General features: G+C 33.5%; 87 protein-coding genes, 1 tRNA gene and 2 pseudogenes (1 of these 90 running past the window's edge). 33 read left to right on the top strand and 57 right to left on the bottom strand.

Translation table 11 applies throughout. The features are described 5' to 3' along the window. From ACEN2K_RS13720 to ACEN2K_RS13700, 5 genes are all read right to left on the bottom strand, one after another. A protein-coding gene (locus ACEN2K_RS13720) for a M61 family metallopeptidase (protein WP_441759904.1) crosses the window boundary here: on the bottom strand, window positions 1–1,321 show its 5' portion. Its footprint begins 527 nt before the window's first position; the window shows 1,321 of its 1,848 coding nt (coding positions 1–1,321); it begins with the start codon at window positions 1,319–1,321; its stop codon lies beyond the left edge, outside the window. A gap of 119 nt (window positions 1,322–1,440) precedes the next feature. Continuing rightward, on the bottom strand, window positions 1,441–1,719 hold the full coding sequence (locus tag ACEN2K_RS13715) for a DUF2805 domain-containing protein (RefSeq protein ID WP_441759903.1): 279 nt from the start codon (window positions 1,717–1,719) through the stop codon (window positions 1,441–1,443). Window positions 1,720–1,838: 119 nt separating this feature from the next. Continuing rightward, on the bottom strand, window positions 1,839–2,666 hold the full coding sequence (locus ACEN2K_RS13710) for a sterol desaturase family protein (protein ID WP_441759902.1): 828 nt from the start codon (window positions 2,664–2,666) through the stop codon (window positions 1,839–1,841). 176 nt (window positions 2,667–2,842) lie between these two features. Then, a complete protein-coding gene (locus ACEN2K_RS13705; protein WP_441759901.1) occupies window positions 2,843–3,169 on the bottom strand; it encodes a DoxX family protein in 327 nt (108 codons plus the stop codon). Between the two features lie 88 nt (window positions 3,170–3,257). After that, complete coding sequence (locus ACEN2K_RS13700; protein ID WP_441759900.1) at window positions 3,258–4,157, bottom strand: EamA family transporter; 900 nt, start codon at window positions 4,155–4,157, stop codon at window positions 3,258–3,260. Window positions 4,158–4,393: 236 nt separating this feature from the next. Between ACEN2K_RS13700 and ACEN2K_RS13695 the strand changes: the two genes are divergently transcribed. Continuing rightward, the gene (locus tag ACEN2K_RS13695; RefSeq protein WP_441759899.1) at window positions 4,394–6,511 is read left to right on the top strand and encodes a TonB-dependent receptor domain-containing protein; all 2,118 of its coding nucleotides are present in this window, start codon (window positions 4,394–4,396) and stop codon (window positions 6,509–6,511) included. A gap of 74 nt (window positions 6,512–6,585) precedes the next feature. Here ACEN2K_RS13695 and ACEN2K_RS13690 read toward each other — a convergent pair whose 3' ends face one another. Next, entirely contained in the window at window positions 6,586–6,975 is a 390-nt protein-coding gene (locus tag ACEN2K_RS13690) for a DUF2721 domain-containing protein (protein ID WP_441759898.1), read from the bottom strand. A gap of 88 nt (window positions 6,976–7,063) precedes the next feature. Further along, entirely contained in the window at window positions 7,064–7,576 is a 513-nt protein-coding gene (locus ACEN2K_RS13685; RefSeq protein WP_441759897.1) for a VOC family protein, read from the bottom strand. 121 nt (window positions 7,577–7,697) lie between these two features. Between ACEN2K_RS13685 and ACEN2K_RS13680 the strand changes: the two genes are divergently transcribed. Then, window positions 7,698–8,015 carry a winged helix-turn-helix transcriptional regulator gene (locus tag ACEN2K_RS13680; RefSeq protein ID WP_441759896.1) on the top strand — a complete coding sequence of 106 codons (318 nt, stop codon included), beginning with the start codon at window positions 7,698–7,700 and terminating at the stop codon, window positions 8,013–8,015. Window positions 8,016–8,076: 61 nt separating this feature from the next. On the opposite strand, the gene ACEN2K_RS13675 is transcribed toward ACEN2K_RS13680, so the two are convergent. From ACEN2K_RS13675 to htpG, 4 genes are all read right to left on the bottom strand, one after another. Beyond that, window positions 8,077–8,502, bottom strand: a complete 426-nt coding sequence (locus ACEN2K_RS13675; protein WP_441759895.1) for a response regulator — start codon at window positions 8,500–8,502, stop codon at window positions 8,077–8,079. A 270-nt stretch (window positions 8,503–8,772) separates the two neighbouring features. Then, window positions 8,773–8,985: a helix-turn-helix domain-containing protein gene (locus ACEN2K_RS13670; RefSeq protein WP_441759894.1), complete on the bottom strand. Its 213-nt coding sequence runs from the start codon at window positions 8,983–8,985 to the stop codon at window positions 8,773–8,775. A gap of 3 nt (window positions 8,986–8,988) precedes the next feature. Then, complete coding sequence (locus ACEN2K_RS13665; protein WP_441759893.1) at window positions 8,989–9,468, bottom strand: DUF2975 domain-containing protein; 480 nt, start codon at window positions 9,466–9,468, stop codon at window positions 8,989–8,991. Between the two features lie 355 nt (window positions 9,469–9,823). After that, window positions 9,824–11,713, bottom strand: a complete 1,890-nt coding sequence (gene htpG / locus ACEN2K_RS13660; protein WP_441759892.1) for a molecular chaperone HtpG — start codon at window positions 11,711–11,713, stop codon at window positions 9,824–9,826. Window positions 11,714–11,893: 180 nt separating this feature from the next. Here htpG and ACEN2K_RS13655 point away from each other — a divergent pair, with 180 nt between their 5' ends. The 3 genes from ACEN2K_RS13655 to ACEN2K_RS13645 all read left to right on the top strand — a co-directional run bounded on the left by ACEN2K_RS13655 (window position 11,894) and on the right by ACEN2K_RS13645 (window position 14,177). Beyond that, window positions 11,894–12,370, top strand: a complete 477-nt coding sequence (locus ACEN2K_RS13655) for a lipocalin family protein (protein WP_441759891.1) — start codon at window positions 11,894–11,896, stop codon at window positions 12,368–12,370. 21 nt (window positions 12,371–12,391) lie between these two features. Continuing rightward, the gene (locus ACEN2K_RS13650; RefSeq protein ID WP_441759890.1) at window positions 12,392–13,087 is read left to right on the top strand and encodes an OmpA family protein; all 696 of its coding nucleotides are present in this window, start codon (window positions 12,392–12,394) and stop codon (window positions 13,085–13,087) included. A 142-nt stretch (window positions 13,088–13,229) separates the two neighbouring features. Further along, the gene (locus ACEN2K_RS13645) at window positions 13,230–14,177 is read left to right on the top strand and encodes an ABC transporter ATP-binding protein (RefSeq protein WP_441759889.1); all 948 of its coding nucleotides are present in this window, start codon (window positions 13,230–13,232) and stop codon (window positions 14,175–14,177) included. A 42-nt stretch (window positions 14,178–14,219) separates the two neighbouring features. Here the strand turns inward: ACEN2K_RS13645 and ACEN2K_RS13640 are convergent, their stop codons facing one another. Next, window positions 14,220–16,631, bottom strand: coding sequence for a prolyl oligopeptidase family serine peptidase (locus tag ACEN2K_RS13640; RefSeq protein WP_441759888.1), 2,412 nt, complete (start codon window positions 16,629–16,631; stop codon window positions 14,220–14,222). 233 nt (window positions 16,632–16,864) lie between these two features. Here ACEN2K_RS13640 and ACEN2K_RS13635 point away from each other — a divergent pair, with 233 nt between their 5' ends. Continuing rightward, window positions 16,865–17,872, top strand: a complete 1,008-nt coding sequence (locus tag ACEN2K_RS13635) for a 3-oxoacyl-ACP synthase III family protein (protein WP_441759887.1) — start codon at window positions 16,865–16,867, stop codon at window positions 17,870–17,872. 98 nt (window positions 17,873–17,970) lie between these two features. Here ACEN2K_RS13635 and ACEN2K_RS13630 read toward each other — a convergent pair whose 3' ends face one another. Next, entirely contained in the window at window positions 17,971–20,388 is a 2,418-nt protein-coding gene (locus tag ACEN2K_RS13630) for a TonB-dependent receptor domain-containing protein (protein WP_441759886.1), read from the bottom strand. 450 nt (window positions 20,389–20,838) lie between these two features. Between ACEN2K_RS13630 and argS the strand changes: the two genes are divergently transcribed. Then, window positions 20,839–22,617, top strand: a complete 1,779-nt coding sequence (gene argS, locus ACEN2K_RS13625) for an arginine--tRNA ligase (RefSeq protein WP_441759885.1) — start codon at window positions 20,839–20,841, stop codon at window positions 22,615–22,617. 84 nt (window positions 22,618–22,701) lie between these two features. On the opposite strand, the gene ACEN2K_RS13620 is transcribed toward argS, so the two are convergent. After that, window positions 22,702–23,613 (bottom strand): DUF6607 family protein, encoded by a 912-nt coding sequence (locus ACEN2K_RS13620; protein WP_441759884.1) that lies wholly within the window; start codon window positions 23,611–23,613, stop codon window positions 22,702–22,704. A 107-nt stretch (window positions 23,614–23,720) separates the two neighbouring features. Here ACEN2K_RS13620 and ACEN2K_RS13615 point away from each other — a divergent pair, with 107 nt between their 5' ends. The 6 genes from ACEN2K_RS13615 (at window position 23,721) to ACEN2K_RS13590 (ending at window position 31,103) form a co-directional block, all read left to right on the top strand. Beyond that, window positions 23,721–25,835, top strand: a complete 2,115-nt coding sequence (locus ACEN2K_RS13615; protein ID WP_441759883.1) for a TonB-dependent receptor plug domain-containing protein — start codon at window positions 23,721–23,723, stop codon at window positions 25,833–25,835. Window positions 25,836–25,853: 18 nt separating this feature from the next. Next, window positions 25,854–26,936, top strand: a complete 1,083-nt coding sequence (locus ACEN2K_RS13610) for an HmuY family protein (RefSeq protein ID WP_441759882.1) — start codon at window positions 25,854–25,856, stop codon at window positions 26,934–26,936. Window positions 26,937–26,940: 4 nt separating this feature from the next. Next, window positions 26,941–27,405 (top strand): DoxX protein, encoded by a 465-nt coding sequence (locus tag ACEN2K_RS13605; RefSeq protein WP_441759881.1) that lies wholly within the window; start codon window positions 26,941–26,943, stop codon window positions 27,403–27,405. Between the two features lie 196 nt (window positions 27,406–27,601). Continuing rightward, entirely contained in the window at window positions 27,602–28,954 is a 1,353-nt protein-coding gene (gene ffh, locus ACEN2K_RS13600; RefSeq protein WP_441759880.1) for a signal recognition particle protein, read from the top strand. Between the two features lie 111 nt (window positions 28,955–29,065). Further along, window positions 29,066–29,950, top strand: a complete 885-nt coding sequence (locus tag ACEN2K_RS13595; protein ID WP_441759879.1) for a bifunctional 5,10-methylenetetrahydrofolate dehydrogenase/5,10-methenyltetrahydrofolate cyclohydrolase — start codon at window positions 29,066–29,068, stop codon at window positions 29,948–29,950. Window positions 29,951–30,176: 226 nt separating this feature from the next. Beyond that, window positions 30,177–31,103, top strand: coding sequence for a magnesium transporter CorA family protein (locus tag ACEN2K_RS13590; RefSeq protein WP_441759878.1), 927 nt, complete (start codon window positions 30,177–30,179; stop codon window positions 31,101–31,103). A gap of 42 nt (window positions 31,104–31,145) precedes the next feature. Here ACEN2K_RS13590 and rluF read toward each other — a convergent pair whose 3' ends face one another. The 4 genes from rluF to ACEN2K_RS13570 all read right to left on the bottom strand — a co-directional run bounded on the left by rluF (window position 31,146) and on the right by ACEN2K_RS13570 (window position 34,894). Further along, the gene (rluF, locus tag ACEN2K_RS13585; protein WP_441759877.1) at window positions 31,146–31,958 is read right to left on the bottom strand and encodes a 23S rRNA pseudouridine(2604) synthase RluF; all 813 of its coding nucleotides are present in this window, start codon (window positions 31,956–31,958) and stop codon (window positions 31,146–31,148) included. Between the two features lie 170 nt (window positions 31,959–32,128). Next, entirely contained in the window at window positions 32,129–32,977 is an 849-nt protein-coding gene (locus tag ACEN2K_RS13580; protein ID WP_441759876.1) for an alpha/beta fold hydrolase, read from the bottom strand. Between the two features lie 39 nt (window positions 32,978–33,016). Then, the gene (locus ACEN2K_RS13575; protein WP_441759875.1) at window positions 33,017–33,796 is read right to left on the bottom strand and encodes a zinc ribbon domain-containing protein; all 780 of its coding nucleotides are present in this window, start codon (window positions 33,794–33,796) and stop codon (window positions 33,017–33,019) included. 3 nt (window positions 33,797–33,799) lie between these two features. Further along, on the bottom strand, window positions 33,800–34,894 hold the full coding sequence (locus ACEN2K_RS13570; protein ID WP_441759874.1) for a Nif3-like dinuclear metal center hexameric protein: 1,095 nt from the start codon (window positions 34,892–34,894) through the stop codon (window positions 33,800–33,802). A 111-nt stretch (window positions 34,895–35,005) separates the two neighbouring features. On the opposite strand from ACEN2K_RS13570, the gene lpxK reads away from it, so the two are divergent. Both lpxK and ACEN2K_RS13560 read left to right on the top strand, forming a co-directional pair. Then, window positions 35,006–36,052: a tetraacyldisaccharide 4'-kinase gene (lpxK, locus tag ACEN2K_RS13565; protein WP_441759873.1), complete on the top strand. Its 1,047-nt coding sequence runs from the start codon at window positions 35,006–35,008 to the stop codon at window positions 36,050–36,052. Next, complete coding sequence (locus tag ACEN2K_RS13560) at window positions 36,003–36,815, top strand: purine-nucleoside phosphorylase (RefSeq protein ID WP_441759872.1); 813 nt, start codon at window positions 36,003–36,005, stop codon at window positions 36,813–36,815. The genes lpxK and ACEN2K_RS13560 overlap by 50 nt, the downstream gene beginning before the upstream one ends. On the opposite strand, the gene ACEN2K_RS13555 is transcribed toward ACEN2K_RS13560, so the two are convergent. From ACEN2K_RS13555 to ACEN2K_RS13515, 9 genes and pseudogenes are all read right to left on the bottom strand, one after another. Then, window positions 36,816–38,984 (bottom strand): ATP-binding protein, encoded by a 2,169-nt coding sequence (locus ACEN2K_RS13555; RefSeq protein ID WP_441759871.1) that lies wholly within the window; start codon window positions 38,982–38,984, stop codon window positions 36,816–36,818. A 20-nt stretch (window positions 38,985–39,004) separates the two neighbouring features. Continuing rightward, window positions 39,005–40,000, bottom strand: a complete 996-nt coding sequence (gap, locus tag ACEN2K_RS13550; RefSeq protein ID WP_441759870.1) for a type I glyceraldehyde-3-phosphate dehydrogenase — start codon at window positions 39,998–40,000, stop codon at window positions 39,005–39,007. Window positions 40,001–40,052: 52 nt separating this feature from the next. Beyond that, entirely contained in the window at window positions 40,053–40,922 is an 870-nt protein-coding gene (gene lipA / locus ACEN2K_RS13545; protein WP_441759869.1) for a lipoyl synthase, read from the bottom strand. Window positions 40,923–41,193: 271 nt separating this feature from the next. After that, the gene (locus ACEN2K_RS13540) at window positions 41,194–42,021 is read right to left on the bottom strand and encodes an energy transducer TonB (protein ID WP_441759868.1); all 828 of its coding nucleotides are present in this window, start codon (window positions 42,019–42,021) and stop codon (window positions 41,194–41,196) included. Window positions 42,022–42,268: 247 nt separating this feature from the next. Next, window positions 42,269–43,090 (bottom strand): annotated as a pseudogene (locus ACEN2K_RS13535) (thiopeptide-type bacteriocin biosynthesis protein). A 76-nt stretch (window positions 43,091–43,166) separates the two neighbouring features. Next, complete coding sequence (locus ACEN2K_RS13530; RefSeq protein ID WP_441759867.1) at window positions 43,167–45,338, bottom strand: lantibiotic dehydratase family protein; 2,172 nt, start codon at window positions 45,336–45,338, stop codon at window positions 43,167–43,169. Next, entirely contained in the window at window positions 45,338–47,044 is a 1,707-nt protein-coding gene (locus ACEN2K_RS13525) for a S8 family serine peptidase (RefSeq protein ID WP_441759866.1), read from the bottom strand. Before ACEN2K_RS13525 ends, ACEN2K_RS13530 begins: the two co-directional genes overlap by 1 nt. Before the next feature lie 349 nt (window positions 47,045–47,393). After that, window positions 47,394–48,656, bottom strand: a complete 1,263-nt coding sequence (locus tag ACEN2K_RS13520) for a helix-turn-helix domain-containing protein (RefSeq protein WP_441759865.1) — start codon at window positions 48,654–48,656, stop codon at window positions 47,394–47,396. A 55-nt stretch (window positions 48,657–48,711) separates the two neighbouring features. Further along, on the bottom strand, window positions 48,712–49,095 hold the full coding sequence (locus ACEN2K_RS13515; protein WP_441759864.1) for a hypothetical protein: 384 nt from the start codon (window positions 49,093–49,095) through the stop codon (window positions 48,712–48,714). A gap of 448 nt (window positions 49,096–49,543) precedes the next feature. On the opposite strand from ACEN2K_RS13515, the gene ACEN2K_RS13510 reads away from it, so the two are divergent. From ACEN2K_RS13510 to ACEN2K_RS13485, 6 genes are all read left to right on the top strand, one after another. Then, window positions 49,544–49,711: a bacteriocin gene (locus ACEN2K_RS13510; RefSeq protein WP_441759863.1), complete on the top strand. Its 168-nt coding sequence runs from the start codon at window positions 49,544–49,546 to the stop codon at window positions 49,709–49,711. A gap of 2 nt (window positions 49,712–49,713) precedes the next feature. After that, window positions 49,714–49,878 carry a hypothetical protein gene (locus ACEN2K_RS13505; protein ID WP_441759862.1) on the top strand — a complete coding sequence of 55 codons (165 nt, stop codon included), beginning with the start codon at window positions 49,714–49,716 and terminating at the stop codon, window positions 49,876–49,878. A 397-nt stretch (window positions 49,879–50,275) separates the two neighbouring features. After that, window positions 50,276–51,412, top strand: a complete 1,137-nt coding sequence (locus tag ACEN2K_RS13500) for an HlyD family secretion protein (protein ID WP_441759861.1) — start codon at window positions 50,276–50,278, stop codon at window positions 51,410–51,412. A gap of 86 nt (window positions 51,413–51,498) precedes the next feature. Further along, on the top strand, window positions 51,499–53,667 hold the full coding sequence (locus ACEN2K_RS13495; RefSeq protein ID WP_441759860.1) for a peptidase domain-containing ABC transporter: 2,169 nt from the start codon (window positions 51,499–51,501) through the stop codon (window positions 53,665–53,667). An 813-nt stretch (window positions 53,668–54,480) separates the two neighbouring features. Then, a complete protein-coding gene (locus ACEN2K_RS13490) occupies window positions 54,481–54,975 on the top strand; it encodes a hypothetical protein (RefSeq protein ID WP_441759859.1) in 495 nt (164 codons plus the stop codon). 240 nt (window positions 54,976–55,215) lie between these two features. Then, on the top strand, window positions 55,216–55,851 hold the full coding sequence (locus tag ACEN2K_RS13485; protein ID WP_441759858.1) for a CPBP family intramembrane glutamic endopeptidase: 636 nt from the start codon (window positions 55,216–55,218) through the stop codon (window positions 55,849–55,851). A gap of 154 nt (window positions 55,852–56,005) precedes the next feature. On the opposite strand, the gene ACEN2K_RS13480 is transcribed toward ACEN2K_RS13485, so the two are convergent. From ACEN2K_RS13480 to recF, 9 genes are all read right to left on the bottom strand, one after another. After that, complete coding sequence (locus ACEN2K_RS13480; protein WP_441759857.1) at window positions 56,006–56,557, bottom strand: RNA polymerase sigma factor; 552 nt, start codon at window positions 56,555–56,557, stop codon at window positions 56,006–56,008. Then, the gene (locus ACEN2K_RS13475; protein ID WP_441759856.1) at window positions 56,548–57,654 is read right to left on the bottom strand and encodes a glycosyltransferase; all 1,107 of its coding nucleotides are present in this window, start codon (window positions 57,652–57,654) and stop codon (window positions 56,548–56,550) included. Before ACEN2K_RS13475 ends, ACEN2K_RS13480 begins: the two co-directional genes overlap by 10 nt. Window positions 57,655–57,740: 86 nt before the next feature. After that, window positions 57,741–58,355, bottom strand: coding sequence for an FMN-binding negative transcriptional regulator (locus ACEN2K_RS13470; RefSeq protein ID WP_441759855.1), 615 nt, complete (start codon window positions 58,353–58,355; stop codon window positions 57,741–57,743). 26 nt (window positions 58,356–58,381) lie between these two features. Further along, window positions 58,382–59,395, bottom strand: a complete 1,014-nt coding sequence (murB, locus tag ACEN2K_RS13465; RefSeq protein WP_441759854.1) for a UDP-N-acetylmuramate dehydrogenase — start codon at window positions 59,393–59,395, stop codon at window positions 58,382–58,384. Window positions 59,396–59,443: 48 nt separating this feature from the next. Next, window positions 59,444–61,291, bottom strand: coding sequence for an asparagine synthase (glutamine-hydrolyzing) (gene asnB, locus ACEN2K_RS13460; RefSeq protein WP_441759853.1), 1,848 nt, complete (start codon window positions 61,289–61,291; stop codon window positions 59,444–59,446). 2 nt (window positions 61,292–61,293) lie between these two features. Then, complete coding sequence (locus tag ACEN2K_RS13455) at window positions 61,294–62,361, bottom strand: glycosyltransferase (protein ID WP_441759852.1); 1,068 nt, start codon at window positions 62,359–62,361, stop codon at window positions 61,294–61,296. Window positions 62,362–62,370: 9 nt separating this feature from the next. After that, the gene (locus ACEN2K_RS13450; protein ID WP_441759851.1) at window positions 62,371–63,048 is read right to left on the bottom strand and encodes a DUF2461 domain-containing protein; all 678 of its coding nucleotides are present in this window, start codon (window positions 63,046–63,048) and stop codon (window positions 62,371–62,373) included. A gap of 12 nt (window positions 63,049–63,060) precedes the next feature. Continuing rightward, the gene (locus ACEN2K_RS13445) at window positions 63,061–63,756 is read right to left on the bottom strand and encodes a thioredoxin domain-containing protein (RefSeq protein ID WP_441759850.1); all 696 of its coding nucleotides are present in this window, start codon (window positions 63,754–63,756) and stop codon (window positions 63,061–63,063) included. Window positions 63,757–63,831: 75 nt separating this feature from the next. Next, entirely contained in the window at window positions 63,832–64,911 is a 1,080-nt protein-coding gene (gene recF, locus ACEN2K_RS13440; protein WP_441759849.1) for a DNA replication/repair protein RecF, read from the bottom strand. 245 nt (window positions 64,912–65,156) lie between these two features. Between recF and ACEN2K_RS13435 the strand changes: the two genes are divergently transcribed. From ACEN2K_RS13435 to ACEN2K_RS13410, 6 genes are all read left to right on the top strand, one after another. Further along, on the top strand, window positions 65,157–65,930 hold the full coding sequence (locus ACEN2K_RS13435) for a tetratricopeptide repeat protein (protein WP_441759848.1): 774 nt from the start codon (window positions 65,157–65,159) through the stop codon (window positions 65,928–65,930). Window positions 65,931–65,994: 64 nt separating this feature from the next. Then, the gene (ribH, locus tag ACEN2K_RS13430; RefSeq protein WP_441759847.1) at window positions 65,995–66,567 is read left to right on the top strand and encodes a 6,7-dimethyl-8-ribityllumazine synthase; all 573 of its coding nucleotides are present in this window, start codon (window positions 65,995–65,997) and stop codon (window positions 66,565–66,567) included. Between the two features lie 158 nt (window positions 66,568–66,725). Further along, complete coding sequence (gene mutL / locus ACEN2K_RS13425; RefSeq protein WP_441759846.1) at window positions 66,726–68,600, top strand: DNA mismatch repair endonuclease MutL; 1,875 nt, start codon at window positions 66,726–66,728, stop codon at window positions 68,598–68,600. Beyond that, window positions 68,597–69,346: a rhomboid family intramembrane serine protease gene (locus ACEN2K_RS13420; protein WP_441759845.1), complete on the top strand. Its 750-nt coding sequence runs from the start codon at window positions 68,597–68,599 to the stop codon at window positions 69,344–69,346. The genes mutL and ACEN2K_RS13420 overlap by 4 nt, the downstream gene beginning before the upstream one ends. 41 nt (window positions 69,347–69,387) lie before the next feature. Continuing rightward, complete coding sequence (locus tag ACEN2K_RS13415) at window positions 69,388–70,251, top strand: rhomboid family intramembrane serine protease (protein ID WP_441759844.1); 864 nt, start codon at window positions 69,388–69,390, stop codon at window positions 70,249–70,251. Between the two features lie 85 nt (window positions 70,252–70,336). After that, entirely contained in the window at window positions 70,337–71,383 is a 1,047-nt protein-coding gene (locus ACEN2K_RS13410) for an endonuclease/exonuclease/phosphatase family protein (protein ID WP_441759843.1), read from the top strand. An 8-nt stretch (window positions 71,384–71,391) separates the two neighbouring features. Here ACEN2K_RS13410 and ACEN2K_RS13405 read toward each other — a convergent pair whose 3' ends face one another. From ACEN2K_RS13405 to ACEN2K_RS13375, 7 genes are all read right to left on the bottom strand, one after another. Further along, window positions 71,392–72,009, bottom strand: a complete 618-nt coding sequence (locus ACEN2K_RS13405) for a WbqC family protein (RefSeq protein ID WP_441759842.1) — start codon at window positions 72,007–72,009, stop codon at window positions 71,392–71,394. A gap of 73 nt (window positions 72,010–72,082) precedes the next feature. After that, entirely contained in the window at window positions 72,083–73,657 is a 1,575-nt protein-coding gene (gene lepB, locus ACEN2K_RS13400; RefSeq protein ID WP_441759841.1) for a signal peptidase I, read from the bottom strand. Window positions 73,658–73,726: 69 nt separating this feature from the next. After that, window positions 73,727–74,428: a 4-hydroxy-tetrahydrodipicolinate reductase gene (gene dapB, locus ACEN2K_RS13395; RefSeq protein WP_441759840.1), complete on the bottom strand. Its 702-nt coding sequence runs from the start codon at window positions 74,426–74,428 to the stop codon at window positions 73,727–73,729. Window positions 74,429–74,488: 60 nt separating this feature from the next. Continuing rightward, complete coding sequence (locus ACEN2K_RS13390) at window positions 74,489–75,049, bottom strand: DUF5683 domain-containing protein (protein ID WP_441759839.1); 561 nt, start codon at window positions 75,047–75,049, stop codon at window positions 74,489–74,491. After that, window positions 75,049–75,948, bottom strand: a complete 900-nt coding sequence (locus tag ACEN2K_RS13385; protein WP_441759838.1) for a ParB/RepB/Spo0J family partition protein — start codon at window positions 75,946–75,948, stop codon at window positions 75,049–75,051. Before ACEN2K_RS13385 ends, ACEN2K_RS13390 begins: the two co-directional genes overlap by 1 nt. A gap of 4 nt (window positions 75,949–75,952) precedes the next feature. Further along, the gene (locus tag ACEN2K_RS13380; RefSeq protein WP_441759837.1) at window positions 75,953–76,720 is read right to left on the bottom strand and encodes a ParA family protein; all 768 of its coding nucleotides are present in this window, start codon (window positions 76,718–76,720) and stop codon (window positions 75,953–75,955) included. A gap of 358 nt (window positions 76,721–77,078) precedes the next feature. Then, a tRNA-Pro gene (locus ACEN2K_RS13375) sits at window positions 77,079–77,153 on the bottom strand. A 159-nt stretch (window positions 77,154–77,312) separates the two neighbouring features. Between ACEN2K_RS13375 and trxB the strand changes: the two genes are divergently transcribed. Further along, a complete protein-coding gene (gene trxB / locus ACEN2K_RS13370) occupies window positions 77,313–78,260 on the top strand; it encodes a thioredoxin-disulfide reductase (RefSeq protein WP_441759836.1) in 948 nt (315 codons plus the stop codon). Window positions 78,261–78,334: 74 nt separating this feature from the next. Here trxB and ACEN2K_RS13365 read toward each other — a convergent pair whose 3' ends face one another. From ACEN2K_RS13365 to ACEN2K_RS13345, 5 genes are all read right to left on the bottom strand, one after another. Then, window positions 78,335–79,168 (bottom strand): GIN domain-containing protein, encoded by an 834-nt coding sequence (locus tag ACEN2K_RS13365; RefSeq protein WP_441759835.1) that lies wholly within the window; start codon window positions 79,166–79,168, stop codon window positions 78,335–78,337. Window positions 79,169–79,253: 85 nt separating this feature from the next. Beyond that, window positions 79,254–79,994: a head GIN domain-containing protein gene (locus tag ACEN2K_RS13360; RefSeq protein ID WP_441759834.1), complete on the bottom strand. Its 741-nt coding sequence runs from the start codon at window positions 79,992–79,994 to the stop codon at window positions 79,254–79,256. Between the two features lie 2 nt (window positions 79,995–79,996). Next, window positions 79,997–81,727 carry a PspC domain-containing protein gene (locus ACEN2K_RS13355; RefSeq protein WP_441759833.1) on the bottom strand — a complete coding sequence of 577 codons (1,731 nt, stop codon included), beginning with the start codon at window positions 81,725–81,727 and terminating at the stop codon, window positions 79,997–79,999. A gap of 2 nt (window positions 81,728–81,729) precedes the next feature. Next, window positions 81,730–82,062, bottom strand: coding sequence for a PadR family transcriptional regulator (locus tag ACEN2K_RS13350; protein ID WP_441759832.1), 333 nt, complete (start codon window positions 82,060–82,062; stop codon window positions 81,730–81,732). Between the two features lie 141 nt (window positions 82,063–82,203). After that, entirely contained in the window at window positions 82,204–82,659 is a 456-nt protein-coding gene (locus ACEN2K_RS13345; RefSeq protein ID WP_441759831.1) for a DUF4870 domain-containing protein, read from the bottom strand. Window positions 82,660–82,874: 215 nt separating this feature from the next. Here ACEN2K_RS13345 and ACEN2K_RS13340 point away from each other — a divergent pair, with 215 nt between their 5' ends. Beyond that, window positions 82,875–83,327, top strand: coding sequence for a DUF4442 domain-containing protein (locus tag ACEN2K_RS13340; RefSeq protein WP_441759830.1), 453 nt, complete (start codon window positions 82,875–82,877; stop codon window positions 83,325–83,327). A gap of 31 nt (window positions 83,328–83,358) precedes the next feature. Here ACEN2K_RS13340 and ACEN2K_RS13335 read toward each other — a convergent pair whose 3' ends face one another. From ACEN2K_RS13335 to ACEN2K_RS13300, 8 genes are all read right to left on the bottom strand, one after another. Beyond that, complete coding sequence (locus ACEN2K_RS13335) at window positions 83,359–83,607, bottom strand: hypothetical protein (RefSeq protein WP_441759829.1); 249 nt, start codon at window positions 83,605–83,607, stop codon at window positions 83,359–83,361. Window positions 83,608–83,701: 94 nt separating this feature from the next. Then, the gene (locus ACEN2K_RS13330; RefSeq protein WP_441759828.1) at window positions 83,702–88,762 is read right to left on the bottom strand and encodes a LamG-like jellyroll fold domain-containing protein; all 5,061 of its coding nucleotides are present in this window, start codon (window positions 88,760–88,762) and stop codon (window positions 83,702–83,704) included. An 882-nt stretch (window positions 88,763–89,644) separates the two neighbouring features. Beyond that, window positions 89,645–90,562 (bottom strand): carbohydrate kinase family protein, encoded by a 918-nt coding sequence (locus ACEN2K_RS13325; protein WP_441759827.1) that lies wholly within the window; start codon window positions 90,560–90,562, stop codon window positions 89,645–89,647. A 128-nt stretch (window positions 90,563–90,690) separates the two neighbouring features. Beyond that, entirely contained in the window at window positions 90,691–92,433 is a 1,743-nt protein-coding gene (locus ACEN2K_RS13320; RefSeq protein ID WP_441759826.1) for a RagB/SusD family nutrient uptake outer membrane protein, read from the bottom strand. 9 nt (window positions 92,434–92,442) lie between these two features. Beyond that, window positions 92,443–95,592, bottom strand: coding sequence for a SusC/RagA family TonB-linked outer membrane protein (locus ACEN2K_RS13315; RefSeq protein WP_441759825.1), 3,150 nt, complete (start codon window positions 95,590–95,592; stop codon window positions 92,443–92,445). A gap of 11 nt (window positions 95,593–95,603) precedes the next feature. Further along, window positions 95,604–97,202: a glycoside hydrolase family 32 protein gene (locus tag ACEN2K_RS13310; protein WP_441759824.1), complete on the bottom strand. Its 1,599-nt coding sequence runs from the start codon at window positions 97,200–97,202 to the stop codon at window positions 95,604–95,606. Window positions 97,203–97,208: 6 nt separating this feature from the next. Next, window positions 97,209–98,525 carry a sugar porter family MFS transporter gene (locus ACEN2K_RS13305; RefSeq protein WP_441759823.1) on the bottom strand — a complete coding sequence of 439 codons (1,317 nt, stop codon included), beginning with the start codon at window positions 98,523–98,525 and terminating at the stop codon, window positions 97,209–97,211. Window positions 98,526–99,044: 519 nt separating this feature from the next. Then, on the bottom strand, window positions 99,045–101,774 hold the full coding sequence (locus ACEN2K_RS13300) for a hybrid sensor histidine kinase/response regulator transcription factor (protein WP_441759822.1): 2,730 nt from the start codon (window positions 101,772–101,774) through the stop codon (window positions 99,045–99,047). Window positions 101,775–102,251: 477 nt separating this feature from the next. Between ACEN2K_RS13300 and ACEN2K_RS13295 the strand changes: the two genes are divergently transcribed. Then, complete coding sequence (locus ACEN2K_RS13295; RefSeq protein WP_441759821.1) at window positions 102,252–103,316, top strand: helix-turn-helix domain-containing protein; 1,065 nt, start codon at window positions 102,252–102,254, stop codon at window positions 103,314–103,316. A gap of 135 nt (window positions 103,317–103,451) precedes the next feature. On the opposite strand, the pseudogene ACEN2K_RS13290 reads toward ACEN2K_RS13295, so the two are convergent. Next, window positions 103,452–103,601 (bottom strand): annotated as a pseudogene (locus ACEN2K_RS13290) (IS1595 family transposase); the annotation flags it as partial. 425 nt (window positions 103,602–104,026) lie between these two features. Here ACEN2K_RS13290 and ACEN2K_RS13285 point away from each other — a divergent pair. The 3 genes from ACEN2K_RS13285 to ACEN2K_RS13275 all read left to right on the top strand — a co-directional run. Next, window positions 104,027–104,965: a tail fiber protein gene (locus tag ACEN2K_RS13285; protein WP_441759820.1), complete on the top strand. Its 939-nt coding sequence runs from the start codon at window positions 104,027–104,029 to the stop codon at window positions 104,963–104,965. 9 nt (window positions 104,966–104,974) lie between these two features. Beyond that, window positions 104,975–113,494: a LamG-like jellyroll fold domain-containing protein gene (locus ACEN2K_RS13280; RefSeq protein ID WP_441759819.1), complete on the top strand. Its 8,520-nt coding sequence runs from the start codon at window positions 104,975–104,977 to the stop codon at window positions 113,492–113,494. Between the two features lie 73 nt (window positions 113,495–113,567). Further along, on the top strand, window positions 113,568–115,343 hold a 1,776-nt coding region (locus ACEN2K_RS13275; RefSeq protein ID WP_441759818.1), incomplete at its 3' end, for a cadherin repeat domain-containing protein.

The raw sequence follows: 115,343 nt of genomic DNA, 5'->3' as shown, positions 1-115,343 counted from the left end.
CATCAGCTAATTTTCTCATAAGGTCAATAACACCTCTTTCTCCGTTACTCTTTTCTCTAATAATAATGTCTAAACACATTCCAATTAAAGAACCTTTTTGATATACATTGATGTATTGTGTTTTATAAGGCTCAGTTAAAACATTAGCACTCATTTTTGTGAATGACATGGTATCATTCATCGTATTCGCGCGTTCTATCTGAGTCGTTAGACGAGAGTAAAAATCTTCCTCCGTTATTAAACTCTGATTGATTTGAAATAGGTTCGAAAAGTACTCTGTAATCCCTTCGTACATCCATAAATGTTCGGACATTTTAGGTGTATTGTAATCAAAGTATTGAATTTCTTTAGAGTGAATAGTAAGTGGAGTAACGATATGGAAAAATTCATGTGAAACTACATCCATCATTGATTTTATTAACTCTTCTTTTGGCATTAACTCCGGTAAAACTACAGTAGTCGCAGTAGGGTGTTCTAATGCTCCAAAACCTTTGGCGTCATTATCCTTCATAGTAGAAAGGTAAAGCAATACGCTGTATTTTTTTGTTGCATTGGTCTTTCCTAAAAATGTTTTTTGCGCTGTCATCATCGTTTTCATTTCTGGAGTAATGCTTTCAGCAGTAAATTTTCCAGTAGGAGAGTAAACGCTAATTAATATTTCCATTCCATCTACAGTGAATGACGTATAATCAGGTTTTGAATACATGATTGGGTTTTCTACTAACTCAGCATAACGCGGTGTTTTAAAAACATCAACAGTTGCAGTATTGTCTAAATCTACCATAGAAGTTGCTCCCCATAATGTTTCAGGATGTGTAATTGTAACCTGGTAAGGCAAGTCTTTACTATCTTGAAAATAACCTACAAAACCATGCATGTTTAAAATGAAATTGGTATTAGCATCAATATTTGTTCCTGCCGGTGAAAAAATTTCATGAGTTCCTTCAGTATCAAAAGTATCGTTTACTAAATAGCTCACCTTAGCTAACTTCTTTGCATTTCTTATTAGCCATGTATTGTCATCCGTCTTTGAAACAACTAAAAGAGCTCCTTTGGAATCGTAAGCTTTAAAATCTTCAATATATTTACCGTAATCATCTACCGAGTATGTTCCTGGTACTATTTTAGGAATACTATAGCTAACTTCGTTAGTACTCATTTTTGGAGCAGTAACATTTACTAAAACTTTGTCTTCGTTGATGTCATTTAAATTGATTGCGACTTGAACTTCTTGTTTAACAGTTGCGCTAGTAATTGACGTAGTTGATTTACAACCCCAAAGCGCTGCGGTAATAGAAAATACAAATAATATTTTTTTCATTGGAATTTATTTTTGGTTATTAGACTGATAAAGCTTTTAATTGTTACATACAATGCTACTTTTTTTAAAGTTTAAACAAAAAAAAACACCCAGCGATTGAGTGTTTTTTGTTTAGTAGACTAGTCTAATTTATTTTTTATGTAATATTTACCATCCAAGTCTTCGTCAAAATCATCTATTTTGATTGGTTTGGGTTTGGGTTTATTTGCAGCTGCTTTCTTTTTCCACATCTCAAATTTTTCTGCGGGCATCTTTTTTTTCATGATTTCCAGAACTTCTTTCTCGGCTAGACCAAATTCTTTTTTGATAATTTCAAAAGGATTTTTTTCTTCTAAAGCCAATGTAACAAGTTTCTCTGTTTGTTCCCAGTTCAGTTCTTTGCGGTTACTCTTTTTCATCACGTGAAAATTAATTCAAATAGGTTTTAATGATTAATATAATTGATTCTAAATAAGATACCAATATTAATAAAAATAATAATTACTTCTTACCAAAACGGCATTTTTTTTTATAGCAATTAATTCTTTTCGATTTTTACCGGTTTTTGGAAAGGAATTTTCAATAAATTTTTAAGCTGATTATGCTCTTCTATTTTCATATGTGTGTCTACACCATAGATAATTTCTTCTTTAGGTAGTACCATAAAGGTTCCGAAAATTCGATCCCAAATTGAGAAAATATTTCCATAATTGCTGTCCGTGTACGGGAGTTTATAATGATGGTGTACTTTGTGCATATTAGGTGATACTATAAAGTAACTCAGTAGCGTATCTATTTTATTGGGTAACGAGATATTAGCATGATTAAATTGCGTGGCAATTACCGAGAGCGTTTGATACAAGAAGACCATCCACATAGGGCTTCCTACAATCAAAACTCCTAAAGTGGTAAACACAAATCGGATGATGCTTTCTCCAGGGTGATGTCTATTAGCAGTTGTCGTGTCTATCCAAGTGTCAGTGTGATGGATTAAATGAAAGCGCCATAAAAATTTAGTTTTGTGCTCCACTAGGTGTACCAGATAAGCACCTATTAAATCCAATAAGAGCAAACCAATTAGTGTGTAACTCCATAAAGGAATTTCAGGCAGCCATTGCAGTATTCCGAAATCATTCTCAATAGTCCAGTCGGCCGTTTTTAATAATATAAAAGCCAAAACAAAATTGATCACAATTGTGGTTAACGTAAGAAAAATATTAATACTAGCGTGATGCCATTTTTTATAGGTAAAATTAAAAAGAGGAAAAGCATTTTCGATTAACCAAAAAATGGTTATCCCGCTTACTAAAATCAAGCTTCTGTGCGACGAGGGAATAGTAGAGAAATAAGAAATAATATCATTCATGCTACAACGATTTATTTCAAAAATAGTCATTTTTATAAAGCAAACTATTTGATCAACAAATATTTCTAGAAATAAAGTGTGGTCTTATTTGTTTATTACTAACTAGTTAGCAATAAATATATTAGGAAATGAATCAAAATGTGCTCTTGCTCGCTGTGTGAACTAACTACTTAAAATTAGGTGTACAAATAGGCCCAATAAATCAATACAAGTTGCAGTGGCATTCTTAACAGTAAAGCCCATTTAGGAACGCCCATACGCGCTTTTGGATTTTGGTACATATAAATATGAGTAGGAAATACGGCTATTAATAAAGCTATTATTCCCCAGGCAGCATAGTGTGAAGTTTGCGGTAGTGCCAGAGTGACTCCCAAGAGAATTTCAGCAAAACCACTTAACTGATTAAGCATTTTTGGATTCGAAAAATAATCAGGAATAATCTTTTGATATAAACGCGGACTTCTAAAATGATTTAAACCTGCAATGGTATAGATGAATGCCATAAAATATAGATGCCATGGTAAGTTCATATTATTCTAAATTTGGTGTATGTACAGCGAATTTAAGATTAATTTGATGCAAACAGTCAATTTATGTGTTAATACGTTTATATTTAACATTCATTATAACAATCGCTAAAATAATGAGCACAATCCCTAACCATTGCGTAGTAGTTACATTTTCTCCTAAAAGGAAATAAGCCATCATCACAGATACAGGAAGTTCTAAAGCTGAAACTATACTACCTAAACCAATTCCTGTTAATGGAAAACCAGCATTCATCAACATCGGTGGAATTATAGTACCAAATAAGGCAAGTACAATTCCCCATTTTAAAAATATTTCAAAATTAAATGGCGCTGTTTGTGTAGCTATTGAAAAGCCAAAGACAATCACGGCACCACCTAAAAGCATATACAAACTACGTTGCGCCGACGAGATTTCGGTAGCAACACGGTTAGCCGTAAACATAGTTGTGGTAAATGAAGCCGCTGCAAGCATTCCCCACATGATACCGTGCCAGTCTAATTGTACCTCGTTTTGAATTAAATTAGTCGCTAGAACAGTTCCTGTCAAAACAATAATAACTGAAACTATTTTCTGTGTAGAAGGTACTTTTTTCTCTAAAATCATTTCTAGAATAACACCCATCCAAACCGTTTGCATCAACAATACAATCCCTATTGAAACTGGAATGTATTTAACTGCTAAATAGTAAAAAACACTAGTCATTCCTAGAGAAGTTCCTGCCAGCATTAATTGAAAAATATTTCGGCTTGAGGCCTTAACAGCCGTATTTTTATTTTTTGTTTTTTGGAACAAATTAATCAACAGAATTCCTAAGATTCCTAAAACAAACTGTGATGTAGTCACTTCGGCGGTGGTGTATCCTTCATTATAGGCCATTTTTACAAAAGTAGCAAGCATACCATAACTCGTTGCGCCAAATCCTACTAGAAAAACTCCTTTTAATACTTTATTTTCAATCATTTTTTTCAATTTAAAAAGCCGGCAAAGATAGGACTTAGATATGAATAACAAAGGGGCACTTAATTTTTTATACTAATTCTTTTAATTTAGTGGTAACATCCTTCTGGATAATTGCCTAAAATGGTTCTTAACTGTAAGTAAACGAGTGTTTTATTGTTTGAATCAATTTATTTTGTACCTAAGCTGTAACAACTAAGTAACAAGATTGACTTATTGGCTATCTGATACATAAAAACATGAAAAATTTACATCTGGCGGCATTACTACTATTAGGAAGTATTTATACTATTTCGGCCCAAAATGCGCCCGAAAAAACCGTTGAAAAAACAACCGAATTAAATGAAGTAGCTATCATTAAAACCAAAAAAGCGGTAGAGCAAAAAGCAGATAGAACCATTTTTAATTTTGCTGACCAGCCTAGCTTGAACACCGGCTCTGTATTAGAAGGTATAAAAAAACTACCAGGATTAATTGCTTCAGATATCGCGGGTATGATGTATCAAGGGAAACAACTGGACGTTTTTATGGATGGTCGGCCTTTGAATATATCTACTAATGAACTAAATGCTTTCTTGGAAGGAATGCCTGCCAATGCTATTGAAAGAATTGAAATCATTACACAACCGGGAGCTGAATTTCCTGCTACTTCTGGTGGTGCAATTTTGAATATTATTACCAATAAAAATGCTAAGAATTATCTGAGCGCAACGTACACTAATAGCACTAGTTTTACTAATTATAGTGATCTAAGGTGGCGTTTAAACAATAGTTTGTTATTGAGTGCAAAAAATAAATATTTTGGCTGGCAATTAAATGTTGGACAAAACTATCGAGAAAGTGCGATATGGACTTCGTTAGAAAAAGAAGAAAATAATGCCACAACTTTACTTTCCAAAACTAATGCAGATCGTGTGGGACGTAATAATTACATCAAATCAGCTTTGACTTTTGATATAGGGAAAGATCGTTTGTTGCTGAATTATGATATCACTCAAAATAATAATGACAGTTACACCTTAGGGAATGGTCCTGGATTTTCAACAAATGATGCCTCAGTTAGCACAGGAATACGTCAAGATGCAGTTGTGACTTACCAAAAGAAGTTTGATAATGTAGCTAAAAAACTGGAATTTAAATTCAATTATAACAGCAACAATAACGATTTTGAATTGAGTCCAAGGATGAACAACAATGTGACCTTAGGAAATGCTTCTAATCAGCAGTTGTATAATTTTAAATTTGATTATTCGCAGCCACTTAAATTTTCAGATGAAGGAAAATTAAGTTTTGGTAGTTTGTATGAAGAGTTACTTTTTGATGCGCAAAGTAAAGGGGTGCAAAATCTTGATTATAAAAGAAGAACAGCAGCATCCTATTTAGAATTGCAATCGAAATTTGATAAAATGAACTTTATTGTTGGGGGTCGCGCCGAAGATTATAATATTACGGGTAATACGGATACTGCCGAATTAACGGCTTTTAAGCAATTTCGATTTTTTCCAAATGCAAGCGCGCAGTACAATTTCAATCAGTCCATTTATTTTAATGTGAATTATAATAAAAAGATTACGCTTCCTAGTACTTCAGCATTGAATCCAAATAATACCAATTACCAAAATCCAAATATTGATTATTCAGGTAATCCCAACTTACAACCTACGATTTTTGATAATTATGAAGTGAAGCTAAGTGCTTTTGACTATGCGTTTGTTAGCTACAACATTAGTGCAGCTAAAAACCAGGTCATCACTAGAGTAAGTTTAGAAAATGATGTAGTAATCAATAGCAACGAGAATATTCCCGAAATAAAAATTCATAATTTTAGTGTAGGTATGCCTATACCGTATATGTTGTTTACCAAAGGACTAACAGAAACAATGAAAATGAATGTTAATCCAGATACGATGAATTTTTTATATGTTTATGCAGGTTATCAATACCATCAAATTCCAAACGTAGATACTAAAGGATTCTGGATGTTTAACTTAATGTCGCAAATTGTGCTTCCTGAAAAAATTAAGTTTGTGGCTAATTACAATTATATTATTCCAAAAGGGAATTACTTTTACTTCATTGCTGTTAAGCCGTTTAGAAATGCACTAGATTTAACCTTTTCTCGAAAGTTTTTAAATGATCAACTTACCCTTTCTATCTATGCTGATGATGTACTGAATTCAAATCAAAATGCTTTTAACTCTTATGAAACTCCGTTACTGATAAGTAATAAAATGGATTCGCGAAAATTTGGCTTTAGCCTAAATTACAAGATTCCTACTAAGAACAAACTAGCAAAAGAGAATCCTAATTTATTAAATAAAGATAAGAAAGAAGAGGGCGGTATTTTAAACCCATAATAATAAGATACTTTAAAAAAAAGAGCTGTAGGAATTAATCGTACAGCTCTTTTTTTATGTGTATATCAATAATGTTATGACATTAAATCGCTCAAATGTACTTGTAAGGCTTTCACAGAAATACTGATTTCCCAAAACGAAAGAGCGAGCGAAACAAGTAGACTTAGCAAACTAAAACCAAAGAAATAGAGTCCGCCTAATTGAAAGTCAAAGAAAAGCAACAACATCGCAAAAACGGATAGGAATAAGCTACAAACGCCAAAAAGTTGCATGTAACGTATTAAGGTTAGTCGGAGGTTGAGGTTTTTTATTTCGATTAAAATGCTTTTATTTTCGTTCTCATCATACGTTTTCTTCAAGCTGCGAACAATCGTGGCAATCGTCAAAAATCGATTAGTATACGCTAAAAGGATTAATGAAGTAGCAGAAAATAATAATGCGGGCGTTTCAATGTGTAAAGTCATAGTTAGGCTGTAGTGTAATATCAAAGATAGTTTTTTTTCTCTGAACCAAAATACAGTCTGTAGTTACGGTATTTCCAATACTGTAATTTTATTTAGCATAAGCGCCTGACGAATAAGTTAGCTCGTAACTATGAGTGTACACTTCAAATACGATTCCGAATGGATCTTCTACATAGCACATTTTATAAGGTTTGTCGTTTGGATAATACGATCGAATAGGCATGCGTTGCTTTCCTCCATTAGCCACAATTTTTTCTAAAAGATCTTCAATATTGGGATCTTGAATACAAAAATGGAAGAGTCCGGTTTGAAAAGGGTTGAAGGGAACTGCTTCCTTAATCCCTTGAGGGAAGGAAAATAATTCTACTCCAATGCCATCTGAAGTAGCTAAATGCGCAATTTCAAATGTCTCCCAATCATTACCGAATACATCTATGCACATTTGACCTATGGCTGTTTCCTTTTCTTTTTTAACGATCGAAGGCTCCATAATTATGTACCATCCCATAACTTCTGAATAGAATTGTACTGCTCTCTTGATATCTGGAACGGTAATTCCAATGTGTGAAAAGGCTTTTGGATAATTGTTTTCTGTTGTCATAAGATATTATTTTAGATTACAAAATTAGGTTACATTTGCAACAACTACAATAACTTACCCAAAAGTAGCATAGTTACGCAAAGGTGTATTTTGCTGATTGTTAGTATTCTAATAAAATATTATGGTTGAAATTAATAATTGTCCGCTTCATTATACAATGAATTTAATTGGGACCAAGTGGAAACCTTTAATCTTATTTCATCTTCTTGCAGGCCCTTTACGTTCAGGATTACTACAAAATGAAATTGAAGGGATTTCAAATAAAATGTTTACACAAACAGTAAGGGAGCTAGAAAAGGACGGACTTATTTCTAGAAAAGTTTTTCCAGTGGTTCCGCCAAAAGTAGAGTATAAATTAACGGCAAGAGGCCAATCTTTAGAAGCTATTTTGAGAAGTTTAGATCAATGGGGCGGAGAGGACTCTCAAATGACGAAGTGAATTCTTAAGCTGTATTTTAAAAGTAGAACGCTACAAAATTTAGTAGTAGCGCTCTTAGAAGTTATTTAATATAATTAGGCGATACACAGCTTTCCCAATAGCTTACAATTGTCTTAATGGTTTCTTTTATTCCATCATAACTACTAGGTTTTACAAAAAAACCTTGGATTGATTTAGAATAAGCATCCACGACATGTTGCTGTTCTGCACTAGTGGTAAAGAACAAATACGGAATAGATTTTAATCTTAAATCTTCATTTTCATGAATTTTCTGTCTTAATTCCATACCGCTTAATTTCGGCATATTGATATCAGAGAAAATTATGAACGGCTCAATATCGGTAATTGTTAAGTATTCTAAAGCTTCTTCTCCATCAGAAAAAAAGATGATTTTGTTTTTGCAATCTAGATCGTTAAATACTTCAGTCAGAATTTCTTGATCTTCTATGTCGTCTTCAATGATAATTATTGGTCCGCCTTTGTTCATTTTGTTTTTTTGTAAATGTAAGTCATTCTGCGCCGAAACAATTTTTTATACGATTTGTTTGGAGCAGTTGAAGGGAACCCATTTCAAAGTATAGCGCAAGTAGATGTTAAATAATCAAGTATCTTTTTGTTTCTCATTGTAGCATTAGTAAATAACCTTTACTTGTGTGGCTTTTGAAATAAATTATAATAGCTAATATGCTATAATCAATTAACCACCAGCTAAGTTGTTCTATCATTAACAGTAAATATGATTTTAATGCGTTGTTATTCACTTTTCATCTTTAACATATTCCAGTATGTCACCCGGTTGGCATTCTAAAACTTTACAAATAGCTTCTAAGGTGCTAAATCGAATTGCTCTTGCTTTCCCTGTTTTTAAAATAGAGAGGTTAGACAATGTCAATTCTACTCTTTCAGAAAGTTCATTCAGTGAAATCTTTCGTTTGGCCATCATTACGTCTAAGTTTACAATTATTGCCATAGCTTAAATAGTTAAGTCGTTCTCAGATTTCATATCGATGGCATTTTGTAAGAGTCTTTCAAATATTGCTGCAGTAGTTGCTACAACAATTGTAATAAATGTAGTCACAAAACACAAAGCGAGGAAACCCGCAGGGTCGTCTTCTTTGCTATGAAATATTTTTATGTATAGCCCGGCTCCAACGATTAATACAGCAAGAACAATCGCACAAAATTTGATGTTCTTTAAAGATTTAACAGCCGTTGCTGAGAATATTTTATTTTGTCCGATGTTTCCAAGTAATTTGAACACATTATACAACGCCACAAAAAAAGCAATTGATGCTGCATATACATATAGTATAAGTGGGTCATAGTAAATGCTAAACAAATCTAAGTTTGCAGCTCTTCCTTCCATTAATGGAAACCGAATCAAAATAACAACTGCTATAATCCCAATGAGCACGATAACTGCCTGAAGAAAAACTATTGAAAATCTTTTCATAATTGCTTTTAATAAAATTAAACGATACTGCAAATATATATTAAAAATTTATTGTTTATCAATAAATTTTTATTGAATGTAGAAAATTAATCTGAAAGAAATTCTTTTTTGCTTGTGATCTATACGTGAATTAAGAAAAAGTAGAATTTTGATAGCCCTGATGGCAATGAAAATCCCGCAACTTTTTTTTGTTGCGGATTGTAATGAACAGCAGGAGGGATCTTGCTTATGTAAATCATTCGTTCTGCTCCAAAAAAAAAGCTGCCCGATTGGACAGCTTATTGTTTTGTGTTATTACCCCAAGCAAATTCGGGATTAACGGTTCACATTTTCAAATGATGAAATTGTGTTTTGCTTATTTAATCATCTCGAAACTACGTTTTACAAAAGCAGTTAATGCTTCTCCTTTTAATAAGTTTTGAGATAGCTTAGCTAAGTCTAGCGCTTGTTTTACTAAGTGCTCTTGGCTAGGTTTATCCGTAGTGTTTAGAATAGTAGAAGCTAATGGTGAATTTGTATTTACTACTAAGTTATACATTTCTGGCATGTTACCCATTCCAAACATTCCGCCACCGCCACCTGACTGACTCATTTCTTTCATTCTACGCATGAATTCTGGTTGCGTGATAATGAATGGCGCAGCTTGACTATCTAACGCTTCTAATTGTACGGTATACGTTTGTTTAGGAACGATTGTTTCCAGAACCGTTTTTAAACCTGTTTGCTCTTCTTCAGATAATTTTGAAATCGTGTTTTCATCCTTCTTGATTAAATTATCAATATGGTCAGAATCCACACGTACAAAAGTTAAATCACTATTGTCTCCTTCAATTTTTTGAATCAAGTGTGAGATGATAGGAGAGTCAAGTAGCAATACTTCGTATCCTTTTTCTTGAGCCGTTTCTATGTAAGAGTGCTGTGCTTCGTTATTTCCTGCATAAAGAATAACAAGTTTCCCATCTTTGTTGGTTTGTTTTTCTTTAAGGTTTTCTTTTAATTCATCAAGAGTGAAGTATTTGTTGTCTACGGTTGGGTATAAAACAAAAGCGCCTGCTTTCTCGTAGAATTTATCTTCAGATAACATTCCGTATTCAAGAACGATCTTAATGTCATTCCATTTTGCTTCAAAATCAGCACGATTTTCAGTGAATAAAGATTTCAGTTTATCAGCCACTTTACGGGTGATGTAGTTCGAAATTTTCTTCACAGCACCATCTGCTTGTAATCCTGAACGCGATACGTTTAATGGAATATCTGGAGAATCTACTACTCCGCGTAGCATCATCAAGAATTCAGGTACAATTCCCTCTACGTTATCTGTAACGTAAACTTGGTTTTGGTACAACTGAATTTTATCTTTTTGGATTTGTAAATCACCACCTAATTTAGGGAAATACAAAATACCAGTAAGGTTAAAAGGGTAATCTACATTTAAGTGAATGTGGAATAAAGGCTCCTCAAATTGCATTGGATACAATTCATGGTAGAATGTTTTATAATCTTCATCAGCTAAATCTGTAGGTTGTTTTGTCCAAGCTGGGTTAGGGTTATTAATGATATTGTCCACCTCAACCGTTTCAGCAGTGTAATCTTCAGGAGCATCTTCCGGTTTAGGAAGTGTTTCTGTTTTTGTTCCAAATTTAATTGGAATAGGCATGAACTTGTTGTACTTATTCAGTAACTCTTTTATTTTAGACTCTTCTAAGAATTCTAACGAATCTTCAGCGATATGTAAAATGATTTCAGTACCACGTGAAGTTTTGTCAGCTGGTTCTAAAGAGAATTCTGGGCTACCGTCACAAGTCCAGTGTGCTGCTGGTTCGTCTTTGTATGACTTAGTAATAATCTCCACCTTTGAAGCGACCATAAAAGCCGAGTAGAAACCAAGACCAAAGTGACCAATGATTCCTGAATCTTTAGCCGTGTCTTTATATTTTTCTAAAAATTCTTCGGCACCAGAAAAAGCCAGTTGATTAATGTACTTTTCAACTTCCTGTGCAGTCATACCAATACCTTGGTCTATGATGTGCAGTTTTTTACCTTCTTTGTCTATTTTTACCTCTATAATTGGATTGCCATATTCCACTTTGGCTTCGCCAATATTAGCAAGGTGTTTTAATTTTAAAGTTGCATCTGTCCCGTTTGAAATCAATTCACGTAAAAAAATTTCGTGATCGCTATAAAGGAACTTTTTGATTAATGGGAAGATGTTTTCTACCGAAACATTAATTTTTCCTGTTGTCATATTTAAATTTATTAGGGTTTTACAATCTGTTATCAATTCTTTCAAATAGAATACCAATCGCATGGGAGGTGACAAATTGTCTTAACTGTTAATTTTGCAACAAATTATCTAAATATTGAAACTTATAGAGCGTAAAGCGGTTGTATCTTTGTATCAGTTTAATAATAAAACGATATAAAAATGAAAAAAATTATTTTTTTAACAGCAATAGCACTTGTGCTTTTTTCATGTAAATCTGCATCAGTAGCAAATACGCAATTAGATAAAGCTGCTCAAATTGCAGTAAAAGGAGACTGGGTTATTACTTCAGTAACTTATCCAGGACAACAATATATTAAAGTGAATTCTTTTCAAATTGCGGAGTCTAAATGTTTCATAGGAAGTACATGGAAATTTATCTCTAATAACAATAAAGGTAATATGGCTTTAACTAGAGCTGATTGTGCTGCTTTTAGTTCGCCAATCACTTGGTACATTAATAAAAACGGACAATTTGTTCTTAAGGTTTTAGATGCTGGTGAAAAAGCTAAAAAAGTAAGAGATGGTTATATCTTAAACATCGCTAATATGGGTGAAAATGCGTTTCAATTAGTTGATAAAGGTGATGTTGAAGGAAAAGCTATCGATATCATTTACCAATTTGAAAGAGCAAACTAATAAACATTAAAAAATATAATTATGAAAAAAATATCTATACTTTCATTGGCTGTAGTAATGTCAATAGGAACACTTTTCACAAGTTGTGAATCATTAAAGAATACAAATAAAACACAAAGAGGAGCTGGTATTGGAGCTGCGGGTGGAGCTGTAATAGGTGCCATTTTAGGAAATAACTTAGGTAAAGGAGGTAACGGTGCAACTGGTGCTGTGCTAGGTGGAGTTGTTGGTGGAGTTGTTGGTGGCGTTATTGGTAACAAAATGGACAAACAAGCGAGACAAATTGATGAAGCGCTTCCAGGTGCCGAAGTAGAAAGAGTAGGTGAAGGTATTAAATTAGTATTGAATGAAAATGCAGTACGTTTTGATACTAACAAATCAACTTTGACCGCTGCTGCCAAAGCAAATTTAGACAAAATTATTCCTGTTTTTAAAGAATACCCAGATACTAACATTACCATTTTTGGTTATACTGATAGCACTGGACCAGCTGATTATAACTTAAAACTTTCTGATGAAAGAGCAGCTGCAGTAAGAAATTATTTAGTAGCTAAAGGATTATCTTTAAGTAGATTTACAGTTACTGGATTAGGAATTGCTGATCCAATCGCATCTAATGAAACTGTTGAAGGAAGAGCGCAAAACCGTCGCGTAGAGTTTGCAATCACTGCAAACGAGAAAATGATGGAAGATGCTAAAAAAGAAGCAGGAAACTAAGATTTTAATTGTTTTTTAATACTTGAAAAAGTCGTTTCGTTTTATAGCGAAACGACTTTTTTTTATTTAAAAGTTACCTTCATTAAATTATTTCAGACAAAGAAATCTATCTTTGTACTCCTTAAAATTCATTACTATAAAAATGCTTCAAGTTCAAAATATTTCATTTGGTTATACAGAGCAATCTGTCGTTAAAAATATCGATTTTACTATTGATAAAGGGCAAAATATTGCCGTAATAGGGGAAAGCGGATGTGGAAAAAGTACCTTGTTAAAACTGATTTATGGATTATATGATTTAGATCAAGGACATATTTACTGGAATGATACGGCTGTTCTGGGTCCGAAGCATCATTTAGTTCCAGGAATGCCTTTTATGAAATACCTTTCTCAAGATTTTGACTTGATGCCTTATACCACTGTTGCTGAAAATGTAGGCAAGTTTTTATCAAATGTTTTTCTAGATCAAAAAAAAGATCGAGTTAAAGAGCTATTGGAAATTGTAGAGATGAGTGAATATGCTGATGTAAAGGCCAAATACTTAAGCGGCGGTCAGCAACAAAGGGTTGCCTTAGCAAGAGTGCTGGCTGTAGAGCCTGAAGTGTTGTTGCTAGATGAGCCCTTTAGCCACATTGATAATTTTAGAAAAAATGCTTTAAGGCGCAATTTGTTTGCTTACTTGAAAGCTAAAGGTGTTACTTGTATCGTAGCTACACATGATAGCACTGATGCTTTATCTTTTGCAGATGAAACCATCGTTTTAAGGCATGGACATTTAGTAGAAAAAGCGAATTCCTTTGACTTATACAATCATCCGATTAACAAATATGTTGCCTCTCTTTTTGGTGAAGTTAACGAACTGAAATTATCGCAAATAGTTCCTGTGGATGAAGGTGAAGATGAAATCGTATTATTGTATCCCCATCAATTAAAAGTTGTTGATAATGGGATGTTACAAGCAGTAGTGAAGCAGTCCTACTTTAAAGGCGGCCGCTACTTAATAAAATCAGTGTTTGATAAGAGAGTCATTTTCTTTGAACATGATTCACCTTTAGAAATTAATCAACAAGTTAGCTTGATGATTTCTTAAAAAAAAGCCCCAAAAAATTTTTTTTGGGGCTTTTCTTATTCGTTAGTTTTTTAAATATTTCTCTAGAAATTGGTCTTGTTCCCAAAGTAGATGTAAAATATTTTCTTTGGCTGCATATCCATGAGACTCTTTAGGTAAGATCACCATTCTGGCTGGTGCTCCTAGACCTTTTAACGCTTGGAAATAACGTTCTGTTTGTAAGGTGAACGTTCCGGGGTTATTATCCGCCTCTCCATGAACTAATAATAATGGTGTTTTCATTTTATTGGCATTCATAAAAGGTGACATCGTATTGTAAACATCAGGTACTTCCCAGTAGTTGCGTTGCTCTGATTGAAAACCAAATGGCGTAAGTGTTCTATTATAAGCGCCACTTCTAGCAATACCGCAAGCAAATAAATTAGAATGGGTTAATAAATTAGCTGTCATAAATGCTCCGTAAGAATGACCGCCTACAGCTACTTTCTTTTTATTAATGTATCCTAAAGCATCAACTGCATTAATCGCAGCTTCGGCATTATCCACTAATTGTGTTATGAAATTATCATTTGGTTCTGTTGTCCCTTCACCAATGATAGGAAAAGAAGCGTCATCTAATACAACATAACCTCTAGTTACCCAATACACAAATGAGCCATAGTATGGAAACGTAAATTCATTAGGATTTTGATTGTTTTGTCCTGCTGAATTTTTGTCTTTGTATTCTGTAGGGTAAGCCCAAATTAATAATGGTAACTTTTCTTTTTTAACTTTATCATATCCTGCAGGCAAGTATAAGGTTCCTGAAAGCGCTACACCATCTTTTCTTTTATACTGAATCACCTCTTTGCTTACATTCTTAATGCTTTCAAATGGGTTTTTAAAATTTGTAATAGGAGTAAGCTGATTCTTTTTCTTGATATTTCTAAAATAGTAATTAGGGTACTCATTTTTAGATTGAATTTGTACTAAAACTTCTCCTTTTTTAAAATCTTCAATAGAAAGCAGATCCTCTTTTTTATCCTTGTAAGTTGAGGTGTACAATCTTTTTGTTTGTAAATTCTTAATGTTGAATTCATCAATGAACGGGAATTGACCCTCCTTAGTAAATCCATCACCTAATAAATACAAATTATTATTTTCAATAGCCAGTACGTTTTTACCATAGGCATTTTTAACCGTTTCAAAATTTCCTGGATCAGCATATATATCTTGAGAGTTTCTGTCCGAGATGATCTTTGGCTCCTGACTAGCATCCGCTGGATTAAATAAATAGGTTTTTGTATTTCGAGTGTCGTACCATTGATCAAAAGCGATTGCTGTAGTGTTGTTACCCCAAATAATACCGCCAAAACGTTGTTTAGTTTTTAAAACTAGAGAAGGGATTTTATCGAAAGGAGCCTGCCATAAAAGCACTTGATCTCTATAGTCTACTTTGTTTTCAGGATTTCCTTCATCTAGCGCTTCTACAAAATAAAGTGTTGCAGCCTCATCATTTCTCCAATTCATGTTTCTCTTTCCTGTGCGCGTAGCCATGAAACCTTTTGGCATGATTTCGTTTAAGGGTACTTCGTTCACCACTTTTACCTCATTGCCTTCTTGGTCATAAATAACCGTTTTTGAAGGAAAACGATTCAACGGAACGATGTATGAAAATGGTTTTGTAATAGTGCTTACCATCAAATATTTACCATCAGGAGAAAAGCTCTCACCTGCATACATAGCAGCTCCTTTGAATAATGTTGTAGAACCATTAAGGTTTACCTTATACAATTCAGCTGTTAAGATGTTTTCAAAATTAGCTTCATCTGTTTTATTTTTTAATAAATCCTGATACGTTCTGTTTTGAGAAATAGTACCACTGGCATTAGAAACAATTGGGCCTGTTGGTAAGTTTTTCTTTTCGTCTAGTAAAGCGGGTCTGTTTTTAGGAAGCATTCTTACAAGAATACTTTCATTATCACTGTACCAGCTAAAAGGATTTCCAAGGTTAGCATTAACGTTATCCTCTGTTAGCTGAGTCGCTTTTGCGGAAGCGATGTCCACCACCCATAAAGCAACCCCAGTGGCTGTGGTATTTGAAAATGCTATTTTTTTCTCATTAGGAGACCAAGAGATATTACTAATACGTGGGTTTTCAGGTAATCCACTCACCTGAATTTCATTCTTCTCATTTATCTTACGCAATTTTATATTGTTAATGTAAGTAACCGTACTAGAAATATTAGTAGTAGGATTGATTCTTAATCCGCCTAATCGCATCTCGTCTTGGTTTAAATCATCTAATGTTTTGTAGGTATTTCTATAGGACAAAAGCATGTATTCTTTCTTGGTGTCCATAGTGACAGAAGGTGCTCTCTCATAATCTACTAAATCTAAAATGGATTTAGGTGGCTTTTGATACGTAAGGTTTTCTTGAGCGGTAGCGTATAAGCTACAGGCTAGAAATAAAATCAGACTCATTTTTGATTTCATATACAAGGTGGTTTATGGTTAATTAAACTTAGAAAGATAAGTCTAGTTGACGTAGATATTGTTACAGATGGTCGAATCTTTTTTTAGTTAGATATTCGCACATCACTGCAAAAATCGTTGTGTCAAATGCGTCTAAATTTTATAAATTGTTAATTGCTAAAAAATTAGTAATTTGTAGCCTTATATTTTAAAGTATTTTTAAATTTGCAACCTTATTTTAATAAAACAATAATATGTACCATTCAAAAATTGCGGGATTAGGATATTATGTTCCTTCAAATGTTGTCACAAATGATGATTTGTCAAAAATTATTGACACAAACGACGAGTGGATTCAGGAAAGAACTGGAATTCAAGAGAGAAGACACATTATAAGGGGAGAAGACACCACTACTTCAATGGGTGTTAAAGCAGCTGAGATCGCGATTGAGCGTTCGGGAGTGGCAAAAGAAGATATTGATTTTGTTGTTTTTGCCACATTGAGTCCCGACTATTATTTTCCTGGACCAGGAGTTTTAGTTCAGAGAGATTTAGGTTTAAAAACGGTAGGAGCACTGGATGTTAGAAATCAATGCTCTGGATTTATTTATGGTTTATCTGTTGCTGATCAATACATCAAAACTGGAATGTACAAAAATGTTTTAGTGATAGGATCTGAAGTACATTCTACAGGATTAGACATGACTACACGTGGACGTGGTGTTTCTGTTATTTTTGGTGATGGAGCTGGAGCAGCAGTTTTGAGCAGAGAAGAGGACTTAACTCAAGGTATTCTTTCGACACATCTGCATTCGGAAGGGCAACATGCTGAGGAATTAGCGTTAATTGCACCAGGAATGGGAGCAAGATGGGTAACAGATATTATTGCTGATAATGATCCTGAAGATGAAAGTTATTATCCGCATATGAATGGACAATTTGTATTTAAGAATGCCGTTGTTCGTTTTGCAGAGGTAATCAATGAAGGACTTGAAGCGAATAATTTACAAGTCTCAGATATTGATATGCTGATTCCACACCAGGCAAATTTGAGAATTTCTCAATTTATTCAAAAGAAGTTTGGACTAAGTGATGACCAAGTATTTAATAATATTCAAAAATACGGTAATACTACAGCAGCCTCAATTCCAATTGCTTTGACAGAAGCATGGGAAAAAGGAAAAATTAAAAAAGGAGATACGGTAGTTCTAGCTGCTTTTGGTAGTGGTTTTACTTGGGGTAGTGCTATTATTAAATGGTAGATTACTAGTTTATAAAAAACGTCGTTACTTTATATAAAAAAACCCGGAGTTGGCATACTCCGGGTTTTTCTTTGGGCAACAAAATTTAAAACTACTCTTTATAAAAGTCCACCACCACCTTGGGTTTCATTTTTATCTCTTTGTTTTCTTTGGATAGCTTTGTTTTTACCGCTACCAAATCTATAGTTGAATCCTAAATACACAGATTGACTTTCCCAGTTAAATTGACCATTTGATGTATATGGTCTGTCTCCGTTAAAGGCAAAGTGCATTGTATTAAAAATATCGCTAAATCGAGCACTTATTGTTCCACTTCCTTTTAAGATATTATAACTACTTCCAATATCCATTTTCCACATTGTATCTCTGTCGAATTGTAGTCCCTGATCTTGTCCTCTATACATAGCAAATAATTGGAAACGTAAATCTTTTGTCGCTTTGAAGGTGTTATTAATACGAGCATTGAACGTTGTAGCATCTACTTCTGTAAATTCAAAAATTCCCGTACTCGTTTCGATTGTTCCTTTTACTTTTTTCTGATAAGCATCTAAACTAATATTTGCGCTCCACCATTTTTTGAAATCTAAATTTCCAGATACTTCGATACCGTATGCATTATTGTTGTTGAAATTGTCAAAAGACAATACCTGCTTATTTGGATTTTCTGGATTTGTAAAGATTACTCTTGTAATTTCATCCTCAATTCTTCTGTAAAAGATACCTGAAGTAATAGATCCTATTTTTGTTTTTCGAGTATAATTTAATTCAAAGGAATTAGTGAACTGCGGTACTAAATTAGGATTACCTTCTGAATCGATAGTAGGAGTACTCCATTCTCTAATAGGATTCACTTGACCTATACTCGGTCTATCTACTCTTCTCGAAAAACTTAAGTTGAACGAATTGTTTTCACCTGGATTGTAACTTAAAAAAGTGGATGGATATATACTTAAAATGTCATCTTCAAATTTTCCGTCAGCATTAGAAGCCTGCTGGAATAAAGCTTCTACATTGTATTGCTCTAAACGAGCACCCGCCTGGAAACTCCATTTTTTCCATTGTTTTCCTAAAGTTGCATATGCCGAATAGATTTTTCTATCATATGTAAAAGCAGAGCTGTATGCACTGTTTCTGAACAAATTATTATCAGTGTTTTCATTTCTACTTTCTAAACCTAATTCTAACTTGGTTGTTTCAGTTAACGGATTCACATAATCAAGATTGATAATTGTGTTTTTACCTAAAGTGGACACATCATTGGTAAATGAGTTTATAACCGCCTTAGTATCTCTATTTAAATTAGTATAGATGGCATTTTCAGGATTATCATTTTCATTATAATTAGCTTCTAATTCTAAACTGTGTCCTTCTTTTTTAAATTTTATTTTGTAGTCAAAATTATAAGTTTGAGAGTGGCTGTTGCCATCACTTTTAAATGGCTGCAGTAAATCAACGTTTGTTGTGTTGTTTACATAATCTACATCAGTACTACCAAATCCTTTGCCATTAAAAAAACTTTGATTAGTGTAAAAGGAAACAGTGTTATTGTCATTAATATAATAGTCTACGCCAACTTTGGCCAGATGGGAAGTATTTAAATTGTTAAATTGAAAATTTTGTAAGTTTTCTTTATTGACTTCTTCACTTTTTATAAAACCATAGTTGTTGTTTTTACCGTGATTGAAACCGTAGTTTCCATAAAAATTAAATTTCCCATTTCGATAGTTTAAATCAAAAGCCGAATTTACTTTGGGTGTTTTACCAAAGGTTACACCATTATTGATACTTCCGTTAAGTCCTATTTTACTATTTTTATTCAAAACAATATTGATAATTCCGCTCATTCCTTCTGGATTATATTTAGCAGATGGATTAGTGATTAACTCAATTTGTTTGATAGAAGACGATGGTATTTGTTGTAGTAATTGAGATGGGTCAATATTCGAAGGTTTTCCATCTACTAACACACGCACGTTAGAATTTCCCCTTAAACTAATAGCATTGGTTTGTGGGTCAACACTTACTGAGGGTATATTATTCATTATTTCGCCAGCAGTTGCTCCTGCCGAAATCAAGTCTTTTCCTACGTTGATGATTTTTCGATCAATTTTTTGTTCGATAGTAGATTTTTCACTGATAATATCTACTCCTTTTAGCTCAATAGCATCTTCTTCTATTGCTATTGTATTCAGATTGATATTTTTGTTATCAGAGGAAATTGTAACAGATTTAGTAATTGTTTTATACCCAATAAACTGGATCTCGACACTGTACTTTTTAAAATCCAGATTCTTAATGTAAAATACACCTTTATCAGATGTAATTCCACCAGTTACAAATTTGTCAGCCTCTTTGACGATGACATTTACGTAAGGTAAGGGTTCGTTTGATTTTTTGTCAATTACTTTTCCAGTAATACTTCCAGGATTTTCCGAAAGATTGGCTTTGATAGCATTTTGAGCTTGAATTGAAAACATAGTTCCCAATAAGCAGACTAATAATAGTTTGATTTTCATGATTGATTGATTTTTGATTTATTTGATTGATGATACAAAGGTATTATTTTTATTTTAATAATATGCAATACATAGTACTGTTTTATATAAAATAAATTTACCTATTGTGCTTTGCTACATAATAGACTGTTAAAGCAGGTATTTGTTACAAGCTTTAGATGTTATTTTACATAAAATATTTATAATTAATTTATTCAGTAAGATGTATTCTTACAAGTCTTTTGATATTAGTTGATTTACATGTTAAGTTAGGAGTATCATTATTTTGTATTAATGCAATTGTAATAAAACTATAGATTTAATAATCGGTTAAAGAATTGTTAGGCAGAAGAAAAAAATATTAGAGATCGTTTGAATGATTACTTTTATCATTTATTTAAAGGCTAATATTATTTTTTACTGCCAAATTGGTTAATAAGAATTATCTTTGCAGCCTTAAAACCTTTTAAAATGACATTACCACAAATTCTAACGCCCTCAATTGAAAAAGCCATACAAGCTTTATTTAACGTAGTTATCGACAAAGTCGAATTTCAGACTACTCGGAAAGAATTTGAAGGTGATATTACGATGGTGATTTTTCCATTATTGAAAGTTGTAAAAAGTAATCCAGTAGAATTAGGAAATAAAATAGGAAACTATTTGGTTGAAAATGTAGCCGAAGTGGCTCGCTTTAACGTAGTATCAGGTTTCTTAAATATTGTTATATCTGATACTTACTATTTAAAGTTTTTCAGTGAAATCAAAGACGATGTGAAGTTTGGTTTTGTAACCCCTAATCCTGAAGACAAAGCGGTGATGGTCGAATATTCATCTCCAAATACAAATAAGCCTCTGCATTTAGGTCACGTACGTAATAATTTATTAGGCTATTCTGTTGCTGAAATCATTAAAGCTTCTGGAAAAAAAGTATATAAAACCCAAATTATCAACGATAGAGGGATTCATATTTGTAAATCGATGCTGGCTTGGCAAAAGTTTGGAAATGGTGAAACTCCAGAGTCTACGGGGCAAAAAGGAGATAAATTAGTTGGAAACTATTATGTTGCTTTTGATAAAGCCTATAAAAATGAAATAGCTCAATTAATGAGCGAAGGAAAAACAGAAGACGAAGCGAAGAAACAAGCGCCAATTATTCTAGAAGCGCAAGAAATGCTTTTAAAGTGGGAAGCGGGTGATGAAGATGTGATTGCGCTATGGAAAAAAATGAACCAATGGGTTTATGATGGTTTTGCCATTACTTATAAAAACCTAGGCGTTGATTTTGACTGTTTTTATTATGAAAGTAATACGTATTTACTAGGTAAAGACGTTGTAAATATTGGGTTAGAAAAAGGAATTTTCGAAAAAGACCCTGATGGATCTGTTTGGATTGACTTAACCGATGAAGGTTTAGATCGTAAGATTGTATTGCGTTCAGATGGAACAGCAGTGTATATGACCCAAGATATTGGGACTGCTATCCAACGTGTAAAAGATTATCCAGATGTAGGTGGTATGGTTTATACCGTAGGGAATGAGCAAGATTACCACTTTAAAGTATTGTTCCTAATCTTGAAAAAACTCGGATTTGACTGGGCTTCAAGCTTGTATCATTTGTCATACGGAATGGTTGATTTGCCTTCTGGTAAAATGAAAAGTCGTGAAGGAACAGTGGTAGATGCTGATGATTTGATGCAAGAAATGACAGATACCGCTCAAAAAATTGCTGAGGATTTAGGGAAATTAGAGAGTTATTCTGCTGAAGAAAAAGCCAATCTATACAATACCATTGGTCTTGGAGCTTTGAAATATTATATCTTAAAAGTAGATCCAAAAAAACGAATTCTTTTCAATCCAGAAGAATCAGTTGATTTCGCAGGAAATACTGGACCGTTCATACAATATACATACGCCAGAATCCAATCGATTATTCGTAAAGCAAATTTTGATTTTTCTAATAAAACAGAAGCGATAACCCTTCATGAAAAAGAAAAAGAATTATTGAAACAATTGGAATTATTTCCAGAAGTGATTCAAAATGCGGCTCATAACCATAGTCCGGCCTTATTGGCAAATTATACTTATGATTTGGTACGTGAGTACAATTCATTTTATCAAGCAGTGCCCATTCTTGGTGAAGAGGATTTGAATAAGAAAATATTTAGAGTACAACTTTCTAAAAAAGTAGCCGATACTATCGCTGCTTCTTTTAGCTTACTAGGAATTAATGTTCCAGAGAGAATGTAGTTAATAATCATTTTGATACTAATGAAAGAGCCGATAATTGAGTAATTATCGGCTCTTTTACTTACTATTATAAGTAATTCAAAATTATTTTTTTACGACAAAGCTTTCAATAATAGCATCGGTTTCGGCTTTTGTTGCATCTGGTTTTAAAGCAAATAAATGGGAATAAAGCGGTTTCTTTGCTACTGATTTTTCTAGGGTAAGATCTTTATTTTCTGCAAAAATAGTTTGCCATTTGGTTCTTACATTTTTCCATAAACCACTGTTGTCCTTCCACCATTTTTGTGCAGCAAGGCATTTTGAATCTGCTACCTTAGAGTACGTGTCAATTCCTTTTTCTTGAGCTAAAACAGTGTCTTTTCCATTATCAGCTCGAACAATCTTATCATTATCTTGTTCATGTAACCAACCATATGAAGTGATTTCATGAATGTTTCTGCGTTTTAATATGTTGTAATCGTCCCGCTTTGTATACTCTCTTCTTGGTAAAGGAGCATCAGTAGTATTCATCCAGTAATCTTTGCCATCTACATGAACCCAACTAGCTGTTCCTTCATATCTTGGACTATCATCTACTTGAAATACTTTTTGTGTCCACTGTCCTTTTACTTCCTCTTTGGTCAATTTAATGTATTTCCAATTATTCTCTTTGTTATAAGTGTATAAATCGATGTTCTGGTACAACCAATCCTGTCTCCAGTGTTTTATAATCATATCATCACTTACAATTAATAGATGCTGTAACATTAGCTTGTTTGGTGTTTCCTCCACTAATTCAACCCATTCTAATCCGTAATCATGTTTTGTTTTTGAAGGTTTATAGTTGGCAGTATCTTTTGAATATTGGAAGGTTTCTGCAAAATTAAATTTTACTTCATAGCAGCCACACATTGATTTAATAGCAGCAATGTCTTGTTGTTTTTTAGTATTCTGACTGTGTATGACGAAACAGTTTAAAGAAATTGTGGCAGCAAGGAGTAGATTTTTTGTCTTCATAATTGTGATTTATTTAATTAGAAATTTTTTACAAATATATTATATTTATTTAGAATAAATAAAAATAATATATACATTTGCAATGTTATTAAGATTAAATAAAAATAATGAAATTTAAAATTACGCCTTATATAGCTCTATTTTTTTGCGGAACAAGCTTCGGTCAACTGAAAGACACTATTTCTAAAAGTGAAAAATTATCTGAAGTTGTGGTTACCGCTCAATTTGAACCACAGTCAATTAAAAAATCAGTTTTTAATGTTCGTGTAATTTCAAAGCAAGACATTCAAAATTTAGCAGCAACAAATTTATCTGATGTTTTAAATCAGTATTTAAATATTACCGTAAGGCCTAGTGGAACTAGTGGGCGCTCTACTGTATCTTTATTTGGACTGGATGCCCAGTATTTTAAAATTTTAGTAGATAATGTACCTCTAGTAAACGAAGTGGGCTTGGGTAACAATACGGATTTGTCACAAATTAATTTAAATGATGTTGAGCAAATCGAAATTGTAGAAGGATCAATGGGTGTTAATTATGGTGCTAATGCAGTAAGTGGTGTGCTTAATATTATTACAAAGAAATCTTCGCAATACAAATGGAGTATTTCAGTAGCTGCTCAAGAAGAAACGGTAGGCAAGGAGTACGCTTTTTTTGATAAGGGCAGACATATTCAGACTTTAGGATTTAATCATACTATTGATGACCATTGGTTTGTAAGTCTGAGTACAAGTCGAAATGATTTTCAAGGTTTTTTAGATGATAAAAAAGGGAAAGAATATGCTGAGACCGATTTTACACGTGGCTATAGTTGGCTTCCAAAAGAACAATTAAACGGAACAGCATTAGTAGCTTTTAAAAAAGAAGGCTTTAGGGTTTTTTACAAATTTGAATTTTTAGATGAAGATGTTGATTATTATAATAGTACAGTACAATCAGGATATAACGCTCAATTAGGATCCTATCGGTATGCTAATGACAAAAGATATTTGACCAATAGGTATTTTCATAATTTGAATGCTACTGGAAAAATCCTGTCAAAATTAAATTTTAATGTATCGCTTTCGCATCAAAAGCAAGAAAGAAATGTAAATGATTTTAAGTATTATTTATACACTCATTCCGAGGCGGATAATAGTACTGTTCGTGATCAATCAATGGAAGTGTTGTACTCTACTGGAACACTGAATAATTTTTTTAACAGTAAAATTGCCGACTTACAACTGGGTTATGAGATAGTCAATAACAATGGTTTTTCATTAATTCAAGAAGCGAATAATAGCATTGTTCCCATTCGAAAAAGAATAAATAATTATGACCTTTTTGCCTCTTCAGAAATAAATATTTCGGAGCGTTTTGCTGTTCGACCAGGAATCCGATTTTCTTCACAATCCCAATTTGATAATCAATATGCTTCTTCATTAGGGTTGCGTTATTCTTTTGACAAAGGAATTGATTTTCGAATATCATATGGTAAATCATTTCGAACACCAACTTTTAATGAATTGTATTCCAAACAAATATTTGACGGTCATTTTTTTACTGGAAATGAAAACCTTATTCCAGAACAAAGTACCTCTTATGAAACGAGTATAAAGAAGATTACTTATTTCGATTCGGGTTATCAGCTATCGAATGTATTAACAGGAAGTTTTTTGAATGTTGATGATCGAATCGATATGGCTTTAATAGGTTTTAACGAAGATACAGGAAATCCGATGTATCAATATATCAATATCAGTAAGTACCAAATGTGGAATGTTTCAACTGTGAATCAGTTTCAAAAAGGCAATTTTAAGTTTAATATAGGCGCCTCTTTTGTTGGAGTGTCTCAAAAAATTGACAATCAGATTTTTGCTTCAGATGATCGATTTTTATATTCTTTTAATATGAACAGCAGCTTGTCATATACTTTGCCAAAATGGAAAACAACATTTTCGGCATACTATAAATACAATGGGAAATCACAACAATTTGTTGAAGGAGAATCAGAGTATTTAATTTCTGAAATAGGTGACAGCAATTGGATGGACGCTTCGATCCGTAAAACTTTTTTCAATAATCGAATTGATGTGATTATTGGCGCCAGAAATTTATTTGATGTGACTAATGTACTTCAGTCCGGTTCTAATTCTGCTGTAGCTCATTCCTCTACTTCAGATGTAATGCTCGCTTATGGGCGCTCTTATTTTATCAAACTTACGTATAACCTTAATTTTTAATATATAATAATCAATACTATGAAAAAGACAATTTTTTCTTTAACATTCGCTTTCCTATCTCTCGTATCCTGTTCAAGTGATGATGCTACACCTATAGAAGTGCCTTTAGTGGGCGAAACTTTGCAACCTGCAGTTGGAGGACCAAATGAGCCGAATCAAGTTTATTTGGATTTAAGCACTGCAAAAATGGATGTTGTGAATAGAGCTTCGTGGGATTTTGGATTTTCAAGCGGAACTGATTTTAGAGTAATCCTAAATGGTGCTGTTAAAATGGCAGTTAAAAAACTAGAAACTTCAGATATTAGTTTGCCTCAGGTGATCAATAATGAAGTTACAGTTGGAGCAGGAACTACCGCTTCTTCTAATGGATATGTAGATAACCCAACGGGTGTTTTAGAGGGAAATGGTTCAGGAGTGGGAACTGCGATCGCAGAAATTTCGGCAACAGATAGTGAGAATAAAGTGTATTTAGTAAATCTAGGGTTTGCGATTTCTACTGAGCAGCCAGGTGTTGGGTCTGTGAGTATTGATGGCGAAGCAAGAGGATGGAAAAAAGTCCGAGTTCTAAGAAGCGGAGCCGGATATAAAATTCAATATGCGGATTTAGCTTCTGCTACTTATGAAGAGAAAGTGATTGCAAAAGATGATAACTTCAACTATACCTTTTTTAGCTTAAGTTCAGGGAATACTGTTACTGTTGAGCCGTTAAAAACAAAATGGGATTTGAATTTTACCACTTTTACAAATTATGTAAACTTTGGTACAGAAGTGACTTATGGTTACTCAGATTTTATCGTGTCAAATAGAAAAGGTGGTACTAGGGTCTATCAGGTTTTAGAATCAGAAGGAGGTACTTATGCTGCTTTTACAAAAACAAAGGTGACTGATGCCAACTTCACAGCATCTGCAACAGATCAAAGAATTATTGGTTCTAGTTGGAGAAGTGGTGGTGGTCCAGGTTCGTTGCCAAGTATTAAAACAGATCGTTTTTACATCGTAAAAGATGCTGCTGAAAATTATTATAAAGTAAAGTTCCTTGCAATGACAAATGACGCAGGTGAAAGAGGAAATCCAGTAGTAGAATACGCAATTTTAAAATAAGTATATGAAAAATGCACTAAAGATTATCAAAATTATATTCAGTCTTATTCTAGGAGGAATGTTGGTTTTTGGAGGAATTAAAAAATTTGAAAACCCAACTCCAGATCCAACAACAATTATTGAATCAGTAAAAAAAGGAGACGATGTCGCTCCTTCTATCGAAATTTTAAAAATAAAAAATTATATTTTTGGGATGAAGCAGACGGGTTATTTCTGGGCTTTTTTGGGTGTTGTTGAAATTCTTTCTGGTGTACTGCTGATTAGTCAATTTTTCTCACTAATTGGAGCAATAATAGCTTTACCGGTAACAATTAACATATTTTTATTCCATTTGTTTTTAGAACCTAACGAGGTTTTAGAGTTATTCCAAATGTTAGCACTGCTGCTGATTAACTTGACTTTAATCGGCTTAAGCTATAAATTATGGAAACCTTTGTTAATAAATAGAAATGTATTAAAGTTGAATTAGTTTCGGTGTTTTTGTTTTTTTTGTAAAAGGTTAGATTCGTCTAACCTTTTTTTTGTTGAAACATCATGTTGATATTGCTTTCACAGCTCCATTGTAGATAGTTTTCAGCTGAGTAAAACTTTGTTTCTTTGATACTTTGAGCCTTTGTACCTACAGAACTTTATATTATATTTGCAATTCCTAAAACAACAATGACATGTTCGATAATTTAAGCGATAAACTAGATAAAGCCTTTCATATATTAAAAGGTCACGGAAAAATAACTGAAGTAAATGTAGCTGAGACTTTAAAAGAAGTTCGACGTGCCTTACTAGATGCCGATGTGAATTTTAAAATTGCCAAAGATTTTACTACTAGAGTAAAAGAGAAAGCAATAGGTCAGGACGTTTTAACGACGCTGCAACCAGGTCAGTTATTAGTGAAATTAGTTAAAGATGAACTAACAGAATTAATGGGTGGTGATGTTGCAGGAATTAATCTTTCGGGCGTACCAAGTATTATATTGATGTCAGGATTACAAGGTTCTGGAAAAACAACTTTTTCTGGAAAATTAGCTAATTATTTGCAAACAAAAAAAGGTAAAAAACCACTGTTAGTTGCCTGTGATATTTACCGTCCAGCAGCTATCCAGCAATTGTATGTTGTAGGAGATTCAATAGGTGTTGAGGTGTACTCAGAACCAGAAAACAAGAACCCTGTAGAGATTGCTCAAAACGCAATCAAACATGCAAAAGCAAACGGATTTAATGTTGTTATTGTCGATACAGCAGGGCGTTTAGCTGTTGATCAAGAAATGATGGACGAGATTGCTCGTGTTCATAAAGCAATACAACCACAAGAAACTTTATTTGTTGTGGATTCCATGACAGGTCAAGATGCCGTTAATACAGCCAAAGCTTTTAATGGTATCTTGAATTTTGATGGTGTTATCTTGACAAAATTAGATGGAGATACACGTGGTGGAGCAGCACTTTCAATTAAGACTGTAGTTGATAAACCAATTAAGTTTGTAGGAACAGGAGAAAAAATGGATGCAATTGATGTATTCTATCCTGTTCGTATGGCAGAGCGTATCCTAGGTATGGGAGATGTTGTGTCTTTAGTGGAAAGAGCACAAGAGCAGTTTGACGAAGACGAAGCAAGAAAAATTCAAAAGAAAATTGCTAAAAACGAATTTGGTTTTGATGATTTCTTATCTCAAATTCAACAAGTAAAGAAAATGGGTAACATGAAAGACTTGGTTGGGATGATACCAGGTGCTTCAAAAGCCATGAAAGATGTAGAAATAGAAGATGATGCCTTTAAACATATTGAAGCTATCATTCACTCGATGACTCCAATTGAAAGAAGTAAACCTTCAGTAATAGATGTGAAAAGAAAAGCAAGGATTGCTAAAGGGTCTGGAACTAAAATTGAGCAAGTCAATCAATTGATGAAGCAGTTTGAGCAAATGAGTAAGATGATGAAAATGATGCAAGGACCGGGCGGAAAAAACCTCATGAAAATGATGGGCGGCATGAAAGGTATGCCAGGCGGAATGCAGCGATAATTTATTACAGGGTTTAAAAAGTCATTTTGTTGATTTTTTAAACCCTTGTTTTTTAGATTAAAAACAACACAACTAAATCGTTAGCAAATAAAACTTGAAACTAAAAATAAAATGCAACTACTAGACGGAAAAAAAACAGCAGAAGACATCAAAGGCGAAATCGCTGTTGAAGTTCAAAAAATGATTAAAAACGGAGAGAAAGTGCCTCATCTTGCCGCAGTAATTGTGGGTAATGATGGCGCAAGTTTAACTTATGTAGGAAGTAAAGTAAAAGCATGTGAAAGAGTGGGATTTGAATCTACTTTGGTAAAAATGCCTAGTACTACTTCTGAAACTGAATTGTTAAAGAAAATCAAGGAGCTAAATGAAGATGATAATATCGATGGATTTATCGTTCAACTGCCCCTTCCAGTACAAATAGATGAGCAAAAAGTATTAATGGCTGTAGATCCAAGTAAAGATGTTGATGGATTCCACCCTGAAAACTTTGGTAAAATGGCTTTAGACATGAGTACGTTTATCCCTGCAACTCCTTTTGGAATTTTAGAATTATTAGAGCGTTATGGTGTAGAAACACAAGGAAAGCATACAGTAGTTATAGGTCGTAGTCACATTGTGGGACGTCCTATGAGTATCTTAATGGGAAGAAAAGGATTTCCTGGAAATTCAACAGTAACACTAACACATAGTTATACTAAAAATATTGCCCAGATTACTACACAAGCCGACATCATTATCACTGCTTTAGGTGTACCTAATTATTTAAAAGCAGAAATGGTGAAAGATGGCGCAGTGGTTATTGATGTAGGAATCACACGTGTTGCTGATGATACTAAAGAAAAAGGATATGTGATAACAGGTGATGTAGACTTTGATAATGTTAGTAAAAAAGCGAGCTTTATCACACCCGTTCCTGGAGGTGTAGGTCCAATGACCATCGCAATGCTAATGAAAAACACACTCTTAGCCAGAGAAATGAAAATGGCTAAAAACTAATAGAAAGAAGACCCTACTTAATTGAGTAGGGTTTTTTTTATCTCCTTATTTGTATTAAAATATTCTTAAAACTAAACGGTTTGTGAAGCCACTTGAAAATAAAGAATACTTTTGCAACACTAAAAAAAGATAGCTGTATAATGGACGATTATTATTCGGAAATGTTAAACTAATTGTAGCGCTCATGAAATTTCAAGAGGCTATGCTAAACCTATAGAATATTGAAATGAGAGCTTTTTACAAAAACAATAACGGATTAATTGCGGTACCAGAATGGTTTCCTAATAGCTGGATAAATATTGAATGTCCTTCAGAAGCCGAAAAGGAATACCTACTGCATGAGCTTCAAATTCCAGAAGCTTTTTATAATGATATTGAAGATATTGATGAAAGACCACGAATCGAGGTAGAGAACGGCTGGACCTTAATCATCATGCGCATTCCTGTTAAGAGTAATGATGTCAAACTTCCTTTTCATACCATTCCTGTAGGAGTTGTATTTAAAGATGAGGTATGTGTTACAATTAGCTTTCATGAAACGGAAATGTTAACCGATTTTGTAAAGTATACCCAAAGAAAAAATATTGATTTGAAAGATAATTTTGATCTTGTGCTGAGATTACTGTTATCCTCCAGTGTTTGGTATCTAAAATATTTGAAACAGGTCAATCAAAAAATTAGACTAGCCGAAGATAATTTGGAGAAATCCATAAAAAACCAAGAATTACAGGCTTTACTACAAATCGAAAAATGCTTGGTTTTCTTTATGACCTCATTAAAAGGGAATGATATTTTGTTGCACCGCATTAAGAATATTAAATCGCAAAGAGTACATTATGATTCAGATCTACTAGAAGATGTAGAGATTGAACTACGCCAAGCTCAAGAAACTACAAATATATACAGTGATATCTTAACGGGAACAATGGACGCCTATGCCTCTGTTATTTCGAATAATATGAATAATATAATGAAGCAAATGACATCCATTTCAATCATATTGATGATTCCTACTGTAATTGCCAGTTTCTACGGAATGAATGTTCCTAATGCTTTACAAGACAACCCGATGGGTTTGTGGATTTTAGTTCTAGTTTCTTTCCTACTGTCTACTGTGGGGGTATACTTATTTAAAAAGAGAAGATGGTTTTGATATAAACAAAAGGGAGTAAATTATTTTACTCCCTTTTTTTATTTAATAATTTCCACGTTTCTTAAAACGGGGATCGTCTCTTTTTATGAATTCCGTTCTCCTTTTTGGTGTTTCTGCTTTTGGTAAGCTGGCTTCTTCTGTTTTGCTGGATGGTTCGATAAGTTCGTTTAGCTCTTTGATTTCAGCATCCGTTAAATCACGGTAACGACCTACAGGAACATCTAATGAAATATTTATTATACGAATACGTTTTAAAGCAGTTACTTCGTAGCCTAAATATTCGCACATTCTTCTAATTTGTCGGTTCAAACCTTGCGTTAGAATAATTTTAAAGATGTATTTACTTATTTGTTCTACCTTGCATTTACGCGTTACAGTATCTAAAATGGGTACTCCATTTCCCATTCGTTCAATAAAACGATCTGTAATCGGTTTGTTTACGGTAACAGTATATTCTTTTTCGTGATTGTTTCTGGCACGTAATATCTTATTGACAATATCACCATCATTAGTCATGAAAATTAATCCCTCACTGGCTTTATCTAGACGACCAATAGGAAAGATACGTTTTGGGTAATTAATGTAATCTACAATGTTATTACGAACATCTAGATTTGTCGTACACTCAATACCTACGGGTTTGTAAAAAGCAAGATATACTGATTTTTCAGTTTTTTCTCTAATCAATTTACCATCAATACGCACTTCGTCATGGGGGGAAACTTTTGTTCCTAATTCTGGGACAACTCCGTTAATCGTCACCCTGCCTTCTTCAATAATTTTGTCGGCTTCACGGCGGGAGCAATAACCAGTTTCTCCAATGAATTTGTTGAGGCGTTTTAGATTTTCTTCCATACTGCAAAAGTAAGCATTTTAGATTATCAGTTGGCTATGCTAGTTAGGAAAAGTTAGTTGTACTGTAAAGGTGTTTTTGTCGAAAGGCTAAATTTTCTGATTGAAATAGCTGTCAATACAAGCTCTCAATTATATTGAATTGTATAAAAAAGGAAGAGTTAGCGATGAACTTATTCTTTTTCAAAAAGAAAGCGCGCGATTTTTTTGTATAAATCATCATCATGCATGCTGTGACCAAGACCAGTTGTTGTTATAAATTCGGCATTTTTCCAAGTACTAGCAATTTTTTTACCTTCTTCAAATAGCACCACACTGTCATCTGTATCGTGTGCAATAAATCCTTTGGTTTCAATCGTAGACGCAAAGCGCTTTCCCGAAAAGAGATCTAAGTTCAGTTTGTAATGAGAGAGGTAAAACGCTTCTAAATTTTGAGCTATTTTAAAGTTTAAGCTCAGCATGTTAATGTAATTGTTTAAAATGATTTTAAAATCACTGGGAGATCCTAAAATTACCATTTTTTCAATGCTCTTATTTTGGTATTCTGATTGATAAAACAAACAGGTTTTAGCACCCAGAGAATGTCCTATGAGATACTTGGGATTGTGTTTTTTGACAATAATATCAATAAAAGATGCGTATTGCGGAATTGTAAATTCTTTTCCACTAGATAAGCCGTGAGCGGGTCCGTCGATGGCAATAATAGTGCTTCCAGATTTTTTAAGATAAGGTAATATGTTTTCCCAGCGTGACGCATTACTTTCCCAGCCATGCACTAATAATATTACGGTGTCGTTTCCTTTCCAGGTGTAGGTTTGAAAATGGTGTTCTTTATCGTAAACGGTAGTAGTTTCAGCTTCTAGGAGTATTTTTGGAAGGTTTGATTGAGAAAGTCTTCCGTCTCGAGGCTCGCTAAATAAGGAATAGGCAAGATGAGTAGCTCTATCAGGAAATACAAAACTTAAGATATTAATGTATAATCCGATAGACTTAGTAAAAAAGAAATAAAGCGTTTTTTTCATAATAAAAAAGTCCCGATGTTTATCGGGACTTAAATATAATTAAAATTTAGAAAATAACTTTTCCATTTTTTCTTTTTCTTCATCAGCTAGTGTGCTGTCTACTAAAATTCTTCCTGAATGCTCATCAGTGATAATTTTCTTTCTAGAAGCAATTTCCACTTGCGTTTGTGGTGGAATGGTAAAGAATGATCCTGCTGATGCTCCTCTTTCGATTGATACAACTGCTAGTCCATTACGTACACTTGTTCTAATTCTTGTGTAAGCTGCTAAAAGTCTTTCTTCAATTAAGTTTTGGTACTCAACAGATTTTTCTGTCAAAAACTCTTCTTCCTTAGCTGTCTCAGCCATGATTGCGTCTAATTCCGACTTTTTGTGCTTCAAGTGATTAGATTTTGTCTCTAATCTTTCTTTAGATTGAGCGATTACCTCTTTTTTGTGTTCAATAGAAGCTTTCATTTCTTTAATTTGCTTTTCAGCTAATTGAATTTCAAGCTCTTGGAACTCAACTTCTTTTGTTAAAGAGTTAAATTCTCTATTATTGCGAACAGTTTCTTGTTGCTTTGTGTATTTTTTGATAGTCTCTTTGTGCTCATCAATCGCATTCTTTTTGCTTTTGATAAGGTCTTCGATTACTTCAAGTTCACCTTTCAATTTTTCAGAACGTGTGCTTAAGCCAGCAACTTCATCTTCTAAATCTTCCACTTCAAGAGGAAGTTCTCCTCTTACATTTCTAATTTCGTCAATTCTAGAGTCAATCAATTGTAAATCGTAAATTGCTCTTAACTTGTCCTCAACACTTAATTCTTTCGTATTCGCCATATTCTATAAGTACTTAACTGGATTTGTATTTTCTTCAGATAAAATGATTGCAAAATTAAGGATTTTTTTCCGAAGAAAATCAACAATATAATTTTTTGTATACCGTTCGCTTTCAAAATGTCCAATATCGGCTAATAAAAGTTGATTTTCGGCTTCATAAAACTGGTGGTACTTTAAATCAGCAGTTAAAAAAGCATCTGCTCCAGCCAAAAGTGCATCTTTTATGGCATAACTTCCAGATCCACCAAGTACAGCAACTTTTTTTATCAGTTTTCCTGTAAATGCTGAATGGCGGATGCCATCGGCTTGCATTTTCTCCTTTACTGCTTTTAAAAATTCTTTCTCTTCTAAGGGAGTTTCTAATTCACCAATCATTCCCAAACCAATGTTTTGATGGCTGTTTTGCAATTCATATATTTCATAAGCTACTTCTTCATAGGCATGATGACTAAAAAGTGCTTTTAAAATTTTTGATTCTAAATGCTTTTCAAAAGTAACTTCAATTTTTATTTCTTCTCCTTCAACAAATTCAAAACGTTCTCCTAGTTGCGGATTGCTGTGCTCATTACCCATATAGGTTCCTATTCCTTTAGAGTTAAAACTGCAATCCTCATAATTGCCAATAGTCCCTGCTCCAGCATTAAATAAGGCATTGCGCACTTTTTCTGCATTTTCAGCAATAGTATAAGTGACTAGTTTACGGATGTAATTTTGCTTCGGAATTAATATTTTGGTGTTTTTAAGGCCTAAAGCATCACAAAATATTTTGTTCACTCCGTTAGGGTGATTGTCTAATGCGGTATGTACTGCATATATTGCAATATCATTTTTAATGGCTTTAAGGAGGACTCGCTCTACATAATTTTTACCTGTAATCTTTTTTAAGCCTGAAAATAAAATGGGATGAAAACAGACCACCAAATTGCATTTTTTTTCTAAAGCCTCATCAAGTACATTCTCCAGGGCATCGTGACAAACCAATATTCCAGTAGCTTCCTTTTGCTGATCGCCTACTAATAAACCTACATTGTCAAAATCTTCAGCATAGGCAAGAGGTGCCATTTCTTCTAATACAGCTAGGATTTCTTTTATTTTCATGGTGTTTTAGTTAAGTGTTTGCTGCTTGAAATTTGATGTTTTCCAATTGTAAATTTCAAACAAAAAGTATAAAATATTTAATTCAAAGATAATTTATTATACTTTCGTATTATGGATTTACTTCGAAAAATACTGTTTCCTTTTGCTATTTTGTACGGTTTCATAACAAGTATTCGCAATTTTCTATTTGACAAAGGGCTTTTGAAATCCTATGAATTTGATTTGCCAATTGTTGCTGTTGGAAACCTGAGTGTTGGAGGTACCGGTAAAACACCTCAAATAGAATATTTAATTAGGTTACTTTCTCAGAAATATAAAATTGCAACATTAAGTCGGGGGTATAAAAGGCAGTCAGAAGGTTTCGTTTTGGCTGATGCCAATGCGAATGCTGCTGTTCTGGGCGATGAACCGTATCAATTCTATCATAAATTTAAAGATATTCAAGTAGCAGTTGATGCTAATCGTAAAAACGGAATAGAGCAGTTACTTTCGAAAAAAGAAAAACCCGATGTCATATTGTTAGATGATGCCTATCAACACAGAAAAGTAAAGGCGGGATTTTATATTTTACTTGCCGCTTATGGGGATTTATATGCGGATGACTTTATGTTGCCTACTGGAAACCTGAGAGAAAGCAGATCAGGGGCAAAAAGAGCAGCAGTTATAATAGTAACAAAATGTCCAAGTAATCTTTCTATTGAACATCAAGATGATATAAGAAGAAAACTTACTATAGGAGACAAGCAAGAATTGTATTTTACTTCTATTGAATACGATGATTATGTGTACTCAGAGAATAGCAAAATTAAAGTGGCTGATATTGAATCACAAGATAAATTACTTTTGGCAGGTATTGCAAAACCCGACTCTTTTTTCGCATATTTGCAGGCTGCAAATGATGTAACGATGGATTTTCCTGACCACCATCATTTTACCGAAAAGGATATTTTAGAAATTAAAAATAAATCTTTAAACAAGATCATTGTAACGACGGAGAAAGATTATGTACGATTAAAAGGGAATGTACTAGCTGACCAACTCTTTTATTTACCCATAAAAAGTAAATTTCTCGGAGGAACAGATGCGTTTAATAAAACAATTATGAATTATGTGGGAACAAGTACAAGAGACTGTAAATTACATCAACAAGATAAATAATTTTAATCCAGAATACGGAGTGATACTAGGTTCTGGATTGGGTAGTTTTACAGAAGATATCAAAATAGAATTTACACTACCTTATAACGAAATTCCAAATTTCCCTGTATCGACTGTTCAAGGTCATAAAGGAGCTTTGGTTTTTGGGACTATTGGTGATAAAAAAGTGGTCGCTATGCAGGGACGCTTTCACTTCTATGAAGGCTATTCGATGAAGGAGGTGACTTTTCCAGTACGTGTTTTGAAATTTCTGGGAGTTAAAAAACTGATTGTCTCAAACGCTTCAGGAGGTGTAAATCCTAATTATAAAATTGGTGAAATCGTTATTATTAAAGATCATATCAACTTTACACCAGAACATCCTTTACGCGGAGTTAATGATGAGCGCTTTGGTCCTCGCTTTGTTAATATGAGTGAGCCTTATTCTCGTAAAATGATTGTGAAGGCTAAAGAGCTTGCTTCAGAATTAAATATTGATGTTAAAGATGGTATTTACTTGGGTTTACAAGGACCAAGTTTTGAGACTTTAGCGGAATATAAGATGGTAAAAATTTTAGGTGCTGATTGCGTAGGAATGTCAACGGTACCAGAAGTTATTGTGGCACGTCACATGGATTTAGAAACTTTTGGGATTTCGGTAATTACAGATATCGGGGATGAGGCTAATATAGACACAATTTCGCACGATGAAGTGCTAGAGGCGGCTCAAAATGCCGAGCCCAATGTAAGAAAGTTGATAAAAGAATTAATTCAAAAGTACTAGCTAAGAGAGGTTCTTAGCAATTACATCATAAAAATCTTCAGGAGCAAATGGTTTTGTAACCACGTCGTTCATACCAAAGGATAGCAGCATTTCTCTATTTTCATCTAGAGAAATAGCTGTTATTGCAATTATAGGGGTAGTGGTGTCAAAAGCTCTAATATATTCTGTTGCAATGGTACCATTGATTCCGGGTAGGTGCACGTCCATTAATACCATGTCGTAGAGGTTGTTGCGTACAGCTTCTATCGCGTCCTCGCCGTTATCAATAGTTTCACTATGAATGCCTTTATTTTCTAGCATCTTTTTAGTGATCATTTGGTTGATTTTATTGTCCTCCACAATAAGTATTTTTTTGCCTTTTAAGTCAGCATCATCATAGGTTTTAGGTTTAGCTTCCTTTGGTAGTTGATTTTCATCCACTTTAAAGTTTAAATTAAATGTAAATGTAGATCCTTCTCCTAGAATACTTTGAAGTTTGATTTCTCCACCTAAAATTTCGATCAATTTTTTTACTATCGTCAATCCTAAACCTGTCCCCCCATATTTTCGGTTGATTTCAACGGAACCTTGTGAAAAACTTTCAAATACAGTTTCAAGCTTATCCTCAGAGATGCCTATTCCTGTATCGGTGATTTCAAATGATATCATAACATTGTCGCCATCGACATGACTGGCTCTGGCTATTACTATAACGCTACCATCTTTTGTGAACTTTAATGCGTTATTGATTAAGTTCATGAAAATTTGAGAGAGTTTTGTGGGATCACCAATTAAATTATTGGGTATACTAGGATCTACATCCAGAATGAAATTGTCATTGTTTTTATTCGCAAGTCCTTTCAAAGAGTTTTTAATATCTTCTAGGAGTTCTTTAAGATTGAAGTTAATGTATTCGATTTCAGTCTTATTGGAATCTATTTTATTGATCTCAAGTATTTCATTGATAAATGTAGCTAAGTAATTTCCTGAAAATTTTAGCGAGGATAAGTAGTGAAGTTGGGATTTCTTCGGATTTTCTTCTAATAGTAAATGAGTAATACCATTAATAGCATTTAAAGGTGTTCGAAGTTCGTGACTCACCGTCGATAGAAATTCAGATCGGGCTTTTGAAGCTTTTTCTGTTTTTTCTTTTTCGACTAATAACTCATTATTTTTTTCCTTCAGTAATAAATTTGATTTATTTCTAATGATATTATTTTTGTAAAGCGATAGGCTTAGTAAGGATAAAATGGTGATTAACGCTATTGCTAGAATGTTGATTAGTTTCGAGAATTTGTTGTTCTTCTCTTTTTCTGCATTTTGTTTGTCTATCCTTTGGGCTTTTTTGAGGCGCTGCGCCTCTTTAAAGTTTTCATAATCATCTATGCCTAATTTTTCATTATTCAATATCTCTAAACTTTCATTTAGATTTAAATGTTGTTTTAGGTAAGAATAGGCCTTGCTTTTATCTAGCATTTTTTCATAAACCGTGCTTAAGGCTAGTAGGATTTTAGATTTTTGATTTAAATCTTTTCCTTTAGTATTAAGGTCATATGCTTTGTTAAAATAGCTTAATGCAAGATTATTTCTGTTATTAGTAGTCTCAATAAGTCCCATTTGGTACAAAGCTTCCGCTTTAGTATTGACAGAATTTGGAGACTCAGGTTTTGCAATGATGTTGCTGAGTGATGACTTACTTAAATCTATATTACCTTTAGCTCTGTAAATTATGGCTTTTTGCAAGGCAATTAAATCATCTGTATCGTCGATTTTTAATTCCTCTCTTATTGACTGACTTTTATTTAAGCAAATCTCGGCAGCATTATAATTTGCCTTTGCAATATGTGAAAGTCCTAAGTAGTAATAAGCGTTAGCGTAGGGTGCTGATGGAGGGAGTTTTTCAAATAAGGTGATGCTTTCTGAAAGAAATTCAATAGCGTCATTCTGTTTTTTTAAATCAAAATATATTTTTCCGAGATTGAAAGTTTGAACGGCACGATTTTTTAGATCGCCTTTTGATTCACTAAAATTGATTGCCTTTTGTGTATAATAAATGGCATTTTTATATTTATTCACAAGGATATTGGCAACAGCCAAATCATTGTAATAGGTAACACTATCTCTATCCTCTTTTTGTTGAGCATATAGAAAAGAATTAAAAAAAGCGATAAAAACCAAAAAATACTTCATTTACAGGTTTGACTTTTTAGTTATTTATTTGTTAGCAATATTAAATCAATTATTCTTGATGAATAGCCTATTTCATTATCGTACCAGCCTACTACCTTAACCATCTTATCAATTACAGATGTAAGTTGTGCATCAAATACACAAGAATTTTTATTGCCAATAATATCTACAGATACAATGGGATCCTCTGTATAATCTAAAATTCCTTTTAGATTGTTCTGTGCAGCATTTCTAAAAGCGGCATTAATCTCTTCTATTGTTACAGCGCGTTTTACATTAAAGGTAATATCAGTTAAAGAACCATCCGGAACAGGAACTCGTATACCACATCCACCAATTTTCCCGTCTAATATAGGGAAAATTTTTGTTAATGCTTTTGCCGCTCCAGTTGTTGTAGGTACAATGGATTGACTCGCACCACGAGCTCTACGCAAATCTTTATGGGGCTGATCGTGTAGACTCTGGTCTGTTGTATAGGAATGTATTGTTGTGATGTATGCTTGTTCTATACCACATAGCTCATCAATTACTTTCATCATAGGAGCTGCATTATTTGTGGTGCAACTCGCATTTGATATGATTTTTTCAGTGCCGTCCAGGATATGTTCATTTACTCCTAATACAACTGTTTTAATGCTGTCTACTTCAGATGGAGCCGAGAGTATTACCTTTTTAGCGCCAGCAAGTATATGAGCATTTAATTCTTCAAAGGTTTTATGTTTTCCAGTAGATTCAACTACATAATCAATTTTTAAGCTTTTCCAATCTAAATTCGAAATGCTTTTTTCATGTAAAAACAGAAAATGCTGTTGATCTACTAAGAATCCTTTTTCATCAGCAATCACTGCATTAGGCAAAACCCCGTGAATACTATCATATTTTAACAAATGTGCCATGGTTGTATTGTCAGCAATGTCGTTTATGGCAACTACTTCAATGCTGGGATGATTTAGAAGTAAGCGAAATAAATTTCGACCAATTCTTCCAAAACCATTTATAGCTATTCTTGTTTTCAATTTTTATCGGTTAATCGTTTAATCGATTAAGCAATTAACCGATTAAGCATTTTTATAAAATGTGCTTTTGTGCTTTGTATGAGGAACGTACTAATGGTCCACTTTCAACATGACGGAAACCTAACTCCAAGCCAAAGTCTTCGTAAATTTTAAATTGCTCAGGTGTGATAAATTCCTTAACAGGCAAATGCTTTTTACTAGGTTGAAGGTATTGTCCTATGGTTACAACATCAACGTTTGCTTCGCGTAAATCTCTCATTGTTTGAAACACTTCTTCCTCTTGTTCACCAAGGCCAAGCATAATTCCAGACTTTGTTCTGTTAATTCCTTTTTCTTTTAAGTATCGCAATACCTCTAAACTTCGATCGTATTTTGCCTGAATCCGCACTTCGCGTGTTAATCGACGAACGGTTTCTACATTATGCGATACAACCTCAGGATTAGCTTCAACAATACGGTCTATATTTCTTTCAATTCCTTGAAAATCGGGAATTAAAGTTTCTAGAGTAGTTGTAGGATTCATTCTACGAATGGCTTTTACGGTCTCAATCCAAATGATAGAACCTCCGTCTTTCAAATCATCTCTATCAACACTTGTTATTACTGCATGTTTGATATTCATGATCTTAATGGAGCGGGCTACTTTCTCTGGTTCGTCCCAGTCTACCGTTTCTGGTCTACCGGTTTTCACACCACAAAATCCGCATGAACGGGTACAGGTATTTCCTAATATCATAAAGGTTGCAGTCCCTTCACCCCAGCATTCACCCATGTTTGGGCAGCTACCCGATGCGCAAATTGTATTTAAACTATATTTATCAACTAAGCCTCGAAGCTCTGTGTATTTTTGTCCTATCGGGAGCTTTACCTTAAGCCATTTTGGTTTGCTGGTGGGTAAAGTATTTTCTAAAACAGTTTCCATAATTTATTTTTCAAAGTACAAATATAAGGAATGTGTATTTAAAAATACCGTTTTGACAGCCCAAGCTTCTTGAATGTTTTACACCGCTAAAGGAATTGATTTTTAGGAGCTTCTTCCAGCTATTCGCTATATCTTTTATAAATGAACTGCAGGAAAAATGCAGTTCATTTATAAAAGGATGCCGCTGCTATCTGGGCTAGGGTTTTAGTGATCTAAAAGATGAGTCTATAACTAAAAAAGCAGGATTTTTAAATCCTGCTTTTTTAGTTAATTAATGCATTTGAACTGTTATGGGTAAATTATAAGAAGTGCGTACAGGTTTAGAATCAATCATTCCAGGGGTCCATTTTGTTTTTAACGATTTTAATACGCGAATGGCTTCTTTATCTAGGCCGTAACCAGGATTGTTTTTTACCTGTATGTCAGTCATGCTACCATCTTTTTCGACAACAAAAGAAACAAAAACACGAATGTTTCTTTCTCCATTTATTTCTGGACTTTCAAAATTTTTCCCAATGTAGTTGTAAAACTTGGCAATGCCTCCTGGGAATTCAGGAAGTTTGTCTAAAATAGCGCTATTCACTACTGTGGTTCCATAATCTACAGCCGAACCGTTTTCAATATTATTTCCTTGAGCTGGTGTAGGGTTAAGGCCTATAATTCCGTTGCCATCATTAGTTGTTTGTTTAGTAGTACTACTTTCAATGTTAGTTGCAATGTCGGGCGTAGCTAAAGGAGCTTTTACAATAGTAGGATTAACAAGTTGCTTTTTACCAGAGGCTTCTGTTGGTTTTTGAACAATAGGTTTAACAGCAATTTGTTTTTCTATAGGCTTTAGCACCGGGGGAACTACTGTGGAAATCTGGATAATCCTTTCTACGGGATCTATAATTTCCGTGGTAGGAACGATATTAGTAGAAAATAAAGTGAATACTTTAGGAATAGTCATTAGAGCAGCACACAATAATAATCCCATAAATAATGCAAATAAGGACGTTTTTGAACTGTTTAGGCGTAACTGGTACGCACCATATTCTTTGTTTTTGTTTTCGAAAACTAAATTAATCCAGTTGGCTTCGTAGATGCTTAATTTTGACATAATTAATGGATTTAAAAGGTTAGGTAGATATTAAATCATAAGCAAAAGGGTGTATTAAAAAAGAACGTTTGGGGTGGTGTAGTTATTGTTTAAAATGTTAATTTATTTTTAAATAATCACAAAATAAAGATATGTTAATAAAATTATATAGTGATATTTGTTAATTAACTAAAGATAGTTAATTATTTTTTCTTGTGGATGATTTGTGCTAATAATTTCTTTTATTTAAAATAAAAAACGTTGAAAATCATTTGAGCAATTTGTATTCCTTCGTCTTGAAGAATCTAAATAAGTGGTCATAAATCAATAATTCATACATTCTCTGCTTGGAGCTATATTGCCTATTCACCATCATGTGAATATGACTCATTAGAAAATTTGATAAGGGAATTTCTAGATTATCTTTGATTGAAATAATCGTTTTAGAGTTTTGGTTCCTTTTTTCCTGAATGAGAATACAAAATTCATTATAATTAGCTGTTGCACCTTCGGAAAGAAGTGTTTCCATTTCTGGAAATAAATCTCTGTATTGTTTGTCCATTTCCTTTTTTAGGGTCTTATCTACATTAAATTCATCTTTGAAAGACAATTGTAAGTTATCCATTAAAAGGAGTTTGTCTGTATTGCTTTGGGAAAAGGAATTTAAAAATTGGTCAATTGCTAGAAAACTAAAAAGTAGTTGAGATTCCTCATTTTCAAAATTCGATTTCAAATGTAAATATCTTAAAATCATTTCACTATCCTGCCAAAATAGCGTTTCTGATTCTTCAATGGTTTTTTCACCATACCTTTCTATTTCTCTTTGATATGTATCGGTCTGAATTTTCCAGACGGTATTTTGTTCAAGAAGGATATTAAGAATTGGATAAATTTTAGTGATTACTTCTGTTAAACTATTCGGCTTTGAGAGTAGGAAACGTATTCACAAATGATCATCTGTATCTTTATAGCGTATGAAGAACCATTTTAGGATTAGTTTTTTTTCGTTTAATTCTAAAATTATATGATATCGTTTTTCAAGTAAAATATGGTCTGCTGTTGTAATACCAGTATATATTTTATAGTACAATCATTCACTTCCTATGCAAAAATCTCTTTTCATGTTTTTATAATTCTTCTTTATAAAAGGGTAAAATAAACTGATTTTAAAAAAAGTCTCCATCTTTATTTTTTACAATAGAACCTTTTGCAAAAAGAAATTCTTCTAAAGTAATTTTGGAATATTTACTGACAGATTTCAAAAGTAACCGTACACAAATTTCTTTTTCAAAATCAAGTAAAAGAGTATTGTCAAAATGAACCCAATTTGCAAATCTCGGAATGTTCCTCTCCGATCTCCAGCTTGTAAATACTTCAAATAATTGGCTGTCGTCTGTTTTTAAGAAGGTCTCTATTTCTTTTTTACTCACAATCCATTTAGCTTTCGAAAGGATGACATCTTTATAGTTCACTCTTGGAAAAAAATCATAATGTGACTCCAGTATTCCCCAACTGAAACTATAAATGGGCTTTACATCTTGCAACTGCAAATCGCATAAAAAGTGATAAATAGGTAAGGATTGGCTGGAATAGTTATGGGCATTAGACAAAAAAGGAATAACTTCTTTATCGTGTTTTTTGGATCTTAGAATTATTCTGTTGTTTTTGATAGATACCATTAAATCATTTATATCCAAAGTGTAATGTCGACTCACGCCAGAATTAGAAAGATAGGCGATTTCATAATCACGCAAAACGGGTCTTCTCAATATGTTTCCGGTTCTCGATTCTGGAATATGTACGATTTCTGCCAGAATTTTGTTTGAATGATATTTCTTTTCTTTTTCCACAATTTCTTTTGTCAAATGATGGATGTTTGTATTTCCATTACAAAAACGCCCCAGCAATTTAGCAGCACTCACGTTACCTGATGATTCAATTACTATAATCTCTTTTTCTTGACATTTGGCAAGTTCAATCATTACCGAGAATGTCGCTGGCGCATTATCCCAACTCCCATCAAAATTAGGGAAATCTTTTTCAGAAAGTGAAATTGTTTTTTCCTTTCTCAAAACAGATTCTTGCAATTTTTTATGTAAGATAAAATCGTTTGCTGTCCAGGTTTGACTCTCTTCATTAGGGCTCTTACTTTTAAAAGTAAATTTATCTAATAAGTCATGGGTATCATTCATATCTGAATTTTGAAGATATCCAATGCCTGTTTCCGTGTCTAAAACAGTAGTCAATGGCATTTCACGCGATTCATATCTTTGGCTAAACGCTTTTATAAAGCGAGTATGGTTTTCAGACTTTTTTTGCTTTTGGATTCCGTTCAAAAAACGCAAGGCTTTCGAGACTTTGGCAGGGATTTTATTGCATAAAGTATTTGTTGATGTGGTTAATTCCAGATCCGTTTGAAATAGGTATTTTTCATCATATTCCAAACCGATTTGTTGAATGGCCGTTTTAATATCCTCGTAATTTTTTTCTGAAGGGACAAGATGCGCATCTAAATCTATAAGGCCGTTTCTGATAGTTTGCAAAAGTTTACAATCCTCTTTTAAAGCTAGAATTTTATTAAGAACCATAAAAAGGTCTTCCCAGTCATCGCTCGCGGTTACAGTAGCATCCAATTCACTTACAAGAAACTGAAAATCGATTAATTGGTTAATGTATTCAAGAGCTTCTTCTGTCTCTGAATCATCATCGGCAATCATTGAAACCATTTGATCGACAGTCAGGCCCGATTTTATTTGAGTTACTAAACTTTCTAACAATGTTGATTTTCTTAATGCCGAAATACTGTGTTCCCTTTTTGTTTGTACATATTTATACTCGACATAACGATAAAAATCGCCTAGCTCATATATGGAGTTGTTAGGATAGAATTTAAGATGCTGTCTACCCTCTTTTCGTGTTGCCAACTCTTGTAGTAACGCCACCCAAAACTGCATGTCAAATTGCGTAAAGCGCTTGAGTTTTTCGGTGGGTTCAAGTATAATGTTGGTTTCATTTGACATATCGCCCACAGTACAACCAGCGAACAATCCGAAAGGAGTACAGCGAGATGACATTCTTGCACTATACTTCAACAGTGTAAGCGCTAAATTATCTTTTTTTTTTGCTGAAATACTTGAAGGTTCAAATTTCCATTTGTCCAAGGCGGTTAGCAGTTCTGGTGAAGCGATGCGAATTGCCTCTCTAAAAAAAGGATTTTCAAATCCTTTCAATACCCTTTCCGCAGCATAATTGTTTAATAAATCTAGATAAGTGCTTACTGGAAATGTTGGAGTTCTTAATACATATTGTGAGAAAGGCAACACTTTATAATTGTTCATTATCGTTTCTTTTTACTCGTTTTTTCAGCGAGTTCCATCGCATCATACACATTGAGTACTTTACCTGATTTCGATAACTCAGAGAATGGAACTTTCTTGTCTTTTGTTCCCGGAACGATAACTTCTAGGTCATAAGCAGTACCCGAGTCGAGAATTATTTGTTTTACTTCAGTTGCGCTAAGATTAGGGTAATAGGACCAGATCAAAGCGGCTGTCCCTGAAACCATCGGCCCAGCAAGAGAAGTGCCAGAGTCTGTAGCGTAGGTATTGCCTGCTGCAGTAGTGTAGATTTCTTCACCAGGTGCAAATAGATCCACATTTTGCTTGCCATAATTAGAAAAAGCTGACACAAAAGTGCTATCCAGTTTAGAAGAGATGGAACCGACATTGATGAAATTACCACATACTTCTTTGCTTCCATTATAAGCAATATCACTAGGGAAATAAGGATTCTCATCAACATTAAAACCATTATTTCCTGAGCAATGTACGAGTAAAACATTATGTTCTTCGGCATATTGAAACGCCTCAAACACCCATTTTTTATGCAAGGAGAACTCTTTACCAAAAGACATATTGATTACTTGGGCACCATTATCAACCGCATAACGTATCGCCATAGCGATGTCTTTATCGTGCTCGTCTCCGGATGACGAAATATTCAAGGGCATGATTTTTACATTTTGCGCAATCCCATTTATTCCTTTGTTATTCTTTCTATTAGCAGCTATAATTCCTGAAACTTTTGTGGCATGATCTTGAATAGGCCTATACCCCGCTTTGTTATTTGAAATGTTGTTATTACCATAACCTTTTTCTAATAGTTTAGGATTATCACCTATAGATGTACGTTCATTAAAATTTACGTTCAAATTTTTGCTAATAATAGAATCTAACTGTATCTCACTCTCTTTAATTTTTTCTAACGACTTTTCATTACTCCGAATATTAATCATCATAAAATCAATTAGGGCCCCAAGATCTGTATCATTATCGTCTCGTCTTTGTCTGTACTTTTTATTGTTTATCTTGTATTTCTGATACATACTATCCAATTGTTGATACGTATAATCTTCTTTAGGGAAAAAATGTTTTAAAGTGTCTTTAACCATGGGATAAACGGCCACACTATGAATTAAAGATTTTTGCCATCTTTTATAGTAAACATTTTCTTGTTCTGTTTTTTTTAAAGCTCGTTGGTATTCTTTGTAAGTTGATAATTCCTGAATTGGAATTTGAGATTCCGTTTTATCCTTGAAATAGGGAGCCCAATCTCTTACTAGTCGTACATTCTCAAAATTAGCCCATACTACATAGCCCCCGTTTTTATTGCCTATAAAGCTCCAGCCATGAACATCATCAATATAGCCATTATGATCATCATCAATACCATTGTTGGGTATTTCATTAAGATTTGTCCAAATCTGCCCCTGTAAATCCTCATGATTGGAATCTATTTGGGTGTCTATTACCGCAACGATGATACTTTTGGTCTTTGGTTTCTTTTTGTTTTGACTATACCATTTGTCTAAAGAAATTCCAGGTACTGTATCTTTTAGGTAGTCTTTCTGATACCAAGGTTGTATTGCTATTTGACTAAGTTCATCCTTCGGTTTCAATAAAGCCAAAGAAGTATTTGAGTTTTTAATAGATTTACATCCTATAAAAAATAAGACGATTGATAAAACGTAATAAATAGGTTTCATGAAATAGTATTATAAGAGATTATGAAATATTTTTATTCAGTCCTAACGTTACCTGTGTTTCCTAAATCAGTAATAGTTTTAGGATCGTCCCCTAATCCGTAACCACCGTTAATCAAATGAATATTTTTTAATTTTGCCACATTCAATTTTTGTAAGTCGAATTTTTTGTTTGCTTTTTGTCTTTGTTTGTTTTCATTTTTATTGGTTCAGTTGATTTATAAGAATGCAAATGTATAATGTCATTCTTTTTAATTCATGAACTGTCAATTTTTTGTATATCGGAATTCCTGAATTCCGACTTATTAAAACATATAAATAATTAATAATTAGATATCTAGTGTATTTGTTATCATCCAAGTCCTTTGATAAAATATGTAGGTTTAATCCCCGTTTTTTTATAAAAAGCTGCCGAAAAGGACTCGGCACTATTAAAACCAAATTCTAGCGCAAGAGCTTGAATAGTATAATTTCTTAATTTATTGTTTTGTTGTAATTTAGTGATTGCATAGTCGATTCGCAAGTCATTGATGTATTGAATAAAAGTTTTCTGTTTATAAAAATTCACGATTTTAGACAAATACTTACTGTTTGTTAATAATTTTTCAGCAAGTAGTTGTATTGTAATATTTGATTGTAAATACTCTTTATCAGTCTCGAATTGGTTTAGTTTTTCCAGAATTTGATTGACTAATTCTCCTGCAATACCAAGATCTTCTTTATTGTTGTAAGTTGCAATTTCAATTGGTTTTAGATTTATATCTGCCACGACAAGATTAGGTCCTTTCTCTCTGTTAATGATTTTTTCAAATCGTAATTTATATGTTTTTTTAAGCTTGTGTTGGTAAAACCCAAAACCGCTAACAGAAATAGAAAGTAGAATCAAACTGCCAATGCCCCAATAAGATTTTGTGTTTTCATCCTCAAGTGATTGGATAAGCGATTCTTTTTCTGATATTAAATGTGGTATATCGTATTCATTTTTTAGTTTTTTGGTTAATTCCTTATAGTTTTTTTGCAATGTTTTATTAATATCCATATACTTTGTTATATACTTCAATTGGTTTTCTTTATCTTTTTTTTCTTTGTAATAGGAGATTAAATAAGGATATCCACTCATAAATTCGGGGGTAATTCTTCTGGTTTCATTATACATCGAATCTACTTTAACAAAATTTTTTGCTGCTTCTTTCTCTTTTCCAAGACCATCGTAGGTTTTTCCTAAGTAGTAATAAGATGCTAAAACATTACCTGTGTTTTTATAAAAAACCATTTTTGGCAGGGCTTTATTTATACTATCTAAAGCTGGTTTATAGTTCTTTGTTAATACTAAGTTGGCTCCTTCATTTAATATAAATAGTGCGTTAAGTTCACTATTACCTGTGTTTTTTGATTCACGGTAGCCTAACTTATTAAAATAGGTTGCTGAATCGGATTGGTTTAAAGCCTTATAAGCATCCGCAAGAGCAAAAATAACGAGTTCATAAGAAAAGGAATATTTGGGAGTTCTTATTTTTTTATTCTTGTAATAATTTAAACATTCTCTGTATAAATCTAGGGCCTCAACTACCTCGCCCAATTCTTCAGACCTTAATGCTGCAATCGAAAATTTCACATTATAATAAAAATCGATATTGTTTTTTTGGGCTCGCTTCTCTGCCAATAAGAAATTATCTATCGCATCTATATTTGAACTGCTTTTTCAAGACGTATGCCTTTTCTGAATAGGCATATGCAGGAAGCTTTATGTCATTCTCATTCTTAGAGCAAGCAATTGCACGATCTAAATAACGAATTGCTTTGTCGCCATCATATAATAGTGAAAGCAAATAGTTTCCTCTTGCTTTTTCAATAGAAATATTTGCTGCATTGGCTTTTACCAAATAAGCTCTGGCATATTCAATTTGCTTCGTTTGGTTTTTCTCATTATCAAAATACAGCTTCTTCAATTGATCATAAGGAAGTCGTGCAAGGTCCTTTTTTTCAACTTGTCCTAGTAAAACGATTGGGAATAGGAATAAAAAGAGCTTTCTACTCCAAAAAACATTAATCATTGTGTGTGATTTTTTACAAAAATAAGGCAAACATTTAAAATCAAGCATATACAGCTGCTTTTTCTAGGATTTTATAGTAAAACATAAGTCCTTGATTTTCAGAAAAATACAATTTTAAAGCTTCGGCATTCAGGAATACCGTGTCGGGATTCGGGAATTCCGACAACGACCGTTTGTTTTGAACGTTCTCTTTGCACTAGTTTTGGCATCAGAAAAGTAATCAAGTTTTTTAGTAAGACGTTACTATAAGCAAAATCATTTTTCTAAAAGTATTGGCCAATTACGAGGGATTGCTTCAGCTGTTTTGTAACCCTTTAACAAAAGCAGAGCAATAAGGTTTTAGATAAAGCTAACTTGTTCCTTAAAAACAAAGCAAAAACTAATAGCAAAGTTTCGGAAGAAACAAATTTGTTATAATCAAAAAATGTTAATTTAAAAAAAACAAAAAATGAATTTCGAAAATTTGAATTTAGTAGAGCTTAATGCTCAGGAAGTACAAGAGATAGATGGAGGAGATAGATCTCCTTTAACAATAGGTATTGAGATAGGTGTTGGAATTTGTTTTGGATTAGTAGGAATAGCAGTTTTCGAAGTAGCTTATAACTTAAATAGATAATGATGAATCAAGAAAAATTAAGTATCAAGGAATTAAATTATGAGGAATTACAGGATACAAATGGTGGTTTTGTAATTGAAGCATTGACGTTAGCTTGCGCTGTCATTGGTGGAATTTACTATTTGGGCAAACAATGTGCAGAATATGATCAGAGACATGGTTATTAAATTATTAATAAAAAACAATTAAGATGGACAAGTATTATTTTATTTTTGGTTTGTCTTCTAAATTAATAGATGTAAAGCCAACTAAAGTTATGCCTTTAATTATATTAATAGCTATGATAACCTTTGGTATATATCATTTAGGAAAGGATTGCGTAAATTACGATAAACGGCATTATTCTAATTCTGAAAAAAATTAATTTGGACATTTTAAATTTTATTAACTACCTAATTATACTTTAAATTAGGTAGTTGTTTTTTTAAATAAAACTATATAACTAATATTTTCAGTAAACTTCCTGTAAATATTTAAAACCAGTAAGTTAGGTTGTGATTATGGATGAAATTGATAAAAATAAAAAATGACCTTTAGTCAAAACAAAACCAACAAAATAACTTTATGAACTTCAGTTCAGACCCTATAAACACCCTCGAAAACCTTATCTCCAAAAACAAAACCAAGAGTATTTCTATCTACTTGGTGTTACTTCTGGCTTTACTCGTTTTTCTGGCATTATTGCCTGTGATCAAGGTAGACATCAGCAGCCAGAGTCGCGGGATGGTTCGCTCTACCACAGATAATGTGCCGCTAAGCAGTTTAGTCAATGGTAAAGTGACTTTTGTAAATCTAAAAAATAATCGTGTCGTACAAAAAGGCGATACGCTGCTGGCGATCACACAGGAAAATCTAGATACGGAGAAAGTTACCAATCAGGATCTTTCAGGAGATCTACATGACCAGGTTCGTGATTTATCGTTAGTTATTATAGGTAAAAGCAATAGGCTGAAAACTCCTGCCGTACAACAAGAATGGTATAGTTATGCTAGTAAGCTAAGTGAATTACAAAGCAAAATTGCCCAATCCAAAATAGGCTACGACCGCAACAAGCAATTGTATGACAAAGGCATTATTGCCAAGGCGGAATTTGAAAAATACAGTTTTGATTATACCTATGCGCAACAAGCACTTTCAGGATTGGAAAAAAGCCAACGCAGTCAATGGCAAAACAAGAAAAGAGAACTGGAAGAACAATTGAAAAATCTAAACGGGACACTCCAAAAAATTAAGATAGAATCCAAGAATTATGTCATAACCGCTCCGCTATCAGGAACTATTGAAAATTTCTCAGGAATTCAGGTAGGTTCTTTCTTGAATGCTTCGCAGCCCATCGCTACTATTTCGGCGACAGACAAGCTAATTGTGGAAAGTACCGTTTCTCCAAATGATATTGGGTTAATACAAAAAAATCAAAAAGTAAAATTCCAGATGGATGCTTTCAATTACAATCAATGGGGATTACTGGAAGGGAAGGTAATTGATATAGATCGAAATATAACCGTGCAAGGAGAACAAGCTTTTTTTAAAGTGAGATGCGCATTGAATACTACCGCGATAAAATTGCAATCAGGTTACAAAACCAATGTTTCAAAGGGAATGACACTCACTACTCGCTATATTATAACCAGACGTAGCTTGTATGATTTACTGTTTGATAAAGTAGACAATTGGATAAACCCGAAGCAATTAGCCCCTTAATATCAAAATTTGGTACACAATATATAAAACAATAATTTAATTCAGAGAAAGCCTTTTGTCTTTCATCTCATATCTACTATCCCTTAATGGCTTCTATTAAAATAAAACAACATGATATTAAAGATTGTGGTGCTGCTTGTCTCGCATCTATTGGAAATCATTATAAGGTTAATCTCCCTATAGCAAGAATCCGTCAGTATGCTAATACCGATAAACGAGGAACTAATGTTCTCGGAATTATAGAAGCGGCCGAGAAAATGGGTTTTTCGGCCAAAGGGGTAAAAGGGGGAATGGATGCGATTGATAAGATCCCACTTCCTGCTATTGCACACGTGGTGGTCAAAGAACAATTACATCATTATGTAGTAATCTATAATGTCTCCTCCCCTTCGGGGAGGTCGGGTGGGGCTATTACTGCTATGGATCCCGCTTTTGGCAAAATGGAAACCTACACTTTCGAAGAGTTTCAGAAAATATGGACCGGTGTTTTGGTGCTTTTTGCTCCAAATGATGACTTTAGGTCTTATAACGACAAGGTTTCTCCCATAACCCGCTTTTGGCATTTAGTGCAACCACATAAAACCATTTTAGTACAAGCATTAGTTGGCGCGATACTATTTACTGTTTTAGGACTGGCGATGTCCATTTATATTCAAAAAATTACGGATTATGTTTTGGTCGAAGGTAATAGAAAACTACTGAATTTATTGAGTGTTTCTATGATTGCTATTATCTTACTTCAGGGATACATCGGTTCAAAAAAGAGTGTTTTTGTGATGAAAACGGGACAGTTGATCGATGCCAAATTGATTTTAGGTTATTACAAACACTTGTTGCATTTGCCACAACGGTTTTTTGATACCATGCAAATTGGCGAAATTACCTCGAGAATTAATGATGCTGTAAAGATCAGATCGTTTATCAACGAAGTCGCCATTGATATGATCGTCAATGTGTTTATAGTGATTTTCTCGTTCACACTGTTGTTTACCTACTATTGGAAATTGGCTTTAGTGATTTTATTGGTGATTCCGTTTTATGCCTTGATTTATTTTATTTTGAATAAATTCAATAAAAAAGTGGAGCGAACCATAATGGAAAACGCAGCCGAATTGCAAACGCAATTGGTCGAGAATGTTACCCATATTCGTACGGTAAAAGAATTTGGGATAGAGGAATTTTCGAATCTAAAAACAGAGAATAGGTTTGTAAAGTTGTTGTTTACCACTTACAAATCAGGCTTGAATAGCATTTTTGCAGGTACTTCAACACAGTTTTTGGCTTCGATATTTACCGTTATTTTAATGTGGGTTGGTTCCGGTTACGTTATTGATAGAGCCATCACTCCCGGAGAGTTGTTTTCTTTTTATGCCTTGATAGGTTATTTTACATCACCAGTAGCATCTTTAATTGGGATGAATAAAACAGCTCAAAATGCCTTAATTGCAGCTGACAGGCTTTTTGAAATAATGGATCTAGAAAGAGAAGAAACCGAGAATAAGGTTGAACTGCAGAGGGAGAACATAGGAGACATCAAATTTGAAAATGTAAGTTTTCGTTATGGTTCTAGAACTGAAGTTTTCAAGGATTTCAACGCTATTTTTAAGAAAAACGAAACTACTGCAATTGTTGGAGAAAGTGGTAGCGGTAAAACCACTTTAATTTCATTGTTACAAAATTTATACCCAATCAAAGAAGGGAAAATTTATATAGGAGATTATGATGCTCAATTTATTCATTATCAAAGTTTACGTAATTGTATTGGAGTGATACCACAACAGCTCAATTTATTTTCAGGTAATATTATCGAGAATATCGCTTTGGGAGATTCGTTTCCTAACATGCAGCGCATTTTAGATTTATCAAAAGAGTTAGGTATTACTGAATTTGTAGAAAGACTTCCTACTGGATTTGGGACACAAATAGGTGAAAATGGTGCAATGCTATCAGGTGGACAAAAACAGCGCATTGCAATTGCTAGAGCATTGTATAAGAATCCCGATGTTCTATTAATGGATGAAGCAACTTCCTCGCTTGATACTAATGCCGAAAGTATAGTAAAGAAAGTGATTGATGATTTTAAATTACAAGGTAAAACAATTATCGTTATTGCGCATCGTTTGAGTACCATAGCTAATGCAGACACTATATTGGTGATGGAAAATGGAACTGTAATTGAGCAAGGAAATCATCTGGATTTGTTAGCCAAAAATGGTAAGTATTATGATTTGTGGAGTAAGCAGAGTTTGGTTTAATTCTGTAGTACGGTTAAGCCATATGCTGCCATTATAAAAAACCATTGTTCGTGTGTTTTTTGATTAATCCCGATACTTTGGGATGAAGAAGAAAGGTGTAGAGAACCCTTTTTAATTCAAAATCTTCTTGCCCTCGTAACATTTCAAAAGGGAGAAGCACCTTAGGAGCATAATCCACTTTAAAAACTAATTATTCTCATTGGATTTGCAATCAATAATTGATTACACCTTTGACTGATACTCTATCTACTAAAAGTAATAAGAAACACAAAAGCTTTTTACTCTTGAAACAATCGAAGATTGAAATTTGATTTGACTAAAAAAAAAGAGTTAAATGAGATAATTCAATTATAAATACGTGTTTTACGTGAGTTTATAAAACACTTTAAGTCAATCTATGAATGGTTAGTTGTTGTCGGAATTCCGGTATTTCGATAAGTATAGTTTGCAGGGGACGGCTTCTTGATTTAGTTTTGACACCTGAGAATTAACAAAGTTTTTTATTAAGACGTTACTAAGAAGCATGGTTTTTTTTCTGCAAAGTATTGGCCAATATTAGGGATTGCAGCAGCTGTTTTGCAACCCTATAAAAAACAAAAAATGGATTTTGATTAAGCTAATTTGTAACCCTTCAAAAAAACAAAGCTAACGAAATGTATAGTCGCGGATTAAAGAACATAAAATCAATAAAAAAGTTCTAAAGTAATCCATTTCGTAACAACAAATAATTATAAATTTAAACTATCATTAAAAATGAAATTAAGTAAATTAAAATCAGTAGGTTTATCGGTAACTCTATTAATAACATTGCTAATGGCAGGTTGTTCTAAAGATGCTGAAAATGCATCTGATTTAGAAATGAATCATATGGCAAGATTTGAAGAATCAGTTTTATTAAAAACTTCTTCGTCGGTAAATACAAGTTTAATATCAAACAAGAGTGTAAATAGTAATGAAAGTTATAATACATTTAAGATTGAGAATTTTGATAACCAATTTGTCTTGCGTAATGTATATGTGATAGATGGCATTGATTATGTAGATACCGGAGATTTTAACGACCAGGTAGCAGGAGATGGAATTTATACTTCATTAAAATCAACAGTTGGAGATAGTTCTAAAAAAAATTCTCAAACTAGAATTATTAAGAGTGATAAATTTAAATTTAACAACAAAATTGCAACAAACAAGGTCAAAATTGGATGTAAATTTAAAATGGTATACGGAGGGGCATCTTCATGGTTTGGAAATTCATGTGATGGAGGTTGTATTGAATTATATGACTGTAGCTTTGAAATTGAATTCTAAAGTTTAGTATTAATTGTATGTAAGTAACAATGTGTTTTTTTGGCACATTGTTACTTGTTTTTAAATAGTTGGAAAATGCTATATAAGACTCTGAAAAAAGAGATTGTTATAATTTTGTTTTGTCTCTCGTTCCTTTTTGGTACTCGAAAAATTATAGATTTATATTTCATTGAAACTGAAGTAAACTATTTGCTAATAGCTCTTGTGAAATTAATTCTTTTGTCTGTTTTGATTCAATTCATGAAAAAAGAAAAAAAAGATTTTCACGTAATTTTTAAAAATAGTTCTATTTTTTTGCTTATAATTTTTGTTGGAACATATTTAGCTTTCTCAAATTCAGAAAAAATAATTACTTTGAATGGTGCTGATATAAATCTATATCTACATGTTATCTTTCTTTTTAAATGTTTTGTGACGGGGTTTTTCGAAGAAACATTATTCAGAGTTTTACTTTTTAACTCAATACTAAAATCCCATTTTTTTTTAAATAAAAATAAAATTTTTAGAAGTTATATATTGACTTCAATTATTTTTGGTTTAGTTCATTTAATAAATTTGAGTTCCTTAGACTTTTTCAGTGTCTTAAATCAAATTTTATTAGCTTTTGGTCTTGGTATGATTTTTCAAATGCTCTTAACAAAATATAATAATATTTTATTTATTGCAAGTCTCCATTCGTTGATTAATTATTTTGGTACTCGTAACTCTGTTTTATTTCAATTTAAGAGAACAACAGATCTTGAAATATTTTCAGACTATGAAGTATTTCTAAATTTAGCGATCTTTATTTTTTTCGATTTTTTAATAATTATTTATCTGCGTTATTTTATAAAAGGTCAAATGGACGATGGAGAACAAATTCCATATACCGGATAACTAATTTGTAAACATCACAGGCAATCTTTTAGTTTTGTCAAAGCAATAAATTTGTAAATTTATATCAACAACCCGACCGATGAAGTGATCCTACGCGGTAATAAAAGTTAACGACTTATCTCTTGATTAGGACTTTTAAGAATCTATTATATAATTATCTTCTATCCCTGATGATTTCAGCCAGTAATTTTTTAGCACGAAGTAATTTTACTTTTACATTACTTAAAGGTTCATCTATAGAATTAGCAATTTCTTGATAGCTCATTTCTTGAAAATAGCGTAACTGTATCACCTCTTGGTAATGCGGTTTCAATTCTTTAATGTAACGCAATAGCTGAGATAGATTTTGCTCAGTAATCAATTCGTCTTCGGCAGATGGAGTGGTATCTGCGATATTGTAAGCTTTTTGATCTTCTCGATCAGTGATTTCAATAAAAAGACTGGATTTCTTTTTTCTTAATAAATCAATATGTACATTTTTGGCTATACTAATTAACCAAGTGTTAAATTGGAATTCAGGATTGTAAGAAGCGATTTTGTCAAAAGCTTTAGAGAAAGTTTCTATAGTAATATCCTCAGCATTAGTTTCATTTTCTGTTCGCTTTAGCATAAAGCCATACACTTCATTCCAATAATGATTCAATAGAAAGGTAAAGGCAGCTTGGTCACCTTCTTTTGCTTTTTCTATTTGAGTGTTTATTTCCAATTGACTGGTTTTGAGAAAATATTAGTGATAAAGATATTGATTTGTGTGAAGATAAGCACTAATTCCACAACAGGGAACCAATATTTTAAATCTTTCTCTTTTAATTTCCCTGCAGAGAATCCTACGACAATCCATGCAGCCAAATACCTAACGAACAATAGACTTAAAACTAATATCCACTGAAACTGAAAGGCTAATAACACAACAGCTAATAAAATGAATAATAACTGAGAGAGGTAAAATGTTCCCAGTTGCAGCTGGTCAATTTTTTTATAATGACTCGCTGTGGCAATATGGCGTCTCTTTTGTATGATCCAATCCTTATAGGTTGTTTTAGGCTTTGAATAAGTGAAGCTTTCTGGGGTGAAAGCTATAGTTGTGTTTTTCCCTGTTGCTGCTTCATTAATAAATAAATCATCATCACCTGACCTTATTTGAATGTGGTTGATAAAGCCGTTAACATTGAAAAACTCTTCTTTTTTATACGCTAAATTTCTACCTACACCCATGTAAGGTTTGCCTAATTTTGCCCAAGAGAAATATTGAACTGCTGTTAATAGCGTTTCAAAACGGATCAATTTATTTAAAAATGAATTTGGAATTTTATCATAACCACCGTAGCCTAAAACAATTTTTTTCTGCATCGTAAACTGCGAACTCATTGCTGTAATCCAGTCTTTTGTTGTGGGATAACAGTCAGCATCAGTAAACAGCAAGTAATCTTTTTTTGCTGCTTTGATTCCTAGCGTAAGGGCATACTTTTTATTTCCCCAAAACGCTTCATTGTTCTCCACCTTAACCAGGCGAATGTTAGTATATTTTTTTTCAAATTCTTCAAAAACATCCAATGTAGTATCGCTTGACGCATCGTCAATCAAAACAATCTCAAAGTCTGGGTAGTCTTGTTCTGCTAATAACGGAATGAACTGAGCTACATTTTGCTCCTCATTTTTAGCACAAACTATTACGGAAATTGGTATTCTTTTGGGCGTTATCTTTTGTGCTTTTGCAAAAGCGAACTTTCCAAAAACAACTAAATAATATACAATTTGAACAACAACAATAAAAATAAAAAGGTAAAGGATCAGTATAAGCATCAGAGTTTAATGTGTTTTTAAATCGTCTGCAAAGGTATGAATTGAATTATCAATTGTAAATTATAAATTATGAATTTTTAAAGAATTTATCTATGGCATTTTTTCATCTCATTCGCAATTTCAATTGCTTGATGTTCTTTCGTTTTTTCTAATTCAGTAATGATATTAGTGTAATTTTTATCATCCCTGTTTTGAGATAGTTTTTTTGTAGCCTGAATTTCAGTAATCTCTATTTCGAAAGCAACAATGCCTCGCACTTGCAGCATGGTTTTAGGGGATAAATTTTCTATTCTAATAGGATTGTCAGAGTGTTGCTCGTATTTATCAACAAGAGATTTCAATGATTGAGCTACCCCATCACCTTCAACTATTTTAATTTTTCCGTAAATATGTACAGCTAAGTAATTCCATGTGGGTACATTTTCATGATCATACCATGAAGAAGAAATGTAACTATGGGGTCCAGAAAAAATGGCTAAAACAGTATCATTTTCTAAAAACCCATTTGATTGCGGGTTTTCCTTTGATAAATGTCCTTGCAAAATAGAGTCTCCAGATTCATTAGTGGTTAAAATCATGGGAATATGCGTTGCACATAATCTACCGTCTGTTTGGTTCACAAGAATTCCAAAACTATTTGTATGAAGAAAGGCATTTATTTCTTCCCGGTTTTCATTCTTATAAATTTCTGGAGTGTACATTTTAAATTTATTTATGCTTTCACAAATTAAATGACATTTACTTCTGCTTCTATTTTGATACCAAATGTTTTATAGACCGTGTCTTGAACATGTTTAGAAACATCGAGTATTTCTTGACCCGTTGCATTGCCATAATTAACTAATACTAAGGCTTGGTTTATATGAACTCCAGCATCACCAAAACGTTTTCCTTTCAATCCAGTTTGTTCAATCAACCAGCCTGCAGGAACTTTTACTTCAGTTGCTGAAATTTCATAAAATTTCATTTCAGGAAATTTTTTGTGGATTCTTTCGAATTCTGATTTTTTTATAATAGGATTTTTAAAAAAACTACCACTATTTCCTAAATCTTTTGGATCAGGAAGTTTGCTTTTCCTAATGGCAGTAACAGCATTACTTACCTCTTTTAGAGTTGGGTTGGTGACGTTGTTTTTGGCTAATTCAGAGGTGATGTCTCCGTAGGAAATCCTAATTGTATGATTTTTTTTGGTCAATTTATACACTACAGATGTGATGATGAATTGATCCTTGACTTCATTTTTAAAAATACTTTCACGGTAACCAAAGTGGCATTCCTCGTTGGTAAAACTTTTAATTTCTTGATTCTGAATATTTATGGCTTCACATGAAATAAAAGTGTCTTTGATTTCAGCACCATAAGCACCTATGTTCTGTACGGGTGTAGTTCCTACATTACCTGGAATTAATGACATGTTCTCTAAACCGCCAAAATCGTGCTCAATCGTCCACAGCACAAATTCGTGCCAATTTTCTCCTGCTTGGCTTTCTACCCAAACATATTCTTCATCCTCTTGAATTATTTTTTTTCCTTTTAAATCAATATGAATTACTAATGCGTTGATATCTTTTGTTAAAAGCATATTACTACCACCACCAAGTACAAATTTTGGAGTAGCTTTATGTTCTTCTAAAACCGTTTTTAGTTCGGATAGCGTGTGCACTGCCACAAATTGTTTTGCCTTGGCTTCTATTCTAAATGTATTGTAGTTTTTTAAAGAAAAATCGTTTTGTATTTCCATAAAAGATGGCGCTTTATATTATTTGATTTAAGGAATCAAAAGTAAGAATTAAAATTTAGTTGCATAGGTTTTTGACCAAATATGCAACATAAACAACGGCATTATATAGGATGTTATTCTGGTGTCACCCTTCTGCAAACTTGCAATCAACTGCGCACTATTTATATTTTCTAAATAAAGCATATTAAAGATATCGCTTTTTGCAAATGCGGCCAGTTCCTCTTTAAAAAACGGATTATTGATAAGGTAATCTCCCCAAGGTGCACTTAATCCTACTTTTTTAAATGTTAAAATTTCGTTTGGTAAGCGATCCTGCATTGCTGTTTTAAGTATGAATTTCCCCTTTTTTCCTGTAAACAACCATTTGTCTTCCAGAGAGCCTAGACCAGCAATTAGTCTTGGGTCTAAGAAAGGTTCTCTACATTCAATAGAAGCTCCCATTGTGACTCTATCATTTCGATCTAGTAATGAACACAAGTAAGTGTGTTGATCAAAGTACAGGGCTTGCCTTCTTAAATTGTTAGGATAAAGGGTGGCAGCTTCTTTATATATTTTATTTCTGTATTCGTTCTTCGGTATATTTTTAATGCCAAAACTGCTTGAAATGTCTTGTGGGTAGATATTACAGCCATTAAAGAGCACTAAATGAGAACTCTCTTCTAGTTGGGCGTACCGTGCTAATTTTTCATAACGCGGATTTTTAGCAAAATACCCAAAACTTCCTATTGTAGCTATCGCACGGAGTAGGCTAGGGTATTGTAACGGTTTATACCTTACGTAGCCTCCCATAATTTCATCGGCGCCCTCGCCTGAAAGTAATACTTTAACACTAGGTTTGGCTAATTCAGAGATGGATAATAAATGGGGTTCATTTAAATGCATAATAGGCTCATCCTGGAAATAGGTAGCCCGTATTAAGTTGTTGTATAATTTTTCTCCTTCTAATTCTGTTGTATGAAAACCATAACCGAATTTATCTGACAACAGCTTTGCTAAATGAGATTCATTATGTTCTTTTTCTTTAAAACCAATATTAAAGGATTGTATGTTGCCGTAATTTTGATCATGTAATGATGCTAGAATAGAGGAGGAGTCAAGTCCGCCACTTAGTAAGACCCCTACGGGTACATCGCTGACCATACGTAAGCGAATAGAATCGTCAAAAGTTTCTCTAAACCATTCTACTGGATTGTCAATGTGTGGATGTTCTTGGATTTCTTTTTTTAAGTCCCACCATTTGTCTGTAATAATTTTGCCGTTTTCATGAAAGATCATGTAATGACCCGGTAATAATTTTTGTACATTTTGATACAAAGTGTCCTCACCAGCAACAAAACGGTTAAAAATGTATTCTTCGAGTCCGCTTTGTGCTATTTTTAAAGGAACTCCTGCAGTAAAAAGGGCTTTTTGCTCTGAAGCAAAATACAAACTTTCATTATAGATCGAATAGTATAAAGGTTTTACACCCATTCTATCTCTTACGAGAATTAGTTTTTTTTCTGCTTTATCCCAAATTGAAAAGGCAAACATACCATTAAGACGGTGCAGCATTTTTATACCATATAACTGGTATAATTTCATCAAGACCTCTGTGTCCGAAGCAGTTTTGATATCAAATCCTGCGCTTTTTAATTCAGAGTAGAAATCTTTAAAATTGTAAATTTCGCCATTGAAAACCAGGACATATCTCGCATCTTCTGAATGGAAAGGTTGGTGTCCAGCCGATGAAGTATCTAAAATGGCTAGTCTTCTATGTCCTAAACCTATGTTGTTTTCGATAAAAATACCTTTATCATCAGGGCCACGATGCTCTAATGAATCACGCATTTGTGTCAAAACTCGAGAGTCTATCATTTTTTGCGATTGCAAATGCAGTATTCCATTAATTCCACACATAACTACTGTTGTTTAGTATTGTTAATTAATTCGTGGTATGTAGAGGCAATTAATTTCATGTTTATTTTATAATCGGCTTTATCCTCAACAAGTTTGCGGTTGCTAATAACTGCTTGTTCTCGGTAACTATTGTTTTTAAAGGACCATATTAGCTCTTCTGCTAACATTTTTTCATCATCTACAGCGATTAACTGCCCGTTTTTGCGATGAGTGATCCACCATTCATTTCCAGGTATAGCAGTAACTAAAGGGTAACAATTGGAGGCCATTGCTTCAAACAAAGAAGCTGATACTCCTTCGGTTGTGGGCATACTGATGTAAAAATTAGCTTTCTGTAATAAATCGGGCAATTCTGTGTTGGGTATTCTACCCGTAAAAAAAACTTTTTTATCAATCTTCAATTGTTTAGCTAACTTTTTTAACTGCTGCAGTTGACTTCCATCTCCTACAATAGTTAGGGAGAAATCTAAGCCTTTGTTGTGTAAAATAGAGAAAGATTTTAAAATAATATCATGTCGGTATTCTGGTAATAGAGAACGAGTGACAATGGCCTGAATTTTATCAGGACTAGCGCTGTTTTTATTTTTAAATTTTAGTAAGTCAATTCCCTTTGGTAAAACAAGCACCTTTTTCATTTCCACATTTGCCTCTTTCATGGCAACCGTCATTACAGGTCCCCAAGCATGTATCAGTGTTGCTTTTTTAAAAGCATAATGCTGTATTGCTTTTTTTATTGGAAGTAAAACTGATCCTTGTGGCCATAAATCAGTTTCACCTTGTTGAGCTATTGCAAGCGTTTTGACTCCAGATAGTGCTGCAAGGAATCCATAACTTGTGGTTCTTTCGGCAATAACCATGTCTGGTTGGTGCAGGCTAATAATCTTTTTTATTTTGGAATACGCTAAGCTGAATTCAGCGATGCGCTTAATTCTGTTATATAGCGTATCGCTCGGGGTTTTTAGCTCCCATTTTATAATATCAAAATCACCAAATTCTTCTAATCCTTTAATCCAAGTTAAGGCATCAGCTCTGTAGGATTCACCAAGAAAAAGTATTTTTTTTTTCTTCATCGAAATGATTTAAAACTCTTCAGTCGTTAGGGCGCGATTAATAAAGTCATTTAGCGGTTTTAAAAGAATTAGTTTTTTACTCATTTTAGAAACAAAATCTTTTCTGGTTACTTCTAAAATATCAAATGCACTAGATGCTTCAAAACTCTTAAGCTTTAGCAATTCAATTGCAGGATGTTCTTTTTCGTATCCCCTTGGAGGGTTTTTGAGTAGGTATTTTTCATTACGATCTAAGTCGCCATATACTTTTTTAAAATCTTTTTCATTGAGAATTTCATCTAAATCTTCATGAAAATAGGCTATTTCTTTGCGTACCTTCTTTAAATCATCTGCTAATGGAGCATAAAGCCCGCCAGCAATAAAACTTCCTCCTTTCTCAAGGTGAATGTAATAACCGGATTTACTTTGCAGTTTAGTGCCAGACGATATCCAAATTCCCAAATGTGATTTATAGGGTGTCTTGTCTTTTGAAAAGCGAATATCCCTATTAATTCTAAAAGTGCAGTTTTTTACCTCTAGCATTTCTAATGAAGGGTCTAAGGGTTTCATGGCGTCTAACAAAGCAGCTACCAATTGCTGGTAATCTTTTTTGAAAACATCATACCTTTTTTTATTTTCTAAAAACCAATCACGATTATTGTTGTTTTTTAAATCTTCTAGAAACTGTAGGCTGTCTTTAGTTAGCATTTTTGACGATGATTAAAGCTGTTTTTTTAAATCTTCTTCACTTATGTAACCTGAGTTTTTCCACTTTAACTCTTTATTTTTATAAAGCAATAAAGTAGGAAGAACATCAATCTTCATGTCGTTCATCAAAGTTTTATTTTCGTCAGCATTCAGTCTAATGATCACGACGCTTCCTTTTAACTCATCTTGCATTTTAGTAAGATAAGGACTCATTTTTTTACAAGGTGCGCACCAGTCTGCATAAAAATCGATCAAAACAAGTTGGTCAGTATTTAATAACTCATTGTATTCTTGGCTTGTCATTCCTACAACTTTTTCAGATGGTTTGTTAAGTCCTGCCGAGTTCCATTTTAAAAAACCTCCATCTAATTCATAGATGTTTTTAAATCCTAATTCTTGCAGCTTTTCGGTTGCTCTTTTACTTCTTCCACCGCTTTTGCAATAAACAAATACGGCTTTAGTTTTATCAAATTGTGCGACGTCAGAGACAAAATGATCTCCTAAAATGTTGGCATTTTTTGCATTGTCAATGTGTTCTGCTTGAAACTCCTCTGGAGTACGTACATCAATAATTTGTGGACTTGTTGTCGTTTTTATTTTTTCTGCAAATGCAGTGGCTTCAATTGTATTAACGTTTTTTGAACTTTGTCCATTGCAAGATAGGATGGTCAAAGAAATCATTAAAAAAAATAGATTGCGAAGTTTCATTGTTGTGTTTTTAAAAGAAATATAATGAGGCTAAATTACATAAAATATTAGGATTTGACTGTTATAGCGTTCAAATCATAAGTTAAAAATTTGATAAGATTGGTGTGTCGATTTGACAATTTCTTCCGTCCTTTCTGGATGTGTATCAGATATAAATAGTTGGCCAAAAGAATCACTATTTACCATTTCAATAATTTTAGAGACACGGGTTTCATCTAATTTGTCAAAAACGTCATCAAATAGTAATATAGGTTTTACACCACTTTGTTTCTTTAAAAAATCAAATTGAGCTAGTTTTAACGCAATCAAGAATGATTTTTGTTGACCCTGAGAGCCAAACTTTTTAATTGGATGGCCATCAATTTCAAAGGATAAGTCATCTTTATGAGTTCCTACACTAGTATACTGTAACGCTCTGTCTTTATTGATGTTTTCTTGTAAAAGAGTTATTAGGTCTTTTTCATACAAATGGCTTTCATATACCAGCTGTACTGTTTCTTGCGACTCAGTAATGGCATGATGATGAGACTTAAAAATAGGAATGAACTGTGCGATAAATTCCTTTCTTTTTTCAAAAATATACTTTCCATAAAGATCTAGCTGTTCATTATATATCGACAAAGTGTCTTTTTCGAATACATGATTCAAAGCAAAATATTTTAGCAAGGCATTGCGTTGACTCATCACTTTTTGGTACTGGATAAGTTGTAATAAGTACTGTGAATCCAATTGAGAAATTACACTATCCATAAATTTGCGACGCGTTTCACTTCCTTCCACAATTAGGTCTCTATCTGCGGGAGAAATGATAACTAACGGGATGAAACCAATATGATCAGAGAATTTATCGTAGGCTTTACCATTGCGCTTCAATACTTTTTTTTGTCCTTTCTTTAAACTGCAGACGACTTGTTCTGTTCTGTCATTTTTTACGAATTCAGCATCAATTACAAAAAACTCTTCACCATGTTTGATGTTTTGTACCGCTAGTGGATTAAAATAACTTTTGCCATAAGATAAGTGGTAAATGGCATCGAGTACATTGGTTTTACCAATGCCGTTTTTGCCAACAAAACAAATTATTTTGCCATCAAACTCGAAATTGGCTTCTGAAAAATTTTTATAGTTGAAAAGGGAAATTTTTTTTAAATACATTTTTAAGGCTTGCTGGTATTGAGCTGTTTATTGTTATTGAGTGGCTTTTAAAAAGTGGGTGCAAATTATTGAAAATTATCGATAAAATCAGCTTTTACAGCTATTCTGTTGTTAAAACTTTATCTTTGTAGGGAAACCAGCAACAGTAAAAAACGGCAATTTTTTAATTTGAGTATAAAATCTGATTTTTTTTGCGTCGGTTTGAATAAAAATTTTATTTTTGCGGTTCACTAAATTAAATTTAAATGGCTACTTATAGTAAAAGAGGATATAAAGCACCTAAAGAGAAAGAAGTAAAAGATACTGTTGAAGGAGTAAATATTGATGAAAAAGACAGCGCTACGGCTGAAGTTTTTTCAAAATTAGACGAGACTGCATCAAAAACAGAAGACTGGGTTGCTAAAAATCAAAAAATTATTATTGGTATAGTAGGAGCTGTAGCTATCTTTACTGTAGGATATTTAGTTTATCAAAAATTTATCGCTGAGCCTAAACAATTAGATGCTGCTAATGAAATGTTTGTTGCACAACAAAATTTCCAACAAGCGGCTGATGGAGTTGCTAGCGACTCATTATACAAATTATCACTAAATGGTTCAGAAGGTAAATTTGGTTTTATCAAAATTGCCGATGAGTATTCAGGTACTGATGCTGGGAATTTAGCTAATTACTATGCAGGTATTGCTTATTTAAATACAGGTAAGTATACTGAGGCAATTGACTATTTAAGCAAGTTTAAATCAGAAGATATTGTTTTAGGTGCTTTAGCAAAAGGAGCAATTGGAGACGCATATTCTGAAAAAAACCAACCAAAAGAAGCGTTAGAATTTTATATAAAAGCTGTTGAAGCAAATAAAAATAATTTTACAACACCACGTTTCCTATTAAAGGCAGGTAAAACAGCTTTAGCATTAGGAAATAAAGAAGATGCTCTTAAATATTTTACTGATATTAAAGAAAATTTTGATACTACTCCAGAAGCAGCGTCTGTTGATGCTTTAATTGGATTAGCACAATAGTAGAATTTCAGACTTTTAGAATGTAGGTTTCCGGTTTATAATCAAAAACTAAAATCAAGATCAAATGGCTACTGTAAATAAAAATTTATCTGTTTATGATAAAAGCACGCTTCCAAAAGCGAAAGATTTTCGTTTTGGAGTGGTTGTTGCTGAATGGAATGAGACGATAACTGAAGGCTTGTACAAAGGTGCATATGATGCTTTTTTAGATAATGAAGTTCCAGATAACCATATTATAAGATGGAATGTTCCAGGTAGTTTTGAGCTTATTTACGGATGTAAAAAAATGTTGCAAACTCAAAACGTGGATGCAGTAATCGCTATAGGTTGCGTTATTCAAGGAGAAACGAAACATTTTGACTTTGTTTGTGAAGGAGTTGCTCAAGGAATAAAAGATTTGAATGTACAAACTGATATTCCTGTTATCTTTTGTGTGCTAACGGATAATACCTTACAACAGTCAATCGATAGAAGTGGCGGTATTCATGGCAATAAAGGTACAGAAGCAGCTATAGCAGCTATAAAAATGGCTTTTATTCGTCAGCAGGCATCATTGACACATGACTATAAAAAACAAGCATTACTATCTTCTGGACAATTGCAAATTGAAGATTTGCCTTTGAAATTAGAAGAATAAAAAAGTAAATATTTCATAATGAAGCCTATACTATTGATAAAATAGTATAGGTTTTTTTGTTTTATTTATGAATGGCTAAACCCTAAAAGCCAATAGAAATTCATTAAATTTGTGCTCTTTAGTTTTAAAAATAAAACAAAAATTTTAAATATTTTTTAATGTCAAGTATTATTCAATTACTTCCTGATCATGTCGCTAATCAAATTGCTGCTGGTGAAGTCGTTCAAAGGCCAGCATCTGTTGTTAAAGAATTACTGGAAAATGCTGTAGATGCTAAGGCAACTGATATTAAATTAATTATAAAAGATGCGGGTAAGGCATTGGTGCAGGTTATAGACAATGGTAAAGGAATGAGTGTTACAGATGCTCGTTTGTGTTTTGAACGTCATGCCACTTCTAAAATACGTTTAGCCGAGGATTTATTTTCATTAGATACTAAAGGTTTTCGAGGAGAGGCCTTGGCTTCGATTGCTGCTATTGCGCATGTAGAAATGAAAACGAAACAAGATCAGGACGAGTTGGGGACGCAAATCGTTATTGAGGGAAGTAAATTTATGTCTCAAGAAGTTGCAGTGCTACCCAATGGTACCTCGTTCTCGGTAAAAAATTTGTTTTTCAATATTCCGGCACGTCGTAATTTTCTAAAGTCAGATACTGTTGAATACCGTCACATTATTGATGAATTTCAACGTGTCGCCTTGGCACATCCCGATATTTACTTTACTTTTTACCACAATGGTAGTGAAATGTTCAATTTGCCAGCAACTAGCTTAAGGCAACGAATTGTCAATGTTTTTTCTGGTAAGACTAATGAAAAGCTTGTTCCTGTACAAGAAGAAACGGATATAATAAGTATTCAAGGTTTTGTTGGGAAACCTGAATTTGCTAAAAAAAGTAGGGGCGAACAATTCTTTTTTGTCAATGACCGATTCATTAAAAGTGGTTACTTGCATCATGCAGTTATGGCAGCTTATGACGGCGTTTTAAAAGATGGTGCTCAGCCCAGTTATTTTTTATATTTAAACGTACCTCCCAATACAATTGATATTAATATTCATCCTACTAAGACGGAAATAAAATTTGATGACGAACATGCTTTATATGCTATTTTAAGGGCATCTATTAAACATAGTCTTGGCCAGTTTAACGTTGCTCCCATTTTAGATTTTGATAGGGATGCTAACTTAGACACGCCATACAGCTATAAAAATTTAGAAGGTGCTACGCCAACAATTCAAGTCGATCGTAGTTTTAACCCTTTTTCTGATGATAAGGTTAATAAACATTATTCATCATCATCATCGTCATCGTCATCAGGATATCGAAAGCCAGAACCTACAGCGAGCTGGGAAAGTTTGTACGTAGGTCTAAAACAAGAATCGGATTTTATAAGTAACAGCAATGAAATTTCTTTTGAGAGTGAAGAAGTTACTGGTTCCTTATTTAATGACGAAGAGGTAGAGCAAAATGTCAATAACGCATATCAGATTCATAAAAAGTATATTGTTTCACCCATAAAATCAGGAATGGTTATTGTGGATCAACAACGTGCACATCAACGTGTTTTGTACGAGCAGTTTTTAATTAATATGACTGTACAACAAGCTTCTAGTCAACAGCTTTTGTTTCCTTTGGATTTGTATTTTTCTTCCATAGAAATGGATCTTATTAAAGAACTGAAATTATCTCTAATCAATACAGGCTTTATTTTTGAGGATACAACTGATGAGCATGTTGTCATTTCTGGTATTCCTGTTAATATTACTGAGAGTGAAGTATCTTTAGTTTTAGAACAGTTGTTGAGCGATTTACAGGACGGCATACCAGAAAGCAGTTTTAGTCAAAATGATACGATTGCTAAATCTATGGCTAAAAGTTTGGCTGTTAAAACAGGAACTTCTTTGACTGTTAAAGAACAAGAGAATTTAGTTAATGGACTTTTTGCTTGCAAAGATCCGAATGTATCCCCTTTTCAAAAACCCACTTTCATCACCATGCGTGTGGAAGATATAGATAAAAAATTTGCACTATGAGAAATGTAACCGAAACGGTAAAACAATTAATTATAATTAACATTCTATTTTTTATTGGTACCCAAATTGTTGGAGATGGTGCTTATAGAATACTGGCAATGTTTTTTCCAGAGAATGCCGACTTTCAATTCTGGCAACCCATTACACATATGTTCATGCATGGAGGATTGATGCATATTTTCTTTAATATGTTTGCTTTATATTCATTTGGTTCTGCTCTCGAGAGTATTTGGGGGAGCAAGAAGTTTTTATTCTTTTACATTTCTTGCGGTTTAGGAGCAGCTTTACTGCACACCGGTATTAATTATTATTACTTTAATGATGCTGTAAGTATTTTGAATACGCATGGTTTTTCTAAAAGTGAAATTGTACAAATTTTGAATGAAGGAAAAATTAATACGCAATGGCAACAAATACTAACAGTTTCTGAATTTCAAAATTTTACAAGTGCTTATTTAGGTACAGTAGTAGGTGCGTCTGGAGCTATTTATGGTGTTATCGTGGCTTTTGCTTTTATGTTTCCTAATGCAGAGTTAGCTTTATTGTTTATTCCTGTGCCAATTAAAGCAAAATATTTTGTTCCAGGTTTAGTTTTAGTAGATTTGTATTTAGGTGTTTCAGGGCAATCTATATTTAGCGGAGGAGCTGGAATAGCGCATTTTGCCCACGTAGGTGGTGCCTTGTTTGGATTCTTGATTATGTGGTATTGGAAAAAAAATCAATTCAATAATAATCGCTGGAATTAATTCTTGGCTATGCTTTATTATTTTTAACTAAAACCTAAAAAATGGATATCATAAACGACTTAAAACAGCAGTATAAACTAGGAGGGATAACTTTCAGGTTAATCTATTGGAATGTTGCCTGTTTTTTACTTTCGTTAATTTTCTTTTATCAGTTTAAGATTGGTAACTTTGATTTTCCCAGTTGGTTAGCGTTGAATACGGAACCTACTAATTTTATTATATACCCCTGGACTTTTTTAACCTATGCCTTTTTTCACGATGGTTTTTGGCATTTGGTTTTTAATATGGTTATTTTGAATTTTGCTAGTTCACTTTTTCTTACTTTTTTTACTCAGAAGCAATTACTAGGACTCTATGTTTTAGCAGCTATTTTTGCTGGATTTGCCTTTGTGACTGGTTATTATATATTAAATTTTAGCGCTTCAATTGTAGGTGCTTCAGCTGCTATAATGGCTATATTAGTTGCGGTAACCACTTACCAGCCTTTAATGAATATTCGTTTATTTTTAATAGGGAATGTAAAATTATGGCATATCACAGCAGTGATTTTGATCCTGGATTTAATGCAGTTTAGGCTGGATAATACAGGAGGTCATATCTCTCATTTATCTGGTGCGTTCTTTGGGTTTATTTATATTCAGTTACTTAAAAATGGAACTGATTTAAGTAAAGTGGTCTCAGCGGTTATTGATTTTTTTACTAATTTATTTAGAAAATCGCCTTCTACACCTTTTAAAAAGGTGCATAAAAATTATGTGAAACCAAGAGAAAAACAAGTTTCAAGAATTGTTACCAAAGATAAAACACAGCAGCAGATTGATGAAATTTTAGATAAAATAAGTCAGTCTGGATATGATAGTCTATCCAAGGAAGAAAAAGAATTTTTATTTAAAACTGGAAAATAAGAATTGTAGCACTATTTTGAAATAAAGATATAATTTTAGACGTTATTACTTTATAAGACTAATTTCACTCAAGAAACTAATACCTATGAAAAAACTTTCCTGGTTTAATAAAGGGATGTTTACCTTAAACATTGTTCTTACAGTAGTTACGTTCATAGCGTATGTCTTACCCTTTTTGGCACCAAAAATGTTTCCTATATTGTCAGTTCTGACACTATTTATGCCGTTATTTTTTATACTGAATACTTTGTTTTTTCTTTACTGGGCAATGCAGTTTAAAAAGAGAATGATTGTTTCTGGAATTGTACTTTTGATGGGAATAACTTTTATCAATAAGTTTTATAAATTCTCAACTAAAGAATACCCAGATGATGATAAGAATTTTGTGGTGATGAGCTATAATGTGCGCTTATTTAACCTATTCAAGTGGTTAGATAAAGAAGATGTACCCGGTGAAATTTTGGCGTTCATAAATGACAAAAATCCGGACATTCTCTGTATTCAAGAATATTCGGCATCAGCTAATCTAGATTTAAAAGTGTACCGTCATAAGTACATTTTGATGGAAGGAAATAAAATCAAAACAGGTCAGGCTATTTTTTCTAAGTTTCCAATTATCAAAGAAGGGAATATTGAATTTCCTAGTTCCAATAACAATGTTATTTATGCTGATATTAAAAAAGGGAAAGATATCATTAGAGTATACAATATGCACCTTCAGTCAATAAAAATATCTCCTGATGTCAATGAAATTTCAGAAAATATCGATGTGATTAATCAAGAGAAATCGCAGATGATGCTTTCTAGAATTAGCAAGGCTTTCAAACAACAACAGCAACAAGCGGAAATTTTTAAGGAACATAAGAAAGAATGTAATTATCCCATCATCATTTGTGGCGATATGAATAATAGCGCTTATTCTTATGTTTATAGAAGTATTAAAGGAGATTTAAAAGACAGTTTTGAAGAGGCAGGCGTAGGCTTTGGTCAAACGTATAAATTCAGGTATTATCCTGCTCGTATCGATTATATTTTTGCCGACAGTAAGATGATAGTCAAAAAATTTGAAAGTTTTCCTAATTTTGAAAACTCAGATCACTATCCTATTATGGCAAAGTTATCTCTAGACTAGCTTATTAGTTAAAGCTTTTGGTTTTTTAAGTAATCAATAGTAAACTTCCCTTCGTTAAAGAGTAAGTCTAAAATGCTCAAATTATTTATAAAACCGTGTTTGTCTTCAAATACCTGGATGTATCTTTCAAACTGAGAGTTGTCTTTTTTACCATTTATTAATGTACGGTAATCTGTGATTAAGTTGGTGTCTACTTCGTGAATATAGTCAGTTGTTTTTTCAAAATCAAATTTCAATCGTAAGCATTTTAAAACAACATCTATTGTTTCAAAATTTAAATCTATTAAAAAGCGGTGTTTCTTTTCAAAGATTGTTCGGATATCATCTTCAAAAAATTCGAAAAAAGGAGAGCTTCTATATGCGGTCTCAAGTGATTTAAAATGCTGTTTTTGCCAATCAAAATCGCCGTCTATAAGTATTTCCTTAGTTTTTTGTTGGTTTACTGTAGCATGCTTAACGGGTATGTTTAAAAGCTGAATGCCATTAGGACTATAAATATAAGTTCTATTTCTATTAGTTTGCTTTTGAAAATTATCTTCTACTTCAAATATAGTTTTTTCAGCCTGTACCATTGCCACAAAATGACTTATTGACGGAAAATAGCTGGGATGGAGTAAGGTTTTCATTGGGCGTATTATTTAAAAAATTAAGGATTAAAGTTATGGCTAACTTTAATCCTTAAACTCAAAACTTTTTTAATTAAGCTTTATTCTCTTTTCTTTTTTTCCAAAAGTACTCTCCTACAAAAAATGCAGCTAAAGCGATTAGGAAATATTTAAAATAAGATTGTGGTTGGCCTTCGCCACTTACAGTAGTAAATACTCTGTCCCATCTCACTTTATTAATTCCTTTACCGTTAGTATCCCAGCTCATCCATATGAACACTGGTTTTCCTACGATATGGTTTTCTGGAACATATCCCCAGTAGCGGCTATCTTCAGAGTTGTGGCGGTTATCACCCATCATCCAATAATAATTTTGCTTGAAAGTGTAATTTTTGATCACTGTCCCGTTTAATCTAATTTCATTCCCAACAACTTTTAAATCATTTTTCTCTCCGTTATCATTCAGTTCATAATCACTGATTATTCTTTCGTAAAAAGGTAATGTTTCGGCGTTTAATGCGACTGTTTTTCCTTTTTGTGGAATGTATATGGGTCCAAAATTATCTTGATTCCACTTATTGTTATGAGGGAATATGCCTGACTCAATACCTGAAGCTATTTCTCTATTTACAGCCGTTATTCCAGGTACATTCTTAAGTCTTTCAGCAGATGCAGCTGTTAAAGCCCTGAAAAGCAAAGTGTCTTTTCGATCATTATTTTTGAAATAGACCATTTCTGTGATGTCTAAATCTTTTAATAAATATTCGAAATTAATAGGTGTTTTACCATCAATTGCAACTGAATATGAAAATTGTGGTTTTGCTCTTTCAGGTAATTCTAAAACTTTGCCATCAATATACACAATACCATCTTTAATGGATAGACTATCCCCAGGGACACCGACACATCTTTTTACGTAATTTGATTTTTTGTCTATAGGTTTGATTACTCCCGGACTTCCTTTTGGCTCAAAGAAATAATGAACGGTATCTACAGGCCAGTTGAAAACCACAATGTCAGAACGTTTGATTTCTTCGATACCTGGTAATCTAAAGTAAGGCAATTGCGGCCATTTTAAATAAGATTTACTTTTAGTAAAGGGTAATGAATCATGCACCATAGGTGCCGCAATTGTAGTCATAGGAACTCTTGCACCATAATTTACCTTACTAACAAATAAGAAGTCACCAATAAGTAAAGATTTCTCTAATGAGGAAGTAGGTATGGTATATGGCTGCACAAAATAAGTATGTACAAAGGTAGCTACTATGATAGCAAAAAGTAATGAACTAACAGTATCCGCAGCCTTGTTTTGAGGATTCAAACTTCTATCAGCAGTGTAATGTAACTCTTGAGTATAATTGACATAGTAGATGTATAATCCAAAAGTGATAATTCCTAGAAAGGTATCTAAGGTTGATCTTTTTCCGAAACTTCTTAGTGTTTCTATCCAAATAACGGGAAACATAATCAAGTTGATTATTGGAATAAAAAGCAATAAGGTCCACCAAGTAGGGCGGCCTATTATTTTCATCAAAACGATTGCATTGTAAACAGGGATAGCTGCTTCCCAACGTTTTCTACCAGCAGCCTCATACAGTTTCCATGTTCCTAAAAAATGGACTATTTGTACAAGTAAAAAAAACACAAACCATTGATAAAGTGTCATAATTTTTTATTTAAAGTTGAATGCTTAAGATTGTTTCATTCGAAGAGTAATCTTAAACATTGGAATAATTTATTTTAAATCTAATACATCTTTCATTGAAAACACACCGTGCTTACCAACGATCCATTCAGCCGCAATGACGGCGCCAAGTGCAAAACCTTCACGGCTGTGTGCTGTATGTTTAATTTCAATAGTGTCCACATCTGAAGTATAGGAAACAGTGTGCGTTCCTGGAACAGTGCCTATCCTTTTAGCTTCAATGTGTATTTGATTGGCTTCTGGTTCTTCTAATGTCCAAGCTGTATAATCCGAGTTTTCGATTACGCCTTTGGCTAAAGATATTGCTGTTCCGCTAGGAGCATCTAGTTTTTGCGTATGGTGAATTTCCTCCATTTGAACTTGGTAACTATCTAATTTTGCCATCATTTTGGCTAAATATTCATTTAGTTCAAAGAATATATTAACTCCAAGACTAAAGTTAGAGCTAGAAATAAAAGCTCCATTTTTCTCCTTGCACAGGGATATCATTTCATCATAATGATCTAACCATCCTGTTGTACCTGATATAACGGGAACATTTGCATGAAAACAATTTGAAATATTGCTTACTGCTGCATCTGGCACACTAAAATCTATAGCGACATCAGCCGTTTCAAGTCCATCAAAACTGTTGTGACCATCTTTTTTTAATACGATTTCATGGCCTCTTTCCAGCGCAATTCTTTCGATTACCTGACCCATTTTTCCGTATCCTAAAAGCGCAATTTTCATTTGTAATTTATTTAAAGCATTATAATTTTTAGATAGTAAAAAATAGCTTTACTACTTTTTCTAAAAGTTGTAATTAAAAGTTAGTCCTACATTTGTCTTTAATGTTACATTGTCTGGGTAAATTGTAGGTCGTATAGATAAATTTTCATCGACATTAAATTGTATTAATGCAGCGTCTACGTTAGCATCAATAATGTTTAAAACATAAAACCCTACGGTTACTAATAAAGATAAATCTCTATTGCGTTGGTAGAATTTTTGCCCAGCAATTAGTCGGTTGTTGTCCAGATAACTATAATCGTCATCATTGTAGCCTTCTAATCTACGTTTGTAAGCGTCTCTATATTGATTGTATTTTTTATTGTTATCCAAATAAAAATAAAGACTTGTACCCATTGCGCCATATACAAGGGGGATTTTCCAATATTTTTTATTGTAAGCTTGTCCTAACCCAGGTAGAATGGCAGAATAAAAAGCTGCCTTTGCTGGTGTCAAAGGATCAATATTATTAGATGTAATAGAGTCTTTTGCAACGAGTACAGCATCTGTTTTTTCTTGTGCTAAAACAGTGGTGCTTCCCAAGAAAAAAAGAAATGAGACTATGTAAATTACTTTATTCACTATTTCTTTATTAAATCAATGATTCTTTTAAAATCTTCTTCAGATTGAAACGGAATCGTAATTTTTCCTTTTCCATTGTTAGCCACTTTGATGTCTACTTTATTTCCAAAATAGCTATTGAATAGATTCTTATTAGAATCCTCAATATTAAAAGAGGCGGTTTTAGTTTTTGTAGCGGCTTTAGGTTTTAAACTTTCTTGGTACGCTTTTACTAAAGCTTCTGTATCACGAACAGAAAGATTTTGACTTACGATTTTTTGATAAATCGCCGTCTGTTCGTCTAGATCTTCAATATTGATAATTGCTCTACCGTGGCCCATGCTGATAAAGCCATCACGAATTCCAGTTTGGATGATTGGATCCAATTTTAAAAGACGCAAGTAATTAGCAATAGTAGAACGTTTTTTACCCACTCTATCGCTCATTTGTTCTTGAGTCAGCTGTATTTCGTCCATTAATCTTTGGTAAGAAAGTGCAATTTCAATAGGATCTAAGTCATGACGTTGAATGTTTTCAACCAAGGCCATAACAAGAGATTCGTTGTCATTTGCAATTCTAATATAAGCAGGGACAGTGGTTAGACCTACTAATGTTGAAGCGCGTAAACGGCGTTCTCCTGAGATTAACTGGTATTTGTTAAAATCTAATTTCCGAACAGTTATTGGTTGGATTACGCCTAGTTCTTTAATAGAAATGGCTAATTCCTTTAGTGATTCTTCGTTAAAATTACTTCTAGGTTGAAATGGATTTATTTCAATAGCGTCAATTTCAAGCTCAATTATATTCCCTACAACTTTGTCGGCATTTTTATCGCTAACTGATTTTATGTCGTTTTCTGGATCTTTTAATAATGCCGATAATCCTCTACCTAAGGCTTGTTTTTTTAGTGCTTTTGCCATAAAACTATTTACTGTTTTTCTTGATAACTTCTTGAGCTAGGTGCAAGTAATTTACTGCTCCTTTACTTGTAGCGTCGTAGTTTATGATGCTTTCGCCAAAACTAGGTGCTTCGCTTAGTTTAACATTACGCTGAATAATGGTTTCAAAAACCATATCATTAAAATGTTTTTGAACTTCTTCAACTACTTGATTGGATAAACGTAATCTTGAGTCATACATTGTTAGCAATAATCCTTCAATGTCTAAATCAGGATTATGAATTTTCTGGATGCTCTTGATTGTATTTAATAATTTTCCTAATCCTTCTAGTGCAAAATACTCACACTGAATAGGTATGATAACTGAATCTGATGCTGTTAATGCATTTAAGGTTAACAATCCTAGAGAAGGAGCGCAGTCAATTATTATATAATCATATTGATCCTTTACACTTTCCAGTGCTTTTTTAAGCATGTATTCTCTATTTTCCTTGTCTACCAATTCGATTTCGATAGCAACAAGGTCAATATGTGCAGGAATAACATCAACATTTGGTGCACTACATTTAATGATAGCTTCTGCAGGTGTGTGACTATGTTCTAAAATTTGATAGGTACCTATCTCAATACTTTCGACATCAATTCCTAGTCCTGAACTAGCATTAGCTTGAGGATCAGCATCTATAAGTAGTACTTTTTTTTCTAAAACGCCTAAGGATGCAGCAAGATTAACTGATGTTGTTGTCTTTCCTACTCCTCCTTTTTGATTAGCAATCGCAATGATTTTGCCCATTTATTTTCTGAATTTTGAACCGTAAAAATACAATTTATTATGGTTTCTAAAAATCTATTTTGTTAACATTTGTTAAAGCCTGATTAGGGAACAATTGACTCTTTTTTTGTTTGTTCCTAATTCAATTTATTTTTAAGTAAAAATTTTGATTTAGCTTTTAAGATATTGGCCTTCACTATTTTTAGTGCGTTTTAAAATAGACAAGTGGTTGGTGCCATTTTGAGGGTGAGGGATTGGACAAATGCATTTACTTATATATAGAAAAATAAAAGGTGTGTTTTCTAGAATAGTTTTCTCGCAAGGTAAAGTTTAAATAGTTTAGAAAACAAAAAAGCCAAACATTGCTGTTTGGCTTTTGTCGGGGTGGCAGGATTCGAACCTGCGGCCTCCTGCTCCCAAAGCAGGCGCGATAACCGAGCTACGCTACACCCCGTAACGCGAGTGCAAATATAAAACTTATTTTTAGTTTTGCAAGCGATTGATTAAAATAGAATGTTATTATTTTCAAATAGCTAAAATTGATATTTTTTTGCCCATATTTTTTATTAAAAAACTACATTTGTAACTTCAAATTTGAATAAATAAAGAGACTATGTCAGATACAATCGAAAAAATAAAATGCCTTATTATAGGTTCTGGTCCTGCAGGTTATACTGCTGCTATCTATGCTGCTAGAGCAAACATGAATCCAGTATTATATCAAGGAATGCAGCCTGGCGGACAGTTAACAACTACAAATGAAGTTGAAAACTGGCCTGGTAATCCAATAGGAATTACTGGTCCAGAAATGATGGTACAATTGCAAGCTCAAGCAGAACGTTTTGGTACTGATGTGCGCGATGGCTGGGCTACAAAGGTTGATTTTAGTGGAGATATTCATAAAGTATGGATCAACGATACAATTGAATTGCATTGTGAAACTGTAATTATTTCAACTGGTGCTTCTGCTAAATATTTAGGTTTGCCTTCTGAGCAACATTATTTGAAAATGGGAGGTGGAGTTTCGGCATGTGCTGTTTGTGATGGTTTCTTTTATAGAAACCAAGAAGTGGTAATTGTTGGCGCAGGGGATTCCGCTTGTGAAGAAGCACATTATTTGTCTAAACTTTGTAAAAAAGTTACGATGTTAGTGAGAAGCGATAAATTTAGAGCTTCAAAAATAATGGAAGAGCGTGTGCGTAAAACAGAGAATATTACTATCTTAATGAATCACGATACTGTAGAGGTGATGGGAGATGAGCAAGTTGTTACAGGAGTTAAAGCTTTGAATAAAACAACTGGTGAAACTTTTGAAATTCCTGCTACTGGATTTTTTGTTGCTATTGGTCATAAACCAAATACGGATATCTTCAAAGATTTTATCACATTAGATGAAACAGGTTACATTGTCAATGTATCAGGATCTTCAAAAACAAATGTTGCTGGAGTTTTTGTAGCAGGTGATGCTGCTGATCATGTATACCGTCAGGCAATCACTGCTGCTGGTACAGGTTGTATGGCTGCACTAGATGCTGAAAGATATTTGGCAGCAAAAGAATAAATATTTTAAAAGCTAAAATCAAAAAGCCCCATTTATCAAAAGATAATTGGGGCTTTTTGATGCGTTTTAATGTCTTACTTTATCTTCTTTAATAACTTTGCTTCATCTGTAAGCTTTCTTAAATCGATCTTGGCATTGCCAAAAAGTTGGATTTCTGATTTGTCTGCAGCTTCAATAATAACACTAGTTTCTGCATTAACCATAGCAGTCGAATAACTTTCAGTAGTAATAGCCATATTTTTAACTAGTAGTTTATCAGCAGTTAATTTAGCATTATGATCTAAACGAATGACGGCGTTTACAGCGTCACCCTCTACACGTGCCTCTGCTTTTTGATATAAATCACAAGTTAAATCTGTAGAGGATACTAATGTTTTTAATGATGCATCTTTACTAAGTACTATTTTGGCTTTTTGAGATTTAAGATTTAATTCAATTTTTGATTTGTCATCTGCTTCGAGGGTAAATGCTTCTGTAACCGCATTCATATATACTTTAGAATTGTCTAAAGATTTTACGTTTAGGCTATCCGTAATAATTGCCTGAATAGCATTGATCTCAGCTTCATTTGTAGAAATGATATTTTTTAATGCCGAGGTGTAGGTTATCTTAACCATCAACTTTCTAAATCGCGTAGCTTCTTTTGAAGTAAATAGATGGAGCGTGTTATCTCTTAAATCAACTGTAATAATATCGTGTAGGTTGTCATCAGCCTCTATTTTTATAAATGGTTTTTCTCCTTTTTCCAGATGGACTTCTATATTATCAGCTACTTCTATGGTTTTAAAATCCCTAATTTGTTTTTGCTCCGTAGTTACTTTTCTAGAGCCTTTTATTTTATTCTTTTTTTGGGCTAAAGCTACAGTGGAGAAAAAAGCTATGAGTAATAAAGTAGTGAATTTTTTCATTTGAATATAAATTAGGGTTTTTACAAATATAAAAAAACCATCCACTTTTGATGAATGATTTGATTATTTTATGGTCGGAATTATTTTAATTCAAGCCAATGCTTCCTCCAGAGCTCGAATTTTTTTCTATTGATTTGGGAGTTTTTGTATAGGTAATGCTGCTCCCGCTCGAAGCTCTTGCTTTTAAACTAACTATTGGATTAACTTGTATAGAGGCACCACTCGAAGAACGAGCAGTAGCTTCATTCACTTGTAAATCCTTAGCATCGATAACGCTACCGCTAGAGGCAGTAGTCTCTAGATGTAAAGCGAGACCGTCTACGTTAATCGAACTACCGCTAGATGTTTTGCAAATTACTTTTTCGGCTTCCAGATGTAGGTCTATGTTTGCTGCGCTGGAAGTTCTTAAATCGACACTCTCTCCTTTAATAGTATTGATATTAGTAATTGTAGATGCACTTGAAGCTTGTAATTCTTCGATAATAGGCATTTTTACAGTCACTTTTTTAGAGTTAATATCAATAAAGGAGTTGTAATCACATGCAATTATTAGCACACCATTTTCCACTTTAGTAGTAATATTTTCTTGTAAATTATCATCAGCCTCAACTGTAACTTCAAATTTATCGGCCTGTTCTACAACTACATCAATAGCATTGCTTACTTCTATACTTTTAAAATTTTCATTTATCGGTCTATTTTCGGTTGTTACATTACCGCTTCCTGTTATGGATTTTAAGTTCACTGAATAGTTGCATGAAGTAAAAAACAATGCAAGTAAGCTAACCAAGATCCATTTAGTGATGATTGTGATAATTTTCAACATGATTATTTTGTTTTAATAATTATACCGTCTTTATTGATAGTTAACTCATGTATGTCACTATTTGATTTGATAATGGTGTCATTAACAATAGAAACACCGTTTTGGTTTATTGTTATAGAGTTGTTTTCATCATCTTCAAGATGTACATTAACATCGCTATATTCATCTTCATCAGCAGGGCAGTCTAAGCATTTTACTTTGGTTTCAAATACTTTATAAAGATATTTGTCTGAACTATGGTGCAAGTTAAAGAATTCATTATTAGACCTGTCGTAATTGCGTACACTTGAATCCACCTTAAATAAAGTTCCTTCTGGCAAGAATAATGTTATTTCGATCTCTTGATCTCTAAATTTATTTTTTACATCAGTGGTTAAATAATTGTCTAAAATCAATTGTGCTCCCACAATTTTATAGTGATAATTGATTTGTTCAGCTCGTTGTTTGGCTTCTGATAGTGATTTTCCTTTAGCTTCTTTTTCAATTTGAATGTAAGCTGTTTTTTCATCTGTGCTTTCTATTCTAAAACGAACTTGATTCGAATAAATGATATTGGCATTAGTTGAATCCTGAGTGATCTTGAAATCATTTCTGTCATTGATGTTTTTAGCATAGTAATCATTATGCTTAAATTTTATCTGTAACGTATCTGTAGCTTGTAAAAGAATATTCTCTTTCTTAACTATTCTACCATCATTAGAAAATGCTGAGGCTTGTCTTATTCCAATTGAAATTGCAAGTGCAATAGCAATTAACCAAAGAGCGAGCAAGGTATATTTTGCTATATTTCCTATTGATTTCATGTTAGGAGCCAGTAATTTAAAGCCTAGAAGTGTCAAGAAGAAAAACGGAATTCCTATTGCAAAAAACATTAGTAAGCCGAAAGACCAAATAGGATATTCCGTATAGTTTCCAGCTTCAATAAAACTCTGCCAAGGCAAGTCAATTACAGCATTAGATCCTAAAGTAAATACACCAATAAAAAGAGCAATTAATGTACTAAGACCAATAATGATTAAAATAATTCCTAGAAATTTTGCAAAGACTTTAAATACAGTCATGATGAAATCACCAAAAGTACTTCCTATTTTATTAGCTCCCGTTTTAATCTGGTTGCCATATTTATCATAATCTACATTCTTGAATTTGTCAGAAACGTTTTCAAATTCCTCTCTAACTTTTTTTTCGATGTTCGAAATGTTCACTGGTTCACCGTACATCTCTAATTTTTCAGCAGTAGTTTTTGCCTCAGGCATTACAATCCATAGAATAATGTATGCTAAAACTCCTGATCCAAAAACGAAGACCATAAGTAAAAGAAAGATTCTAAGCCAAACTTTATCAATTCCAAAATAGTGGCCTAATCCTGCAAGTACACCACCTATCATTCCGTTTTCGGTATCACGGTATAATTTTCTTGATTTTCTAGGAGAACTATAATTGTAGCTTTGTTGTGCCGTGTTTTCGTCTTCTATGATATAGTCTTCTGGTTGTCCCATTACGGCAATCACCTCATCTACATCTTTTAAACCCACCACGTGCTTATCGCTTTTTTGTTTCTCATTCAATAATTCTGAGACACGCATTTCTATATCTTTAATAATTTCATCTTGTCCAGATGAGTTAGATAAAGATCGCTTAATTGCATCAAAATATCGGGTTAGTTTTTGGTACGCATCTTCATCAATATGAAAAAACATTCCACCTAAGTTTATATTTACTGTTTTGTTCATGACTATAGTTTTTGGTTGGTGATTAGATTTACAGCGTCAGACAATTCAGTCCATGTGCCATTTAATTCTTTTAAAAATGTTTGTCCTATTTCGGTTAGACCATAATACTTTCTAGGTGGTCCTGATGTAGATTCTTCCCAGCGATAGCTTAGTAATCCGTCGTTTTTTAATCTGGTTAATAACGGGTAAATAGTTCCCTCAACAACCAGTAGTTTTGCGTTTTTTAAAGTGTCTAATATCTCTGATGTATAAGCATCTTTCTCTTTTAATACAGATAAGATACAAAACTCAAGAACACCTTTGCGCATTTGGGCTTTTGTGTTTTCAATGTTCATAATTTCATTTTTGTTTTTTGATTAAACTGCTCATTTTTTGATTGATTTTTGATGATTGATTTTTGACGCTATTCCTGCTGTTTGTTTTGTCTTTCTAGTTTAAGATTTGAAAGAAATCCACTTTTATCAGGAGTAGATATGCTATTTTATAAACGGAATTGTAATTGGATATTTGAATCGCTCTCCATTAGATGTTTTGATAGCTGCATAGATTATTAAAAAGAATTCGGCCACTTTTAAAATTCCGAAAATAAATAAAGCCATTAATCCAATAGTGATTAATCCGATATTACTGTCAAAATCAAAATTATTGATTACAAAACTTTCATCATGGATTACTGTGTGAAATGGAATGTTACTAAAAACAGTAAAAATGAAAATAGGAACTGCAATTGCAATTAATACTAAAGAGTATAATAACAAACTCAATTGAAAGTTCAGAACTTGTTTTCCATTATAATCCACATATTCTGATTGGTCTTTTTTTGAACTCCAGATTAGGATTGGAAATATATAATTCCCAAATGGAATGAAATATTGAGTTAATGAACTCAAGTGAATAAAGGTAGCTGCATTCTTTTCGGTTACTGTTTGCATTTTCTTTTGATTTTTGATTGATTGTTGTTTTGTTGATGATTGAAACCCTAAACTACATTATGAATTAGCTTGCCTAGTAATTTCTTATACAAATATATGTCTAAAAGACAGTATCTTGTATCGCATAGTAGTAAATATTAACATATTTTTAACATTTAAATTTTATTATGTGTGCATAGTATTTTTTTTGTAAATTAGCAGAAAAACCAGCAATAATGAAACTTACCGCCTCTAAACTTAATAAATTCTTACTATTTAAATTGCCCTCTGCATTTTTATGTGGCGTTCGTGTAAAAGAATTAGATGAGAATAAATGTATTGTATCTGTAAAACACCGTTGGATTAATCAAAACCCTTTTAATTCTATGTATTTTGCAGTTCAAGCAATGGCTGCTGAACTATCGACTGGTGCGTTAGTTATGTACCAAATTCAAAAGAGTGGAAGAAAAATCTCTATGTTAGTAGCTAATAATAAAGGAAACTTTACAAAGAAAGCTACAGGTCGTATTACGTTTATTTGTAAAGATGGTCATCTAATAGAACAAGCGATTCAACAAACCATAGCAACGGGAGAAGGGCAGACCTTCTGGATGAAATCAGTGGGGCTTGATGAAAAAGGGGTTCAGGTATCAGAAATGGATTTTGAATGGAGTGTTAGAGTAAAGTAACTACGGTTAGCTTTTAAGTAATAAAAAATAGTTATGCTTTCTTTACACAACATTTTTTTTCATCTTTTCGGGTTACAGCAGCAGTACATTTCTTACCTTCTGCTTTACATTTTGCTTGGCATTTTGAGACTTCAGCAGCCGTCATTGCTTTATGATCTGCTTCATTAGCACAACATTTTTTTTCCTTTTTCGGCTCACTTTTAGTAGTGCTTTTTGCATCTTGTGCATTAGAGCTAATAGTAAAAAGTACAAAAGCAGCAAATAAAATAATTCGTTTCATAATTTTGTTTTTGGGTTTGATATCCAAATATATAAAAAAAGAATACGTGTTAATACTCAAATTAATTTCTTTATTTACTGTTGTCTTAATTTTCTTATCTAATGATTATTTTTTTACTAATATCCCCTTTAGAGGTTTGTATTTTAGCTATATAAATACCAGTGCTCACTTTTTTAATAGGAAGTTGAATGTTGTTTTGATCCTCATTACTAATATCCCAATTGCTTATAGATTGTCCAAGGATATTGAATAAAGTAATTTTACTTATAATAATATCTTCTTGTCTATTGTGTAATGTAAGTGTATTACCATTTTTTTGATAACTGAGCGCTAATTCATTGTCAGCACCTGCAGCTTCTGTATCTTCTTTAATTACTTTGTTCTTATCTAAGAAGCGCAATGAAAAACGGGTCTTATTTTCTCCTTCTGGTAAAATAATTTCAAAGGGAGCTTTACTGATTTCATGATAGATGTCTGTTTCATTATCATATATATACACAGCTTGATTCTTCTCAAAGTTTTCTAGTTCATCAATAACAAATTTTACTTTCCCAATAGAGTCTGTTTTAACTCCAATAGGGTAGGAGGCATTTGTGTCGAAATGCCCAACACCTTGAATAATCAATTTGTTCTTCCCAGCTAAGAAATAAATATCATTTGGTAGCTTATCAAAACTTGTTCCGTCATAGCCATAATCGATACTATCTGTTGCTTTTTCATTCATGAAACCTAATAAGATTTGTTTATGGTAATCGTTACGAGAATTCAGTCCTAGGCGGATTCTCTTAATAGTGTCCTTTGCGATAGGATCGTTATAATTGTTGTCCCACTTAACAGTCTTTCCTGATTTTAATTTGTATAAAGTATTAGATGCTATCGTATCTTCTTTAACAAAAGCTCTTTGGCTATTTTTAAAAATTACTGTGCTTACTGTGGAATTTGCGCGACCTATGATAAAAAAACCTTGACCTACTGGAATATATTGGCTAGGTATTCCTTTAGAAGGAGTACCTGATTTACTGATGAAGTTTACATTAGAAGAAGATGGGACCGTGCCTCCTGTTAAATTTCGAGTGGCATAACCTCCTTGATAATCTTTCAAAATGTGGGTATTGTTCGTGCTGTAATGTTCCCAAAAATACAATGTGCCACTAATAGCATCACTTGTGTCTGTTCCTGCAACTGCTATATTATCGTTAATAAAGGCCGCAGCATTTAAAGCTGAAGGGTATGGGTTTCCAGCTAATAACAATTGATTTGGTCCTACGGAATTGGTTTTTATAACTCCATTATTTGGTTTGCCTATAAAAGTATAATTTTGAAGCGCTGTGCTCGCACCGCTTCCTTTCATAGTATAACCTTGTCCAACTCTTATATTTCCGGTCTCGCCAATGCCAGCCCAGTTTGCATAAGCGTTGCTATAGTTGTCAAATTTATAAACCCAATAACGAGCTAATTTAATAGGGTTGCCGCTGCTACCGTCATATCCACCAACCCACGAAATTGGTTTTGGTGTGGTTGCATCTGTTCCATCCATCATAATGCTGGATAAATTATAATCTTTATTGTTTGCATTATTATTAATAATGCTAACAGGGGAACTCCAGTAATTATAATTATATTTGTTTGATTGTCCTTGCTGATCTCTTTCAATACTTCCTAAACTCAGTACATCTAAGTCACTTTCGGTACTCTGTACTAACTGAGACATTCCTGTTAAATCTATTTTTCCATCTAGTTTTAAATACCAATCGTTTTGTATTTTAGTATCATTGGTCATATTAATTAAAATTTCAGGATCAACGATCATTCCTAAATCGATATTATTTGCTGTTTCTGTAATATTATGACTCACTTTAACGATTGACCAATCTTGTTCCATAATGTCTTCTCCTCTTATTTCTTTGCTAGGGCTATCTACTGCTTCAGCGAATCTCCCGCTCCTTTCTGTTAAGAAAGGCATTGGGGCTTGTTGTAAGTAGATATTTTTATGATTGTAAATTCGAGCTCCTGTTAGATCACTTGCCGAAGTAGTTAAATCGTCGATAACATCATCTTTATAAACATCCATTCTATAATAACGCAATAAATTTGCAAAGGGTAATGAATTGGGAGTAGAAGCGATATTTTTTGGTACAATACTTCCTCTGATTTCTGAGCTAAAATTTTCAACTTCTTGATATACCATTCTTTGCAGGTGAGCCTCGCTTAATGCTACATTAAAAACTCTTACTTCGTCCATTTTACCTTTAAAATAACCTGTATTTGATAATGGGTTTTTACCAATAGTTAATAATGATGTGTCCGCTTCTATATTGCCAGATAAAACTTGATTGGCAACTTCCTTTCCATTAAGATATAGTTTTAAATTGCCCCCCCCGTATACTGCGGCAACATGATACCATCTTTTTGTTGACAACTCAACTCCATAAGTTAATGTAGTTCCATTTACAGTAGCTTCGAGTTTTTTAGCACTATTTATTTTTAAGATAAATTTGTCCTGTCCTAAAATTACACCATCTGAAGTAAATAAGCTGTTCATATCTATCCATGCCATTAAAGTAGCACTAGATAAACCTCCTAAAATAGCTGTACTTTGACCATAATCATTTCTTCCATCAAAGTCTAATAATAACTTTGTATGTAGATCTCTAGGGGAACCAAAATAAGATGTATTAGTATCAAATATATCTAAAATACCATCTTTATCAATATCAGTAGAACCATCGATAATTCCGTCATTATTAGCGTCTAAAACTTTATAATCATAAATTAATTTGTTGTTAGTTATGTCAAAATTTATACCATCGGACTTTGTATCGAGGTAGTCAGGTATCCCATCACCATCCGTATCTTTTAAAAAAGTTGTAGCAGCGTTTGCTGTAGCAACACCTTGGTTCAAATTACCGTACTGATTTATACCGGTACCATAATCAAATATGTCTAATATACCATCTCCAAAAAGTTCAGGTGTACCATCTCCATTTATATCTTTAAATCGAAATGCCTCTGACTCCGGACCGTTACCTACACCATCACCATTAATATCACCATCACCATTTACAAATCCAGATACTGCATTTGTATTACCCGCTCCTGACTCATCAACATCAAAAATACTGTCATTATCACTATCTAAATCTATGTAATTAGGTGTGCCATCGCCATCAGAATCTATAGGTGCTAAAGCAGCATTACTTTCTGCGCTATCGTGTAGACCATTTTTATTATCGTCTACCCAGCTAACATCTATTTTACCTTTACCGTTAGTGAGTGCACCTAATCCAACTTCAATAATATCTTCGATTCCATCATTATCGGCATCTAAGTCAAACAAATCTGCTATTCCGTCGCCATCCCTGTCACATAAAGTTTGTGTAATTGATATATCATCAATTGCTAGATCATTACCAAGACCTCCTGTTTCGTTATTGATAAAAATGACTTTGAAAGCACTAACATTAAAGATTAAGTCTGCTTTAAAATTATACCAATCACCTGATGCATTACTTGCACTTGTAGGCGCTATTTGACCAGTACTTATGGTTGCAAGAATGTTGTCACTTAAATCTCTAAATTCTACTTTAATATTGGGTCTTAATCGTGTAGCAATTCCTCCTGCATCAGATCTGTCAAGATTAATAACCCAAAAGCTATACGTAATTGGAGTTTGAGGGAGTGCTCCAGTAATTAAAGCGGTATAAAATATTCCTGGGGTATAGTCAGCATTAAACATAGCCATACGGCCATTAGCGTCCCCAGTGTGGTCACCACCTCTATACCATATTCCGCTTGGGCCTGTGGCCCAGCTTGCAATCAGTGCGCTAGGTCCCACGGTATATTCACCATCATTTAAATCGCCTCCATTCTCATATAAGTAGGAAGTTGTTGCTGCATAAGTAGTATTAATGGTTGTTCTTTCAGTACCAGATCCAAAAGTCTCATTTAAGAATTTGTAGTTTACATTATAACCATTTGAATCTCTGCAGTTTTTCTCTTCGGTTATATCCAGTATACCGTCATTATCGTCATCAATATCTATGTTGTCAAATATGCCGTCACCATCACTATCGTAAAAAGTTTGAATACCTATACCTTTAATTTTGAAAGTATATGGATTCTCATTACTATCATTGTTGGAAATTGAAACTGTAGCCTCTTTGTTTCCTATTGTGACTGGATCGAAAGAAATGGTAATGCTTATACTGTTCATTCCTGAGATTGAAGCTGGAAATGTTGCTGAATTGGTAATTGTAAAATCACTCGCACCTGTTAATAAGATAGAGTTAACGGTTAAAATATCTGAACCTAAATTTAAAATTTTAAAAGTTTTGCTAATGGCTCCTGAACTAATGTCTAGAGAGTTGAAGTCCGTACCGTCAGTACCGTCTGGCGTAAGGTCACCACTTACAATACTAATATTATTACCTTGTACATCAATTTCCCTAGGGCCCCAGGTAACAACTACTCTTCCATTTGCTCCAAACCCACCATTTCTTGTTCCGCTAGAGACTCTATAAGCCCCGCCACCACCACCTCCTGGCGATGAACCTATGGTTCCATTTCCGTCATTGACTGATCTTGCATTTCCACCATTTCCACCACCTATTGGAGCTATTGCACCAGAAGCATTTAGAGAGTTGACTCCTTTTGTATTATTGCCTGCAGATGATCCTCCGCCTCCACCAGACTTTGAAGCGGAAGCATTAGCACCATTACCGCCAGAAAAAGCAAAATCACCTACACATGATGTTGCATCACCGCCAGCAGCTCCGGATGAATTGTTTTCTGTAACACTTCGCCCACCCTTAGCTAATACTGTCGTTAAATTATTGAACCATGAATCACCACCATCAGCATTGGACGTACTTCCTGCGCCAACAGTAACGGTATAAGCTGTTCCTGGAGTTACTGTCATAGTTTTCCTCGCATAAGCACCACCACCACCACCACCAGAGCCTCCGTTAGTAGTTCTAGTTCCTCCTTTACCACCAGCTCCCCATGTTTCAATTGTTATTGACGTGATACCTGTAGGAACGGTAAAACTTCCTGACGTATTAAATGTTTGCTGTCCTTGGGCATGTCCAAGAATTACGAACAGAAAAAAACTTAAAGTTTGAATCCACGGTAATTTATTAAAAGTAGTTTTTCCCATGCTTGTATAGTTAGATAGCTCTAAAAAGAAAATAAGAGCCTTTTGAAAAAGTTAAAGGTAAGTAGAGAAGATTATAAAATCGATTAAAAGTAAAAATAATCGATAAAGTGCATAATTATTGACTAATAAGTAAGTATAGTATTATGAAAATGGAAACTAATTTACTGGTTAGAAAGAGGTTATAGGAGTAAAATCCTTATGTAAGAAAACTACAAAAATATTATGTTATGGATATTTAATGGGGTGAAAATCTAGTTACTTAAATTTGATTTGATCATTCTATATATTTAGACTCAGTTCTAATATAAGTTCGTCTAAACCTTATTTTAAATACTATTTTTATTTAATGCAATTGATTTTATAAATACTCATGAATATAGCGCCTAATATGAATCTATTATAATGTAAATAATTAAAAAATTTTGATTTAGTTTAATTCAAACAAAAAGCCCTTAAACAATTGCTGTTTAAGGGTTTGTTTTTGTAGCTAGAATGAGATTTGAACCCTTGTCCGCCGTGGCGGATATGAAAACTGAAATCAGTCTTTTGAAATATTTTTACATCTGATTATCAGTTTGTTATTAATATTGTTTAATTGATTTATCTTGATTTTTTTATTTTTTCCTCGCTCGTTTTCCTCACTTTTTTGTCGAAAGATCAATCAGGATTATATTGTAAAATTTCGACAAGATTAAAAAGCAAATAATATCAAATTTTACCATCTATAATTTAAATATTTAAAAAGAAAATCACCAATTTACCTGAAGAAATTTACTTTAAAAAAATTGTTATTATATGTCTCATAGATAATTTTGTTAGTAGATATGAATTGCTGTTTTGTTTTAGGCAAAACTTGAAATGTTTTAGTAAAATAATGGCATCTTATTTTTCGGTTTTGCTTTTGTCTAGCATCATGAATTTTTTAATTTCTTTTTCAGATATTTTAGGATTAGCTCCTTCTTGACCCGCTACTAAAGCCCCAACCGCACATGCATAGTTTAATGCCTTTTGTGGAGACTTCCCACTTAGTAATCTTAATAGGAGTGAGGCTAAAAAAGAATCTCCCGCACCAACAGTATCAACCACTTTTATAAAATAGCCACTATTGTAATAAAATTTACCATTATAATATAGAACAGCTCCAAATTCCCCTTTAGTTACACATAACTGTTCAGTATTTGTTTTATCGGCAATAAATTTGATGTTTTGTTCAAAGGAGTTATAAGGCGAATCCAACTCTCTGCTTATTTCACGTAACTCTTCATCATTCAACTTTATAAAGTCGGCTTTTAGCATTAATGAGTTAATTACTTCTGTTGTATAGTATGGAGCTCTTAAATTTGCATCTAAAACTTTATATTTTGCTTTGTCCAAAAGAGAAAATAAAGTTTTACGAGTGACTTCATCCCTACATGCTAAACTTCCAAAAACAAAAACATCTGCTTCACTAATCAGTTTATCCATTCTTTTTGTTTTTTCAATTTTGTCCCAAGCAGATGGATATAGTATGTCATAGGAAGCATTTCCCTTTTCATTTATCATCACATGAACTGCGCCCGTTTTATATTCATTTGTTACTTGAATAAAATCAGTAGTTACTTCTTGACTGTTTAAAAAAGACAAAATATCTTCACCATTTTCGTCCGCACCTACGCGACTTATCATGTTCGTTTTAACCCCCATAGAATTCATTCGTAAAGCGACATTTAATGGAGCTCCTCCTATTTTTTTATGCGTTGGAAAAATATCCCATAGCACTTCTCCATAGCACACTGCTCTTAAAGTATTCTTTGTCTTCATAGCAAAACTTATTAAAAAATTAAGAATAAGTATAATAACAACCTATTCAGTAAAAAAAAATATAAGTTTAAGGACAAGCCTAAACTTGCCCTTAAACTCGATCAAACATCCCTAACCAAACTTATTTACTAATAACCAGGATTTTGTTTGTATAATCCAGCCGTAAAATTAATTTCTCTTTGTGGAATTGGGTAATACTCATCTCTACCCGCTGTAAACTTGGCATTCGAAAGAAAATCTCTTTTTGTTTTCTCTTTAGTAAGATAAGTATTCAGTACGGGTTCAGCTATTCCCCATCTTACAAGGTCAAAAAATCGTGGACCTTCCATACCAAACTCTAATCTTCTTTCAAACATCAATGCTTTCATTGCATACTCTTTTGACGGAAAAACCAAATATGGAGAAATTTTATAAACATCTGATGCACCTGCTGCTAAAGGCATTGATTTACTAGCTGCTGCTCTTGCTCTTACAAGATTGATAAGAGGTAAGGCTTCATTGTGACGGTTCAATTGGATTAAAGCTTCGGCTTTAAATAATAAAACATCTGCATATCTAATGAAATCAACATTTTTAGACGTTCCAATAAATGGTCCATTTTTTACATAACATGAGCAGTCAGGCGATTGTTGTTCTTTCATATTTCCAAAAAAACCATAAACACCTGGATCTCTAGCCCAACTGAATTTGTAAACCATGTCACCCGCATTTTTCAAGGTGTTTTTGTATTTGAATGGTCTTCCAGGAACACCTACTGTATGATCAATTCTCGGATCCAGCGTTACTCCAGCCGTTAGTGGAGCATTACCATTTGCATCAATTGTTTTAAAAATATCAGAATCATTAAACGTTTCTAATAATGGCAATCCGTTAGCATCTGTTTTAAAAGCATTTACCATATTTTGACTCGCTAAGTGAAAACCACAACATCCATAAAGAGAAGTTCCATGCGGAGAGTTTAATCCAGTTACAAAACTTACTCTTCCAGTATTTGTACCATCATTGATAGAAAATTGAACAGCCCATATAGATTCTTGTCCATTATCATTCCCATCCAAAAAGTTTTTTGCATAATCAGTTTCTAAACCACCTGTAACCGCATCGGCATAATCAATCACTTCTTGTAATCTTGCGGTATTTATGCTTGTTACTTGATGATAATCATTTTGCTGATACGCTTGGTATAATCTAAGTTTTGCTAAATAGGCCGCCGCTGCATTCTTATCAGCTCTACCCACTTGCGCTTGGGCTTGTTCTAAATTATTAAAAGCGAAAACGAAATCCTCCGCTATTTTATTCCATAATTCATCACTTGTCAGGTCATTTGATGTCTTTAATATTTGTTCCTTAGATAAATCTTCTGTTATATATGGAACTTTATTAAATAGCAATTTCAACATAAAATGCGAATGTGCTCTTAAAAAACGTAATTCTGCTTGTCTTGTTTTCTTTTTTGGAAATTCCGCTTCTGTCAATTCATTAATAACAGACAAAGCAAAATTAGCTCTTGAAATGGCCTTATAATGGTTAGTCCAAGTTCTAGGCAACATAAAGTCTCCATAATCAGCAATAGTGGTATTGTATTGTTCGTAACGATCTATTACATCTACATCGCCACGACCTCCACCGCCTTTGTAAGCATCATCAGAACGTACACTTCCATAAACCCATTGATTGGTTATTGGCCCTACCATTTCGTCATTTCCTATTGCAGCATAAGCTGCTGTAACAAGAGCATCAGCATTTTCGGCTGTTGCGACACTTTCTGAAGTCAAGACTCCTGTTGGTTCATAATCTAAAAAATCGGAGCTGCAGGATGCCAAAAACAAAATTGACATGCAGCTAATAACTATTTTATTGTATTTCTTCATGATAATTACTTAAAAATTAATGTTTAGACCTAATGAAAATGTAGTTGGAACAGGTATTCTATTTACATCTGTGCGTTCTGGGTCTTGACCGATATATCCTTTTGGTGTAAACCAAAATAAATTTTCTCCTTGTGCATAGACCCTACAATTTGTTATAAACCCTGCTTTTTCTACTAATTTCTCAGAAAATGTATATCCAAGTTGCATGTTTCTAACTTTGAAATACGAGTTGTTCCTAAAAAAATAATCAGATGCTTGATTGTCATTATTCGCCAAAGAAAGGGAAGGAACATCTGTGTTAGTATTCGTAGGTGTCCAAGCATTCAATGTTCCAGGTCCCGCATTTTCTCTACCTTGAACAAAATTATTCCAGTAGATATAGGGATCTTGCCCAATACGACCTGTAACACCGGATCCAAACACAGAAAAATCAAAATGTTTATAGGCTAAACTAATGTTGATTCCATATTCTAATTTTGGCAATGTGCTTCCAATGAAAGTTCTATCGTCAGAATTTATGACACCATTACCATCAAGGTCAATATATTTAATCCCTCCTAATCTGGCAGCCACTTGTGTAGCATGTGAATCTATGTCAGCTTGACTTTGAAACAAACCATCAGTTTTGTATCCAAAAACTTCAAACTGTGAATGCCCTACGATTGAATTCGTCGCTGTACCAGGGTAGGCAGCTCGTACCTCTTCTGGTAATTGAGTTATTTTATTTTTTGTAGCACCAAAATTAGTAGTCACATTAAAGGTCAAGCCGTTATCCAAGGTTTCACCATATCCTACGCTAAGTTCCCATCCTCTGTTAGCAGTATTAGCACCATTTACAGAACGTTGTTGTCCTTCGCCAACAGCAGACGCTACAGGCGGTACAATCAGGATGCCTTCTGTTTTTCTAGAGAAATAATCAAATGATCCTGATAATTTATTTGATAAGAAACCAAAATCTAAACCAACATTATATTCCTTAGTTGTTTCCCACTTTAATCCTGAATTTACACCTTGTGTAGACACAAAACCAGAAGGTAAATTTCCCGTATTAGCACCATTCAAATCGTACGCTGTACCCACATTATAATAAACATTAAAAAAATCAGGGGAATATACATTTTGATTAGGACCATATCTCGTTTCAAATAAACCAAAGCGAGCATTATCTCCAATGGATTGATTCCCCACCTCTCCGTAACCAGCACGTAATTTCAAGTTTGAAACTGCCGTAACATTTTTAAAGAATTCTTCATTGTTAATTCTCCATCCTGCAGTAATTGCGGGGAAAATACCATATCTATTATCTTTACCAAATCTTGAAGATCCATCCCTACGAATGGTGAAGGAAGCTAAATAACGATCTGAAAAAGCATAATTAAATTTTCCGAATTGAGAGAGTAAACGGCTTCCAGTTGTTATACCATTATTAGTTCTTGCACCAGTTGCCGCTGCAAGGGTAAAATAGGATTCTGATTCTACTGCAAATCCCTCAGCACGAGCAAACAATGCATTGAAATCTGTTTTAGTGGATTCCGTTCCAATAAGAATTCCAATTTTATGATTTGAAATTTTTAAATTATAGTTCAAAGTATTTGAAATGGTTAAACTTGAGTATTTATTAGTGTCTAAGGTTAGGCTATTTACATTTCTAGTAATAAACCCATTGTTTACAGTTGGTTCAATGTCTTTACGTTTAAAATCATTAAAATCCATACCAATACTGTTTCTGAAAACCAATCCTTTTATGATATCAATTTCAGTGAAAACATTACCATATAGAGACATTTTTCTAGAATTATCCCATTTATTTAGATATTGCATCAACAATGGATTGTTTCTATCTGAATATCCAGATCCAATAGGACCTCCAAACTCTCCAGTACTAGTATAAACTGGAATAGTAGGAGCAAGAGATATTGCTAATCCTGGCGTAGGCGCACTACCTACATCATTAGCTGCGTTTGTTTCGTCAGATTGTGTAAATTGAGAGTTAACTCCAAATCTTACCTTATCATTAAACAATTTAAAATTGGCATTAAGTCTAGCAGAATATCTGTCGTAATTCGTATATTTTAGCATACCTGAATTATCCAGATATCCAAGATTTAAAACTGCATTTGCTTTTTCAGATCCTCCAGAAACTGACAAATCATTATTTATAAGTAATCCTGTTTGATATACTGTATCTTGCCAGTCAGTATCACCTGCAGGCACATTCATATCTCCTCCTACAAATGGTTTTACGCTTACGCTATTTAAGACTGGATTAGCAAAATCATTATTCCAATCAAAATTATAAATTTCGCCATACCCACCAGCTGGATCAGCACCATCATTTACAGATGCTTGCCATAATACTTTACCTCTGTCTACAGCATTAAGCATTTTATAGCGTTGTTTCTTTTCAGAAAGCACAGAAACGTTAGTACTAAATGAAACCGCGGTAACATCTCCTTTTGCTCTATTTTTAGTAGTTACAATAATAACTCCATTGGCTGCTCGAGAACCGTAAATAGATGAAGCCGAAGCATCTTTCAAAACTTGAACAGATTCAATTACACTTGGACTCAAACTCGCAAATACCTCGGGTCTAACGGTAGGAACCCCGTCAATCACATACAAAGGATCAGTATTCCCCAAGGTACTTACACCTCTAATCAAAATTTTGCTATTTGCACCACTTGGATCTCCTGATTTTTCAATTGCTAAACCAGCAACTCTCCCTTGGAGTGCTTGCATAGCATTACCAGAGCTCATACTTTGTCCTTCTATCGGCTTCAAATCCACTACCGTTACTGCTCCGGTTAAATCGGCTTTTTTCTCTCTAGAGTAACCAGTTACAACAACATCATCTAATTTAAGAGATTCTGATTTCAAAGAAACTTGTAGAGTAGTTTGTCCATTAAGCTTAATAGTTTGGGAAGCAAAACCGGTATAACTAAAAATTAATGTGGCATTTTTATCTATATTATTAAAAGTAAACTGACCGTCAATATCTGTAGAGGTACCTATATTTGTACCTGATACCAGCACTGATGCTCCTGGTAGAGTCATACCATCATCTGCGGAAGTTACTACTCCTCTGACTCCTATGTTTTGTGCCGATACAGAGAAAAAGGACCCCATCAGGATTAAGTAAAGAATTATTTTGTGTTTCATAATTAGTTGGTTTAATTAAAATTTAATTGGTTAATTATTAAGTTTTCGATGGTATATTCTGCATTAGCATTAGAAACCGTGAAATATTGCATTGGTTTATCTGGAAAAAATAATTCTGTCATAACCGTTTTTCCATTACTGTAAAAAATTTCAATTGACGTTTTATCAACGATTACTCTTACATCTATTTTATCAAAGTCTGCTGTGAATGGAGCTTTTGAAATCTTATTTGCAAAAACATCAGAAAAAGCTAAGTTCCCAGATTTAGATCGATCGATAAAAAAGTAGTTGTCCTCTTTATTGATTCCGAACTGTATTGTATTCTTAGAATCATTTGAAAACGAAAAAGTGTAAACATCCTTTTTTAGATTTTTTAAAGAAAAGCTAATATCCACTTTTGACAAATCGATTAATGCCTTATCAATAATGACCGTTTCTCTGTCTATTTTAAGCGTTTCTTTTTTGATTGTCTTAGCGATATAATTTTGTAATTCTTTTACAGGTTTAGAGGAAACAGTATAATGATCGTTTTCTTGTACAAGTGCTAATTCTCTAGGAATTGTCATGCTGCTTCTCCAAGTTTCTGTTGGAACTTTTTGTGCATATTCCCAGTTTGACATCCATCCTATAAACAATTTTCTGCCATCAATTTCAGATATATTTGACCAAGTAACACCTGCATAGTTGTCTCTTCCGTAATCAATCCAAAGTCCTTTTTGTTGTTTTACATCTTCAGCAAAAGATTTATCTATTGTAAATGTTTTTCCATCAAAATCACCTACAAAATATTGCGTTGCAGAGCCACCATTAGGCCCGCCTGGGTTAATACTCAATAAAATTACCCACTTGTATTCGTCAGTACCCTCAACTTGCATTGGGAAAAAGTCTGGGCATTCCCAAACACCTCCATGAGCTCCAATGTTTTTTCCGAAATCTGAAAGTAGTTTCCATTCTTTCAGGTTTTTAGAGCTATAAAACATAGTCTTATCTCCCGCTGCCAAAACCATTAGCCATTTTTTATGAATGGCATCCCAAGTTATTTTGGGGTCTCTAAAATCTTTAATATTTGGATTTTTAATAATGGGATTAGCTTCATATTTTGTCCAAGTCATTCCTTCATCTAATGAATATGCAATTCCTTGAGACTGATAATTAATTTTACCCGCTTTTTCCATTTTCATGTCGTGGTAAGTAAACATCGCAACCATAGGAGGATTTTTTAAGCTCCCAAAACCTGAAGTATTATTTACATCAACAACTGCACTTCCAGAAAAGATATAACCTTTTTCATCTGGATAAAGGGCGATTGGTTTTTCTGTCCATGAAATAAGATCTGTACTTATTGCATGGCCCCAATGCATAGGTCCCCATACATTTGAATCTGGATAATATTGATAAAAAAGATGGTAATATCCATTGTAATAAAACATTCCGTTGGGATCATTCATCCAGCCTTTTTTAGGGGTAAAATGAAAATTTGGCCTATACAATTCTGCTTCTGTATAATCTTTTTTTTCAGTAAATAATGCTTGCTTACATCCTGTTAAAACTGTCACTCCGAGAATGAAACAAGTAATCTTAGTAAACTGTCTTCTTAATATGGTTATCATAATGTATTATTTAATTAATTTTTTACTCAATTCTTCTAATGAAATTCCTTTTGTTTCGGGCATCATGAAGGCAACAAACAAAAGTTGAAAGACCATCATCACCGCAAAAAATAAAAACACTGCGCCAGCTCCCACTGTAGAAAACAAATACGGAATTAATGATGGAATTATAGCTGCTAGTACCCAATGTGTAGTACTACCAAAGGATTGCCCCGATGCTCTAAGATGGTTTGGGAAAATTTCTGAAATAAACACCCAGATTACGGCACCCTGACCTATTGCATGTGCTGCAATAAATAGAAACAAGAATATGGGAACTGCCATCCCTTCCCAATGAAAAAAGAAGGCCATCGCTACTAAACTAAGAGAGATAATATACCCGACTGAACCTATGTACATTAATACCTTTCGTCCCAGTTTATCTATAAGAAATACACCTAGCAAAGTGAATACTAAATTCACAACACCAATACCTATACTACTTAACAAGGCAGTATTTTCTCCGAGACCAGCTTCCTGAAATATTCTGCTGGAATAATATAAGAAGGCATTAATTCCTGAAAGCTGGTTGAAAAAAGCCATTAAAAAAGCCAAAATAAGTGGAGTTCTGTATTTCTTCAAAAAGATGGTGTCGTTTGCAATTGCTGCATTTTTATTGTCAAGCTCTATTTCCTGCTTCATAGTTTCATAATCAGCTTCCTGTCCCATTAACTGCAAAACTTTCCTTGCTTCATTGTTCTTAAATTTAGACAATAGCCATCTTGGACTTTTAGGAATAAATAGTACAAGTAATACATAAATAATGGCAGGAAATGCTTCAACACCCATCATCCATCTCCATGAGTTTTCTCCAATATCTTTCAATAAATAATTAGAAAGAAAGGCAACGAGGATCCCTAAAACAATATTAAATTGATAAAATGCTACTAATTTTCCTCTGTCCTTTGCTGGAGCAATCTCTGAAATATATGTTGGTGCAGTAATTGTTGAAGCACCAACGCCAATTCCTCCGATAAATCTAAAAACAGCAAAAACAATTGGATCATTTGCGAAAGCAGAACCAATAGCTGAAACCAAAAATAAAATCCCAATCCATAATAAGGTATTCTTTCTTCCTATTTTATTAGTTGGTATTCCTCCAAATATGGCACCTAATACTGTACCCCATAATGCCATTCCCATGACAACTGTTCCGTGAAAAGCATCAGATGAATTCCAAATTGCTTGTAGCTTTTTATCTGCTCCTGAAATTACAACAGTGTCAAAACCAAAGAGGAATCCTGCTAGTGAAGCTATCAATGCCCAAATTGCTATTTTTTTCATTATATATGTTTATTTTATTGAATTGCTAAACTATGTGTAAAAAAAACAGATATAATTTACAGATGTTACAATGTTGTACAGAGTCATAAAGTATTTTATTAATCTTGCCTAAAGCCTTTATTAGTAAGGGTTATAAACCGAAAACTATTTTTTACTATCTCGTTATAGTTACAACTACGTTACATAAATTTTAATTATGATACATTTCTTTTAACCATTTATCTTAAAAATGATACTATAGTTACTAATACATTAGTATTATTTGGTATTAAGTACCACCAGCTTAGGATATTTTAATAGAGGTGGCTGAAATTTAAGAATCAACTTCAGCAGTAGAAATAAAAAAGCCATCAAAAAGTTATTTTGATATATTATATAATTTAACAGGAAAGTCTGTCGTTAATTAGATTCTTAATGAAGAGTAATTTCAATAAATAATTACTACAATAAAGCTCATTGAAATTGATAAACGTAAAAGCTCAATATAAGAAACCTCTACTTTATTAATGAGTGTAATTTTTATTTTTTGAATTCCTTTGGGGAGACCCCATATTTATTTTTGAAAGATGTTGAGAAGTAATTCGGTGAAGAAAATCCAACTGCATATGCGATTTCAGATATAGATTGATTCGATTTAATTAACAATTCTTTCGATTTATCTAATCTTATATTATTGATATGGTCACTGACGCTAATCCCTAGAATCGCTTTTACTTTACGATATAATTGGACACGAGAAATATTTAAATCTTTAGCTAAATCTTCTACAGTGTAAATGGAATTATCTATATTCAGGGATATTAATTCGTTTAATTTTCTAAGAAAATTTTGTTCTGAGCTCCCAAAATTAGCATCTTCATTATTTATAATATTTGCAATGTTATTAGAATAGTAGAAGCGTAATTTTTCTCGGTTAAAAAGTAAGCCTTTTATTGATTGAATCAAGACTTTTAGACTAAATGGTTTGGTTAAGAAAACATCAGCACCACTCTCCAATGCTTTTAAATAAGAATCTTGATCATCAGAAGCAGTTAAAATAATGATTGGGATATGAGAAGTCCTTAAATCCTTCTTGAGTATTTCACATATTTCAAATCCGTTTTTTTCTGGCAAATTCAAATCACATACAATCACATCAGGAACTACATCTAATGCTCGTTCAATAGCATCAGTTCCGTTAGAAGTATATATCGAAAATTCAACAGACAATTTTTGAGCCATAAAATCAAGCAAGTCAACATTGTCTTCGATATATAAAACTGAGTATTTGTCTTCAGAATTTGTTATTACACTATTTTTCACTAGTTCTTCGTCCAGATAATCATTCTGATTAACGAAATCTAAAGCGGGATTGTCTACTATAGATTTAGGATCTAAATGTTCTTTTCCTAATTTTAACGTTATAATAAATTCAGTTCCGTTTTTTGACTGTACTTCTACAGTTCCGTTATGTAGATCAACAAAACTTTTAGACAAATGAAGGCCAATGCCAGAGCTGTTTCTAAAGTTGTTAGAACCTTGATAAAAAGCACTAAACACATCTTTTAATTCATTTTCCGGTATTCCAATACCTGAATCTTTAAAGGAAATCTTAACCTCGTTTTTCAATTTATCCTCATTTATCACAATTGAGATTTTACCTTTTGCTGGAGTAAATTTAAAGGCATTGGAAAGTAAATTAAAGTATACTTTATCCATCAAATTTCTATCGATATAAACTTCAAGAGCGGGGTTGTTTGTTACCAATGAAAAATCGATGTTGAGCTTCTTTGCTTCTCTTTCAAAATCCCTAATTATACTACTTGAAAAATCATACAAATTAACAATTGAAGCTCTTAATTTAAATTTTTTCTCTTCAACTTTCCTATAGTCTAATAATTGATTGATTAATCGAAGTAATCTTCTTGAATTATTATACATCAAATTAATTTCTTTATTAACTGAATTGCCCTTGCTTTTGAGTTCTGTTCCCAAAGACTCTACCGAACTTAAAATTAAAGTCAATGGCGTTTTGAATTCATGTGATAATCCCATAAAGAAGCTCAAACGTGCTTCATTGCTTTGTTTTAATTCTTCAGAATATCGTTTAATCTCATTCCTTTGACTTTTAATTTTTTTATTTGTTATTTCTAATTCCTCTTTTTTACGGCTTATCGCAATGCGTGAATAGATACTGTATGCTGCCAAACAAAATGTTAAAATGAATAATGCTAATAATAGTTTCATTAAGTTATTTTGAGTAGCATATTCCTCCCTATTATTTTTAATGATATTTTGCTGTTCTTCAATATTTGACTGCTGAATAGAAATTCTGTCAAACTGATTACTCATTATATCAGCGTTTAGTGAATCTATTAATGTAGTTGTAAGTTTGTTTTTTTTAGGAACTATTTCGTTGTATACAATTTTCAAAGCTAATTTTATTGCTTCACTACCACCTGTAGGATATAAAACAGTAGCGCTCAAAACTCCTTCTTTAACCAATTGAATCCCTCCAAAAGGACCATTAAGTCCATCAACTCCTATAAATTTTAATTTATTTCCAACATCCTTAGTTTTAGCTATCTTCCACGCATTATATGCGATTACGTCATTATAGCAAAACACATAATCGATATGCTGTAAACTATCTAATAATTTGGCAAACTCTGGTTTTGGATATTCAGAATCCACTGAACTTACTGTATGTACTTTGATTCCAGGATATTTGCTTACAATTTGTTTAAATCCTTGACTTCTTTCGATTCCGGGCGAAGTTGCGTAATTTCCTTTTATTTCAACTACAGTAGCATTACCTTTGGACGAAGAAGCTACATATTTCCCTGCTAATCGGCCAACCTCCATATTATCTGCACCTATATAGGTAGTGTAATTAGTTGTATTTGCTTTTCGATCAATTAAAATTACAGGGATACCTATAGCTTTAGCTTTTTCTATTACCGGTACAATGGAATCTGATTCGAAAGGGGAAATTATTATTACATCGACTTTACTATCTATAAATTTTTCTATGTCTCGAATTTGTTTTTTAGCCTGATGGTGCGCATTATAAATGGTCAAATGTACGTTCGGGTGAAGAGAAGCTTCTACTTCCATCGCATGATTCATTGAAGCTCTCCACAAGTCAGTTCCTACACTTTGTGAAAATCCTATTGAAATTTCACGTTCTTCTGTAGCTTTTGAATTACACGAAGTTTGTAGGAAAACGAAATTCAAAAGCAGGATATAAATAAAAATGCTTCTTGTCATGGTTGGTTTGGCTTATTATAGTAAATCATTAATTCAATACAACTAACGACTTTAAAATACGATATAGAAAGTGAAGTACTGCGTTTTTTTGAACTGGAAGATATATAATTTATAGTAAGGGGAGTTAAAGAGAATTTTTTGAATTTATATTCTAGAAAAGAGTTGAAATTCTGAAAAACAAATATATAAAAAATAATAGTATTGAATATTTATTCGTAAAATAGTATGTGATGTTTTTTGTACCGAGAACGAGATTTGAACTCTTGTCCGCCGTGGCGGATAGGAATGCACTAAAATTTTGATTATATACGTGTTTTTTTCGGGTTGATTTTTTTTTGTTAATTTGTTGAGGTTTTATTAGAGTTTAATGTTATTTTTGACTTTTAGCTTTTGATAATACTATTTTAAGTATTTTTTTAAGCATTTTATCGCTAGGAGATAAGGCTAATAAAAAAGGTTTTTCAATTTTTATAAGGTATGAATTTAAATAAGTGGTTCCAATTTATTAAGCCTAATTTTAAGTACTATCGGGACGGTTTTTTTGAATTCCCATTTGTGGCAAACACGCCTGAATTATTCATAGAGTCTACAATAAAAAGTCCAGGTAGCGAACATATTGCAGAGGATCAATTAGTATTACGGAATAATCTTTTTATAAAGGGGTCAATGCGTTACCGGAAAATTGATGATGGTTTATGGCTAACGATAACCGATGTAGAATTTAAGCACGATAGCGTAATCAAATCAGTTTATGCTCCGGATATTCCAAGTGATCATTATACAATAACATTTTCAGTTTTCAAGAGCGAAGTGCAGTTGAATAATGTCTTTATTGATAAAATGCCTTTCCAAAATAAATTTTGGGCTTTTAAAAAACCAGGTGTTGATGTAGGTGCTTGTTTTTACAAGGAATCTAAATGCCTGTTTTATATCTACTATGTAAGTCCAAGTTGGATTCAACAATATATTCCGCTGGATCAATTAGATAGCGAGCTTCCTTTTAAAAAGTTTTTAGATTCAGACAAAGGTTTTGTTTCTTATCAAGATATTGTGCCTAATGCTGTAGAATTGTCTCAAGAAATTTTAGATACGTTTAAAACGTTTAATTCGAATGTTTTAAATAAAACAATTTTGAAAGCACAGTCCTTGAGTTTATTAACTTCTTTTTTTAATAATGTCTTTGCAGATAATCGAATAGATGATTACCAAGAAATAGGATCTGTTGATTATAATAAAACAGCAAAATGTGAATTGCTAATTAGTACAAATTTATCCAAACCTTTTATTGGTATAGATGCGTTGGCTGAGAAGCTTCGTATCTCGAATTCAAAATTAAAAACAGACTTCAAGTCGGTTTACGGAATTTCGATTCTGCAATATAATATAGATAAAAAAATGGAACTAGCCTTGCAACTACTTGAAAATTCGAGTATGCAAATCAAGCAAATTGCGCTAGAAGTAGGGTATGACAGTCCCAGTAAATTTAGTGCTGCTTTCAAAAAAAAGCATGACAAACTACCTTCTGATTTACGTCGAGAATAATCAACTTTTATCTTTTATTTCAATACCTATTCAAAACAAATGTCCGAATGGGCTACTCGTTTCACTATAGTGTCGTCTAAATTTACTCACCTCTATAAGGTCGTTTAAAGAAAATAAATTTATAGAGCTGTAAAGTTATCTATTTGTTTTAATCCTCTGTAAACAAATATGATGTTGGCTCATCATTCGCATAATTAAATTATCAAATATACTTTGATTGTGTATTGACCTGTTTAATAAATAGCTGTATCGATCTAAGTATCTTACGATATTCTGTTCGTATATCCTTTAAAAGGATAGGATTTCTAGCTTTTCTTCTAAACTTCATTCCTTGTATTTCAGATCTCAAATATTCTATCTTAAATTTAAAATATTACTCCGAAGTTATAAGGGGGCTAAAATAATTTTTACTTTGAAAGTTTTTGGAAATAATGTAGTCAAAATGGAATAATCGTACTTTTTTACCCAAAAATATTGGGTATTCATCATCATAAAAATCTGCAAACTTTAGCGCTTTGGACTTGGAGATTTAAAGTTTTTAATAGCGTTTTTGTTAAAAAATGTCCGAATGGGATATCGACTTGTCCGAATGGGCTAGTCGTATTCAACCAAAAACAATTATTTTCGCAAATTAATTTAATTTTTCGCCTTCAAAAAGGGACAATAAAACGCAATAAAACCAATAAAAATAAACTTAAATTCAATTCATTATGAGAACAAAATTACTTTCATTTTTAATGTTGCTTACAGTAGCTATCAATTACGGTCAAATAACAGCATCTCCAGCAGGTATCGCGATTCAAGGAATTGCAAGAGACAATAACAATACCGCAAGGGCTAACACAAACATTACCTTGACATTTACTATTTATTACAATACTAATGATTTGATTTATACAATTGATAAACCACTTACTACAGATTCGTTTGGTGTTTTTTCTGTGGTTTTAGTGCCTGGAGCAGATAAAAATGTATTGATTGCTAATAAAGAAGCCTATCTAAAAATTTCTGAAGGAACAACAATCATATCCGACGAAAAATTAAAACAAGTACCTTATGCTATTGCTGCTAGTAATGGCGTACCAACAGGTTCTATTATGCCATACATAGGTGCTACAGCGCCAGCCGGATGGGTTTTGTGTGATGGCTCTGCCTTGCCTTCAGATGGTTCAGAAAAGCAATTACAAGAACTTCTAGGAGGTAGTGCTATTAAAAATGCTCCAGATTTACGAGGGATGTTTATAAGAGGAGCAGGTCAAAACGGTAATGGTACGAATGCTGCTGAAATACAGCCTAATACTTTAAAAGCTGTTCAAAGTTCTGATAATAAAAGTCATAATCATACAGGGAATACTAGTAATGCTGGTAATCATTATCATAATATGTTTACTGGCAATACAAGTACTGGTGGAACAGACGTCTCTGGAGGTTTAACAAGTGATACACAGTACAAAATTGCACCAAGAGCGGATATTGGTGGAGAATGGAAAACTCAATTAAATTATTCACCTAATCAAACAACTGATGTTGTAGATAGAGGCCGTACATCATCGAATGGAGATCACAACCACAGTTTTACTACTGCTAACTCAGGAACTACAGAAAGCCGCCCAATCAATTATGGTGTAAACTACATTATTAAATTATAAGTTATAATTATGAAAAAAATAATTATAACTTTATTCCTGGGGCTCATCGCCACAGGACTGAGAGCACAAAATACCGAAGGAGCCAAAATGGTTCCCGTCTCTCAGGCAATCCAAAAAAACGGATTTACCCTTCAGGTAGGACTTCCTTATTTAGGGCAAAATAAAAGTGCAGCTACCCGTCCAACACAACCTGCGGATCTACGTTTTCCTTGGGATGTACTGTACTTGTTTCCTACTTTTACAGAAGATTCTTTTGATGTCTCTAAAGGATATTTTGGAGACAAAATATTAATTAGTTGGGATCTTAGAAGTAATTTTGAAAAAATCAGTAGTATTAAAATCTACAAAAGAGAATACAATCTAGCACAAGACAAAACCTATCAGTTTGTAGGAAGTGTTGCTCCTAGTGTAACCCAGTACGAGGATCGTTATGCTGAGGGTAATGTATTGTTTCAATATAAAATTGTAGCCGAAGGCGTAAGTAAAATAGAAAGTTTATACAATACCTACATCACAGGTTTTGGATATCGAAATCCTACTGCTATTGTAACTGGAAATGTTAGTTACAAAGGAGGTAATCCTGTAAAAGATGTGATTGTAATGGCTAAGTCGGCAGGAACAAGCGTCAATCAAGGAGGTTCCTTGCTAATCCCTGCTGCATCAAGTTTGAAAATCGAAAATACAAACAAAGCAATTACTTCTGCGGTAACCTACCAAGCCTGGATAAAACCCAAAACGGCTTACACGGACGATGCAGGAAGTGCGATTCAGTTGTTTCAACTGAAGAGTGTGGACAACAAAACCATTGAAGCATCGGTAAAATTAAAAGCAAGTACCAAGAAGCTAGAAGTTACCATTGGAGGTAGTGTATATATTCTTGAAAATTATTATCCGTCTGGCGATATTAATGGTAGAGGTGATGATGTACTGATTCCGGTTACGAATTTCAATACTAACTTTGTTCATTTTTCGGTCATAATGAAGGATGGTGTTGTGCCTACTTTGTTGATTAATGGTAGAGCCATAACAACGGCATACAAAGATCTTGTTCACAGCAAACTCAAAGATATTGATGTAGCCTATACTGCACCTTATTTTAATGTAAGCATTCCAACGGCAACCAATACTTTAAAAATTAGTGGTGCTGATACACAATGGAAAAATGTGTATGTCGGAGGAGGAAGAGAGGCTTATCACGATGAAATCAGAGTTTGGAAAGCTGGTTTGGAAACACAACAAATTCGTACCGATTATTCTCGTTACATCAGTGGGAACGATTCTCGTTTGGTAGCTTATTTAAGAGCCAATGAAAAAGTAGGCCAATTTGCCTATGATTTATCTAGAGATGGATTTAACTACAATAAAAACCACGGAAAATTAGGCAATTCTGGTACAGAAGTTACATGGGCAAATGGTTCAGGAGATTTTCCAACAACGAGTCAACTGGGTGTTCTTGGGGTTACGGATATAAATGGAAACTATGAGATAAGTTCTATTCCTTACTCAGGTACTGGTGAATCGTATACGATAACGCCTTTATACGGACAGCATAAATTTGAACCAGGACAACAATTGGTGTTTTTGGGGCAAGGTTCTGAGGTGGTTAATAAAATTAGTTTTATTGATAATTCTTCTTTTAGTTTCAAAGGAACAATAGTCTATGACACAAAAGGCGTATTCCCAGAGCTTACAAAAAATAATGTAACAGGCCCTGGCATTTTAGACGAAGGATACAATTATTATACAATAGGAAGCGAAAAATTCTCAAAAGGAGAGTATTGGCTAAATGACAGTGGTTCTCTAGATAAGTATGCCAGGATTTATACCGCAGGTGCCAATGTATATATCGATGGAAACATTGTTTTGGATGAAAATAGCATGCCAGTAGTTTCTGATGATGCCGGCTATTTTGATGTCAGTGTACCTATTGGTAATCATTACATTACCGTAAAAAAAGACGGTCATGAGTTTACCTACAACGGACGGTTTCCTGCCGCGAATACCAAAGAATTTTTTGAAGATTCAAACGAAGCAGTTGTATTTGTTGATAATACCCGCGTTACCGTAATAGGGAAAGTGGTTGGTGGATCAGTTGAGGCAGCTAAAGATGCTGGTTTTGGAGAGGATGGCCTTAAAACGCTATCGGTAAAAGATAAAAGTGGTAATACTAAAACGATTGACGTTAGTACTCGAAACAATATTGGAGTAGCCAAATTTACTTTAGGATATGCAGCTCCGGGTGCTACTGTGACAGATTATACAAAGAAAACGTTCGAAACCAATCCAACTTCGGGAGAATATCGCGTGTCTCTTTTGCCGTTACAGTATGAATTGAAAGCAGCAGATTTAACAATACCTGCAAATTCTGATATTGCATTGATAAAAGGTGGTACAACTGAAACGCTTAATTTCTCCAAAGTAGAAGCAACTACTAAACCTGTTTTTACCTACACAGACAACTCAGTCGAAAAAACTTTGGAGGGGAAACCATACCATTACGAAAAAAGTTTTGTGTACAGGTCTACTCCGGTACTAAAAGTAATAGAGCAAACTTCGGATAAAAAAATAGAATTCGATGGTACTAGTATGGAGACTACAAATTTTAAAATTGAAGACCCTAATAATTCAGCGGCTAAAATCGAAGTAAAAGTTTATACGCAATTTAGTCCTTATTCTATTGTATTAAGTCGTTTTGAGCGCTATACGAATAAAGATATTAAGCCTCACGTAGAAGTACAAGTACCCGTTAGTGATGGGGAATTGATTAAAAATAATAATTTGGCTTTAATCAACTCTGAAACGGTGGTTGTAGATCCAAATGACGCAAGTAAATTGACCTATAGTTTTAAAGCAGGGCTGCCATCAGTTGCAGTGCCTTTTACTATCAGCAGTAGTCTAAAATACCGAATTAATGAGAAGGATTATGATGTTGAAGACTATAAACCGCTTGGGATTATCTTAGGAGGTAAGTCAGATGGTAGCCGGACCTTTGTAACAGCGGCACCAGATATTCCAGAGATCATTTTAAGAGACCCACCAGGTTCGAATAGTTTTGCTTCCATTGAAAAAGGAGAGAGTATTTCGTTTACATCCGAAAGTTCTTTTGCAAGTTCTCAGGGGGTAAATACTAATCTTAAATTAATGTTGGGAGTGAAATTTGGAGCAGGAGGTGGATTAGCTGGCCCTGTAATTGAATCCGAGTCTACTAATAATATTACCGCGGGTATTGGACTTACTCACTCTTCAACTGATGGAAAGAGCTTAACGAAAACCTATACTTTTAATCAAACCATTTCCACTAGTGATGACCCTGATTACGTAGGTTCAATGGGGGATCTATACATAGGGAACTCTAAAAATCAATTTTATGGTTCTTTTGATGATGTAACACCAACTAAAAAGGAACCCTCTTCGGATTTTATTAACTTGGGAACTACTGAAGCACCAGTATACATCAGCAAGCAAAAAGCAGTTTATTTTGTTGATGAACCATCAGAAACCTTTTTCATCTATTCGCAAAAACATATTTTGGAGACTCTAATTCCAGAATACGAATTGTTTATAACCAATATAGATAATAAGACTTTGACAGAGGGAAAAGATGGTACTTTAACCAAAGCGCAATATCTGGAAAGAATTCGTTTGTGGAAAAAGTTAATTTTGAACAATGAGTTAAATAAATATTTAGCCAAAAATAATCGCACAGCGTATAAAGCTAGAGTAACTAACGTATTGACTGAATTTAACAATTCCGTTAAATCAGAAATTGATGAAGGTAAAGTAGGGCCTGCAGGTATTAATATCTTAAAAAACAAACTAGATGAGTCTAAAAAGGCAAGTGAACTATTGAATAAATATTTCCAAAAAAACGTCTCCTTTGATTCTGGAGTAGGCGAATATACTCAAAGTGTTGAAACGAGTATTGTAAACACAACAACTACGGAATACAATTTAACAGTAGATGAAAGTTTTAGTTTTGATATAGGTTTTGAGTTCAATGGTTTTGGTTTATTAAGCAGTACTTCTGGAGCATTTCAACAAGATATTAATGCCGCACTAACAGAAGAATCTACCAAAACAACCACCATTAGTTATACTTTAAAAGACAATGATCAAGCTAACTTTTTGAGTGTCGATGTTGTTAATGCCTTTGATGGAAATGGACCGATATTTATCACGCAAGGAGGTAGAACATCTTGTCCGCATGAAGGTGCAGAGAAATCTCTTTTTTACAATCACGATGACTATAATCCAAATGATACAGTAATTAATGAATTGACGGAAGATAAGCAGGAAGATCTGAGCTATGCTACTCAAAAAGTAGAAGTACCTGTTTTAAAAGTGACTGTTGCTGATGTTAGTAATGTAACCGAAGGTAGAAATGCAGAGTATGAATTGATATTAGAAAATCAAAGTGCTGCTGGGATTGATGCTGATTACAAGTTAGTGGTTGATAATACAACTAACCCGGATAATGCGATCATCAACATTGCGCAAAATGGAACAATCGTTCGTGTGCCTTACGGAAAAACAATTACCTATAAATTGACCTTAGGGAAATCTATTTCGGATGTGTACGATTATAATGATATAAAAATCAGATTAGAGTCGCTTTGCGACGGTGAAGACGTAAGTTCATCAGTTAATATTTCTGCGCACTTCCTTCCTTCTTGTTCAATTGTACTTGTAAACGCACCTTTGAGCAATTGGGTTTATAACAGAGAAGTAGCCTATAATACGGATGGATCCACTAAGCCGTTGCAAATAAAATTGAACGGATACAGTACTAAATTCAAGAGTTTTAAAAAGATCGATCTAGAATATCGATTGGCAACTGCTTCTAACTGGACACGCCTGCAAACCTATTATGGAACACAAGCGTTTTATGATGCAGCAGTTTTAGCTGGTGAAACGGGTATTAAATTAATCGGTTCTGATGTGGTTTTAAACTATGCATTTGATATTGCTGCCCTGAAATTAATAGACGGAAAATATGAAATTCGCGCTAGAAGTACCTGTACTAATGATACCGAATTCATTTCTGATATTACCACAGGTAGAGTTGATTTGAATGCGCCATTGCGTTTTGGAACACCATTGCCTATCAATGGAATTTTAGGAGCTGGAGAAGATTTAAAAGTGTTTTTTAATGAACCAATTTTCTATAATTCGGCAGTTTCTACCATTGAAATTAAAGGGCAAACTAATCAATTAGAGATTGATCACAATGTGTCGTTACGTTTTGATGGTGCTACGAACGAAGCCGTAATCAACAGTCCAAGAATTACAACGGGAGATTTAGCTTTTGAATTCTGGATGAAGAATAGTACGACTGCAACAGCTGCAACTATTATTGCTCAAAAAGAAGGGGTAAATATTAAGTTAGCAAATGGTTCAGTGTATTTTGAATTGGGCGGTTTAACTGCTAATGGTGGTATTGCCAATGATGGATTGTTTCATCATTATACCTTTACCCATAAAAACAATAGCGGTACGCTTCGTATCTATCAAGATGATAAAGAAATTGGAGCTAGTACAGGGGTAAGCAATGTACAGTTTTCAAATAATAATGCGTTAACTATTGGTGGAAACACCTTTATAGGAAACATGCATGACCTACGTTTATGGACCAAAGACATTAATCTAGATGAGGCTTACGCCAAAATGTATTTGAAGCTTATAGGAAATGAAGCCAATCTAGTTGGATATTGGCCAATGGACGAAGGTAGAGGAACTATAGCTAATGACAAAGCACGATACAAACATGCTATTGTTAAAGAAGCATGGGATATTAAGCCTAAGGGAACTTCGTATGAGTTTGCAAACGGCCAACATTTAAAGTTAGACAAGGTTGGCTCTGTGCAGTTGACTAAAGAGATGGATGCTACGGTTTCATTCTGGATGAAAACGGGTGTTTCGCAAGAAGCCACTTTGTTCTCTAACGGAAAAGGAGACGGTACTGATCTAAAACAATCCAATGGGTTTAGTAATAAATGGGCAATTAACATGAAAGCTACAGGTAAATTGACCTTGGAGACAGAAGGTAATTCTTATGAATTAGCAAGTCAAAACATGGCCGATAATAATTGGCACCATGTGACCTTGTTGTTCAATAGATTAGGTTCGTTACGTACGTATGTGGATGCTGTTGCTGTTTCGTCTAATCCAATGGTTAATATTGGTGGTTTCTCTGGAAACAAGGTTTGGCTAGGAGCACGTGGTGCAACTGATCTTGCAGGTATCGAGACAGTAGATCGCACTTATGCAGGTAAGCTAGATGAATTCCAGTTATGGAATACCTTGCGTAACGTAGAGCAAATCAGTCGTGACCGATTTAATGAAATTAACGCAGAGAGTATTGGATTGATGCTGTATGCAAAAATGAACGAACCAGATCCAAAAACGGCAAATGGCCCTCGTTATTATCATGTAGAAAAAGGGCAAGCTGGTTTCCCAGATAATGCTGTTTTAAGTACTGGTATCGTTAAATATTCTGATGATGTGCCGCCAGTTAAGCCAGAGCGAACATTGATCAAATTTCAAGTGAACAATGTGGTTAATCAAGATCAAATGATTTTAGAACCAGTAGTAACAGATTGGGCCTCTCTAGAAGGTCAGATTATTGATATTACAGTGGACAAAATGTTTGATAGTGCTAATAACATGCAACAGTCGCCTATTACGTGGACTGCTTATGTAAAACGCAATGAAGTAAGTTGGTATGCCGAAGGCTACAACGAGATTGTGGATATAGTTAAAAAATCAGGAGAAGAAAAAACTTTTGAAATTACATTGTTGAACAAAGGAGGAAAAGGACAGCCTTTTGCTATTAGTAACCTACCTAAATGGTTGACTTTAAGCAAAACATCTGGTACGATTTCACCGGCTAGTAAAGTAATCATTACTGCTACGATTGACAAAGAACTTACTCCTGGAGAATATCTAGAAAACCTGTATTTGAAAACAGATTTTGGATATGACGAAAAAATGCAAATTAAGCTAAGAGTACTGGGACAAGAACCAAGTTGGACCGTAAACCCAACTGATTACAAGTACAGTATGAATATTGTAGGTCGAATTAAAGTAGACGGCAAGTTCTCTGAAGATACTTATGATCGAATAGCTGCATTTTCAAATGGAGTCGTGCGAGGAAGTACTAAGTTAGTCTACAATGCGGCTTACAAGGAATACTTTGTGTTTTTAACAGTGTATAGTAATTTCATTAGTGGTGAAAGTATCGACTTTAAGATATGGGATGCTTCACAAGGAGCAATTCTAATAGCAAACATGAATGCTAAAGCATCAATAGCGTTTGAAGAAAATGGAATTTTTGGTAAACTTAGTTCGCCTGTTATTTTTGAAAACTCTGCCGTAGTAGAGCAAAAAATCAATCTTAATACAGGTTGGACTTGGGTATCGATGAATGTGAACGATCCTAATTTTGCCAATCTTAACACATTGACTAGTGGTATGAAATTAGAAACTTCTGATCGTATGTTGACCAATTCACCAGCGCGTTTGGAAACCTACTTTAAAAATGAAGCGATACCAGCTAATAGTGGTTGGTCTGGAACTATTTCGGCTAATGGTGGTTTAACTAATTCTAAAATGGTTAAAGTGTACTTAACGCATGAGCAACCATTAACTATTAAAGGAACTGCTATTGATGTAGTTAATTGGACTTTTCCATTGCAAGAAAAATGGAACTGGCTGCCGTATACTTTAGGAGGAAACCAGCAAACAAATGAAGCTTTAGCGTATTTTGATGCTACAGATGGTGACGTGATTAAATCACAAAACTTGTTTGCTATTTATGATCCGCTTATTGGATGGAACGGTACCCTTAATTACTTAGAAGCAGGAAAAGGATACATGGTGAAATCTACGAAAGCACAAACGTTTAAATATCCGTCTTATTTAGCAAGTACAAGTAAAATCAAAACGGCTAACAAGGTAGACAATACAAATGAAGTTAGTCAAGAACCTATTAAAGCTGAGTTTAAGCAGTACCCAGACAACATGAATGCTGTGGTTTTATTACCTACAGGATACAATGAATTGTTTGTGTATGATGCTCGAGGGGTTTTGAAAGGATCAGCGGCTACTCAATCTGTAAATGATAGTAAACTGAGTTTTATTACGGTTTACGGAGATACGGAGGAAGAGCTAGCTTTTCATATTGGAAACGGAATGAGTACTAAGGAAACATCTAAGAAATTTACTTTCAAAGGAAACGATGTATTAGGTACAATTTCGAAACCTATCATATTAGAAGAAATGACGGAGGGTGTGAGTATTTATCCTAATCCATTTGATAATGAAATAACGATTAAAGCTAATGCAGTTAAAGACCAAAATATTACTATCCGACTGTATTCATTATTAGGTAAATTAGTTTTAGATAAAAAACAAAATGTGCTGAAGGGGGAAAATGTATTAAAAATCCAACCAACAGTTGTATCTGGTGTTTATGTAATTCAAATTACAATCAATGGAGAAATCATCACTCATAAAGTAATGAAAAACTAGCATTAAATCAGTTTAGATTCCAGAACACCTTTTTAGGTGTTTTGGTAATTTAAATCAATTTAAAATTTTAACTATGAAAAATTTTATATACAGTACCATCGTACTGTTTCTAATAAGTTTTAGCACTTTTGGTCAGGCTCCTTCTTGGACTGTGAATGAAAATAATTTTCAGTACACCATGACTTTTGTTGGATCTTTAAATATTGATGGAGTTCGATTAGCCAATGGGAATGATAAAGTAGCTGCATTTGTAAATGGAGAATGTCGCGGTGTAACTAATTTGATCTATGTGGCTACTGAAAATAAGTACTATGCTTATCTGACGGTTTTTGCGAATACAAATAATGAAACCATAAGTTTTAAAATATATGATTCGGGAAATAATGTCGTTAAGGATGTTTTTAGAACAGCAAGTTTTACATCCAATGCCAATCTTGGAAACCTGTCTCAAACCTATATTTTTTCAAACAATGCTTTGCGTCAAGGTGCAGATCTTTTAGATGTTAGTTTTGTTGGCGTGACTCGCAATGACATAACCATTGTAGGTAATAAAGTAACGGTGTATCTTAATCCTGGCCAAACGGTAACGGCATTAAATACTATTTTTACCAGCAGTCCTGGGGCTACTGTGTATGTTGGAAATGTGCAACAGACTTCGGGTTCTAATAGTTTGAATTTTAGCAATCCGATTGTTTTTAAAGTCTATTCTGAAGATCTAAGTGTTGTGAAAGAATGGACTGTTGCGGTGCAATTGCCCGCCTATCCAGTTACCTTACCTACTGTTTTTACTTTGTCAAAATTAACGATAAACGAAAATCAAGCTATTGGAACTGTAGTTGGCGACTTTAATGTACTGATCGAAGACAGAGTGGTTTCGGATCTTTCACTTGTGGCCGGAGATGGAGGTTTTGATAATGCTTCATTTGAAATTATCGGGAATAAACTTAAGGTGAAAAGTATCTTCGACTTTGAAACGAAGAGCATTTATAAAATACGTGTTCAAGGGGTAAGTAATCGTAAAGAAGTAGTAGAAAAGACTTTTGAAATAACTGTTCTAGACGATCTCTTACCTACGGTTTTCACTTTGTCTAAGTCAACTATCGAGGAGAACAAACCCGTTGGAACTGTTGTGGGTGACTTTACAGTCGTTAAAGAAGACCGGACAGCATTTGCCTTGACATTAGTTGACGGTGCAGGTGGTGAGGATAATTCTTTATTTGAAATCATAGGAAATAGTTTGAAGGCGAAGAACATTTTTGACTTCGAAGCAAAAAGTAGTTATAAAATTCGCGTGCAAGCAGTCAGTAGCCGTGGAGATATTTTAGAACAAAATTTTACAATATCAGTTCTAGACGATCTGTTACCTACGGTGTTTACTTTGTCTAAGTCAACTATAGAGGAGAACAAACCCGTTGGAACTGTTGTGGGCGACTTTACAGTCGTTAAAGAAGACCGTACAGCATTTGCCTTGAAATTAGTTGACGGTGCAGGCGGTGAGGATAATATTTCATTTGAAATCATAGGAAATAGTTTGAAGGCGAAGAACATTTTTGACTTCGAAGTAAAAAGTAGTTACAAAATTCGCGTTCAAGCAGTCAGTAGCCGTGGAGATGTTTTAGAACAAAATTTTACAATAACAGTTCTAGACGATCTGTTACCTACTGTTTTTACTTTGTCTAAATCAACTATTGACGAGAACAAACCCGCAGGAACTATTGTAGGTGACTTTACAGTCCTTAAGGAAGACCGAACCGTATTTGCCTTGACATTAGTTGACGGCGTAGGCGGTGAGGATAATCCTTCATTCGAAATCATAGGAAATAGTTTGAAGGTGAAGAGCATTTTTGAC

The organism is Flavobacterium sp. W21_SRS_FM3 (assembly GCF_052113625.1).
Taxonomy (GTDB): Bacteria; Bacteroidota; Bacteroidia; order Flavobacteriales; family Flavobacteriaceae; genus Flavobacterium.
Note: the sequence above shows the minus strand (reverse complement) of the source record. Positions and strands in the feature narration are given on the sequence as shown.

Bases quoted from the DNA above. Each gene is read 5' to 3' on its own strand.
- ACEN2K_RS13665 (WP_441759893.1), bottom strand. From the start codon at position 9,468: ATGAAAAGATTTTCAATAGTTTTTCTTCAGGCAGTTATCGTGCTCATT.
- ACEN2K_RS13380 (WP_441759837.1), bottom strand. From the start codon at position 76,720: ATGGGCAAAATCATTGCGATTGCTAATCAAAAAGGAGGAGTAGGAAAG.
- ACEN2K_RS13530 (WP_441759867.1), bottom strand. From the start codon at position 45,338: ATGAACAATTATAAAGTGTTGCCTTTCTCACAATATGTATTAAGAACT.
- ACEN2K_RS13445 (WP_441759850.1), bottom strand. From the start codon at position 63,756: ATGAAACTTCGCAATCTATTTTTTTTAATGATTTCTTTGACCATCCTA.
- ACEN2K_RS13410 (WP_441759843.1), top strand. From the start codon at position 70,337: ATGAAAAAACTTTCCTGGTTTAATAAAGGGATGTTTACCTTAAACATT.
- mutL (WP_441759846.1), top strand. From the start codon at position 66,726: ATGTCAAGTATTATTCAATTACTTCCTGATCATGTCGCTAATCAAATT.
- ACEN2K_RS13615 (WP_441759883.1), top strand. From the start codon at position 23,721: ATGAAATTTAAAATTACGCCTTATATAGCTCTATTTTTTTGCGGAACA.
- ACEN2K_RS13325 (WP_441759827.1), bottom strand. From the start codon at position 90,562: ATGAAGACAAAGAATACTTTAAGAGCAGTGTGCTATGGAGAAGTGCTA.
- ACEN2K_RS13295 (WP_441759821.1), top strand. From the start codon at position 102,252: ATGAATTTAAATAAGTGGTTCCAATTTATTAAGCCTAATTTTAAGTAC.
- htpG (WP_441759892.1), bottom strand. From the start codon at position 11,713: ATGACAACAGGAAAAATTAATGTTTCGGTAGAAAACATCTTCCCATTA.
- recF (WP_441759849.1), bottom strand. From the start codon at position 64,911: ATGTATTTAAAAAAAATTTCCCTTTTCAACTATAAAAATTTTTCAGAA.
- ACEN2K_RS13365 (WP_441759835.1), bottom strand. From the start codon at position 79,168: ATGAAAAAATTCACTACTTTATTACTCATAGCTTTTTTCTCCACTGTA.
- ACEN2K_RS13570 (WP_441759874.1), bottom strand. From the start codon at position 34,894: ATGAAAATAAAAGAAATCCTAGCTGTATTAGAAGAAATGGCACCTCTT.
- ACEN2K_RS13320 (WP_441759826.1), bottom strand. From the start codon at position 92,433: ATGAAGAAATACAATAAAATAGTTATTAGCTGCATGTCAATTTTGTTT.
- lpxK (WP_441759873.1), top strand. From the start codon at position 35,006: ATGGATTTACTTCGAAAAATACTGTTTCCTTTTGCTATTTTGTACGGT.
- ACEN2K_RS13350 (WP_441759832.1), bottom strand. From the start codon at position 82,062: ATGAACATTGAAAACACAAAAGCCCAAATGCGCAAAGGTGTTCTTGAG.
- ACEN2K_RS13705 (WP_441759901.1), bottom strand. From the start codon at position 3,169: ATGGCATTCATCTATACCATTGCAGGTTTAAATCATTTTAGAAGTCCG.
- rluF (WP_441759877.1), bottom strand. From the start codon at position 31,958: ATGGAAGAAAATCTAAAACGCCTCAACAAATTCATTGGAGAAACTGGT.
- ACEN2K_RS13715 (WP_441759903.1), bottom strand. From the start codon at position 1,719: ATGAAAAAGAGTAACCGCAAAGAACTGAACTGGGAACAAACAGAGAAA.
- argS (WP_441759885.1), top strand. From the start codon at position 20,839: ATGACATTACCACAAATTCTAACGCCCTCAATTGAAAAAGCCATACAA.
- ACEN2K_RS13635 (WP_441759887.1), top strand. From the start codon at position 16,865: ATGTACCATTCAAAAATTGCGGGATTAGGATATTATGTTCCTTCAAAT.
- ACEN2K_RS13680 (WP_441759896.1), top strand. From the start codon at position 7,698: ATGGTTGAAATTAATAATTGTCCGCTTCATTATACAATGAATTTAATT.
- ACEN2K_RS13345 (WP_441759831.1), bottom strand. From the start codon at position 82,659: ATGCAAACAGTAACCGAAAAGAATGCAGCTACCTTTATTCACTTGAGT.
- ACEN2K_RS13620 (WP_441759884.1), bottom strand. From the start codon at position 23,613: ATGAAGACAAAAAATCTACTCCTTGCTGCCACAATTTCTTTAAACTGT.
- ACEN2K_RS13515 (WP_441759864.1), bottom strand. From the start codon at position 49,095: ATGATTAATGTTTTTTGGAGTAGAAAGCTCTTTTTATTCCTATTCCCA.
- lipA (WP_441759869.1), bottom strand. From the start codon at position 40,922: ATGGAAACTGTTTTAGAAAATACTTTACCCACCAGCAAACCAAAATGG.
- ACEN2K_RS13525 (WP_441759866.1), bottom strand. From the start codon at position 47,044: ATGAAACCTATTTATTACGTTTTATCAATCGTCTTATTTTTTATAGGA.
- ACEN2K_RS13675 (WP_441759895.1), bottom strand. From the start codon at position 8,502: ATGAACAAAGGCGGACCAATAATTATCATTGAAGACGACATAGAAGAT.
- ACEN2K_RS13360 (WP_441759834.1), bottom strand. From the start codon at position 79,994: ATGTTGAAAATTATCACAATCATCACTAAATGGATCTTGGTTAGCTTA.
- ACEN2K_RS13285 (WP_441759820.1), top strand. From the start codon at position 104,027: ATGAGAACAAAATTACTTTCATTTTTAATGTTGCTTACAGTAGCTATC.
- ACEN2K_RS13630 (WP_441759886.1), bottom strand. From the start codon at position 20,388: ATGAAAATCAAACTATTATTAGTCTGCTTATTGGGAACTATGTTTTCA.
- ACEN2K_RS13305 (WP_441759823.1), bottom strand. From the start codon at position 98,525: ATGAAAAAAATAGCAATTTGGGCATTGATAGCTTCACTAGCAGGATTC.
- ACEN2K_RS13330 (WP_441759828.1), bottom strand. From the start codon at position 88,762: ATGGGAAAAACTACTTTTAATAAATTACCGTGGATTCAAACTTTAAGT.
- ACEN2K_RS13475 (WP_441759856.1), bottom strand. From the start codon at position 57,654: ATGCTTATACTGATCCTTTACCTTTTTATTTTTATTGTTGTTGTTCAA.
- ACEN2K_RS13415 (WP_441759844.1), top strand. From the start codon at position 69,388: ATGGATATCATAAACGACTTAAAACAGCAGTATAAACTAGGAGGGATA.
- dapB (WP_441759840.1), bottom strand. From the start codon at position 74,428: ATGAAAATTGCGCTTTTAGGATACGGAAAAATGGGTCAGGTAATCGAA.
- ACEN2K_RS13595 (WP_441759879.1), top strand. From the start codon at position 29,066: ATGCAACTACTAGACGGAAAAAAAACAGCAGAAGACATCAAAGGCGAA.
- asnB (WP_441759853.1), bottom strand. From the start codon at position 61,291: ATGTGTGGAATTAATGGAATACTGCATTTGCAATCGCAAAAAATGATA.
- ACEN2K_RS13695 (WP_441759899.1), top strand. From the start codon at position 4,394: ATGAAAAATTTACATCTGGCGGCATTACTACTATTAGGAAGTATTTAT.
- ACEN2K_RS13280 (WP_441759819.1), top strand. From the start codon at position 104,975: ATGAAAAAAATAATTATAACTTTATTCCTGGGGCTCATCGCCACAGGA.
- trxB (WP_441759836.1), top strand. From the start codon at position 77,313: ATGTCAGATACAATCGAAAAAATAAAATGCCTTATTATAGGTTCTGGT.
- ACEN2K_RS13645 (WP_441759889.1), top strand. From the start codon at position 13,230: ATGCTTCAAGTTCAAAATATTTCATTTGGTTATACAGAGCAATCTGTC.
- ACEN2K_RS13555 (WP_441759871.1), bottom strand. From the start codon at position 38,984: ATGAAGTATTTTTTGGTTTTTATCGCTTTTTTTAATTCTTTTCTATAT.
- ACEN2K_RS13590 (WP_441759878.1), top strand. From the start codon at position 30,177: ATGAGAGCTTTTTACAAAAACAATAACGGATTAATTGCGGTACCAGAA.
- ACEN2K_RS13405 (WP_441759842.1), bottom strand. From the start codon at position 72,009: ATGAAAACCTTACTCCATCCCAGCTATTTTCCGTCAATAAGTCATTTT.
- ACEN2K_RS13490 (WP_441759859.1), top strand. From the start codon at position 54,481: ATGGCAGGTTGTTCTAAAGATGCTGAAAATGCATCTGATTTAGAAATG.
- ACEN2K_RS13690 (WP_441759898.1), bottom strand. From the start codon at position 6,975: ATGACTTTACACATTGAAACGCCCGCATTATTATTTTCTGCTACTTCA.
- lepB (WP_441759841.1), bottom strand. From the start codon at position 73,657: ATGACACTTTATCAATGGTTTGTGTTTTTTTTACTTGTACAAATAGTC.
- ACEN2K_RS13420 (WP_441759845.1), top strand. From the start codon at position 68,597: ATGAGAAATGTAACCGAAACGGTAAAACAATTAATTATAATTAACATT.
- ACEN2K_RS13340 (WP_441759830.1), top strand. From the start codon at position 82,875: ATGAAACTTACCGCCTCTAAACTTAATAAATTCTTACTATTTAAATTG.
- ACEN2K_RS13575 (WP_441759875.1), bottom strand. From the start codon at position 33,796: ATGGCGAATACGAAAGAATTAAGTGTTGAGGACAAGTTAAGAGCAATT.
- ACEN2K_RS13650 (WP_441759890.1), top strand. From the start codon at position 12,392: ATGAAAAAAATATCTATACTTTCATTGGCTGTAGTAATGTCAATAGGA.
- ACEN2K_RS13455 (WP_441759852.1), bottom strand. From the start codon at position 62,361: ATGAAGAAAAAAAAAATACTTTTTCTTGGTGAATCCTACAGAGCTGAT.
- ribH (WP_441759847.1), top strand. From the start codon at position 65,995: ATGGCTACTGTAAATAAAAATTTATCTGTTTATGATAAAAGCACGCTT.
- ACEN2K_RS13450 (WP_441759851.1), bottom strand. From the start codon at position 63,048: ATGCTAACTAAAGACAGCCTACAGTTTCTAGAAGATTTAAAAAACAAC.
- ACEN2K_RS13580 (WP_441759876.1), bottom strand. From the start codon at position 32,977: ATGAAAAAAACGCTTTATTTCTTTTTTACTAAGTCTATCGGATTATAC.
- ACEN2K_RS13495 (WP_441759860.1), top strand. From the start codon at position 51,499: ATGGCTTCTATTAAAATAAAACAACATGATATTAAAGATTGTGGTGCT.
- ACEN2K_RS13335 (WP_441759829.1), bottom strand. From the start codon at position 83,607: ATGAAACGAATTATTTTATTTGCTGCTTTTGTACTTTTTACTATTAGC.
- murB (WP_441759854.1), bottom strand. From the start codon at position 59,395: ATGGAAATACAAAACGATTTTTCTTTAAAAAACTACAATACATTTAGA.
- ACEN2K_RS13435 (WP_441759848.1), top strand. From the start codon at position 65,157: ATGGCTACTTATAGTAAAAGAGGATATAAAGCACCTAAAGAGAAAGAA.
- ACEN2K_RS13470 (WP_441759855.1), bottom strand. From the start codon at position 58,355: ATGTACACTCCAGAAATTTATAAGAATGAAAACCGGGAAGAAATAAAT.
- ACEN2K_RS13485 (WP_441759858.1), top strand. From the start codon at position 55,216: ATGAAAAAAGAAAAAAAAGATTTTCACGTAATTTTTAAAAATAGTTCT.
- ACEN2K_RS13505 (WP_441759862.1), top strand. From the start codon at position 49,714: ATGAATCAAGAAAAATTAAGTATCAAGGAATTAAATTATGAGGAATTA.
- ACEN2K_RS13655 (WP_441759891.1), top strand. From the start codon at position 11,894: ATGAAAAAAATTATTTTTTTAACAGCAATAGCACTTGTGCTTTTTTCA.
- ffh (WP_441759880.1), top strand. From the start codon at position 27,602: ATGTTCGATAATTTAAGCGATAAACTAGATAAAGCCTTTCATATATTA.
- ACEN2K_RS13710 (WP_441759902.1), bottom strand. From the start codon at position 2,666: ATGAATGATATTATTTCTTATTTCTCTACTATTCCCTCGTCGCACAGA.
- ACEN2K_RS13500 (WP_441759861.1), top strand. From the start codon at position 50,276: ATGAACTTCAGTTCAGACCCTATAAACACCCTCGAAAACCTTATCTCC.
- ACEN2K_RS13560 (WP_441759872.1), top strand. From the start codon at position 36,003: ATGTGGGAACAAGTACAAGAGACTGTAAATTACATCAACAAGATAAAT.
- ACEN2K_RS13685 (WP_441759897.1), bottom strand. From the start codon at position 7,576: ATGACAACAGAAAACAATTATCCAAAAGCCTTTTCACACATTGGAATT.
- ACEN2K_RS13385 (WP_441759838.1), bottom strand. From the start codon at position 75,948: ATGGCAAAAGCACTAAAAAAACAAGCCTTAGGTAGAGGATTATCGGCA.
- ACEN2K_RS13510 (WP_441759863.1), top strand. From the start codon at position 49,544: ATGAATTTCGAAAATTTGAATTTAGTAGAGCTTAATGCTCAGGAAGTA.
- ACEN2K_RS13355 (WP_441759833.1), bottom strand. From the start codon at position 81,727: ATGAACAAAACAGTAAATATAAACTTAGGTGGAATGTTTTTTCATATT.
- ACEN2K_RS13670 (WP_441759894.1), bottom strand. From the start codon at position 8,985: ATGGCAATAATTGTAAACTTAGACGTAATGATGGCCAAACGAAAGATT.
- ACEN2K_RS13640 (WP_441759888.1), bottom strand. From the start codon at position 16,631: ATGAAATCAAAAATGAGTCTGATTTTATTTCTAGCCTGTAGCTTATAC.
- ACEN2K_RS13300 (WP_441759822.1), bottom strand. From the start codon at position 101,774: ATGACAAGAAGCATTTTTATTTATATCCTGCTTTTGAATTTCGTTTTC.
- ACEN2K_RS13700 (WP_441759900.1), bottom strand. From the start codon at position 4,157: ATGATTGAAAATAAAGTATTAAAAGGAGTTTTTCTAGTAGGATTTGGC.
- ACEN2K_RS13605 (WP_441759881.1), top strand. From the start codon at position 26,941: ATGAAAAATGCACTAAAGATTATCAAAATTATATTCAGTCTTATTCTA.
- ACEN2K_RS13610 (WP_441759882.1), top strand. From the start codon at position 25,854: ATGAAAAAGACAATTTTTTCTTTAACATTCGCTTTCCTATCTCTCGTA.
- ACEN2K_RS13315 (WP_441759825.1), bottom strand. From the start codon at position 95,592: ATGAAACACAAAATAATTCTTTACTTAATCCTGATGGGGTCCTTTTTC.
- ACEN2K_RS13310 (WP_441759824.1), bottom strand. From the start codon at position 97,202: ATGATAACCATATTAAGAAGACAGTTTACTAAGATTACTTGTTTCATT.
- ACEN2K_RS13540 (WP_441759868.1), bottom strand. From the start codon at position 42,021: ATGTCAAAATTAAGCATCTACGAAGCCAACTGGATTAATTTAGTTTTC.